The sequence below is a fragment of the Methyloversatilis sp. genome (assembly GCF_030698125.1).
GTDB lineage: Bacteria > Pseudomonadota > Gammaproteobacteria > Burkholderiales > Rhodocyclaceae > Methyloversatilis.
In genome coordinates this window covers 111,476-222,917 of record NZ_JAUYNV010000006.1, presented here as the reverse complement: position 1 = coordinate 222,917, position 111,442 = coordinate 111,476, and the positions used below count along the sequence as shown (strand labels likewise).

The window sequence follows — 111,442 nt, the reverse complement described above, 5'->3', positions numbered from 1 at the left end:
GATGCGCCTTGAGCGTCAGCAGGATCACGTCCTGCACGCCGGCGTCCGTCATCTTCTGCACGCCGCGGATGTCCGGTGCATGCTCGACCGTGCCGTCTTCCAGCATCAGCGACATGCCCTTCGCCTGGATGGCCGCGAGGTTGGGGCCGCGTGCGACGCAGGTCACTTCATTGCCGGCACGCGACAGTTTCACGGCCAGATAACCTCCGATGGCGCCTGCGCCAACGACTGCAATCTTCATCTTTCATCTCCCTTGAGGGCGCAGCGGCAGGCCGGATACCGGTCGCGCCGCCGCCAGCCGCGCCCGGCCGTCGTGCAACGGGCGCGGCGGTTTCAGGTCACGTCCGGCGGCGCAGCCTGTGCTTCAGCACCGGCACGATGGGCCACAGCAGCATGACGAACGACAAGGTCATCAGGCCGCCGACCAGCGGATTCGCCCAGAAGATGTCCAGGCTGCCCTGCGACAGCAGCATCGACTGGCGGAAGCTCGATTCGGCCATGTCGCCCAGCACGAGCGCGAGTACCAGTGGCGCCAGCGGATAGCGCAGCTTCTTGAACAGGTAACCGAATACGCCGAACACCAGCATCATCACCACGTCGAAGATCGAGCTGTGCACCGTGTAGGCGCCGATCGCGCAGATGACGATGATGATCGGGCCGATGACCGAGAACGGAATGCGCAGGATGGCTGCCCACCACGGCACGGTGGTCAGCACGATGATCAGGCCGACGATGTTGCCCAGATACATCGAGGCGATCAGGCCCCACACGAAGTCGGGCTTCTCGGTGAACAGCAATGGGCCGGGCTGCAGACCCCAGATCAGCAAGCCGCCCAGCAGCACGGCAGCGGTCGGCGAACCCGGAATGCCCAGCGTGAGCATCGGCAGCAGCGCCGACGTACCGGCCGCGTGCGCTGCGGTTTCCGGCGCCACCACGCCTTCGATGTTGCCCTTGCCGAACGAGTCCTTGTCCTTCGCGCCGCGACGGGCCAGGCCGTAGGCCATGAACGAGGCCGGCGTGGCACCGCCCGGCGTGACACCCATCCAGCAGCCGACCAGCACGGAGCGGATCGAGGTTTTCCAGTAGCGCAGCAGTTCAGCCCAGGTCTTCAGCACCACGTCGAGCTGGATCTTTGCGCTCTTGCCCTTGAAAGCCAGACCTTCTTCCATCGTCAGCAGGATTTCGCCGATGCCGAACAGTCCGATCACCGCGATCAGGAAGTCGAAGCCCTTCAACAGCTCGGTCACGCCATAGGTCATGCGCAACGTGCCGGTCACCGTATCCATGCCGACCGCAGCCAGCGCGAAACCCAGCGCCATGACGGCCAGCGTCTTGGCCGGCGGTTCCTTGCTCATGCCGACGAAGGAACAGAAGGTAAGCATCTGCACCGCGAACATTTCCGCCGCACCGAACTTCAGCGCGAAGCGCGCAACCAGTGGCGCGAGGAAGGTGATCAGCAGCACGGCGAAGAAGGCACCGACGAAGGACGACGTGAATGCCGCCGTCAGCGCAGCACCGGCACGGCCCTGCTGGGCCATCGGATAGCCATCGAAGGTGGTCGCCACCGACCACGGCTCACCCGGAATGTTGAACAGGATCGACGTGATCGCGCCGCCGAACAATGCGCCCCAGTAGATGCAGGACAGCATGATGATGGCCGAGGTCTGGTCCATCGAAAAGGTCAGCGGCAGCAGGATGGCGATGCCGTTGGCACCGCCCAGACCGGGCAGCACGCCGATCAGGATGCCCAGCGTGACGCCGAGCACCATGAAACCCAGGTTGGGCAGCGTCATCGCGACGCTGAACCCGTGCATGAGGTTGTTGAGTTCGTCCATCTCGCTCTCGGAGGATGAGTTCTTGTGGTGTCAAAGACCGAGCATCAGCTCGATCGGACCTTTTGGAAGCGGCACGAGAAACCAGCGCTCGAACAGCAGGAAGGCGCCGAGCGGCACGCCGATCGCAGTCATCGCAGTGACCAGCCAGCCGAACTTGCCATGCACCTTCATGAAGAAGGCGATCAGCACCAGCGACGAAATGTAGATGCCAAGGAACACGACGGCGATCACGTAGATGGTCAGCGGCACCAGCATCTGCATCACCAATCTCAGTTCGGTCCAGCTGGCGAACTGCGGCTGCGCTTGCTTGAACTTCCTCAGCGCCGTGATCAGGATCCAGCCGCTCGACACCAGCAGGATGCAGCCGATGTAGAACGGGAAGTAGCCGGCGCGCGGGCCTTCACCCTCTTCCCAGCCTATGCCGACGCGAATGCTGTCGATGACCGCGACAACTCCCATGGCGAACAGGAACAGCGCGACCAGTAGTTCCGGCCAGCGGTTGGACAAGCCGGGTTCAGCGGCTTCCTCGGATCGCTCCATCACGAATCTCCAGATTGAAAACAGGGCGCATGCATCTTTGCGGCGGGCAATCAAACGAACACGGGCGGGATGACCCGCCCGTGTTCCTGACTTGCTTGAGGCGGTTTACTTGGCGAGGAAGCCGGCGTCCTTCATCAGGCCGTAGTGCATCGCTTCGGTCTTGCTCACCCAGTCGGCGAATTCCTTGCCGCTCATGAAGGTCTGCTTGAACGCGCCCTTCTTCATGAAGTCGGCCCATTCCGGTGTTTCGCGCACCTTCTTGAACAGATTGACGTAGAAGTCGACCTGTTCCTGCGTCACGCCCGGGGCGAGGAAAATGCCGCGCAACATCAGATACTCGATCGGCACACCGGCGCTCTTGCAGGTCGGAATGTCAGCCCACGACTGCGTGTCCGTGACCTTGTCGGTGTAGGCCAGGCGTTCGGTGTCCATGATGCACAGCGGACGCAGCTTGCCGCCGCGCCAGTGGGCTTCGGCCTCGATCGGATTGTTGACGGTCGAATTGACATGACCGCCGACCAGTTGTACCGCCACATCACCGCCGCCCTTGAACGGCACGTAGATGATCTTCTTGCCGGTGGCCTTGTCGATCATCGCGGTGATGATCTGGTCTTCCTGCTTCGAACCGGTACCGGCCATCTTGAATGTGCTGGCGGGCTTGGCCTTGATGTCGTCGATATATTCCTTGGCGGTCTTGTACGGCGCGTCGGCATTCACCCACAGCACGAACTGGTCGAGAGCGAGCATCGCGCCCGGCGTCAGATCACGCCAGTTGAACGGAACACCGGTCGCCAGCGGCGTGGTGAACAGGTTCGACAGCGTGATGATGATCTTGTGCGGATTGCCCTTGGCACCCTTCAGCTCCAGAAAGCCTTCGGCACCGGCGCCGCCCGACTTGTTGACGACGACCAGAGGCTGCTCCATCAACTTGTTCTTGGCGACGATGCCCTGGATGAAACGGGCCATCTGGTCGGCGCCGCCGCCGGTGCCGGCCGGCACGACGAACTCGACCGGCTTGGTCGGTTCCCAGGCGTGTGCGGCACCGGTCAGGCCGATCGCTGCAACCGCAGATACCAGAGCTCTTGCGGCCCAGTTCTTGAATTCGATCATTGCACTCTCCTCAGTGGATATTGTTGATGACAGTACTGCGGGCAAGGTCCTGGATCAGGTACCCAGACCCAGCTTCTGTGCCAGCCCGATACGTTGCAGCTTGCCGGTTGCACCCTTGGGAATTTCGTCCATGAACAGTATCTTGCGCGGCACCTTGAAATCGGCGAGCTTCGTGGACGCGAAGGCCTGGATTTCCTTGGCGGTCGCGCTCTGCCCTTCGCGCAGCACGACCACGGCGCCCACTTCTTCGCCCAGCTTCGGATGCGGAATGCCGAACGTCACGACCTGGGCGACCGCAGGGTGGTCCATCAGCACTTCGTCGACTTCGCGCGGCGAAATCTTCTCGCCACCGCGGTTGATGATTTCCTTCAGACGGCCGGTCAGCGACAGATAGCCTTCGGCGTCCTTGCTGCCCTGGTCGCCGGTACGGAACCAGCCGTGGGTGAAACCTTCCTTGTTCGCCTTCTCGTTGTTTTCGTAGCCGGGCGTCACGTTGGCGCCGCGGATGACGATTTCGCCGATCTCGCCGGCCGGCAGGATGTTGCCGTCGTCGTCCATGATTTCCACTTCAGGGCCGGCCGCCAGGCCGACCGCACCAGGCTTGCGCGGGCGCGGCGGCAGCGGGTTGGACGCCATCTGATGCGACGCCTCGGTCATGCCGTAGGCTTCGATCAACGGCGCGCCGAATACTTCTTCCAGCTCGCGGATGACCTGCGGCGGAATCGACGACGACGACGAGCGCAGGAAGCGCAACGGGTTGCGGGCTATCGTTTCCTTGTTGCGCGATGCGCGCGACAGGATGGCCTGGTGCATTGTCGGCACCGCGGTGTACCAGGTCGGATGCGCTTCATCCATCCAGGAGAAGAACTTCAACGCGTCGAAGCCTGGCGTGCAGAACACCGACGCACCCGCCGACAGCGGCGCCATGATGCCGGCGATCAGACCGTGGATGTGGAACAGCGGCATGATGTTCAGGCCGCGGTCCTTTTCGGTGAAGGCGAGCGTCGCGCAGATGTTCTGCGCCGAGGCGGACACGTTGCGCTGGGTCAGCGGAACGATCTTCGGACGCGACGTCGTGCCCGAGGTGTGCAGCACGAGCGCCACGTCATCGGGCTGCGCATTGCCCGGAAGGGCCGCAGCGGCCACATCGGCCGCCTCGCGCGGCTCCAGCGTGAAATCTCCAGCGGCGTCCTGCGCCACCAGATCGATGACGCGAACGCCCAGCTTCTTCGCCACTTCGATGGCCGGCGACACGCTGCCGCGATCGACCACGAGCGCCCGGGCGTTCAGGTCGGACAGATAGAACTCGAATTCTTCCGCGCGGTAACCGGCGTTGAGCGGTGCGGCCGTGGCGCCGGCGGCGATGCTGATGAATGCGCTGGCCATGTCCGGGCCGTTCGGCAGCACGATGGCGACGCGATCATTGCGACCGATGCCGAGCGCGTTCAGGCGTGCGATGGTGCGTGCCATCAGGGCTCGCAGCTGACCGAAGCTCAGGTCCGGGCGCGCCGGCGCAGACAGCGCGACAGATGCATCGGCGCCGGTGGAAAACAGCTCGATCAGCGTGGAAGTGGCCGACATACAGACTCCGTAAGACAGTTTGAAATTCAGGAAGCCGCAGATGACGCGCTTCGGGGTTCTGCAGGCGCACCGGCCGACAGGTCGACGCAGGCGACCGCTGTTCTGCAAATGCAGAACAACAGGTGGCAAACGAGTTTCGTTCATAACGAACGATCGTTCAAGCCACGCCAGTACGAACCGGTCCGCTTATGCACAACTTTGCTGCAAAGACACTGAGTTGGAGCAGTCTGTGACAGATAAGCCACAAGACCATGGCTGCGATGTGTCTCATCGCCCGCCAGAGGCGGTCACCTTGGTGACCGTACCGCGCGCCCGGGGTGGTGGGCTGTCGGTAGGGGGACCCCCGCGCATGTCGCTAGGCCGGCATCCTGAACCGAGGGTTCAGAGCGGCTGCGTTCCTGCCGCATCAGGCCAGCCCGTGAAGGGCCGGCACAACAGCGGCGTCCTAGGTTCGCGACCTCATGCCAATCAACATTGGTTCAAGGAATCTATGACCTTGGCGAACACCGCAGGGGATTGATGCTCAGGGCGGTCAGCCCTGACGCAACCGGCATCTAGAAAAGCTTTTCCTGACTGGAAAGCACCTCTTCAATGCGTGATTGCATGGAATTTATTCTACGCCGCAGCGGCACCAAATCAACACCGCCGGTCGCCTGCATCTGAAAAATTTCGTGCGCCAGATTGAGCGCACACATGACCGCCAGACGTTCGCCGGACGCGCGCGTCGTCTCCGCCAGATCGCGCATGCGGCGCTCGACCAGTTCGACCGACGCGTTCAGCGCCTCGCGATCGCCTTCCCGGCATTGCACCCGGTACTCGCGTCCGAGTATCGTGATTTCAGTGGTTTCCGCCTGCGCGGGTTCGCGGCTCATTCCTGTGGCAACCTTTCGAGCAGACTGCTCACCTTCTCGCGCGCCGCTTCGACCTTGTCGCCGAGCACCCTGTTCTCGCCTTCGAGCGCCGCCACGCGGTTGCGCAGGACGATGTTTTCATCGTGCAGCGCCCCGAATCGACCCAGCAGGATGTCGAGACGGTCGCCCAATTGATTGATATCGTGATCCATCGGCGAACTATAGGGGGGCGCCCATCAGGCGGTCAAGACAAGTACCGGCCGGCCGGCTGCGCAAAAGAAAAAGCCACTCTTGCGAGTGGCTTTTTCGGGTGGGCGGCGGGGGCAAACCCGCCGGGTCCTGCGATCAACGCGCCAGTTCGGCCGTATCGATGCGCTTGTCGATGGACGTTTCGGCGACACGGCCGGCATCCACCTTGCGGGTGAACACCCAGCGTGCCGGCGTGCGCACGAAGGCGTAACCCGTCTTGGCGTCAATGAACACCTTGTAGTCTTCGGGGTGTCCGACCGCCTTCGACGATCCGGCGGTATCGGCAGACGCCGCAAAGGCCGAAAGTGAAAGGCTCGCAGCGAGCAAGATACGGAGTGCAGTGGTTTTCATGATGAAGCTCCCAGCAAGTTAAAAAGCAGTTGTTGAATTCAATATAGTGCACTGCAACAACTCTTTCAACCCCGCGCCAGTATTGGATCGTGAATAAATTCTTGGTTTATTTTTGCGGCGCAGCACAGTGGATCGCAAGCTCAGCACTGTGTGTCAGTGATGCGACTCGGCCCGGTGCGCCGACATGTTCGGGTAATGCCACAGGCGGCACACCATGAGCGGAATGTTCCGTTTGAGGGATCCGCTGAACCTCTATCTGGTGCGTCATCCGAAGCCGGCTGTGGCGCCGGGGCTATGTTACGGCGTGACCGACCTCGACGTCGCCGAGGATCCGGTGGCCTGCGCCGACCGACTGCGCCCGCTCCTGCCGGCCGGTGTGCGCACCGTCAGCAGCCCGCTGCAGCGGGCGCGCCTTTTGGCTGATGCCCTGCATCCGGCGGTGGAAACCGACGAGCGGCTGCGCGAACTTGACTTCGGCGACTGGGAAATGAAGCCGTTCAGCGACATTCCGCCGCACGGCTTCGACACCTGGGGCAATGCCCTGATCGACTTCCGGGCGCCGGCTGGCGAGCTGTACGCCGACATGGCCGCGCGCGTCTGGACCGCGTTCGAGGCGCACCGGCACGGCACCGATGCGCTCGTACTGGTCGGCCACAACGGGCCGATGCGCGCGCTGACCGGCACGCTGCTCGGGCTGCCGCCCGAGCGCTGGCTGAATCTGGAATTCGACTTCGGCCACCTGACACATCTGACGATCGGTCCGCTCGGCGCCAAACTGCGCGCATTCAACCGCTGAGCGCGCTGCACCTATAATCCGCGCTTCTCAGCAGCTGACCCGCCATGACTTCAGTCCAGGTTTCCAGCCGCGCGATCTATGTGCGCCTGCTCGGTTACGTGCGTCCCTACTGGGTGGCTTTTGCCGTCGCACTGCTCTGCATGGCGCTCACCGCGGCGGCCGAACCGGTATTTCCGGCCATCATGAAATCGCTGCTCGACGGCGGTTTCGGCGGCAGTGACCCGGATGCCGTGTGGTTCTATCCGGTGCTCATCGTCGCGCTGTTCGCCGCGCGCGGCATTTTCGGCTTCATCGCCGACTACGCCTTCGCCTGGGCCGCCAACAACGTCGTGCTTGACCTGCGCCGCGCGATGTTCGGCCGCCTGCTGGCGCTGCCGACCGAATTCTTCGACAACCACAATTCCGGCGCGCTCATTTCCAAGGTCGCCTACGACGTGCAGGGCGTGACGCAGGCGGCGACCAATGTCATCACCGTATTCGTGCGCGACACACTGACCGTGGCCGGCCTGCTCGCCTGGCTGCTGTGGCTGGACTGGAAGCTCACGCTCATCGTGCTCGGCATGCTGCCGCTGATCGCCATCGTGGTGCGCCTGAGTTCCCGCCGCATCCGCGAATCGGCGCGCGGTGCGCAGACCGCCATGGGCAGCATCGCGCACACACTGGAAGAAACCATCGAAGCGCACAAGGTGGTCAAGATTTTCGGTGGCCAGGACTACGAAATGGGCCGTTTCGATGCGGCCTGTCGCAAGCAGCGACGGCAGAACATGCGCAACATCGTTGCCGCGTCGCTGGTGTCGCCGATGACCCAGGTGCTGACTGCGATGGCGCTGGGCATCGTCATCGCCGTGGCTCTGCACGACTCGGCGAGCAACCGCACGACGGTCGGCAGTTTCATGGGCTTCGTCACCGCCATGCTGATGCTGCTGGCGCCGCTGAAGCGACTGACCGACGTCAACGCGCCGCTGCAGCGCGGGCTGGCGGCGGCGGAAAGCGTGTTCCAGCTGATCGACGAACAGGCTGAGCGCGACACCGGGACGGTAGACATCGAGCGCGCACTCGGCCGCATCGACTTCGACCAGCTCGGCTTCGGTTATCCGGGGCGCGACGAACGCGTGCTGCAGCACATCGATCTGGCCATCGCACCGGGCGAAACGGTCGCGCTGGTCGGCGCATCCGGCTCAGGCAAGACCACGCTGGCTCATCTGCTGGCGCGCTTCTACACGCCGGGCAGCGGACGCATCCTGCTCGATGGTCACGACATCCAGCACATCCGGCTGGCCAGCCTGCGCGCCAACATGGCGCTGGTGAGCCAGGACGTGGTGCTGTTCAACGACACCGTGGCGGCCAACATCGCCTACGGTGCGCTGCGCGACACCGATCGCGGCGACATCGAAGCCGCCGCGCGCGCGGCCTACGCGCTCGACTTCATCCAGGCCATGCCGGAAGGCTTCGACACGCTGATCGGCGAAAACGGCGTCAAGCTGTCCGGCGGCCAGCGCCAGCGGCTGGCGATCGCGCGCGCACTGCTGAAGGACGCACCGGTGCTCATTCTCGACGAGGCGACGTCGGCGCTCGACACCGAATCGGAGCGGCAGGTGCAGGCTGCACTCGAAGTGCTGATGAAGAACCGCACCACGCTGGTCATCGCGCACCGGCTGTCCACGATCGAACGGGCCGACCGCATCGTCGTGATGGATCGCGGGCGCATCGCCGAGATCGGTCGCCACGCAGAGCTGCTGGCAGCCGGCGGCATGTACGCCAACCTCTACCACTCGCAACTCGGCGGCGACTGAGCCGCACCCGTCATTTCCCGCCGCAAGGCCGCATCGGCTTATAGTGCTCGGGCCGAGCCATGCGCCTACTGCGCCGGCGGCACTCGAAAGGTCACACCATGAGCAAGGAACGAAACAGCGTGAAGGCGACGAAGAAACAGGCGGCGTCGACACCGAAGGAAAAGAAGGCCGCCAAGCAGGCGAAGAAAAATGCGTCCGAACTGATGCAGCCGCTGATCAAGCCGCACTGAGCAAGACGTTCATTCGACCCGGATCGCGCGGATGCCGAGCGAGAAGGTACCCGCCTGACGGTCGGCGATCATCAGACCGATCTGCCGCGCGCGCGACGGGTCGAGCGGCGGCGCACCCATCACGTTGCGACCGCGGAAGGTGGCGCGGAACGCCGCCACCGGCAGATGCACGGTGGCCCATTGACCGGCCGGCGGTTCGAAGCTGATCTGGTGGCTCAGGCCGTCGAAATCGTCGTCGCAGCGCAGGCTGAGCTTGTAGCGCTTGCCGTCGCCCAGCACCACGAGCCCATAGTGGGTCGCGCCGGGCTCGGCGATATTGCCCGGCTGGGCGCGCACCGAGGCGAAGCCGCCGTTGCGTTCCAGCGACACGATGCCTTCGAATACCGCGTGCCCGGCAGGGTCCGGCCGCAGCCGGCTGCGCGACATGCCGCCCATCACGCCATCATCGATCGGCGACCAGTCATTGACTGTATCGGCCTTGCCAAAATCAAATAGTTTGCGCGCCATGACTTCATTGTAAGGGGCTTGGCCCGGCGGACAATCGTCGCGACCCGACGCGTCGCCCAGCCCGGTTGTCCGGCTACCTCATCAAGCTGTTGCTTCCTCAATCATCCAGCTTTACCGCGCGCACCGCGGCCACACCCAGCGCACCGCGTGCGCCCAGTATTGCCGCGAGCGTCGAGGCCGCCAGCATGGCGAACACAATGACGGCGAGCCAGTCCCAGGGCACCTCCCAGTCCATGCTCCAGTGGAAGGACTGGCGGTTCACGACTTCAATCAGCAGCGCACTCATCGCGAACCCGGCGACCAGACCCAGCAGCAGTCCGGGCAACGCGCACAGCAAACCTTCAGCGGCGAGCTGGACGGCGATCTGCCTGCGCGTGCAGCCGATGTGGCGCAACAGCCCGAACTCGCGCGCCCGCGCACTGGCCGATGCGGCAAACGCAGCCGCGATACCGGCCAGACCGATCAACGCCGACGCCGCTTCCAGCGCATAGGTCGCGGCGAAGGTGCGGTCGAACACGCCGAGCGACAGCCGGCGCACCTCGTCGCTCGATGTCAGTTCCAGCGCCTCGCCCTTGCCGCTGGCATCGCGCAGCGCGCGCGCGACGCCCTCTTCATCGGACCCTGCATCGAGCCACAGCCCGAAATCGTCGGCAGCGGTGTCGCCGGTCAGCGCGCGATAGCGCGCCAGATCGATCACCACCGCGCCGTGCTGGCGCGCGTAGTCGCGCCACAGGCCGGCCACCTGCACGCGCAGCGACTGCCCGGCGAGCGGTAGATCGACCTCGCGGCCGGGAATCCAGCCATACAGATCCGCCATCGCCTCGGACGCCCATACCTGAGGCAGCGCACCCGATGCCACCGACGCACCGACGCGCGGCAGCACGCGACCGGCGTCATCCGGCAGCGGCCGGGCGATCAGCGCCACGGCCGGCAGGTCGGCGCTCAGCAGCAGGCTTTGATGCCGGATCGCTTCCAGCCGCTCGACACCCGGCACGGCCGCCAGCCGCGCTTCGATGTCATCCACCCACGGTCGATCGCGATCGCCGCGCAGGTACAGCTCGGCCGGCAGCACATCGGTCAGCCAGCCGTCGACCGAGCTGCGGAAGGACGACACCATGACGGCCATCGCGACGATCAGTGCCGTGGCGGCGAGCACGCCGGCCGCACTGCGCGACGCGAACCCGGGCTCGGCCATCAGCCGCGCCCGCGCCAGATCCAGCGGCACCGCCGAGAACGTCGGCAGGCGCCGCGCCAGCGCCCGGGCCAGTGGCGGCACGGCGAGCACGGCGGCGACCAGCACGCAGGCAATCGCCGCATAGCCGCCCAGCGGCAGACCGGCCAGTGGCGGCAGCGACGCGGTGGCGACGCCCAGCAGCAGCGCGATCAGTGCCGCCGCGGTGCGGCGGCGACTGTCCAGCATGCGCAGCGGCGGACCGAAATGCCCGGCCCGCAACGCCTGTGCGGGCGCAATCATCAGCGCATCGCGCGCCGGCCAGGCGGCGCCGGCGGCCGCGCTGGCCACGCCGAGCAACCCGAAACCGACGCTGGCCGCGATGTCGAACGACAGCGCCGGCGCCACGCCTGACACCAGGCCAGCGCCCAGATCGGCGCCGATCAGCGTCAGCGCGAGCGCCACCAGTGCGTGTCCGAGCGCGATGCCCAGCAGCGCGCCGCACGCGCCCAGCAGCGCCCCCTCACCGATCAGCATGCGGAACAGCTGCGCGCGCGTCAGTCCGGCCGCCCGCAGGAAGGCGATCTCGGCCGTGCGCCGCGCAATCGCCGCGGCCTGGGTCGCCGCCACCAGAAAGCTGCCGACCGCCAGCGCGATCAGCGCCAGCAGACCCAGATTGACGCGATAGGCGCGCGACAGCCGGTCCGCCCGTTCCAGCGCCTGCGCGGGCGTCTGCCAGTGCACGCCCGGCGGCAGCACGGCCGCGATGCGCGCGATCGCCTCGGCGCGATTCGCGCCTTCGCGCAGGCGCAGCGCGACGCGGCTGATCTGACCGAGGGTGGCCAGCCGCCACTGCGCCTCGCCGATGTCCATCACGGCCAGCACGGCGCCACTGCCGGCCGACGGGAGCCAGCCCGCAACGGTGAAAGCAGTGTTGTCGCGACCGAGCTTCAGCGTCTGCCCCGGCTGGACGCCGAGCGCCTGACCGGCGGCATGACTCAGAAAGATCGCGCCCGGCTCCAGCAGGCGTCCGATGTCGCCGGCCGGCGGCAGCAAGGTCGGCTGCACCGCCGCCGCGCGAAAGGCATCGAGGCCGATGACGCGCAGCTTCAGCGTGCGCGCGCCGACCGCAACGTCGAGTTCGCGCTCGACCAGCGGGCTGGCGTATGCCACGTCGGGCAGGCGGGCGAGCAGGGGATAGACCGATTCATCCATGCCGCGCGCCGCCACCACTTCCAGATCGGCCGAGCCCGACACCGCACGCAGGCCGGATTCGAACTCGTCGAGCGCCGCCCGGTGAATGGCGGATACCGCGACCCCGAGCGCCACGCCGAGCGCGATGGCCAGCAGCGCAAGCCGGCTCGCGCCACGCCAGGCCGAGCGGCACAGCAGCTCAAGCATCGACGTGCGCGTCGGCCGGATGCAGGCGACCGTCGCGGCCCAGCCTGAGCACGCGGTCCGCAGTGGCCGCGACGGTGGCCGAATGGGTGACCAGCAGGCCGCAGGCGCCGCCCGACTTCACGGCATCGCGCAGCAGCGCGGCGATCCGCTCGGCGTTGTCGGCGTCCAGATTGCCGGTCGGCTCGTCGGCCAGCAGCAGGCGCGGCCGGTGCACCAGCGCGCGCGCGATCGCCACGCGCTGCAGTTCGCCACCGGACAGTTGCGTCGGGCTGTCGTCGGCACGGTTCGCCAGCCCGACCGCGGCCAGCTGCGCGCACGCCCTCTGGCGGCGCTCGCGCAGCGACACACCGGCCAGCGCCAGCGGCAGCGCCACGTTGTCACGCAGGCTCAGCCAGGGCAGCACATGGAAGGCCTGGAACACGAAGCCGACCCGGGTGCGCCGCCATAGGGTGGCGGCGTCATCGTCCAGCGCCGACACCTCGACACCGTCGAAACGCACACGGCCCGCATCCGGGCGATCGAGTGCCGCCACGACGTTGAGCAGCGTCGATTTGCCGGAGCCGGATTCGCCGATCACCGCCACGTATTCGCCGGCGGCGATGTCGAGGTCGAGCGCCTGCAGCAGCACGCGCGGCGGCGTGCCGGGCAAGGTCTTGTCGAGGGCGGTCAGGGAAAGCACGGCGAATGGACTGCGCGCCGCGCCGGACGTTCAGGCGCGCGTGGCGAGGAACTGGCGGAATTCGGCGGCATCCATCGGCCGCGCATACAGGAAGCCTTGCGCAATCTGCACGCCCTGCTCGCGCAGATAGGTGGCCTGCTGTTCCGTCTCGACGCCTTCGGCCACCATCTGCAGCTTGCGTGCGCGGGCGATTTCGGCGATGTGCGGCACCAGCGGCGCATGCGGCGAATCGGCACCGATGGTGCCGACGAAAGCGCGATCGATCTTCAGCGCGTCGACCGGCAGGTCATGCAGGTAGGACAGGCTGGAATAGCCGGTGCCGAAGTCGTCGAGCAGCACCTTGTGACCCGCCTCGCGCAGCTGCGCCAGCACGAGGCCGGCCGAACCAGCCTGGATCAGGTTGCGTTCGGTCAGCTCGAGTTCGATCTGGCTGCGCCGGATACCGTTGCCGTCCAGCACGTCGGACAGCAACTCGCTCAAACCGCCGCTTTCCAGATCGTGCGATGCCACGTTCAGCGACACGGTGAGCTCGGGTCGGCGCTGCAGCAGGTCGCCGATCTCGGCAATCGCGGTGCGCAGCACGCGCGCGGTGATTTCGTGTTCGAAACCGGAATGTTCAGCCAGATGCACCAGGTCGTCGGTGCTCATGACCGGCTCGTTCTGGTCCGGCCAGCGCACCAGCAGTTCGGCACCGACGCAGCGGCCGTCGGACAGGCGTATCTGCGGATGGTAGGCCACCCGCAACTCGCCGCGCCGGATGGCTGCGAGCAGCGCCGTGGCCGGCGAAAAGAACTGGCGCGTGAACCGACGCACCGTCCAGACCATCAACGTGCTCACCAGTACGCCGAACAGCGTGGTCATCACCAGCGGCTCGGTCCATGCCGCGAGCAGCTGGGCGCGCGACTGCGCCGCCACCGCCACGATGGGCAGCTGGCCGGACTGGGCAACTGCGTAGAGGCGGTCGCCCTGGATATGTTCGCGGCCGGTCATGGCGGTATCGATCATGCTCGACAGCAGCGGCTCGTCGACCACAGCAAGCGGCAGCCAGTCGGTAATGCTCAGCACGACCAGCCGGGTGTCGGGGATGCTGCGCACCTGAAAATGGCTGGCGTGAATCAGCGCGAGGTGCGAACCGCGCCCGATGGCGACCGACGGTCGTGCATCGTCGAGCGGATGCGTCAGCCGGAACCATATCTGGCGTCCCTTGCCATCGGTCCAGTCGGCGGCGGGCAGCGAACGGATGCCGTTCTCCTCGCCCGAACCCATGCTGCTGCACTGTATCCGGCCGTCACGGGTGTAGGCGATCTCACGCACGAAAGGCGTGCAGTAGGCGATCTGGCGCATGCGCTCGATGTGGGCAGGCGAGCACGGGGTATCCGGAACCGTGTCGAGGCCAGGCAGCTCTGACTGCGCCTCGTCGAACACCTGCTCGGCACGCAGCAGGGCCTGCTGCGCCAGCGCGTCGAGGTGCAGCGTTTCGACCCTGAGCGTATAGCTCCAGGAGAAATAGAGCGCTGCAGCGAGCGGCAGCAGCCCGGCAAAAAGGGCCGCGGCCGTCAGCAGCGTGATGAATGCGCGGCGTCGCATCAGGGCGTTGTTCGATCAGCAGTCGCTCGGGCGACTTTGTTGTCTGTGTGCACGATGCCGAAGTGTAAGCGCATCGTGTCGATTCACCTGCGTGGCTGCGCGAAATTCACGATGTGTCGCGACGGGCGAACGTACGTGCATCCCGGCAGCCCCGCCGTGAGGTGCCACATCAGCCGCAGCATCAACTCGACGCGCGCCTGTACCGGCGTGAGCGCGCTGGCGCCTGGCAGCCCGGCACCGCGTGTATCGATGACACTGCCGCGTGCGGTTCGGCTGGTGCGCAGCACGGCGACGCCGCCTGCCTGCGCACGCAGCAGCGCCGCCTCGAGCGGTGCGCCGAGGGTGCCGTTGCCGGTGCCCGCCGCGACGATGCCGCGCGCACCGAGCGCGCACAGCGCGTCGACCAGCGCGCCGTCCGCACCGGCGTAGTTCAGCACGATATCGACGCGCGGCCAGTCTTCGCACAGCACACGCGCCAGACCCAGCGCATCACCGCGCGGCCAGTCGCGCAAGCGGCGCAGCACGCCCTCTTCGATGTAGCCGAGCGGACCGGCATCGCCGGAATCGAAGGCGTCGACTCGATAGGGATGCGCCTTGCGCACCTCGCAGCCGGCGTGAACGCTGCCTGCCATGCAGACCAGCACGCCGCTCGCTTCCGGTGAGGCAGCAAGGCGCACCGCGTCCAGCAGGTTCTGCGGTCCGTCGGCGGCCAGCGCGCCGGCCGGGCGCATCGCGGCGGTCAGCACGACCGGCTTGGCTGGCGCCAGCACACGGTGCAGGAAGAAGGCGGTTTCTTCCAGCGTATCGGTGCCGTGGGTGATGACAATGCCTGCGACGTCCTCGCGCGCAAGGTGATGCGCAACCCGCTGCGCCAGCGCGCGCCAGATGGCGAAAGTCATGTCCTTGCTGTCGCTCTGCGCGACCTGCTCGGCATCGATCGCAAACGCCGACAGCGGCGGCACGGCAGCGATCAGATCCGCCACGGCGATCGTGCCGGCGACGTAGCCGGTGTTGTCGGCTGCGCTGCGCGCCTGACCGGCGATGGTTCCGCCGGTGCCGAGGATGACGATGCGTTTCATCGGTTCGCTGCCTGTCGGATGTTGTCGGCGCATTCTGGTGGAGCGGCGCGCCACGGCGCAAGGGCGAGGCACGCGCCGACCTGGCACGGGCCCTTATAATCGCGCATGACTGAATCAATCCCTTCCGCACCCACCTCGCCCGACGCTGCACCGTCGACGCTGACCGAAACCGCGTTCGACACCTTGCCGCTGGCGCCCGAGACGCTCGCCAACCTGACCACGCTCGGCTACCTCGCGATGACGCCGGTGCAGGCGGCGACACTGCCACTGGCGCTGGCCGGGCGCGACCTGATCGCGCAGGCGAAGACCGGCAGCGGCAAGACGGCGGCGTTTGCGTTGCCCTTGCTGGCCAAACTCAATCCGCGCTGGTTTTCCCCACAGGCGCTGGTGCTGTGCCCGACGCGCGAACTGGCCGATCAGGTGGCGAAGGAAATCCGCCGTCTGGCGCGCGCCACCGACAACATCAAGGTGGTGACGCTGTGCGGCGGTGCGAAGATGGGGCCGCAGATCGGCAGCCTGGAGCACGGTGCGCATGTCGCGGTCGGTACGCCGGGCCGCATCATGGATCACCTGGAACGCGGCACGCTGGATATGCGCGGCCTGAACATGCTGGTGCTCGACGAAGCCGACCGCATGCTCGACATGGGCTTCTTCGACGACATCGTGTGGATCGCGCAACAGTGCCCGGCCGCACGCCAGACCCTGCTGTTTTCGGCCACTTTCCCGCCCGGCATCGAAAAGCTGGCGTCGCAGTTCCTGCGCGAGCCCGAACGGGTGCAGGTCGCGACGCAGCATGCGGCCGGCAAGATCCGCCAGCGCTTCTACGAGATCGACAACACCGAGCGGCTCGACGCCGTGGCGCAGCTGCTGCGCCACTTCCGGCCGGTCAGCACGCTGGCTTTCTGCAACACCAAGGCACGCTGCCGCGAACTGGCGGACCGCCTGAGCGCGCAGGGTTTCGAGGCGCTTGCGCTGTATGGCGACATGGAACAGCGCGAGCGCGACCAGGTGCTGGTGCGTTTTGCGCACCGCAGCGCATCGGTGCTGGTGGCCACTGACGTGGCCGCGCGCGGGCTGGACATCGACAAGCTCGAAGCGGTGATCAACGTCGACGTGACGCCCGACCCGGAGGTGCACGTCCACCGCATCGGACGCACCGGGCGCGGTGACGCCGAAGGCTGGGCACTCAGCCTGGTCAGCCGCAACGAGATGGGCCGGGCGCTGCGCATCGAAAAGGCGCAGGGCGTGGCGCTCGAATGGCAGCCGGTGGCGGAACTGGAACCGGCCGGTCATGCACCGCTGGTGCCGCCGATGGCCACCTTGCAGATTCTCGGCGGGCGCAAGGAAAAGATGCGGCCGGGCGACGTGCTGGGCGCGCTGACCGGCGAAGCCGGCTTCACCCGCGAGCAGGTGGGCCGGATCGACGTCACCGACTACCTGACCTATGTCGCGGTGGAACGCAACATTGCCGACGAGGTGGTGCGCCGGCTCGATGGCGGGCGGGTGAAGGGGCGCGACGTGAAGGTGAAGCGGCTCGGCAGCGACTGATCAGGGCGGCGGCCCGCCGCGCGCGCCGGGCGACGCCTCCAGCCGGTCCAGCGCGTCGATGGCAAGACGGCGGCCGTACTCGATCAGCGGCGACGCCAGATGAAATTCATGAAACCGGCAGGTGTTCTTCGGCACGCTGATGACCACATCGGGCCAGAACACCGCCAGGTTGCGACGCGTCAGGGCGGCCTGCATGGTTTCCAGCGAACGCATCAGCACATCCGACATGGCCAGCCCTGATTCGGCGACCTTCACCGCGCCATTGCCGATGCCACCGGGCAGGTAGCTGCGCAGCCGCGCCAGCAGGCCGGGATCCGCATCGGCGTGCAGCGGCGGCGGCATGACGGCTTCGCCATTCAGATCGACGATCACCGTCAGATCGGTCAGCGTGCGCAGGGTCGGCCCCACCGGCACCGGATTGAGCAGGCCGCCGTCGACCAGCAGGCGGCCGCGGTAGGCGTGTGGCGTGAACACTGATGGCACAGCCATCGACGCGCGGATCGCTTCGAACAGCGAGCCGTCCGACAGCCACACCTCGCGCCCGCGTTCGATGTCGACGGCGACCGCCGTGTAGTCGAGCGGCAGGTCTTCGATATTGCATTCACCGACCAGCTCGCGCAGGCGCTGGATGAGCACCTCGCCGCGGATCAGGCCGCCGCCGGACAACGTGAGGTCGAGCAGTCGGAGCATGTCTGACTGACCCAGCGCGGTCACCCATTTTTCGTAGGCGCCAAGTCCGCCCAGCGCATGGATGCCACCGACCAGCGCGCCCATCGACGAGCCCGAAATGGCGCGGATGTCGTAGCCGCGCGATTCCAGCTCGCGGATGACACCGACGTGTGCCAGCCCGCGCGCGCCGCCGGAACCGAGCACCAGCGATACGGTAGGTCGCTTGCTCATCGGATTCAGGCGGGCCCGCCGCACAGGTCGAGCTGGGTCAGGTGCAGCCGCAGATCGAATTCGTACTGGTGATACTGCGGTTCCATATGTGTACACAACTGGTAGAACGCCTTGTCGTGCTCGCGCGACTTCAGGTGGGCCAGTTCGTGCACGACAATCATTTTCAGGAATTCCGGTGGCGCGTCGCGGAACAATGTGGCGACCCGTATTTCGTGCTTGGCCTTCAGCTTGCCACCCTGCACGCGCGACACCGTGGTGTGCGTGCCGAGCGCCCGGGCGACCAGACCGAGGCTGCTGTCGTACATCACCTTGTTGATCGGTGCCCCGTTGCGCAAGTGGCGCTGCTTCAATGCGAGTACGTAATCGTACAGTGCGCCGTCGCTGCGCACCGCGTGCGAGTCGGGGTAGCGTGCCTTCAGTGTTTCGGCAAGGCGGCCCTGCTCGATCAGCGCACGCACCTGATCCTGGATGTGCGCCGGATAGCCGGCCAGGTACTTCAGCGTGTCCATTCAGTCCGGTCGGATCCGGCCCGCTCTCCGACCGCTGCGCTCAGTCGCGGAAAGCCTCGACCGGAATTTCGATGTAGACGATGTCGCTGATGCCCGGCACGTATTTGGTCATGCCGAAGTCGGAGCGCTTGATCGTGGTCGAAATGTCGGCGCCGCACAGTGGCTTCTTGTTGATCGGATGCGTGCCGCACGCAAAGCCCTTGACGTCCAGCGTGACCGGCCTGGTCACCCCGAGCAGCGTCAGGTCGCCTTCGGCACCCACCAGCTTGTCGCCATCGAACATGAGCTTCGTGGATTTGAAGGTCATGACCGGAAACTGCTCGGAATTGAAGAAGTCCTCGCCGCGCATGTGCTTGTCCCACGCTTCGAGCCCCATGTCGATCGAGGCGGTATCGATCTTCACCTCGATGCTGCCGCTGTTCTGCGACGGCACCAGCATGATCTTGCCGCTGGTGCTGTTGAAGCGGCCGCGCTGGGTCGAAAACCCGAGGTGGTTGATTTCGAAGGTCGGAAAGGTGTGACGCGAATCGATGGTGTAGCTGTCGGCCGCCATCGCACCGGTGGTCAGCGAAGCGCCCATCAGAAGGCCGAACAGAGCGGGAGTGAATTTCATGTGGTTTCCAGAATTGTGTTGAAGGGAGGACGGCGGCTTACTTGCCTGCAACGGCCAGCTTGAAACGGATCTCCACCTCGTCGGCAACGACCGAGGTATCGCCCCAGGCGCCGGTGCCAACACCGAATTCAAGGCGCTTGATCGGGAAGCTGCCTTCCAGCAGCGCACCGGTGCCGTCAGGCTTCAGCGTGAAGGGTGCAGCAACCTCGCGTGTCTTGCCCTTGATGCTCATCTGGCCGCGCACCTCGTAACGGTTGTTGCCGAGCGGCTTGACCGAACTTGATACGAAGCGCGCCGTCGGGTGCTGCTTCACATCGAACCAGTTCTTGCCCTTGACCTCGTCGTTCGCTTCCGGCCCGCCGGCATCGATCGACGCCAGTTCGATGTCGAGCGTGGCGCTGCCGGCTTCCGGCTTCGCGAGATCAAAGTCGAGCGTGGCCGAAAAGCGGGTGAACCGGCCGTCGACCGATACGCCCATCTGCTGCGACACGAAGGCCAGCGAACTCTTTTCCGGCAACACCCGCGAATAGCTGCCTGCCGCCTGCACCGCGGACGACAGTAACGCAAGCCCCGCGCCCAGCGTCAGCACGCGGCGCGCAAGCGGCGAAATTCCCTGCTTCATCGACTGCTCCAGACTGTGAAAGACACCGGTGTGATGTCACCGGAGCCAAAAAATTCCGCCGTGAGGCGAGACCGCCACGCGGCCCGGAGCTCAGCCGGCACGCGCGGCGAGCTGTTTTTCCAGCTCGGACACCCGCGCTTCGAGCCCCTCGAGCTGCGCCCGGGTGCGGGCGAGCACATCCTTCTGCACATCGAATTCCTCGCGCGTCACCAGGTCAAGGCGCGAAAACATGGCACTTGCCATCGCCTTGGCGTTTTTCTCCAGATCCCTGGCCGGGCTGGCGGCGAGCAGTTCGGAAAAGCGCGACGACAGTTCTTCGAGCATCTTCGGATTCAGCATAGGTTTCTCTCCAGGCTATGGTCGGTACAACGCACTACATCCGGTCTTCGCCGACCGCGAAGCCCCGCATTGTGCCGTCGCGCAGCCGAACGCGCGATCCCGGCGTGACGGAATTCACGACAAATGATTGCCCGGGTGGCAGGCGAGGCACCGATTGTGCACAAAGCAGCACCATGCGCCCAGGAATGCACCGTATTGGTGCAGAGCGATAATGCAGTGCGTGCATTTGGGGCGGGGGATCCCTTCGGACCGCCCCGGATAGTCGCCGTACTGCATCAAACCATTGAAAAACAAGGCGTAAGAACGTCTGGCACGGTCCATGCAAGACATGCGGGGCAGTTTCCCTAATTCAAGGAGTGAACCCAATGCAAAAGACTTTGATCGCCGCTGCCCTCGCCAGCGCACTGGCCGTGCCGGCCTTCACCGCTCAAGCCGAAGAACCGGCCAGCCCGCATACCTTCACCGGCAACGTTGGTCTGTTCAGTCAGTACGTGTTCCGCGGCATCAGCCAGACCAATGAAGACCCGGCCCTGCAGGGCGGTTTCGACTACTCGCACGCCAGCGGCTTCTACCTCGGCACCTGGGCGTCGAACATTTCGTGGCTCAAGGACGCTCCGGCAGGCGTTGACCCGGCGTACTCCAGCTCCAGCGTGGAAATCGACGTCTATGGCGGCTATCGCGGCGCCTTCGGCGAAAGCGGCATCGGCTACGACGTCGGCCTGCTGCAGTACATCTACCCGGGCGACCGCAACCCCGGCATCACCAAGGCCGACACGCTGGAAGCCTACGCCGCTGTCAGCTGGAGCTTCCTGAGCGCCAAGTATTCGTACAGCCTGGGCGATACCTTCGGCGTGAACAACTCGTCGGGCACCTGGTACCTGGACCTGTCCGCAAACTACCCGATCACCGAAGCACTGACACTGAATCTGCACTACGGCATCCAGGACTTCAGCGGTTCCAACGCGGGCGTGAAGAACGATGACATCGCTTCGTACGAAGACTGGAAGATCGGCCTGTCGTACGCCCTTCCGCAAGGTTTCACGGTCGGCGCCTTCTACACCGATACCAGCATGAACAGTACGGAACAGGCCTTCTACACGAACCTCAAGGGCAAGTATCTGGGTGACGACCAGTATGTAGTGTTCCTGACCAAGACGTTCTGATCCAAACAACGCTTCACGGTATCTGCCAGGGGAATGTCATGAAACTAGTCACAGCCATCATCAAGCCGTTCAAGCTTGACGAAGTACGCGAGGCCCTCTCGGCCATCGGCGTGCAGGGCATCACCGTTACCGAGGTGAAGGGATTCGGCCGCCAGAAAGGTCACACCGAGCTGTATCGGGGTGCCGAGTATGTCGTTGATTTCCTGCCCAAGGTGAAGATCGAGGCTGCAGTCAGCGACGAGCTGGTCGACAGCGTGGTCGAAGCCATAGAAAAGTCTGCCAGTACCGGCAAGATCGGTGACGGCAAGATTTTCGTTTTCGATCTGGAACAGGTCGTCCGCATCCGCACCGGTGAAACCGGCGTCGATGCGCTTTAAGGGAGAACACAAGATGAAACGTTTCCTGGGCATCCTGTGCGCGACCCTGGCTATCGGCCTGGCTGCGCCCGTCATGGCTGAAGATCCCCCGGCAGCTCCGGCTGTCGTAACCGAAGAAGCGGCTGCCGCTCCGGCTGACGCGACAATGGAAGCACCGATGGCGGCGGAAGCTGCACCGGCTGACGCAGCAGCCGAGGCAGCCCCCGCTGAAGAAGTGAAGGCAGAAGTGCACAAGGGCGATATCGCCTGGATGCTGGTTGCCACCATCATCGTGCTGTTCATGGCCCTGCCCGGCCTTGCACTGTTCTACGGCGGCATGGTGCGCGCCAAGAACATGCTGTCGGTGCTGATGCAGGTCATGGTCGTGTTCTCGCTGATCGGCATCCTGTGGATCGTCTACGGCTACAGCCTGGCCTTCACCGAAGCGACGCCATTCATCGGCTCGCTGGACAAGATGTTCCTCAGCGGTGTGACGGTTGATTCCCTGTCCGACACGTTCAGTGCCGACGTGAAGATTCCGGAATACCTCTTCGTCGTGTTCCAGCTGACGTTCGCCGGCATCACCGCCGCGCTGATCGTCGGATCGTTCGCCGAGCGGGTGAAGTTCTCCGCGGTGCTGCTGTTCAGCGTGCTGTGGTTCACCTTCTCGTACATCCCCATCGCTCACATGGTGTGGGGCGCCGGCGGTTACCTGCTGGGTCATGGCGCGCTGGACTTCGCCGGCGGCACGGTGGTGCACATCAACGCCGGTGTGGCCGGTCTGGTGGGTGCCTACATGGTCGGCAAGCGCATCGGCTACGGCAAGGAATCGATGGCGCCGCATTCGCTGGTGCTGACGATGGTCGGCGCATCGATGCTGTGGGTGGGCTGGTTCGGTTTCAACGCCGGCTCCAACCTCGAAGCGAACGCCGGTACGGTGCTCGCCGCACTCAACACCATGGTTGCCGCTGCTGCAGGCATCGTGGCGTGGGTGGCTGCGGAAGCGGTGTTCAAGGGCAAGCCGTCGATGCTCGGTGCGGCGTCCGGTTCCATCGCCGGTCTGGTAGCGATCACGCCGGCCTGCGGTACGGTCGGTCCGATCGGTGCACTGGTCATCGGTCTGCTGGCAGGCGTGATCTGCCTGTGGGGCGTCAATGGCCTCAAGCACATGCTTGGCGCAGATGATTCGCTCGACGTGTTCGGCGTGCATGGTGTCGGCGGCATCGTCGGCGCTGTTCTGACCGGCGTGTTCACGGCCCCGTCACTCGGCGGCACCGGTGCCGATGACTTCTCGATCGGCTCGCAGGTCACCGTTCAGGTGATGAGCGTCGTGATCACGATCATCTGGTCGGCCGTCGTGTCCTTCATCGCCTTCAAGCTGGTGGATATCTTCATCGGCCTGCGGGTGCCGGAAGACGAAGAACGCGAAGGCCTGGACGTGACTGCGCATGGCGAAACCGCCTACCGTATGTGAGCTGCAGACCCACTTTCTCCTCTGCAAATTTCGGGCACCTTCGGGTGCCCGTTTTTTTTCACCCCGTTGCAGACCGCTGGTGCGATGAAGCGGGCAGTGCACCTGACCGGGCCGCAACATGTCCTGTCCATCGTTCGCCTGTCCGATGCGTTGAGGGCGTTTGCATGTCCAACATCCGTCCGCCGGGTTAGCATCGCGGCGGATGGACCGCGCGGCGCCGCGCGGCGTTGAAGTTCAAGGATGAGGATGCTCGTGAACACTTTTGCCGCACACCTGCTGGCGGGACTGATTGCCCTGACGGCAAGCGGTCTGGCTGCGGCCGGCTCCGCTGCCGCCAACGATTCCCCCATCGTGGAGGCCGATGCCTTCCCGGCCGAGGAGCGCGACCGGCTTCGCCAGCGCGCGACCATTTTGAAGGATGAGGCACGCGAACTGCGGCGCAAGGCCGATGCCGATCGGGCCGCCGCCGACGCGCTCTGCTGGCAGCGCACGCTGGTGTCGTCCTGCATCGAAGAAGCGGACGAAACGCTGCGTCAGCGCGTTACCGAAGTGCGCAAGCTCGAACTCGAGGCGCGCGACATCGAACGCGATGTGCGCACGCGATCCGCGCAGGCGCGACGCGCGGAGAAGCAGCGGACAGCCGATGAACGCCGGCTCAAGTCGATCGAAATGAGCGTGAAGACGCGTGAAACCGAGCAGGCGCTGACGCGACAGCGCGAGCAGGAAGCGTTGGAGCGTGCGCAGAAGGATGCCGACGCGGAAGCGCGCGCACGGCTGAAAGCACAGGAAACCGCCCGGAAGGAGGCCGAACAGGCCGCCGGGCGACAACGCGAAGACGCCCGCGCTGCCGAGCGTGCTGCAGACCAGCAGCGCCATGCCGACAAGATCGATGAACGGGTGCGCCGGAAGGAAGCACAGCGCCTGCAGCGCGAAGCCGAAGCGGCCGCCAAGGCAGCGGCTCAGCCTCAGCCCGCGCAGTAGCGTTCAGCGCTGCGGCGGGGCATGACCGGTGGCGGCGTGATGCGTGCCGGCGGCTGCATGGTGATGCAGCGCTGCGTGGTCCGGCTCGTGCGGCAGACGATGGCCGACCCACTGCGGCAGCAGCGAGCCGGCAATCATTCCGGTGGCACTGACCAGCAGACCGATCAGTTGAGCCGGCACCGCACTGGCCTCGCCAACCAGTATCTCGACCAGCAGCCATGACCCCAGGCCGCCGATGATCGCCGCCAGCGCGCCCTGGGTCGTCGCGCGCTTCCAGAACGCACCGAAGAACAGCGGCACGAAGGCGCCGGCCAGCGTCACCTTGTAGGCGTTCTCGACCATTTCGAAAATGCCCGCTTCGGAATTCAGCGCCACCACCAGCACGATGCTGGTGAAGCCGACAATGGCACTGCGCATGACAAACAGCAGCTGGCGATCGCCCATGCGCGGGTAGAAGCCCTTGACGATGTTTTCGGCGAAGGTAACCGACGGCGCCAGCAGCGTGGCAGACGAACAGCTCATGATGGCCGACAGTACCGCACCGAAGAACAGGATCTGCGCGATCAGTGGCGTGTGCTGCATGACCAGCGTCGGCAGCACGCGCTGCGAATCCTCCTCGATCAGCGCGTTGAAGGTGCCGGGGTCGATCAGCGTCGCCGAGTAGGCGATGAACATCGGAACGAAGCAGAAGCAGAAGTAGATGGATGCACCGAGCACCGAGCCGCCGATCGCGACCTTCGCGCTCTTCGCCGACGTGATGCGCTGGAACACGTCCTGCTGCGGAACGGAGCCCAGCATCATGGTCAGCCAGGCGCCGAGGAAGGTGATCCACAGCCACGGGTCGGCCGGCGGAAAGAAGTCGAGCTTGCCGGCCGCCGACGCGTGGTCGATGACCGGCGCCACCCCCCCGGTCAGGCCGCTGATGACGTAGGCGATGTAGAGCAGACCACCCATCGACACCGCCATCTGCACGAAATCCAGAATGGCCACCGAAAACATGCCGCCGAAGGTGGTGTAGGTCAGCACGATGAGGGCACCGAGCACCATGCCGGTTTCCTGACTGACCGCGCCGTCCGTCACCATGAAGAAAATGAGGCCCATGGCCTTGATCTGGGCCGCCACCCAGCCCAGATACGACACGATGATGCACAGCGAGGTGATGACTTCGACCGTGCGGTTGTAGCGCAGGCGATAGTAATCGCCAACGGTCATGAGGTTCAGCTTGTACAGCTTGGTCGAATAGAAGATGCCGGCGATGATCAGGCACATCGATGCGCCGAACGGGTCGGCGACCACACCGCCGAGCCCTTCGGTGACGAATTGCGCCGACACGCCGAACACCGCCTCGGCGCCGAACCAGGTGGCGAATACCGTGGCGGTCACCACCGGCAGCGGCAGGCTGCGGCCGGCCACGGCGAAATCCCTGGCGTTATGGACCCGTGTCGCGGCGTACAGACCGATGCCGACCGACACCATCAGATAGAGCACCACGAACCAGATCAGCATGCACGCCCCGGAGCAACATTTCGCGGCGCGGCACGACACCGCGCAGGCTCAATGATAACGGCGCACAAGCCTTGCGGGCACTGGATCTGCGGGGTTTTCGCTCAGGCGTCGAGGCGCCGCGGCGGCAGCATGGGCAGACCGGCGAGGGCAGTCATTTCCAGTATCACCAGACCATCGACGCGCAGGCCCGACAGGTGCATGCGCAGATGGGTCACCAGCGCACTGCGTACGGATTCATCCACGCCGAACAGACGATCGGGTACCGACAGCGTGACGCGCGGCTGGGCCGCCTCGATGTGCCAACCCAATGCGCCGGCCAGCACGCCCGTGCAGGCGTCGATGACGATGTTGCCGACCTCTGCGAGTGCGTCCTGTTCCAGTTCGCCCGGTTCGGCAATGTCACCCGGCAGACCGAGCATGCGTCGCACCAGCGCCAGGCCGCCGATCTGCGGCAGCACCAGCATGGCTTCGGCGCCGCAGCCCTCGGTGGTGCGCATGCGCTGAGCCACGCCGCACAGGCAACTGTCGAGGCTGGCCAGACAGAGATCGAGGCGGGCGCGGTCGGCGATTTCGACATGCGAAACCGACATGCCCACCTGCTCGGACACGATCTGCGTGAAGGTGGACGCGGCGCAATGCACCGAGCGGCTCATCGAACCGGCCAGTTCGCCGAATGCCTTCATGTGTGGAGGAATCATGCTCCCGCCCCTGCGCTGCCCCGCACAAAACCTGCCGCCGCTACCGTGGTCGTTTTCATCGTTGGCATCTCCCGGTATGAGCATGGGCTAACGACCTTCGCGGCGACATCTTTAGGGAAGCAATCCCGCGCGACGCTCAGGCGTAGGCGTGCCACACCTCGAAGCCGATCAGCAGTGCGACCAGCAGGCACAGGAACTGTATCCAGCGCAGCTGCCGGCGGCTGCGATATTCGAGATCGACCGCGTCCTGCCGCACGTCCTGCGCGGCAGACTGGCTCAGTACCTTGTGCGCCAGCCGCGGCAGCTCCGGCATCATCATCGCCCAGGCCGGCGCCTCGTCGAGCAGCTTGCGGCGCAGCGCGCGCCAGCCGACCTGTTCGCTCATCCAGCGTTCCAGAAAGGGCTTGGCGGTTTTCCACAAGTCGAGTTCCGGGTCGAGCTGACGACCCAGGCCTTCAATGTTGAGCAGGGTTTTCTGCAGCAGCACCAGCTGCGGCTGGATTTCGACGTTGAACCGGCGCGACACCTGGAACAGCCGCAGCAGGGTGCGGCCGAACTCGATTTCCTTCAGCGGCTTGTCGAAGATCGGTTCGCACACGGCACGGATCGACGCCTCGAACTCATCCACCCGGGTGCCCCGCGGCACCCAGCCGGCATCGACGTGCGCCTGCGCCACCCGCTTGTAGTCGCGCTGGAAGAAGGCGAGGAAGTTCTGCGCCAGGTAATTCTTGTCCACGTCGGTTAGCGTACCCATGATGCCGAAGTCGAGCGCAATGTACTGGCCGTCGGGCGCGACGAAAATGTTGCCCGGGTGCATGTCGGCGTGGAAGAAGCCGTCGCGGAACACCTGGGTGAAGAAGATTTCGACGCCGGCGCGCGACAGCGCCGCCATGTCGACCCCCTGGGCGCGCAGTGCATCGGTATGCGAAATCGGCAAGCCGACCATGCGCTCCATCACCATCGCGGTCGGACCGCAGAAGTCCCAGTACACCTCGGGTACGGCGAGCAGCGGCGAATCGCGGAAGTTGCGGCGCAGCTGAGAACAGTTCGACGCCTCGCGCATCAGGTCAAGTTCGTCGCCCAGATGCTTGGAAAATTCGGCCACCACCTCGCGCGCCTTCAGACGGCGCCCTTCCGACCACACCCGTTCCAGCAGGCCGGCTGCGGTTTCCATCAGCAGGATGTCGTTCGCGATGATGTGTTCGATGCCGGGGCGCAGCACCTTGACCGCCACGTCCTCGCCATTCGGCAGCACCGCGAAATGCACCTGCGCCACCGATGCGGACGCCACCGGCCGGCTTTCGAAGCTGCGGAACACCTGATCGAGCGGCTTGCCGTAGAAGGCTTCGAGGCGGGCGATCGCCTGTTCCGACGGGAACGGCGGCACGCGGTCCTGCAGCTTGGCCAGTTCGTCGGCAATGTCCGGCGGCAGCAGATCGCGCCGCGTAGACAGCATCTGGCCGAACTTGACGAAAATCGGGCCCAGCGCCTCCAGCGCCTCGCGCAGCCTGACGGCGCGCGGGTCGCTGAAGCGCCGCCCCATCCGGGTAACGCGCAGCAGACCGGCAAAGCGAAGCTTGCTGCCGGCGTCGAGCAGCATCTGGTCCAGCCCGAACCGCAGGCTCACCGTGAGGATCTTGAGCAGTCGCAGCCAGCGCATGCGGCTCAGCCCTCGGCCGCACGTTGCGGGGCAGGAACAGACGATCTGGGGGGTTGAAACCTCATGTTGCGGGGACTCGACAGCGGCGTGCGGAGCGCGCACTGTACAAGAAGCACCGTCACGCCGGAAGCGGCTTTCCGGGCTGAATGCGGGCTCGCGCTATACTTCGCGGTCTCCAAATGCACTTGCGCATCGCGCTTCCGTTTCATCCATGACCCCCGAACTGCGCCGAGAACTGACCCGTCTGCTGCATGCCGCACTGGCCAGCGTGGCGCCCGACATCGCGCCGCCCGACATTCTTCTTGATCGCCCGAAGCAGGCTTCGCACGGCGATCTCGCCTGCAACGTCGCGCTGCAGCTGGCCAAGGCGCTGAAACAGAATCCGCGCGTCATCGCCGAACGCATCGTGCGCGAATTGCCGCCATCGGGCATGGTCGAGCGCGCCGAAGTGGCAGGCGCCGGTTTCATCAATTTCTTCTTCAGCGCATCGGTCAAGCAGGCCATCGTCGGCCGCATCCTGAACGAAGGCGAACGCTACGGCCGCTCGGACACCGGCGCCGGCAAAAAGGTGCAGGTCGAATTCGTGTCGGCCAACCCGACCGGGCCGCTGCATGTCGGCCATGGTCGCGGTGCCGCCTACGGCTCGGCGCTGTGCAACCTGCTCGACGCCGCCGGCTATGCGGTGACGCGCGAGTTCTACGTCAATGACGCCGGTCGCCAGCTGGACATCCTCGCGGTGTCGGTGTGGCTGCGCTACATGGAAACGCAGGGCGCGGCAGTGAAGTTCCCAGCCGACGGCTATCGCGGCGACTATGTGCGCGACATCGGGGCGGAGCTGTTCATCCAGCAGGGCACTCGCCTGAACCGGCACACGGCCGAGCTGCCCGACGCCTCGGTCGCCGGCGATACCGCCGACGCCATGCTCGACGCATTGATCGCCCACGCCAGGACCACACTCGGCGAAGACTGGTGGACGGTGCACCGCTACGCGCTCGATGCCATGCTGGCCGACCAGCGCAATGATCTGGGCGAATTCCGCGTGCATTACGACGTGTGGTATCCGGAACAGTCGCTGCACAGCAACGGCGCGGTGGATCGCGCCGTGAAGCGCCTGCAGGACGGCGGCTACCTGTACGAACAGGATGGTGCGCTGTGGTTTCGGTCGACCCGCTTCGGCGACGAGAAGGACCGCGTCGTCCGTCGAGAAAATGGCGCCTATACCTATTTCGCGTCCGACATCGCCTATCACGCGGAGAAGTTCGCGCGCGGCTTCGACCTGGTCATCGATGTGTGGGGTGCCGACCACCACGGCTATATCCCGCGCGTGAAGGGCGCGCTGGCCGCGCTGGGCGAAAACCCCGACAAGCTCGAAATCGCGCTGGTGCAGTTCGCCGTTTTGTACCGCGGCGGTGAAAAGGCCGCCATGGGCAAGCGCTCGGGCGACTTCGTCACGCTGCGCGACCTGCGTGCCGAAGTCGGCAACGATGCGGCGCGTTTCTTCTACGTGCTGCGCAAGAGCGACCAGCACCTCGATTTCGACCTTGATCTCGCCAAATCCGAGTCGAACGACAATCCGGTCTATTACATCCAGTATGCGCACGCCCGCATCTGCTCGGTGCTGCGCGAGGCGGTTGCCAATCACGCGCTCGACCTGTCGCTGCTGCCCGGCATCCCGTTCGATGCGCTGACCGGCGAGCGCGAACTGCTGCTGGCCCAGCGTCTGGCCGAGTTTCCGGACGTGATCACCCAGGCGGTTGCTGACCGTGCGCCGCACTCGGTCGCCTTTTACCTGCGCGACGTGGCGTCCGATTTCCACGCCTTCTACAACGCTTCGCGCATGCTTGTCGACGATCTGGCGGTACGCGAAGCCCGTCTGGCGCTGGCCGCCGCGACCCGGCAGGTCATCGCCAACGGGCTGGCGCTGCTCGGCGTGTCCGCACCGGAATCGATGTGATGGCCAAAGCAGCGCAAAAGAAGGCGCCCGCGCGCAAGCATCGCGGCGGCACGGTCGTCGGCATCTTCGTCGGCCTGGTACTGGGGGTGGTGCTGTGCGCCGGCGTGATGTGGTACATCAACGGCTCGGCGCTGCCGCTGCAGTTGCGTGAAGCCGCGCCGACAGCCGCTGCGTCCGGTAGCGAACCGGTCGCACTGCCCGGCAAGCCGGGTGACAAGCCCCCCGCCAGGCCGCGCTTCGATTTCTATGAAATCCTGCCGGGCAGCCAGAGTGCGCAGCCGGCCCCCACCCGGACACCGCCCGCTGCCGCACCGACTCAGCCGGAAGAAACCAGCGCGCCCACGGCCGCGCCGGCGCCGGCCGCTGCGCCTGAATCGCTGGTTTTGCAGGCCGGCGCCTTTTCGTCGGAAGAAGAAGCGGACAACCTGCGCGCCCGTCTTGCGTTGATGGGTCTGGAGTCGAACATTCAGTCCCATGCGGTCGCCGGCAAGGGCACGCTGTACCGCGTACGGCTCGGCCCGTTCGCCAGCCCGGACGACATGAGCCGGGTCCGTGCAGACCTGGCGCAGAACGGGATCGACACTTCGCTTGTCCGATGACCGGACTTGCCATGCATACACAGGAGACAGCATGAAATTCGGATTCAAGCAGATTGCCGCGCTGGCTTTTGCCGGCTTCATGGCCGGTGGCGTCGCTGCCGCCCCGCTGAACGAAAAGGACTTTCGCGAAATCAAGCCGGCGCAGTCGGTCGAACCGGGCCCCAAGGTCGAGGTGATCGAGTTCTTCTGGTACGGCTGCCCGCACTGTTTCGAGCTCGAGCCGTCACTGAAGAAGTGGCTCGACCGCAAGGCGGACGACGTGACCTTCAAGCGGGTACCGGCCATCTTCCGCCAGTCCTGGGTGGCCGGTGCGCAGACCTACTACACCCTGGAAACCCTGGGCGAGCTCGACCGCATGCACAGCAAGGTGTTCGACGCCATCCACATGGAGCGCCAGGCGTTCAACGACATGGCGACCATCAGCAGCTGGATGGGCAAGAACGGCATCGATGCGAAGAAGTTCGAAGACACCGCCAAGTCGTTCGCGGTGTCAGGCAAGGTGCAGCGTGCGCAGCAGATGAGTGCCGCCTATCAGCTGACCGGCGTGCCGGCACTGGTGGTCGATGGCAAATACATCGCGCTCGGCAACAGCTACGAAGGCATGCTCGCCATTGTCGACCAGCTGATCGAACGCGCCCGCGGCGAGCGCGCAGCGGCCGCCAGGAAGTAAGCCGCATGGACGCAGCGCGTCCGGCAAAAACGGGTGCCCGCGCGGCACCCGTCGTCTTTCTGACCGGTGCATCGAGCGGCATCGGCGAAGCACTGGCCCGCCATTACGCCGCGGAAGGCGCCACGCTCGGCCTCGTTGCGCGGCGAGCGGCGCAGCTTGATGCGCTGGCTGCCAGCCTGCCGGGGCGACATTTCACCTTTGCCGCCGACGTGCGCGACGCGGCCGCACTGCAGGCCGCCGCCGGATCCTTCATGCAGCAGGCCGGTGTGCCGGACATCGTCATCGGCAACGCCGGCGTGTCGGTCGGCACGCTGACCGGCGAGCTGGAAGACCTGCCGGCGTTCGAAGCCATATTCGACATCAACGTGCTGGGGCTGGTGCGCACCTTCGCACCCTTCGTGAAACCGATGCAGGCGCGGCGCAGCGGTGCGCTGGTCGGCATCGCCTCGGTTGCCGGCATCCGCGGCCTGCCGGGTGCCGGTGCCTACTGCGCGTCGAAATCGGCGGCCATCACCTATCTGGAAAGCCTGCGCGTGGAACTGCGCGGCAGCGGCGTGAAGGTACAGACGATCTGCCCCGGCTACATCGACACGCCGATGACTGCCATCAACCCCTACCCGATGCCCTTCCTGCTCAGCGCCGACGAAGCCGCCCCGCGCTTCGCCCGCGTCATCGCACGCGGCACGTCCTGCGCAGTCGTGCCCTGGCAGATGGGGGTGGTGGCCAGGCTGCTGCGCCTGCTGCCGGACACCGTATTCGACTTCGCGTTCGCGAAGGCCGGCCGCAAACCGCGCGGCACGTTGTAGGGCAGATGCAAGTTACAAGATTCAAGGGACAAGGGAACGGCGCCGCGACCCGCGCCTGTCGCGCGGAGGGGAACGGCGCGTGCGATCACCGTCCACATCCTGACTCCGGACAACGTGAAAAAGACGCCAGGCCTTCGATGACCACCGGTTGTCGAGACCGGAAGCGGTGACTTGCCCCACTGAGTAAATTCACTCAGTGCTTTAATTGGTAATTCGTAGTCCCTTTGTCGAGGGCATCGCCCGCCGGAGCACTCTTTTCAACGTCGGCATCGTTCATTGGACAGGTGCGCAACGGCCAGGGCAGGTAGGCGTGGCGCATCATGTATAGTCAGGTATTACCACGCGATACCGGTCAGGACCATCATGCCTGCTTCGACCACACGTCCCGTAGCAATCAAGATCGACGAAGACATCCGGATGCGTGTGAAACGCTTGGCGGACGCGCGCCAGCGCACCCCCCACTGGCTGATGCGCGAAGCCATAACGCAGTACGTCGAGCGCGAAGAAAAGCGTGAAACTTTCCGCCAGGACACCTTGAAAGCGTGGGAGGCTTACCGCACCACTGGCCTGCATCTCACGGGTGAAGAGGCGGATGCCTGGCTGGCTCGACTCGAACAGGGCAACGACGCCGAGCCGCCTGAATGCCACGTCTGATCTGGTCGCAGCCGGCTCTGTCGGATGTGCAGCGCCTCTACCGTTTTCTCGCCAGCGCGAGCCCCGATGCGGCCAGACGTGCGATCAAGACCATACGCGAAGAGGTGAAGGTGCTGGCGCTGCAACCTGCCATCGGCCGTCCCGTCGATGATCTTCCCGATGAATTCCGCGAGTGGATGGTCGACTTCGGTGACAGCGGGTATGTGGTGCGCTATCACATCGGCATGGACGTCGTCACGCTACTCGCCGTGCGTCATCAGAAGGAAACGGGTTTCTGACAGGCGGGTGGCTCGCGCCGAAAGCGATTGGAGCGGGTGGCTTTGCACTGCGGATCATTTCCAGACGCACGTCGTACGCCCTGGCCGCTCTATCTGATACTTGCGCACGCGAGTTGTATTGCATATGCACAGGCAGTGACCGGCGGACGGATCGAAAAGCAACCAAGGTCTGTAGAAAATCGCCCTGACGCTGATTGCCCGACAGTAACGACAACTTTCTCTGGACAGACGTTTGTGGCGTGATGTCCGGTTTAGTCGGCGTTGTAACTCGGCGGCTAGATGCCCTCGAAGTGCGTCGCGACAAAACCCACGCCCTCAAGCAGGGCTTGATGCATAAACTACTAACCGACGGCTCGGATTGGTCATCGCAGAGGCTATGCAGACCTCGGACAACTGAATGGAACGAATATGCTCCAACGTGTTTATATCCATAACTTTCGCTGCCTCGAGAACTTCGAGTTCAAACCCGGTGATGCACCTTCAGCACTGTTGATCGGCAAGAACGGTAGCGGCAAGTCCACGCTGGCCCAGGCCCTAAAGGTTCTCCAATCTATCGGCAGAGGCGGTAATCGCGTGGGTCAGTTGCTGAAGCCGAGTGACTTCACGCTCGGCCGCTCCGATGTTCCGATGCGCTTTGAACTAGAAGGTGTTCTCGGCGGTCGCGCCTTCAAGTTCAGGTTGGCGCTGGATCTCCCCGACCGCTTCAGAGAACTGCGCGTTGTGGAAGAAGAGTTGGTAGTGGACGGCGAACCGGTTTACTCAAGAGAGTTGGCTCTGGTAACCCTGAGGCGCCAAAACGCCAGTCAGCCTGAAGCACGCTTCAATATGGACTGGCACTTGGTGGCATTGCCGGTTATCCAGGATCCCTCAACCGCCAACGCGCTGGGCACCTTCCGCGAATGGCTGGCTCGCATGGTGTTGTTGGCCCCAATGCCACGGTTGATGCGAGGAGAAACCGCGGGCGAAACGCTGGAGCCGACCGAAGACGCCAGCAATTTAGCCGACTGGCTTTCAGGCCTACTGGCCCAATACCCTGCTGCTTACGCCCCTCTAAGTCAGTACCTCCAGCAGGTCATGCCTGACCTGTCTGATTTCCGTTTTGAACGTGCCGGCAAGGAAGCCAAAGCGTTATTGGTGCGCTTCAGGGCCGGCAACGCCCTGCATGAGTTGGGCTTCGAAGCCCTATCAGACGGCGAGAAGTGCTTCTTCTTGTGTGGAGTGGTGCTGGCAGCCAACCAGAGCTATGGTCCGCTGTTCGCATTTTGGGATGAACCAGACAACTACTTGTCGATCAGCGAAGTCAGCCATTTCGTCATGGCCTTGCGTCGAGGCTTCCAAGAGGGCGGCGGGCAACTCTGGATGACCTCGCACAACGAGGAAGCCGTCCGGCGCTTTTCAAATGACAACACTTGGGTATTAGGCCGCAAGAGCCATTTGGAGCCCACAGTCATCCGGTCGCTGACGGACTTCGAAGTCCGCACCGACGTGATTCAGTCCCTGATTTGCGGAGAGCTGGAGCCGTGAGCGTCAACGTGTACAGACCTCATGTAATTGTCTTGCCTGAAGATGACGCCAACCGCGAGATCGTCAACGGATTCTTATTGGACCCTTCTCTGCAAGAGCGAGCTATTCAAGTGTTGCCTGTTGCAGGTGGCTGGGTCAAGGTACGCTCGGAATTTGAAGACTCACACGCGCAAAAGCTGCGCGAGTATCCCGAACGACATCTGGTGTTGTTAATCGACTTTGATGGTCAAGAGATCAATAGACGGCAGAGCTTCCTGCAAGTTGTCCCATCCGATGTGCGTGAGCGGGTCTATCTACTGGATACGCGTGATGAGCCGGAACCTCTGCGCCAAGAATGTGGCACATCGCTGGAAAATGTGGGCGAACAACTCGCTAAGTCCTGCGCTCGAGGCGAGGTGGGCTTGTGGGGGCACGAGATGCTGCAACACAATCAAGCTGAGGTAGATCGACTGATCCAGAACGTGAAACCGTTTTTGTTCAAGTCGCCAGCTTGATGTGCAGAGCCCGGTGCTGGGCTGGTTCTTTGGGTTTCGACTCCAATTTCCGAGTGCGCTCACCGCACTCACATCCAAATCCGTTTCAGCAGGCAGTTCTCCATCAGCCGGGACCTGACACACTGCAGGCAACCGAAAGGTCGATCAGTTCTGCGCACTGTCGCCCCATGAATACATGAGCAACGAATAACCTCAAGGGACAGGGAAACTGCCCGCTTTTCCTTGCGCTATGCGGCTAACCTCTCGCACAGCGTCAGGCAACCGCGGCAAATGCAGCCTTCGCCCGCGCCAGCGTCTGCGCCACGTCGTCCTCGCTGTGCGCACCCGACACGAAACCGGCTTCGAACGCCGACGGCGCGAGATAGACGCCGGCATCGAGCATGGCGTGGAAGTGGCGGTTGAAGCGTTCGCGGTCAGACTGCATCACTTCGGCGTAACTGGCCGGCGCCGCGTCGCGGAAATACAGGCCGAACATGCCGCCGACCGACTGCGCCGAAAACGGCACGCCTGCCTCGCGGGCGGCGGCGACCATGCCGTCGGTGAATTGCTTCGTGCGGGTGGCGAGCCGGTCATGAAAGCCGGGTACGTCGATCAGTTCAAGCGTCTTCAGACCCGCCGCCACAGCGACCGGGTTGCCGGACAGCGTACCCGCCTGATACACGGCACCGATCGGCGCAATGGCGGCCATGATGTCGCGCCGGCCGCCGAAGGCACCGACCGGCATGCCGCCGCCGATCACCTTGCCCAGCGTGGTCAGGTCGGGCGTGATGCCGAACAGGCCCTGGGCGCCGACCGGGCCGACGCGGAAACCGGTCATCACCTCGTCGAAAATCAGCACCGCACCATACTGTGTACAGAGCGCGCGCATCGCATCGAGGAAGGCGCGCGTCGGCACGATGAGGTTCATGTTGCCGACCACCGGCTCGACGATGACGCAGGCAATGCGCTCGCCGTGGTTGCGGAAGCAGTCTTCCAGCTGCTGCGGATCGTTGTAGTCGAGCACCAGCGTGTGCTTGGCGAAGTCGGCCGGCACACCGCCCGAACTCGGATTGCCGAAGGTGAGCGCACCGGAGCCGGCCTTGACCAGCAGGCTGTCGGCGTGGCCGTGGTAGCAGCCTTCGAACTTCACGATGGTGTCGCGGCCGGTGAAACCGCGTGCCAGACGGATGGCGCTCATCGTCGCCTCGGTGCCGGAACTGACCAGGCGCACCTGTTCGATCGACGGTACGCGGGCGCACAGCGTTTCGGCCATGATGATTTCGGCTTCGGTGGGAGCGCCGAACGACAGGCCGCCCACCGCCGCTTCCTGCACGGCCCGGATCACCTCGGGGTGTGCGTGGCCAAGGATGGCCGGACCCCACGACCCCACATAGTCGATGTACTCGACGCCATCGGCGTCCCACAGCCGGCTGCCCACGCCGCGCGTGAAGAAGCGCGGCGTGCCGCCGACCGAGCGGAAGGCCCGGACCGGTGAATTGACGCCGCCCGGAATACTGAGCTGGGCGCGTTCGAAAAGCTGCTCGTTGCGGGTGGTCATGGCGATTCCTTCAGAAAAGCTGCGCGTAGGCACGTGCCCGCGCGGAAATATCGGGGGCGTCGAACAGGTCGGACACCACGGCGAGCAGGTCGGCTCCGGCTTCGATCAGCAACGGTGCCCGATCCAGCGTGATGCCGCCGATGGCGCAGCGGGCAATGCCCAGATCGGCCACCTCGGCGAAGCGCGCGCGGTCGGCGACCGGCGCGGCGGGTTTGGTCGCCGACGCAAACATCGCGCCGAACGCCACGTAATCGGCGCCGGCGCGCCGGGCGTCGCGTGCCAGCCGGGCATCGTTGTAGCAGGACACGCCGATCAACGCTGCCGGACCGAGCCGCCGGCGGGCCGCCGCCGGATCGCTGTCTTCGCGACCGACGTGCACGCCATCGGCGCCGACTTCGTGCGCCAGCTCGACATCGTCGTTGATGATGAAGCGCGTTCCGCAGACAGTGGTGATGGCGCGCAGTGCGCGGGCGTCGGCCAGACGGCTCGCGGCAACCGGCGACTTGTTGCGGTACTGCAGCAGCACCGCGCCGCCGGCGCAGGCGGCCTCGGCCGCGCGGTAGAGCGCAGGGCCGGTCAGGGTTTCAGGGGTCACGGCATACAGGCCGCGCAACAAACGGAGGTCGGCAGCCATCGTCTAGTCGTCGCTGCCGTCGTCCGCGTCCATATTGCTGTTACGCGTCCAGAAAAAACGGTCAGGCAGATACTGGCCCATGCCGGGCCGGAAGCCGTTGACCAGCGTACGCCACGTATATTCCTGCGCCGCCTGCACGGCCGCGCCGACGTCCAGACCCTGCGCCAGCCAGGCCGCCACAGCCGACGCGAGCGTACAACCCGACCCGTGGTAGCTGCCCGGCAGGCGGTCCCATTCGTCGCGCCGTATCACGCCGCCATGGCCGTACAACACATTGCTGACGCGCAGCGTCGATTCGTGGGTGCCGGTCAGCAGCACATGCCCGCAGCCGGCCGCGATCAGCAGCCGGGCGCACTCATCGAGCGCGAGCGGGTCCTGGCGGCTGTCGGAGTCGTCGTCTCCGTCCTCGTCGTCTTCATCGTCGCCGAACTGCGCCAGCCGGCGCGCTTCGAGGCTGTTCGGCGTCAGCACCGTGGTCAGCGGCAGCAGCAGTTCCTGCAGCGCGATCACCATTTCCTCGTCGGCCAGTTCATCGCCGCGACCGGAAGACAGCACCGGATCGAACACCACCGGCAGATGCGGGTAGTCGGAGATGATTTCGGCGATGGCAGCGATGTTCTCCACGCTGCCCATGACGCCGATCTTGAAGGCCGCTACCGGAACATCCGACAACAGCACGCGCGCCTGGTCGACCACCAGGTCGTCGTCCATCGGCACGATTTCCTCGACGCCGGTGGTGTCCTGCACGGTGACGGCCGTCACCACGCCGAGCGGATGGCAGCCGAGCGCCGACAGCGTCATCAGATCTGCCTGCATGCCAGCGCCACCGGTGGGGTCGGTGGCGGAAAAACACATGACAAGAGGCGGATGCGCCCGCACATCACGATTGACCATAAAGCGCGCGCCCGGATTGTCGTTACAGAAGGTTAATTACGGTAATATCGATTCGATTCTAACAAACCATACTGCCATGAGTTCCACAGTCACGGCCGAATTCCAGAGTTACATGTGTCTCATATGCGGCTTCATCTACGACGAAGCCGCCGGTCTGCCGGAAGAGGGTATCGCGCCCGGCACGCGTTGGGCGGATGTGCCGCCCAACTGGACCTGTCCGGAGTGCAGCGCACGCAAGGACGACTTCGAAATGGTGCAGATCTGACCAGCCGACGGCCGTTTCCGCAGCGGGCGACCCGCGTCGCTGTCTGACGACGAACGGTACAACATCGCGGCATCGATCGTCGCGCACAAGAACGGGAGAGCATCTTGGCTGAATCGGGTGGCAGTGCCGGCGTCAAGGTGATGGTGATCGACGACAGCAACACCATCCGCCGCAGTGCCGAAATCTTTCTTGTCCAGGCGGGATATCAGGTCGTCCTCGCAGAAGACGGCTTCGACGCGCTGTCGAAGATCAGCGACCATCATCCGCAGGTGATCTTCTGCGACATCATGATGCCCCGTCTCGACGGTTATCAGACCTGCGCACTCATCAAGAAAAACCCGAGGTTTGCCGCTACTCCTGTCGTGATGCTTTCTTCGCGCGACGGTCTGTTCGACCGCGCACGCGGCCGGATGGTCGGCTCGGACGAATACCTCACCAAACCCTTCACCAAGGACAGCCTGCTGCAGGCAGTGTCGCGTCACGCGCGCAACGGCGCTGACTGACCTGCCGGCGCTTACCGAACGCGGAGCCACAATGGCCATCAAGCGCATCATGGTGGTGGACGACTCGCCCACCGAACGCCATGTACTGAACGACTTCCTGACCCGCAAGGGCTTCGAGGTCATCATCGCCGAGAACGGCGAGCAGGCCATCGAGAAAGCCAAGGCTGAAAAGCCCGACCTCATCCTGATGGACGTCGTGATGCCCGGCGTCAATGGCTACCAGGCAACGCGCACGATCACGCGCGAAGACAGTACGCGCGACATCCCGGTCATCATGTGCACCAGCAAGGATCTGCCGACCGACCGCATCTGGGGCATGCGGCAGGGCGCGCTTGACTACATGGTGAAACCGGTCAATCTTGAAGAACTGCTGGGCCGCATCCAGCAGCTGGGCGCGGCGGGCAACGATGGCTAGGACATCGCTGCGCGAATTCGAGGAAGAGCTGGCCCGCAAGCTGTCCGATGCGTCCGGACAGACCAGCACGCGCGCGCTGCTCGGCGTGCAGGCGGGCGACGAGTGGTGGCTGGTCGATCTGGCCGAATCCGGCGAAATCCTGCCGGTGCCCGCACTGACGCCGGTACCGCTGACCTGCAGCTGGCTGCGCGGCATCGCCAACGTGCGTGGCCTGCTCTACGCGGTGACCGATTTCGCCGCGTTCCAGGGCGGCGCATCGACCGGTGTGGCGGGCGAAACGCGGCTGCTGCTGCCACACGCCAAGTTCGGGACCAACAGTGCGCTGCTGGTGTCCCGCGTGCTCGGCCTGCGTTCGCTGGAAGATTTCGAAAGCGCCGACGCCGACCCGGCCGATGCCCGACCGTGGGTGTCGGACCGGCTGGTCGACACCCAGGGTCGCGTGTGGCTGCGGCTGGATCCGCGCCGCCTGTACGCAGACCCCGGCTTTGCCGACGTGGCGGCCTGACCCGCATGCCGGCCCTGCTCGCGAGTCATCCCGCTGCCGGCTGCCGCCGCTCACCCGGCGAAGTGTCGGGCCATGCTTTCGTTGTCGCTGTTCCGGGCTGGCCGCTGCTCCAGTCTCCTGCTTTTTTCCCCAAGCAACGTAGTCCCCGAGGAAAGTCCCGATGGCGTTGAACATTCCTGGACTGAAGTCCGCTGCGCAGGCCGGCAGCGACCACGCGCCGTCGAATCCGGTGGATGCTGCGGGATTCCTGCGCGGCCGTCTGCCGCTGATCGGCCACCTGCCGCTCGGCCAGCAGGTGCGGTCGCTGGCCGTGATCTTCCTGCTGTTCATCGCGCTGGCTGCGGTACTGGTGTGGCAGGACTGGCGCGGCACGCGGCAAAACGCGGCCCACATCCATGCCGCGGGTCAGTTGCGCACGCTGATGCAGGGGGTGACTCAATCCGCGCCGCAGGCATTGGCCGGACAAGCCAGCGCGCTGGGCGAACTTTCGTCCGCTCGCGCAGCGGTGACGGCGCTGCTCGACACATTGAACCGTGGCGGCGAGGCGGACGGCGTGGCGCTGCCGCCCGCCCGCGGCGCCGCAAAGGATGCACTGCAGCAGATCGATGCTGCGTGGAGCAGTCAGGACCGTAACGCCGCCCTGCTGCTGGGCCAGCAGCAGACCCTGCTTGCGCTCCACGAGGCCGGCCGCACGCTCGACGCTGTTGCAACGCCGATGATGGCTGTGCTCGGCCGCATCGCCGCCCAGCGCGGCGCGCGCGATGGCGGGCTCAGCCTGTCGTTTGCCGGCAGCGTCGGTCAGGTCCGGGCGGCGATCCATGCGCTGACGTCAACCACGCCGACGTCAGCCGACACGCTCGACGCGCTTCAGCGCGCCCTGCCCGTGCTGCTCGACACCGCAGCCCAACTCGAACAAAGCGCCGAGAGCGAGCCGCGTGAGGCCTTCGCGCAGGCCCACAACGAACTGGTGCCGCGCCTGACTGCGTTGGTTACGGCGCTGGACAAGCCAGCCGACCTGCTCGCCGCACGTGCCGCAGGTCTCTGGCTGATCGGCGGCGCTGCGGCGCTGGCGGGCCCGGCCGACGCGCTGACTGCCATCTATTCGACGGAGCGCGACGCCCGTGCGCTGCGCACGCTCGGTGCCGTGCTGTGCGTGTTGCTTGCGCTGGCCAGCGTGTTCCTGATGGTGCGCGCCTACAACGAAGACCAGCACCGGCAACGCATTCTCGTCGAAGGTTCGCGCGAAGAGGCGAAGCGCGAGAAGGACACGACCCAGCAGGCCATCCTGCGTCTGATGAATGAAATGGGCGACCTGGCCGACGGCGACCTGACGGTGCGCGCGACGGTTTCGGAAGACATCACCGGCGCCATCGCCGACTCGGTCAACTACACCATCGAGGAGCTGTCGGTGCTGGTGAAGCGGATCAACGACGCGGCCGGACGCGTGGCCGAAGCGTCTGAATCCGCACAGCGCATTTCGACCCAGCTGCTGACGGCAGCGGAGCGGCAGTCGCGCGAGGTGACCGAGTCCGGCCAGTCGGTGCTCGCCATGGCGAAGTCGATGAATGCGGTGTCCGAAGAGGCGACCCGCTCGGCGCAGGTGGCGCGCCAGTCGCTGGCTGCGGCCCAGAACGGCTCGAACGCGGTGTCGAATTCGATCCGCGGCATGAACGACATCCGCGACCAGATCCAGGAAACGTCGAAGCGCATCAAGCGCCTCGGCGAGTCGTCGCAGGAAATCAGCGAAATCGTCGAACTGATTTCCGACATCACCGAACAGACCAACGTGCTGGCGCTGAACGCTGCCATCCAGGCCGCAGGCGCCGGCGAGGCCGGACGCGGCTTCACCGTGGTGGCCGAAGAGGTGCAGCGGCTGGCCGAACGGTCGGGCGAGGCGACCAAGCAGATCGCAGCCATCGTGCGCACCATCCAGACCGACACCCAGGACGCGGTCGCCGCGATGGAAAACTCGACCCGCGGCGTGGTCGAGGGGGCACGCCTGTCCGACGCAGCCGGACAGGCGCTGGACGAAATCTCAACCGTATCGACCGAACTGACCGAACTGATCGAAGCGATTTCCTCGTCGGCGCAGGTACAGGCGGAACAGGCGACCCGGGTGGCGCACGGCATGCAGGGCATCCTGCGCATCACCGAACAGACCACGGTCGGCACCAAGCAGACCGCACTTTCCATCGGACAGCTGGCCGATCTTGCGGCTGAACTCAAAGGCTCGGTCGCGGGCTTCAAGGTATGAACACGACGCCTTCCACCCATCAGGATCTGGGCCCGCTGATCTGGGTCCGCGGCGAAATCGATCTGGCGCTGATCCGCGCGTCCGAAGCACTCGGCAACGAAGATCATCAGGCGGGTGCCGAGCCGCTCAAATTCGCGCAGACCCATCTGCACCAGGCGCGCGGCGCGCTGGCCATCGTCGGCCTCGACGGCTTGACCCATTTCTGCGACGCGCTCGAACAGTTGTTCGCCGACTGGCACGCCGGCAGGCTGGCCAGCAGCCGGGGCGCTGCATCGCTCGCCCAGCGCGCCATTGCGTCGGTGCGTGGTCATCTCGACGAACTGGTCGCGGGCGGCGTCGACCAGCCGATGCGGCTGATGCCGCTGTATCGCGACCTGATGGCGCTGCGCGGCGAAACGGTCGTGGTGCCGTCCGAATTGTTCTTCCCGGACCTCACGCTACGCCCGCCGGCACCCGTCCAGCCGGCGTCGCAACTGTCGCCACTGGACCGCGCGCGCGCGCTGCGTGCCGCACGCAGCCAGTTCGAACGTGGCCTGCTGCGTTTCCTGCGCGACGATCGCGAAGGTCTGCCGCAGATGCGTCAGGCCATCGGTGCCATCGAACAGATGCAGTCGGCTCCGGCGACCCGAGCCTTCTGGTGGGTATGCGGTGCGCTGACCGACGGTCTGGCGCAGGGCGCCATCCGCGGTGATTTTTTCATCAAGCGGCTGTGCGCGCGCATGGATGTGCAGATGCGCCGCCTGCTCGAAGGTTCGCGCGGCGTGGCCGAGCGGCTGATGCGCGATTCGCTGTATTTCATCGCCACCGCCGATCAGGTGACGCCGCATATCCGTCAGGTACGCGATACCTACCAGCTCGACGCGCTGCTGGCGCCGGCCGACATCGCCGGCCACGACGACTTCGGCACCCTGCGCCCGGCGCTGGCCGCGCTGCGCGAATCGCTCGGCCAGGGCAAGGACGCGTGGACCCGTTTTTCGTCCGGTGCAGCGGTCGGCCTGCCGCAGTTCCATGAACAATGCGAAGCCATGGTCGCCGCGGCGGGCCGCGTCGGCCAGCCGGATCTGGCGCGCCTGGCCGCCGCGCTGCTCGACCTGGGCCAGTGGCTGCGCCGCGATCCGCTGCAGCACACCGAAAACCTGGCGATGGAAGTCGCCACCGCGCTGCTGGTGATGGACGCACTGGTCGAGCAGTTCAGCCGCGCGCAGAGCGAAGACCTGCCGAGCCAGGTCGACACGCTGATCGACCGTCTCGCGCGGGCGCGCCGCGGCGAGGCCCTGCCGGCGATGCAGATCCCGCTGTTCGACGAAATGTCGCGCCGCGCGCAGGAACGACTGTTCATGGGTCAGGTGGCACGCGAAATCATGGCCAGCCTGGCCGATGTCGAACAGCAGCTCGACGGCTACTTCCGCGATCCCTCGCGCGCGGCCGAACTGGCGGCGCTGGCCGGCCCGCTGAAGCAGATCGACGGCGCGCTGAACATGCTGGGGCAGGACGCCGCCGTGTCGCTGGTGCGTCGCGCCGCAGCACAGATCGCCGACATGGCGAAGCCGGAGCACGAAATCGTCGACGGCGAGTTCGAAGCGCTGGCGCACCAGCTGTCCGGTCTCGGCTTCTTCGTCGACAAGCTGCAATACGGCCCGGCCGATCTCGACCTCATCCTGAACCCGCGCAGCGCGGCGCAGGACGCCGCAGAAGCCGGCGAAGGCGCAAGCGTGGAGTCGGAACTTGCGAACCGGCGCGAAAAAGCGGCTCAGCTGCTCGACAGGCTGTCGCACGGCGGCGCCGACGAGCACACGCGCGATGAATTGCGCCAGGCGCTGGAAACCATCCGGCAGGACGCCAAGCTGCTCGCCGACGAAAAGCTCGAGCAGCGTGCCACCGAAGCGCTGGCCGCGCTCAAGGCGGGCGAAGCAGTTCCTGATGCCGCCATCGCCGACGCGGTGCAAGGCATCGGCCAGACGCCACACGAGTCGCTCGCACCGTCGGCCGATACGGTGCGTCTGGCCGAAGCCAGCCAGGAAGATTTCGACGCCGAACTGCTCGAAATATTCATCGAGGAAGCGCGCGAAGTGCTCGACACGATGGCGTCGAGTACAGACGCTGCGCGCCTGCAGCCGCACCGACAGGATCTGCTGACCACGCTGCGACGCGGCTTCCATACCCTCAAGGGCAGCGGTCGCATGGTCGGCCTGCGCGACCTGGGTGAAGCGGCGTTCGCGGTCGAGCAGGTGATGAACCGCTGGCTGGGTAGCGAGCGCGACGCCACACCAGAGCTGTTTGACCTTCTCGACGGCGCGCGCATGCTGTTCGCCGGCTGGGTCGACCTGCTGGCACAGGGCGACACCCGCTCGCCGGAGCACGAATGGCTGCAGCCGGCCTGCGACGCGCTGCAGACGCATGACGCCGAGCCCGCTGCCGCGCCGGCCACCGCCGCACCGTCTGAAGACGCGGTATCGGGCGCTGCCGTCACTGGCGGCGATCTCGACATCGACCTCGACATCGATTTCAATTTCGATCTGGAAGGCGATGCGCCGGCAGCGGAGCCTGTCGCAGCGAGTGACGTCGAGCCCGACACCGGCCTCGATTCGGTGACCAACATCATCGCGCTGGATGCTCCGCTGGATGCCGCAGCCGGCGATGCCGATCTCGAACTGGATTTCGACCTGGATGCACCCGGCGTCGAACTGACGCTGCCGGAAAGCACGATAGACATCACGGCCGACATCGACGCCGAAGAGCGCGCACTCGATGCCGGCGCCGATCGCACGCTGTTCGACCTGTTTCTCGCCGAGGCGCGCGGCCACGTCGCCACGCTGCGGCGCGAACTGACGAGGCTGCACATCAATCCATCGCTGCGTCCGAGCCAGGACAGCCTGCTCGCCGCGCACACGCTGGGCGGCATTTCGCTCACCGTCAACCAGGACGACATCAGCGCGCTGGCGCGCGCGCTCGAACATGCACTGCTGCGTTGCGAAGCGCGCGGCGACGCGCCACAAGCCGACCAGTCCGCGCTGCTGAACAGCGCCGCCAGCGCGCTGGAAGCCCAGGTCGCCGCCATCGGTGCCGGTGCGATCGCCACCCCGGCACCCGAACTGATTGCCCGGCTCAATGCGCTTTTCGGCGTCGCCGCCGTGGCGCCGGAGACGGTGGAACTGCAGGTGCTCGAACTGCCGGACATGGACATCACGCCGGTTGGCAACGTCGCCGAAGCGCTGGTGGAAGCCCCCGAACCGCCGCAACCCGAGGCGTTCGAAATGGCAGACGAGCCGCCCGCAGCGATGGCAACCGAAGACGACATTGTCGTTGCCGATGACCCGGTGGTCACCACATTCGAGAAGGTCACGCTGCCGGACGAATACGTGCTGGCCGAGGCCGCCGGCAATGACACGCTGCCGTTCGAACTGGCGCGCCTGCCGTCAGCCCGCGCCGCCGCGCCGGCCGAGAGCGCGCAAGCCTCCGTGGTGCCGGATGAAATCGATCATCAGCTGCTGCCGATCTTCATCGAGGAAGCGCATGACCTGCTGCGGGAAATCGGCAGCGAATTGCGCAGCTGGCGCGACGACACCAACGCGCTGAGTGCGTCGGACGCGTTGCGCCGGCAACTGCATACGCTCAAGGGCAGTGCCCGCATGGCGGGCGTGATGCGCTTCGGCGATCTGGTGCACAGCATGGAAACGCTGATCGAACAGCCGTGTGCGCCGGAGGATCGCGCACTGCTGCTCGACGAGCTTGACCTCGGCTATGACGGCTGCGAAGAACTGGTGGCGAAGCTGGAACGCGGCGAAACGCTGACGCCTGAGACCGTGACGACCGACGACACGGCAGGCCCGACGCCTGCGGCCGAAGACGATGCCGGCGTGCCGCGCGAGCGGCCGTCGGTGCGCGTGCGCTCCGACATGGTCGACCGCTTCGTCAATGAAGCCGGTGAAATGAGCATCGCGCGCACCCGCATCGAGGGCGAACTTCGCTCGCTGCGCGGCTCGCTGAATGACCTGACCGAAAACGTGCAGCGCCTGCGCAGTCAGCTGCGCGAGATCGAAATCCAGGCCGAGAGCCAGATGCAGTCGCGCATGGCGGCCGCCGAGGCGCAGCACGAACAGTTCGACCCGCTCGAAATGGATCGCTTCACGCGCTTCCAGGAACTGTCGCGCATGATGGCCGAAAGCCTGTCCGACGTGACCACGGTGCAGTACAACCTGGTGCGCAACCTCGACGCGGCCGACACCGCCATCCAGTCGCAGGCGCGGCTGAACCGCGACCTGTCGCAGGCGCTGATGTCGGTGCGCATGGTGCCGTTCTCGACGCTGGAAGACCGGCTGTACCGGGTGGCTCGCCAGTCGGCCAAGGAAACCGGCAAGAAGGTCAATCTGGAACTGAACAACACGCGCATCGAACTCGACCGCGAAGTGCTGGAGAAGATGACCGGCCCGATCGAGCACCTGCTGCGCAACGCGGTGGCCCACGGCATCGAGCCGCGTGCGGTGCGCGAAGCGGCGGGCAAGTCGGAAACCGGTGAAATCGTCATTTCCCTGACCCAGCAGACCAACGAAGTCGTCATCGAACTGGTCGACGACGGCGGCGGTCTGGCGTTCGAGCGCATCCGCGCACGCGCTGTCGAACGTGGCCTGCTGGGCGCCGACGAGGAGGTTGATGAACGCCGTCTGACCGGCCTCATCTTCGAACCTGGCTTCACGACCGCCGAACAGCTGTCGGAACTGGCCGGCCGGGGCGTCGGCATGGACGTGGTAAGGAGTGCCACGACCGCACTGGGCGGCCGCATCGAAACCACGTCGGAAGGCGGTCGCGGCACGCGCTTCAGGCTGTCGCTGCCGATGACGCTGGCGGTGACCCAGTCACTGCTGGTGAGCAGCGGCGGCAAGACCTATGCCATTCCGTCTTCGATGGTGAAACACGCGCGCGAGCTGCGCGACGATGAAGCGGTGAACCTCCGGCTGGCCGGTGGCCAGGACTGGATGAACCACCACTACACCTATCATTACCTGCCCCGCCTGCTGGGCAATGCCGACGCCCAGCCGGGCACCGGAACCTGGCTGCTGCTGCTCGGTGCCGGCAACGAATTGATGGCGCTGGAGGCAGACGGGCTGCGCGGCAACCAGGAAGTCGTCGTGAAACCGGTCGGCCCGCAACTGTCACGGCTGGCCGGCATCGCCGGCGCCACCGTGCTGGCCGACGGCGAAGTCACACTGATCATCAACCCGGTGTCGCTCGCTTCACGCATCGGTCGCATGGCCGACCGACCCGACATCGTGCGTGCCGTGCCGGAGGTGCCGGAAGCGCTTCCACCGCTGATCATGGTGGTGGACGATTCGCTGACCGTGCGCAAGGTGAGCAGCCGGCTGCTCGAGCGCGAGGGCTACCGCGTCATCACGGCCAAGGACGGTGTCGATGCGCTGGAAAAGCTGGCCGACAAGCTGCCGGCGGTCATGCTGGTGGATATCGAAATGCCGCGCATGGACGGTTTCGAGCTGACGCTGCAGGTGCGCGCCAACGCGCGCACGCGCGACATTCCCATCGTGATGATCACCTCGCGCATCGCCGAGAAGCATCAGGCCTATGCGCGCGAGATCGGCGTGAACGAATATCTCGGCAAGCCTTACGACGAAGCCCACCTGCTGCAGCGGGTGGCGGATTTCACCGGCGGCAGCGGCCGCCGGTGAAATACGGGGGCGCCTTGCGCGCCCCCGGAACCGTTATCGCTCGATCAACCCTTCGCCGTGTCCAGACGCAGCTTCGCGTAACGGCCCGGCGCATCTTCGATCACCTTCAGCTTGCCCTTGGCCGGGTCGCGCGCCGGCACCATTTCTGCGTCGAGCGCGGTCACCCACTGCTGCCAGTCGGTCCACCATGAACCGGTGTGTTGCGTGCAGCCCTCCAGCCACGCGTCGGCGTCGGCTGCCAGCTTGGGCGCGGCATTGGTCCAGTAACCGTACTTGTTGGCCGCCGGCGGATTGACGATGCCGGCAATGTGGCCGGAACCGCCGAGCACGAAGCGGGTGGGGCCGGACAGCAGGGTGGCACCGGTATAGGTGCTCTTCCACGGCGCGATGTGGTCTTCGATGGCCGAAATGAAATACACCGGCTGCTTGATCTTGCGGATGTCGATCGCTTCACCGAGCACCGTGATGCCACCCGGTTCGCGCAGCTTGTTGTGGATGTACATCTGCCGCAGGTAGTAACTGTGCATGCAGGCCGGCATGCGGGTCGAGTCGGAATTCCAGTACAGCAGGTCGAACGGGAACGGCTCGCGGCCCATCAGGTAGTTGTTCACGACGAACGACCAGATGAGATCGTTCGAGCGCAGCATGTTGAAGGTACCGGCCATTTCCGACCCTTCGAGATAGCCGCGCGAGAACATCTTCTTTTCCAGTCCCTCGACAGCCTTTTCGTCGATGAACACGCCCAGCTCACCCGGTTCCGAGAAATCGATCAGCGTGGTGAAGAAGGTCGCGCTGGCGATCCGCTTGTCCTTCTTCGCCGACAGGTAGGCCAGCGCAGTGGCCAGCAGCGTGCCACCGAGGCAATAGCCGGCGGCATTCACTTCGGTTTCGCCGGTCTGCTTCGTGATCATGTCGAGCGCGGCCAGCGGGCCCTGTTGCACATAATCTTCGAAAGTCAGCTGGGCCAGCTTTTCGTCCGGATTGACCCAGGAAATGACGAACACGGTGTGACCCTGATCGGTCGCCCACTTGATGTAGCTGTTCGAGTCGCGCAGGTCGAGGATGTAGTACTTGTTGATCCAGGGCGGCACGATCAGCAGCGGGCGCTTGAACTGCTGTTCGGTCGTCGGGTTGAACTGCAGCAACTGCATCAGCGCGTTCTCGCCCACCACCTTGCCCTGCGTGGTGGCCACGTTACGGCCGAGTTCAAACGCCGAGGTGTCGGTCATGCGCACGCGCAGCTGGCCGTCGCCGTCCTCGATGTCGCGCAACAGATTGTTGAAACCCTTCAGCAGGTTCTGGCCGTGGCTGCGCACGGTTTCGCGCAGCACTTCAGGGTTGGTCAGCGCGAAATTGCTCGGACTGAATGCGTTGATGGTCTGACGGGTGAAGAAATTGACCTTCTGCAGCGTGTGCTCGTCCATGCCTTCGACGTTGCTCACCACATCATGGATGTGGCGCGCCGAAATCAGGTAGCTCTGCTTGAAGAAATCAAACAGGAAGTGGCTCTGCCACTCCTCGCCACGAAAGCGGTTGTCGCCCTTCACCGGGGTGACCACCGGCGCGGCATCGACGCCCATGAATTTCAGCATCGATTGCTGCCATAGCGTGTAGTAGTCCCACACCAGCCCCATCTGCGCCTGCGCCAGCTTGTACGGGTTGGACAGCAGGTGCGACGTCATGTCCATGAAGGCCTGGGCGATGCCCAGTTCGTCGGCCGGCGGCGTGATGCCGCGCTTGAGCTGTCGCTGCACGTGGTCACCGAGCAGCTTGGACGCACGTTCGGCAACCTGGGCATACGTCTTGGCGACTTCTGCCGGATCCGGCAGGGACGACGCCTCGGGCTGTGTGGTGTCTTTGGTGGCTGGTTTATTCATGGCTCTGGCTCCCCCGGAACTGGTTAAGGCTGGGTGTAACGAAGCACGCCGCCCTGCTCAGGCAGGCGGCGCAGACGACCCCTCTGCCACAGGTGGTTGAGGTGGGCAATCACCTCTCCCATGGCAAAGCGGGTCTGGAAACTGTCGAGTTCGCGCTTGAACAGCGATGGCAGCAGCGCCGCCGCGGTCTGCGGCTCGGCACACAGGCTCACGATCAGCGCGAGCCGTTCTGCATGGTGCGCCTGAAGCGCGTCCACGCGTGCGCTGATGCCGACGTACGGATCGCCGTGCGCAGGCAACACCACGGTATTAACGGGCAGCGCGCGAAAAAGTTCGATGGAATCGAGGTACTGGCCAACCGCATCCACCTCGGGCTCGTAGGCGAGCGTCGGCGTATTGGGCGAAATGCGCGGCAGCAGCATGTCGCCGGCGATCAGCACCGGATCGTTGGCACGATGGAAGGACAGATGCTCCGGCGAGTGACCGTAGCCGACGATGGCGGTCCAGTCGTCACCGCCGATGCGCAAAGTTTCGCCGGGCAGGATGCGCCGCATCGCCAGCGGCAACTCACCGACGACCTGCCGATAGCGCCCGCTTTCACCGCGCATCGCATCGGTGTGTCCGGCACCCAGACCATGCAGCACGAAGAAATCGGCCATCAAGCCCCGGTCCGACGCCGGCACGGTGCCGAACCAGGCCTGTGCCGTCATGTATTCGCCGAGCGACATCCAGATGCGCGCGCCAGTCTGCTTCGCGAGCCACTCGCCCAGACCGAAGTGGTCGGGGTGACAATGGGTGATCAGGATCCGGCGCACCGGAAGACCGGCGAGGTCGCCAGTCAGCGCCGCGGTCCAGTTCGCGCGCGTCGCGTCGTCCGGGAAACCCGCGTCCACCAGCGTCCAGCACGGTCCGTTGTTGACCTCATCCTCGAATTGATCCTCGATCGCCCACAGATTCACATGACCCGGCGCGAAAGCGACCGGCATGCGCAACCAGTGGACGCCACGCGCCACCTGCACCATGCAGCCTGGCGGCGGGGCGATCGCGGGATGAGGTTCGAGTGCAGACACGATGGGCAGCGCAGTCCAAGGCGTTGAATTCCTTGAATGGTAACCTGAAACGACTGCGCATTGTGCAGTGCAATATCGATCCTGCTGCCGGAACGCAACGGTGGGCTTGCTAGACTGCGGGTCAAAAAACGGAACACCGGCGGCTGACTGCCATCAGAGATCTGCGGCTCACCTGATGGTCCATGAATCCGGAGGAAACAATGCGGAAAACGATGTGTGCGCTGCTGCTCGCGCTGTGCGGCCCGATGGCGTGGGCCGAGGACGAAGACCCGACGAAGTTCGTCACCTTCAGCCAGGATTTCGCCGGCAACTGCGTGTCACGCAACTCGGTGCAGCTGCTGGTTGCCAACAGCCATCCAACGCGCACCGTCATGGTGTGGCTCGACCGCTTTCACATGAATGTAGGCACCGGCGACCGCTCGAAAACGGAAATGAAACCGGGCGCCGAGCCGGTACCGCTCGGTTGCTCGCGTACGCTCGACGGGCCGCAGGAGTGGCGCATCGCCCGGGCAAAATTTCTCGACTGAGTACCGATCCGGATCCGGAAATCTTCGCGCCCCGCCAGGCTCACCCTGCGCAGAGCGCCCGCGGCCGGGCATACTCGCCGGTGCAGGCTTTCTCCAACCCGAATTCGTACTGTCCGATGCGCGTCTGTGTGTTCTGCGGCTCCCGCGAGGGTAACCGCCCCCTCTATCGCGACACCGCCGCCGAACTCGGCTCGCTGATCGCGCGCGCCGGCCACGGCGTGGTCTACGGTGGCGGCAATATCGGTCTGATGGGCATCATCGCCGATGCGGCGCTGGCGGCCGGCGGCGAGGTGATCGGCGTCATTCCGCGTCACCTGCTCGATCGCGAAGTCGCACACAGTGGCCTGAGCACACTGCACGTGGTGGGCAGCATGCACGAGCGCAAGGCACTGATGGCGGAACTGGCCGACGTGTTCGTCGCCGCACCCGGCGGCTTCGGCACGCTGGACGAACTGTGCGAAATTCTCACCTGGGCGCAGCTGGGGCTGCATTGCAAGCCGTGCGGCCTGCTGAACACGGCCGGTTACTTCGACCCATTGCTCGCGATGTTCGATCACGCGGTCCAGGAAGGTTTTTTGAGCGCTGCGCACCGGCAGCTCATGCCCTCCGAGCGCGACGCGCAACGCCTGCTCGACCGTCTGCTGTCCGCCGTTGTTTCCGGGGAGAATTCGCTGCATGAAGCCTGATCTGACGCGCCTGCTGTTCGCCTGTATCTGTGTGTGTCTGCCCGCGGTCGGCACCGCACAGAGCACCCAAGTCCGTCCGGTCGACCTGGTGCAAGCGGTGCCGCTGCTGACCGAAAGCGGTCGTGCCGGCTACGGCCGATTCCTGCGAATCGGCATCCGCCCGCGCGCTTTTGCGCTGAACATGAATGGCGACTGGGCCTGGAATGCCGGCGATGGCGCAGTGACTGACGCACTGGCACGCTGCGAGGCGCACGGCCTGCCCTGCCAGCTGTATGCCGTGGACGAGGAAGTCGTGATGCCCGGCTTCGAACTGGGTGCGCCGCTGCGCGCGCTCGGCGGCGCGCTGGTTCAGGGAGACCCGCAGTGACGCGCCATGCCGACGCGCTCGTGCTGTCCGAAGTCGATGCCGGCATCGGCATCGTCACGCTGAATCGCCCGCATGCGCACAATCTGCTCGACGCGTCGCTCGCGGAGTCACTGATCGGTGCCATCGACGATCTGGTCGCACAGCCCGGCGTGCGCACCATCGTCCTGTCGGCGCTGGGTGACAGTTTCAGCATCGGTTCCGACCCGCTCGAGCTGGAGCGCAGCGGCCTGATCGCCGTCGAGCCGGCGCTCGCCGCGCGATTGCTGCGCAGCGTCGCCGAATGTGCGCGACCCGTGGTGGCACGCGTGCAGGGCCCGGCCTACGGGCTGGGTGCCGGCCTGATCGCCGCGTGCGACATTGCCATCGCCAGTTTCGATGCCGAGTTTTCGTTCGATGCCGTGCACATCGGTCGCGTACCTGCCGTCATCGCGCCCTACGTGATCGCCGCGGTCGGTCCGCAGCGCGCACGCCGCTACTTCCTGACCGGCGAGCGCTTTTCTGCATCCGAGGCCTATCGCATCGGCCTGCTGTCGGAACTGGCCGCGTCGGCCGATCAACTCGACGATGCGATCGGCGAAGTGGTCGATGCGCTGCTGCTCGGCGGACCGCGTGCGCAGCAGCAGGTCAAATCACTGGTGCGTGCGCTCGGCCGGCCGCGGGTGGATGAGAAGACGCTCGATCAGGCGGTGGATATCGAACATCGGCTCGATGCCGGCGCCGAGGCGCAGGAAGGTCTGGACGCACTGTTCGAACGACGTCATCCCGGCTGGGTGCCGGCTGGCGGTTCGTGATGGCGGCGCTGCCCGCTGCCGTGCGCATCGTCGAGGTCGGTCCGCGCGATGGCCTGCAGAACGAAGCGCTCGCACTTGACGTCGATCGCCGGCTTGAACTCATCGGCCGGCTCGCGGATACCGGTTTGCGCGACATCGAAGCCGGCGCCTTCGTGTCGCCGCGCCGCGTGCCCAATATGGCCGGCAGCGGTGAACTCATGAAGCGGCTCGACCGCCGCCGCGGCGTCAGCTACCCCTGCCTGGTGCCGAACGAAACCGGGCTCGATGCTGCGCTGGACGCTGGCTGCACCGACATCGCGATCTTTGCCGCCGTGTCGGAAACCTTTTCGCAACGCAATACCGGCTGCAGCATCGCCGAATCGATGGCCCGTCTGGCGCGCGTGGCGCTGCGCGCGCACGACACCGGCCTGCGCATGCGCGGCTACCTGTCGTGCGTCATGGGCTGCCCGTATGAAGGTCCGGTCAGTGATGAAATCGTCGCCACACTCGCGGCCGAGCTGATCGCCATGGGCTGTCACGAAGTGAGCCTCGGCGACACGACCGGCGTCGGCAGCCCGTTCCGGGTGCGTGCGCTGATCGACTGCGTGGCGCGACGCGTGCCGCCGGAGCGGCTCGCCGGTCATTTCCACGACACCTGGGGCATGGCCGCAGCCAACGTCCATGCGGCCGCACTGGCCGGCGTGACGGTGTTCGACGCCTCGGTCGGCGGATTGGGCGGCTGTCCGTTCGCGCCGGGCGCGACCGGAAACGTTGCGACCGAAGACCTGGTCTATCTTTTCGATGATGCCGGCGTGCACACCGGTGTCGATCTGCAGAAACTGGTGGGGGTGGCGAACTGGATCAGCGCGCAACTCGACCGCCCGGTCGCATCGCGTGTGGCCCGTGCCTTCAACTCAAGACGAGTTTCATGATTGATTCGCCCTGTACCGGCGTTTGCCAGCTTGATCCCGCCACCGCACTCTGCCTGGGCTGCCTGCGCTCGCGCGATGAAATCGCCTGCTGGGGTTCGACGACCGACAGCCATCGCCTGCAGATACTGGCAAACATCAGCCGACGCGAAGCCGCCGGACACCTGCGGGTCACGCCGACGGACAGCACGTGAGCAGTTCAACCCGACTTCAGTTTGTGCGGGCCGACTGCCGGCTCGACGGGCGCCTGTTCGGCGGGCGCCGGATACTCGCGGGCGAGCGGATCATTCTGCACCGGTTCGGTGCGCGGCCCCGATCGATCGGCGTCCCGTTCGGAACGCCGCCTGTTGGCCTGACTGCGCTGAAGTCTGAGATATCGCATGCCGGGCTCCTTCGATGTGAAAGTGCAGCGGGCGAAAACCCGGGCTCGGCGCGGACGCGCGTCGGACCTTGCAGAAAATCGCCTGCGACGCACCCGTCTGGATCATCATGGACGGCCTGTGGCGGACGGTCGGTCAAGGGGTCCGGAGCAGGCCAGAGCTTCAAGCGTAGATTGCGGCCGGTCAGAGTCAAGCATGTTGCATGCATGAAAATCCATTTGCAGGGTGAATCACGGTGAACGAATTGCGACGTGGCGCGATGCGCCTCGTATTGATCAGCGGCATGTCCGGTTCCGGCAAGAGCGTGGCGCTCAATGTGCTGGAAGATGGCGGTTTCTTCTGCGTCGACAACTTGCCCGCGCCGATGCTGCCGCAGCTGGTCGGGCATTTGCGCGAAGCCGGCTACAGCCGCGTCGCCATCGCGGTGGACGTGCGTTCGGGCAAGAGCATGGAAGCGTTGCCGCCGATGATGGGTGTGCTGCGCAACGGCACCGAGCTGCAGACGCTGTTTCTCGACGCGCGTGACGCCACGCTGATCGCGCGCTTCTCCGAAACACGCCGCCGCCACCCGCTGGGCGACGACCAGACCTCGCTCGGCGAGGCGATCCGGCGCGAGCGCGAGTTGCTGGCGCCGATCGTCGAACTGGGTCATCGCATCGACACCAGCGATCTGCACGCCTCCGTGCTGCGCAAGTGGATACGCGACGTGGTCGAAGTCGACGAGGCGGCCGGGCTGACGCTCATGTTCGAGTCGTTCGGTTTCAAGCATGGCATTCCGCTCGACGCCGATCTGGTGTTCGACGTGCGTTGCCTGCCCAATCCCTATTACGACGTCACGCTGCGGCCGCAGAGCGGCCAGGACAAGCCGGTGATCGATTTCCTCGAGGGCCACGCCGAGGTGATCCGCATGCGCGACGACATCGCGCGCTTCGTGGGCGACTGGCTGCCCTGTTATGTGAAGGACAGCCGCAGCTACCTCACCGTGGCCATCGGCTGTACCGGCGGTCAGCATCGCTCCGTGTACATGGCGCAGTGGCTGGCCGAATACTTCCGCAGCGCGGCGCGTGTGCTGGTGCGCCATCGCTCGCTGGCTTCGTCGCATAAATGAAGGCAGTGCGGCCAGGCGACTGGCTGGTCATTGCCGCCGGCCTGCTCGCCACCGCGGCGACCGCGGCCGCGCAATGGGGCCGCGGCGCACCGGCCATGGCACAGGTCAGGCTGGACGGGCGCATCGTGGCCGAACTGCCGCTGACCGGCACGCATCGCATCGCCCTCGACGGCGCCCTGGGCGCGCGCGGCCAGACCGTGATCGAGGTCGAACCGGGCCGGGCGCGCATCGCGGCCGATCCGGGCCCGCGCCAGTACTGCGTGCAGCAGGGCTGGCTGACCCGCGCCGGCAGTGTCGCAGTGTGCGCACCCAGCCATATTTCGCTGCAACTGGTCGGGCCCGACGGTGCGCATGACACGGTGGCATTCTGATGGCGCCATCAGCCGCGACGTTGCAGGTCGAGCCCAGTGCCCGCGACCGCCGGCTGGCGCGCTACGCAGCGGCGGCGATCGCCGCCTCGCTGGTCGAGGCGGCGATTCCGAGTCCGCTGCCGGGCGTCAAGCCCGGTCTGGCGAATATCGTCATCCTGATCGTGCTGGCGCGCCACGGCTGGCGCGACGCGGCCTGGGTCAGCGTGCTGCGGGTGGTCGCCGGAAGCTTGCTCGCCGGCCAGTTTCTTGCGCCCGGATTCTTTCTGGCCGGTATCGGCGCACTGACCAGTCTGGCGGTGCTGGGGGCGCTGCAGGCGGTGCCCTGGCACTGGCTCGGACCGATCGGCCGCTCGGTCGCCGCGGCGTTCGCCCATATCGGCGCGCAACTTCTGCTGGCGCGCCTGTGGCTGGTGCCGCATGACGGCCTGTTCAATCTGGCTCCGGTGTTCTTCGGCGCCGCGCTGCTGTTCGGCATCCTCAACGGCATCGTCGCCGCCCGGCTGATGCAGGAGAAAACCTGATGACGACCTCCCCCGCTGTACCGCCGACCATCCTCGTCGCACTGACCGGTGCCTCCGGCATGCCGTACGGTCTGCGCCTGATCGAATGCCTGCTCGGCGCCGGCTGCAAGGTGTGGCTGGTCTATTCGCAGGTGGCGCAGATCGTGGCCCGGCAGGAGATGGATCTGCTGCTGCCGGCCAATCCTGCACAGGCCACGCGCGAACTGTCCGCGCGTTTCAACGCCCCGCCCGGCCAGCTGGAAGTATTCGGCCGCGAGGACTGGAACTGCCCGCCCGCGTCCGGTTCGAATCCGCCCGACGCCATGGTGGTGTGCCCGTGCTCGATGGGCACGCTGGCGGCGATCGCCCACGGCCTGGCGTCGAGCCTGATCGAGCGCGCCGCCGACGTGGTGATGAAGGAACGCCGGCAGCTCATCCTGGTGCCGCGTGAAACACCCTTTTCCACGCTGCACCTGGAGAACATGCTGAGCCTGTCGCGCAACGGCGCGGTCATCCTGCCGCCATCGCCCGGCTTCTATCATCAGCCCCGGGGCATCAACGACCTGGTCGATTTCGTCGTCGCCCGCGTGCTCGACCAGTTGCGCGTGCCGCACGATCTGATGCCGCGCTGGGGCGACGCGCCAACGCAGTGAAAGCGCTGTCACACGCCTGACATGGAAATGAAACAAGCTGCAGAGCTCGTCCGGTCGCCCCCAGTCGGCGATCGGACAACACCGGAGCAAGCAAATGAAAATGGACAGCCAGACGCTGGATGGCGACATCACCCTGATCCGGCTGGACGGCCGGCTCGACATCGAAGGCGCGCAGACCCTCGACCAGCCCTTCACCTATCTGACCAGCACGCATCCGGCGAAGATCGCGGTCGACCTGTCAGACGTCAGTTTCGTCGCGTCGATCGGCATCCGGACCTTGCTGGCGGGCGCGCGTGGCCAGGCCTCGCGCGGCGGCAAGCTGGTGCTGTTCGGTGCCCAGCCCATGGTACTGCGCGTGCTGCAGACCGCCGGCGTCGACCAGTTGCTGACCTTGTGCGCCGATCTCGACACGGCGCGCGCGGCACTCGACGCCTGAGTCCGCTCAACGTGCTTGCAGGGGGCGCCGATGCATAGCGCCCATGCGCGCCGCAGCCTGCGGCTGATCAACGACAGCGGCGCGATTTCCGCCGCCAGCGCCTGGCTGCGCACGCTGGGTGACAGTTTCGAGCTGGGCAGCGAGCTCACGTTCCGGCTCGACCTGTGTGTATCGGAACTGGTGGCCAACATCGTCAGCTACGCCTTCGACGACGAGGCGCCGCACACACTGGCGCTCGATCTCATCCTCGAACCGCAGTCGGTCAAGCTGGTCATTGCCGACGATGGCTGCGAATTCGATCCGCTCGCGCTGCCCGATCCGGTCGCTCCGGCCACGCTGGAAGAGGCGAGCGTCGGCGGCCTGGGTGTGCACCTGGTGCGCCAGTTTGCCGATCAGGTGAGCTACGAGCGCGTCGGCGCGCGCAACCAGCTGACGCTCGCCTGGACCCGACCTGGCCGCGCCGGGCCGGCACAGGGCCGCGCGCCGATCCGTCGCGGCATCGAACGCCGGCGCCGCCCGGCCACGGCCATCCCGCTGACCACCGGCGATGGCGCGCGCATCGGCACCGATCGGCGCAGCGGTGGCGAGCGGCGCGCGCTGGGTTTCATTTCCCGCGTCGAACTGTTCCGCGACGTGCCGTACGCATTGATCGAAGGCCTGCTCGCGCACTGCCCGCAGCGCGACTACCCCGACGAGTACGTTGTGCTGGCGCCTGGCGTATCGAATGAACACGTGGCGCTGGTGCTGACCGGCCGGCTGCGCGTGCACCTCGACAACCCGCAGGGCGGCGATTACAGCGTGATCGCGGCGGGCGAATGTGCCGGCGAACTGTCCATCATCGACGGTGAACCGGCTTCGGCCTGGGTGGTGGCCGAACCCGGCACCCGCCTGCTGCTGATCGATGCCCACCAGTTCTTTTCCGAGCTGCTGCCGCTGCCGCGCGTCGCGCGCAATCTTCTGGGCATGATGGCGGCGCGCATGCGCAAGACCAATCAGCAGGTGATCGACCGCGTGCGCAACTCGATGGTGCTCGACCGCCTGCAGTCGGAAATGCGTACCGCGCAGGAGATCCAGACCGGCATGCTGCCGATGCGCTCGCCGCTGTTCCCCGAGCACTTCGAAATCGAATGCGATGCGACCATCCAGCAGGCACGCGAAGTGGGCGGCGATTTTTTCGATGCCTTCTTCATCGACGAGAAGCGCCTGTTCGTCGCCATCGGCGACGTGTGCGGCAAGGGCATGCCGGCTGCGTTGCTGATGATGCGCACGCTGACCACGTTGCGCTCGGAAGCCGGCCGCAAGCAGGGCCAGAAAGGCCATCTCGAACGCGTGATGGAGCGCATCAACCGCAAGCTGGCGCTGAACAACGACCGCCTGCTCTTCGCCAGCCTGTTCATCGGCCTGCTCGACACCGGCAACGGCAGCTTCCGCTTTGCCAATGCCGGTCACATGCGGCCGGTCATCGCGCGACACCGCGAGCCGGCCTCGCTGCTCAAGGTACCGCGCAACCCGATAGCCGGCATCGACCCGGCGATCGATTACGCGCTCGGCGAAACCCGGCTGGCGCGCGGCGACCTGCTGCTGCTGTATACCGATGGCGTGACCGAGGCGGAAAACGCAGCCGCCGAACAATTCGGCGAAGCGCGCCTGCTCGCAGCCGTTACCGGCGCGGCTCGCGGCAGCGCGCTGCAGACCATAGGCGCGGTGCGCGACGCCACGCGCGCCTTCTGCGGCGCGCACGCCCAGGCCGACGACATCACGCTGCTCGCGCTGCGCTTTCTCGGCCAGCCCAGGGGGGCGCCACTGTAACCGTCGTGTCGCCGCTACGTCATATCGCCTGAACACTGCGCACATATCGTGAAGGTGACCCTTCACGGAGACCGCCTGCATGCTTCAGGTCAATACCGCACGCGAGCGGCGTGCCCAGCACAATCTCAGCGTCGCGCTGGCGAATTGCGAATCCGAAATCCTGGCGGCGCAGAAACTGCGCTGGCGCGTATTTGTCGAGGAACTCGGCGCACGGCTCGACGCGCCGACCCACGGCGTGGACAGCGACCGCTTCGATCCGCACTGCGATCACCTCATCGTGCGCGATGACGACAACGGCCGCATCGTCGGCTGTTACCGCATCCTGGCGCCCGACGCGGCGCGGCGCACAGGCGGCTACTACTCGGAAACCGAATTCGACCTCGGGCGGCTCGACCACCTGCGCTCGCAGATCGTCGAGATCGGCCGCTCCTGCATCGACCCGGACTACCGCAACAACGCCGCGGTGATCGCGCTGCTGTGGTCCGGCCTCGCGCGCTACTTGCTCGACGGCGGCTACCAGTACCTGATCGGCTGCGCCAGCATCAGCATGGCAGACGGCGGTCACAACGCCGCGGCGATCTTCAACAGCCTGAGCGAGCGCATGTCCCCCCCCGAGTACCGCGTGTTCCCGAAAGTGCGCCTGCCGCTGGAACGGCTGACACCGCATCCGGCCTGCGTCGTGCCGCCGCTGGTCAAGGGTTATCTGCGTGCCGGTGCCGACGTGTGCGGCGAACCGGCCTGGGACCCGGACTTCAATACGGCCGACCTGCCGCTGCTGCTTACCCTGTCACGGCTGGACGCACGCTATGCTAGGCACTTCGTGCAGCGCGCGGCCTGATCCGGATTCCCTCGACGAACGAACATTCAGGCAACTTACGGGACGCGCGCCATGTCACTGATCGATATCTCAGCCGACTTTTTCGACGCATCCGCCTTGACCTTCGAAAGCCCGCCCGCCCGCCAGCCCGTTCGCAACGCCTCGGACAGCGGCCTGCGCGCCGGGCTGCGCATGAGCTGGCGCATTTCGCGTCTGGCCGTGCATCTGGCCGATGGCTGCGCCCGCGTGGCGCTGATCTATCCGCTGGTGTCGGCGCGCACGCAGCGCAAGATCAAGGCGCAGTGGTCGCGCCGCCTGCTGCGCGTGCTCGGCGTTGAACTGCAGGCAGACGGGCCGTTGCCGCGTCCTGGCCAGTTGCTGGTGAGCAATCACATTTCCTGGGTGGACGTGTTCGTCATCAATGCGATTTCGCCGCTCGGCTTCGTCTGCAAGGACGAAATCCGCAGCTGGCCGGTACTGGGCTGGCTGGTCGCGCGCAATGACACGGTGTTCATCCGGCGCACCAGCCGCAACTCGGCCGCCGAGGTGCGCAACACGCTGATCAGCGCGCTGAGCTGCGGCCGCAGCGTCATGGTATTTCCGGAAGGCACGACCACCGACGGGCGCAGCGTGCTGCCGTTTCGCGCCGCGATGTTCCAGGCTGCGATCGACGCCGGCCGCGCGGTCAAGCCGGTGCGCCTGCGCTATCTCGACCTGCACGGCGAGCTGTCCGAAGCCGCTGTGTACATCGGCGACACCACCTTCTGGCAGTCGGTGTGCCGACTCGCCCGCGCACCGCGCACCGTGGCACAGGTCGAACTGCTGCCGTCGCTGCCCACGCACGGCCATTCCCGCCAGCATCTGGCCCGCACCACGCACGCCACCGTGTCCGGCATCGAAACCCCGGCCGCCGACGGCGATCCGGCTGCACCCGCGAACTGACGCCCGGCCGCGCACCGCCGGGCGGTGCGCGGTCTATACTCGGGACGCCTGCCAGAACGGATGACCGGCCGGTCATCGGGCAGTGCCGGAGCCAGCCGTTGAAGATCTTCCTGTCCTACGCGTCGGAAATCCGCGCGCGTGCCGAAGGCGTGAATGCCGCGCTGCAGGCCGCCGGACACGACGTATTCTTCGACCGCGAAGACCTGCCTGCCGGCCTGAACTACGACGACCGCATCCGCAGCGCCATCGAAAGCAGCGACCTGTTCGTGTTCCTGCTGTCGCCCGCAGCGGTCGCCGAAGGCCACTACACCCGCACCGAACTGAAGATCGCCCGCCGCCGCTGGCCCGACCCGGCCGGCCACGTGCTGCCGGTGATGGTCGAGGCCACACCGTTCAACGCCCTGCCGCCCTATCTGGGCTCGGTCACCGTACTGGTGCCGGAAGGCAATCTGGCGGCCGAAGTCGTGCTGGCGGTGGCCGACATCGAGCAGCTGCCGTCTCATTCACCAGCCGAACCCGAAGCGGTCACGCCACCGTCCGACACGCCCGACGCCGCGCCTGCCTATGCCTCGCTGAAGGTACGCTTTTCCTACGCCGAGTCCGGCCGCTACACGGTGGATATCAACAACCCGTCGGCCGTTGACGGCTTCAGCGGCGACTGCGCGATCGACGCACCGGCGATCGAGGACGCGATGCGTGGCGTACCGGTCGGCGACACACTGCGCCGCCCCCCGGGCGCGCTTGCCCACAACGGCCTGCCCACGGCGGCACAGGCACGCGACGCCGGCACCCTGCTTTACAGGGCGCTGTTCGGACCGACGCTCAGGCCGGGCATCGAAGACAGCCTGCGCGCCATCGATCCGCAGCAGGGCAAGGGTCTGCGCTTCGTCATCGACACCACCGACACGCCGGAACTCGGTCGCCTGCCGTGGGAATTCCTGTACAGCCCGGAGAAGGACGACTTCCTGTTCTCCGACCGGATGAAGCCGGTGGTGCGCTGGCTCGACGTCGATGAACCCACGCCGACGCTGAACATTTCGCCGCCGCTGCGCGTGCTGATCGCATTCGCCGCCCCGGGCGGTCTGGCGCCGCTGAGCATCGGCGAAGAACTGGCGCAGCTCGATCAGGCACTGCTGCCGCTGACCAGACGTGGCCTGATCGGCATCACGCGGCTGGAGAACGCCACGCTGGAACGGCTGGACGAGGCGCTCCTGACGGTGCGCCCGCACGTGCTGCATTTCATCGGCCACGGCGACTTCAACGGCGGCGACGGCCTGCTGCTGCTGGAAAGCGACACGCCGGACCGCGCGCCCGATCCGCTGACCGGGCGCCGGCTCGGCGTGCTGCTGCGCAATCATCTGGCGAATCTTCGACTGGTGTTCCTGAACAGTTGCATGGGTGGCGCGGTATCGCCGGTCGACCCGTTCGGTGGCATCGCGCAGACCTTGATCCGGCGCGGCGTGCCGGCGGTGATCGCGATGCAGTTCGCGATTCCGGACAAGGCCGCGGTCGAACTGTCGCGTCACTTCTACCGCTACCTCGCCGCCGGCCAGCCGGTGGACGCCGCACTCACGTCGGCACGCGCCTTCCTGTTCGCCCGCGGACACGAGGTCGAGTGGGGCGCACCGGCGCTGCACATGCGCTCGCCGGACGGGCAGCTGTTCTCGATTGCCGCCCCCGCTGCGCCCGCCGTGGTTCCGCTCGCCATCCCGGTGGCCTTGCCCGCCACCGAACCGGAGGCGGCGGCCGTCCGTGAGCCCGCTGCGTCATACCCCGCAGCGCCGGCAGCCGTGCCCGAGCGTGCGCCCTCCGCTCCGGCACCCGAACCCGTGCCCGTGCCCGTGCCCGCACCGGCAACGGCAACGGCACCGATCGCCGCACGTTCGACCCGTACCCTGCTGTACGGCGCGCTCGCCGCGCTGCTGTTGCTGTTGATCGGTATCGCACTGCTGACCTTCAGCGCCTCGGACCATGCCCCCTCTTCGGGTGAGCTTGCCGGCGCAGCGCCGGCGGCCAGACCGGTCGCTGCGCCCGAAACGCGGGCCGAGCGCGCTCGCCTTGCGGTCAACCAGGCCATCGCGCAACTGGATGCGGGCAACGATGTTGCTGCTGCGGCCACACTGCAGGAACTGCTGCGGGTCGATCCGGGTGCGCTCGACCCGGCGTGGCTCGGCGTCGACGCGCAGCGCCTGAGCGCCCTGCTGCGGGAAGCAGCGCAGCGCGCCGCCGACCCTGCACTGGGCGCGCTGTTCGCGCACCTGGCCGGACAGGTGGGTGAAGTGGCGGCCAGCGCCGGCGCGCCGCCCGATTCCGCTGTCGACGGCAAAGTCGAACCGGCGGCCGGCGCCGATCGAGGCGAAGCGCTGTATGTCGTGCGGCGCGGCGACACGCTGGAGGGCGTCGCGAAGCGGCTGCTCGGCGACGCGCAGGAATGGCCGTTCATCCTCGACCGCCACAACGCCGCCAGCGCACTCGCGCCGGGACTGCGGCCGATCAGCGACCCCGATCTCATCCTGGCCGGCGAATACCTGGCGGTGCCGGTGAGCACCGACGACGCCGGGCTGCCCGGATGGCGCTACCACGTGCAGCCGGGCGATTCGCTGTGGGGCATCGCGATGCGCATGTACGGTCACGGCCGGCTCTGGCCGCGCATCGCGGACGCCAACGCCGACCTTGTGCCCGACCCCTCACGCCTTCAACCCGGTTTGCTGCTGTTCGTGCCCGCCCCTGCACGCTGAGCGCGTCACCCCCCGTTGACCCCGATCAAAGGTCGCATGCAGCGGGCGCGTACTGTGGAACTGACGCGCAACACCCATGCTGCGCGCGGCTTTCAGGGGGAAGATTGATGATCCAGTACGTAACGGGCGACATTCTGCTGAGCCAGGCTCAGGTCATTGCGCACGGCATCGCGCCGCAGGAACACTTCGACCACGGTCTCGCGCTGGCGCTGCGCGAACGCTGGCCGTCGATGGCGCGCGACTATCGGCACGCGCAGCGCGGCCAGCATCTGGAGGCCGGCACGGTATGGTCCTGGGCCGGCGTGGACAGCGACGGCAGCACACGCACCATCCTGAATCTGCTGACCCAGAAAATGGTGGGTGACGGTCCGACGGCGCGACCCGGCAAGGCATCACTGGAATCGGTCAACCACGCATTGAAGGCGCTGGCGCGCTACGCTGGCTCCACCGGCGTCACCAGCATCGCGTTGCCGCGACTGGCCACCGGGGTCGGCGGCATGGACTGGGCCGACGTGAAGCCGCTGGTCGAGCAGCATCTGGGATCGCTGGGCATTCCGGTCATCGTCTATGAAACCTATCATCAGGGCGTGGCGGCGAGCGAACAGCTGAAGTAGCCATTGCCAGGGTCTGCAGACCCTAGAGCCGGTCGAGGTTTTCCAGCATCCCGGCCGCACGGATGCGGAGCGCGCTGCGCTCCGCATCGCCAATGCGCTGCAGGTTCTTCACCATCAGCGCGGTGCGCGGGTTGCCGGCGAAGGCCGCTTCGTGCCGGTCGAGAAAGTGCCAGTACAGCGTGGTGACCGGACAGGCGCGCTCGCCGGTGCGCTCGGTCGGCTTGTAGCGGCAGCCGTCGCAGTAATTGCTCATGCGCTGGATGTAGGCGCCGCTCGCTACATAGGGTTTGCTGGTGAAGCGGCCGCCGTTGGCGTACAGCGTCATGCCGGCGACGTTGGGCAATTCCACCCACTCGACTGCATCGACATACACCGCCAGATACCAGTCCTCGACCTGCTGCGGTTCGATCTCCGCCAGCAGGGCGAACTGTCCGGTCACCATGAGCCGCTGGATGTGATGCGCGTAGCCGTATTGCAGCGTCTGGCCGACGGCTGCGCGCATGCACTGCATGTGTGTGTCGCCGGTCCAGTACCAGCGCGGCAGTGCGCGCGCGTGGCCGAAATGGTTGGCGTCGCGCAGACCGGGCATGTCGAGCCAGTACATGCCGCGGATGAATTCGCGCCAGCCCAGCACCTGGCGCACGAAACCTTCGACCGACTGCAGCGGCAGGCGGTGCCGCTGCATGGCGTCGACCGCCGCCGCGATCACTTCGCGCGGATTGATCAGCTTCAGGTTCATCGCCGCGCTGATGCGGGCGTGCCACAGCCAGGGCTGGCCGGTCCACATCGCGTCCTGATGGTGGCCGAACAGTTCGAGCCGGTGCTCGACGAAATCGTGCAGCGCGGCGAGTGCGTCGGCGCGGGTGACCGGCCAGTCGAAGTGTGCGGTCGAACCCGGGTGATCGGCAAAGCGTGCCTCGACCAGATCGATCACGTCGCGCGTCACGTCGTCCGGCGGAAATACGAGCGGGGCCGGTACGAGGCCCGGACCACGCTTGCCGAAGCCGGCCCGGTTATCGGCGTCGAAATTCCAGCGCCCGCCCGCCGGCTCGCCGCCTTCCATCAGCACGGCGTGCCGTTCGCGCATGTGGCGGTAGAAGAACTCCATGCGCGGCTGCTTGTACTTGCGCGCCCAGTCGGCGAACCCCTGGCGCGACATCATGAAATGCAGGTCGTCGCGCACATCGAGCGTGATCCCGCTGTCGGAACACCGCGCACGGATCGCCTGCTCCAGCCGCCACTCGCCCGGCTCGACCAGCACCAGTTTGCGCGGCCGGTGCTGCGCGAGGCGCGCCGCGAGAATGTCGACCAGCGCCGCTTCGGCGCCGTCACCGAGCGCGCGGTAATCCACCGTCCAGCCACGCGTGCGCAAGTCCTGCGCGAAGTGCCGCATGGCCGACAGGAACAGCGCGCTGCGCGCCTTGTGACTCCAGACGTGGGTCGATTCGCCAACCGCCTCGATCATCAGCACGGCATCGCACGCCGGGTCGAAACCTTCGAAGGCGGCGGAATCCGCATCGAGCTGGTCGCCCAGCACCAGTACCAGATGGCGCACCTCAGCCATGCGGCACGCCCTTGCGACGGCAGGCGTCGGAGCAGTACTTCACCTGTTCCCAGTTCTTCGCCCAGGACTTGCGCCAGGTCATTTCACGGCCGCAGGCGGCACACGGCCGGCTGGGCAGCGATTGCTTGTTGCCTTTGAAACGAACGGTCATGGCGCTCGGGATTGACTTGACGTCATGAGGACCGGCAACGCGCCGGCCGGTTTCACCACGCGGCGGATTTATTCGAAACGTTCCGCGGCCGCGCGGTCGGCGCAGCGCAGATCGCTCAGCGCAGCCGCGCCTGCATGTCCGGTGTAGCGACCACGCTGCCGTCCCGGTCGACGCGCAGCGCGTGACTGACGCGCATGCGCGCGGCCAGCGCCTGCCAGTCGTCGCGCCCGGCGATGAACAGTGGCTTGCTGTCGGCGTCCGAGCGCGCACCGGCACCGGGCGCAGCAGGAATCAGCACGGTCAGCGACTGCGTGTGGCGCACCGGCTGGCCATCGCGCGGATCGATCAGGTGGCACAGCCGCTCGCCGTCAAGTTCGAAGTAGCGCTGATAGTCACCCGAGGTGCCGATGGCTTCGCCGTCGCGCAACTCGACGCTGGCCAGCGCCTCGGACTTGCGCGGGTGCTGGATGCCGACGCGCCAGGGCTGGTCACCCTTGCGGCCCAGCGCCATCACGTTGCCGCCGATATTGATCAACGCATTGCGCACACCGCGCGCGCGCAGCAAGGCGGCCGCGCGGTCGAGCGCGTAACCCTTGGCGTAGCCGCCCAGGTCGAACTGCACGGCAGTGTTGCGGCTGCTGAGGCGATGGCCGCCGGCCGGCCCGGCGTCGATGCCGACATCGGCCATGCGCGGTCGCGCTGCGATCAACGCCGACAGCGTCGCTGCATCGGGCCGCCGCGGCAGGAATTCGTCGGCATGGAACCCCCATGCGGCGATCAGCGCACCGGCAGCCGGATTGAACAGGTCTTCGCCGCGCAGCGCCGTGGCCTTTGCGTCAGCGAGCAGCTGCTCCATTTCGTCGTTGATGTCGGCGGGCTGGCCGGCGGCAATGGCCGAATTGATGCGCGTCAGTTCCGACGGCTGCCAGGCGTGCAGCAGGCGATGCAGGCGGTCGAATTCGCGCAGTACCTCGCCCAGCGCATCACGCGCCTGCGCGCGGTCGACGCCGTAGACGACGACTTCGACCCGGGTGCCGAACACGAAGGATTCCTGCCGCTCCACCGGCTCGCGCGCGCAGCCGGTGAGCAGCCCGCACAGCCACAGCAGCGCAACGAAAGCGCTAGCGCGTTGCCGCACGTTCGAGCGCGTCGACGAACATCGCAGCGACATCGAAGCCGGTCTGTTCGGTGATTTCCACGAAGCAGGTCGGGCTGGTGACGTTGATTTCGGTGAGCCGGTCGCCGATGACGTCCAGCCCGACCAGCAGCAGGCCGCGCGCGGCGAGCACCGGGCCGAGCGCGCGGGCGATCCGCCAGTCGGCTTCGGACAGCGGCTGCGCCACGCCGCGCCCGCCGACCGCCAGATTGCCGCGCGTCTCGCCGGCCTTCGGGATGCGCGCAAGGCAGAACGGCACCGGCTCGCCGTCGATCAGCAGGATGCGCTTGTCGCCCTGCGCGATGTCCGGGATGAAGCGCTGCGCCATCAGCGTGTCGCGGCCGTCGCCGGTCAGCGTTTCGATGATGACGTTGCGGTTCGGGTCATCGGCGCGCACGCGGAAGATGCGCGAGCCGCCCATGCCGTCGAGCGGTTTGAGGATGCTGTCGCGATGCAGGTCGATGAAGGCATTGATCGCCGCCACGTCGCGCGTCACCAGGGTCGGCGTGATCAGCTCGGGAAATTCGCAGATCGACACCTTCTCCGAGTGATCGCGCACCGCACGCGGATGGTTGAACACGCGCGCACCAGCGGCGGCGGCACGTTCGAGCATCCAGGTGGCGGTGATGTATTCGAAGTCGAACGGCGGGTCCTGCCGCATCAGCACGGCGTCGAAGTCGCGCAGCGCGCGCGTCTCGACACCGGCCGGGCTGTACCAGGGCTGGTCGCCTTGCGCGAGATCGATGCGCAGTGCGCTCGCCGACAGCTCGCTGCCGGACAGGCTCAGCGCCTCGCGCTGCACGGTCCAGATCTCGTGGCCGCGGCGCGCCGCCTCGCGCATCATCGCGATGCTGGAATCCTTGACCGGCTTGAGCGCGTCGAGCGGATCGACGATGAAGGCGAATTGCATCATCAGCCGCGCAGTTCGGTTTCGACGGCTTCATCCTGGCCGTCGAGCGGCAGGCCGCGGTCGAGCTCGATGCTGGCCGCCAGCAGCGCAAGGCGCGCCACCACCCCATACGCGTAGAACCGGTTCGGCGGCGCATCCGGCTCGCAGCCCGGATCGGGCATCGTGCAGCAGGATTCGAACGCCAGCGGCTTGAAGTGCATGCCGGGCGCGTTCAGGTTCTCGTCGCGACCGCGCTCGGCATGCACGCGGTAGAAACCCCCGACGACATAGCGGTCCATCATGTACACCACCGGCTCGGCGACGCCGCCGTCCACGGTCTCGAAGGTGGGCACGCCTTCCTGGATCAGCACGGAGCTGACTTCCATGCCTTCCTTGATGACGGCCATCTTGTTGCGCTGCTTGCGGTTCAGACCGACGATTTCGGACGGATCGCGCACCGTCATGATGCCCATGCCGTAGGTGCCGGCATCCGCCTTCACGATGACGAAGGGGTCGTGATCGATGCTGTGCTGGGCGTACTTGTCGCGGATGCGCGCCAGCAGCGCGCCGACCCGTGTCGCCAGACACTCTTCGCCGCTGCGTTCGTGGAAGTTGATGTCGTGGCAGACGTCAAACATCGGATCGATGAGCCAGGGGTCGATCTCCATGACCGACGCAAAGCTGCGCGACACCTCGCTGTAGGCTTCGAAGTGCTGCGACTTGCGACGGGTCGTCCAGCCGGCATGCAGCGGCGGAATGACGGTCTGTTCGTGCACGTTCTGCAGCACCTCGGGCACGCCGGCTGACAGGTCATTGTTGAGCAGGATGGCGCACGGATCGAAACCTTCGACGCCGATGCGTCGCCCGCCCGGCAGGCGGATCAGCGGTTCGAGCAGCAGGCTCTGACCATCTCCCAGGTCCAGCGTCGTCGGCGCGGTGATGTCCGGCAGCACGCTGCCGATGCGTACGTGCAGCCCGGCGAGCTTGAGGATGTGCGCGAGCCGCGCCACATTGCGCAGATAGAACAGGTTGCGGGTGTGGTTCTCGGGCACCAGCACCAGATTGCGCGCTTCCGGACACAGCTTTTCTATCGCCGTCATCGTCGCCTGCACGCACAGCGGCAAAAAGGCGGCGTTGAGGTTGTTGAAGCCGCCGGGAAACAGATTGGTGTCGACCGGCGCCAGCTTGAAGCCGGCGTTGCGCAAGTCGACCGAGGCATAAAAGGGCGGCGAATGCTCCAGCCACTGCGACCGGAACCACTGTTCGATGTCGGTCTGGCGTTCCAGGAAACAGCGCTCCAGCGCGAGCAGCGGGCCGGTGAGCGCGGTGGTCAGATGAGGCACCATGGGCGTTGGGCGGTCGCGATCCGCATTGAAATTCAGGCCGCGAATTGTACCCCTGCGACCTCCCCCTGCCACCCGGGCGCTGCACCGACCCGAACGGCCCGCGGGTGCGCTCCGGTACAATCCGGCCTCTTGCGCATCCGCGCGTTCAATTTTCCGTGAGTGCCATGCTGTCCGCTTCCAACATCACCATGCAGTTCGGTGCCAAGCCGCTGTTCGACAATGTCAGCATCAAATTCGGCGGCGGCTTCCGCTACGGCCTGATCGGCGCCAATGGCGCCGGCAAGTCGACCTTCATGAAAATCCTCGCCGGCGTGCTCGAACCGACCGCCGGCAACGTCGTGCTCGATCCGCACGAGCGCATGGCCTTCCTGCGTCAGGACCAGTTCGCCTTCGAAGACCTGCGGGTGATCGACGTGGTCATGATGGGTCACGCTGAAATGTGGACCTGCATGCAGGAGAAGGACGCTCTCTACGCGAATCCGGAGGCGACCGAAGAGGACTACATGCGCGCCGCCGAGCTCGAAGGCGAATTCGCAGAATACGACGGCTACACCGCCGAAGCGCGCGCCGGCGAACTGTTGCTCGGTGTCGGCATTCCGACGGAACAGCACACCGGACCGATGCGCGAAGTCGCACCCGGCTGGAAACTGCGCGTGCTGCTGTGCCAGGCGCTGTTTGCCAACCCGGATGTGCTGCTGCTCGACGAACCGACCAACAATCTCGACATCAACACCATCCGCTGGCTCGAACACGTGCTGAACGAACGCAACAGCACGATGATCATCATCAGCCACGACCGTCACTTCCTGAACCAGGTGTGCACCCACATGGCCGACCTCGATTACGCGACCATCCGCGTCTATCCGGGCACCTGGGACGACTACATCGAGGCATCGACGCAGGCGCGCGAGCGGGTCGCCGCGGCGAACGCCAAGGCCAAGGAACGCGTGGCCGACCTGCAGAGCTTCGTGCGCCGCTTCTCGGCCAATGCGTCCAAGTCCAAGCAGGCCACATCGCGCCTGAAGATGATCGACAAGATCAAGATTGAGGAATTCAAGCCGAGTTCGCGGCAGTACCCGTGGATACGCTTCGAGTACGACCCGAAGGAAAAGCTGCACCGTCAGGCGGTCGAACTGGAAAACGTGGTGTTCGGCTACGACGGCGGCCCGCAGATCCTGAAGGGCTTCACCGCCACCTTCGACGGCGGCGACCGCGTCGCCATCATCGGCGAGAACGGTGTCGGCAAGACCACTTTCCTCAAGCTGCTGGTGGGCGAGCTGTCACCGCAGCACGGCGCGATCAAGTGGGCGGAAAAGGCCCGGCTGGGCTATTTCGCGCAGGACCACACGACCGATTTCGACAGCGACCTGAATCTGACCGACTGGATCAGCGGCTACGTGCGCGAGGGCGGTTACGAGGGCGATGACGCGATCACGCTGATCCGCGGCACGCTCGGCCGGCTGCTGTTCGGCGGCGAAGACGTGAAGAAAAAGGTGCGCGTGCTGTCCGGCGGCGAACAGGGCCGCATGATGTTCGGCCGGCTGATGCTGCAGCGGAAGAATGTGCTGCTGCTCGACGAGCCGACCAATCACATGGACATGGAATCGATCGAGTCGCTGAATGCCGGTCTCGACGCCTTCGAAGGCACGCTGTTCTTCGTGTCGCACGACCGCGCCTTCGTATCGACGCTGGCCACGCGCGTGCTGGAAATGCGCGCCGATGGACAGATCACCGATTACCGCGGCGGCTACGAGGAATACCTCGCCAGCCAGGGCATCGAAGATTGAGCGCCGACGCGTCGAACGCCGGCAATCATGTCCCCGCCTGCCTGATCTGCGGTGATGCACCGGGCCACCACTGGCTGTGGCGCGATGAGCGGCTGCGCATCATCGACGCGCGCGATGCCGACCATCCGGCCTTCCTGCGCGTGGTCTGGAATGCGCATGTGCGTGAAATGACCGATCTGGGCGACGCCGACCGCCAGCACCTGATGGAGGTGGTGTGGCAGGTCGAACGCGCCGTGCGTGAAATCGCCCAGCCGGACAAGATCAACCTGGGCAGCCTCGGAAACATGGTGCCGCACCTGCACTGGCACGTCATCGCCCGGTGGCCGGACGACGCGCATTTTCCGGGGTCGGTCTGGAGTGCGAAGCAGCGCGAAGGCGCGGCCCGCCCGCGGATACCCGCCGCGCTGTGGCGCGCCACGCTGCTGGCGCGGCTGGGGCTGCCGGTGGTGGCGGTTACGCCCGAGCTGGTCGCGGCCTACGAAGACACCGCCTATGCGGCCGACCTGCCCGGCGGGCCGGCCACGCTGCGCATCGGCACGCCCGAACCGCTGCTCGAGCACTGGCTGGCCGAACACGGACAGACCCGCTGGGCGGTCATTTCCGCCGCCAATCCGTGGTCGTCGCGCTGCGAAAAAGATGCCAACCACGCCGCGCACACCGCCCTGCGCGCGCTGCTGGTGCAGCGCGGCCTGCCGGTGTGCGAAGCCATGAACTGGCCGGACGATGGCGTCGCCGGCTGGACCGAACCGGCGCTGCTGTGCGCCGGCCTCAGCCCGGAGGAAGCGCTGCGGATAGGCGCCGCCTTCGGACAGAATGCGGTGTTGTGCGGCGAAGCGGGCGACATGGCACGGCTGATGTGGTGCGTGCGCCCGAGGGACAACTGATCCCGCCGGCAGGCAGCGCCGCTCAGTAGCCTTTGGGGCTGTAATCGGGCCCGCCGTCGGGTGTCGCCGCAGGACGGGTGCGCGCGACATGCCAGGTGCCGCCCAGGCCGTCGCCGCTGGCCTGGCCCGGTTTCACATCACCCACAAAGTAGTACAACGGCTTGCCGTGATGCGCCCATTGCAGGCGGCCATCGTCACGGCGCAACAGCGGGAAGGCCGGCTTTGCCGACGTATCGGCCTGCGCGGAAAAAGGCGGCCACTGCACGGCGCACTCATCCTTGCAGGCGCTGGCACCTGCGCTGTCGCGATCGAAGGTGTACAGCACCCGGCCGGCCGGGTCGGTAAGTCGTCCGTCTGCGTCCTCGACCGGCTGCGCCAGCGCGGCCGGGCTGCACGCCACAGTGACGATGCACAGCAGGCGTCTCGATAACATGTCGATCTCCCGGTCTGGTGACTTGGCACGGGCAGCGCATGCCCGCGGGTTGCGATGCCGCAGCCGATCAAAAAAAGCGCGCGATCAAGACGGGTGCGCGCACGCAAACAGCGGCAGGCACATAGAATCAGGTATCGCTATCCGCTGCAAGATCGCAATGCACCCGTTCGCTCTGCCTGCCACCGCACTGACGCACCCGCCCGAGCTCGGCACAGCCCGGGCGGCGCGCGACTGGCTGCAGCAGCTCGACAGCACGCAGCCACTGAATGCGCAGGCCAGCCTGCTCGGCCAGATCAATCTTCTGAACCGCTATCGCATGACGGCGGGCGAGCGTTTGCGCGTGATCGAAGAGCTGCGCGCTGCCGTGCTGCATGCGCAAGCCGGCGCGTCGAGCCGCTTTGCCGGCCGGCCGCTGCCGCTGTCGGCCGGCGAGCGCGCAGCCCTCGATGCCAATCAGGCGATGTGGGATGCGCTGGCAACGTCCTACCTGCACTGCCTGGCCGCGGCGCTTGATGGCGACGGCGGCGTCGCCGGACAGGTCGGGCTGATTGCGCACCGCGCGCTGAGCGCGCTGTCTCAGATGCAGCTTGATGCAATGCGTGCCGCCCATCTGCCCCCGGCCGGCTATTGGCGGCGCACCCATGCCTGCTATGAAGCGGCGGAAAAACTCGGGGCGGCCGAACGCAAGATCCAGGACGACACGCTGAATGAAGAACGGCCCACCAGCGTGCGCGCCGCCTATGTGCTGTGCGTGCTGATGCACACCGCCAGCCCGTTCGGTCTGACGCACCGCCAGTTGCGCATGCTGTACCGCTGGCTCGGCAAGTGGTCGGGCAAGGTGGCGTTGCTCGACACTGCGATCCATCAGTGCGCGCTGCCGCCGCTGATGCTCGACCTGTCGAGCGACGAGGCAATCGCGCGGGCAGCGCAGCGCGAAAGCTCGCTGCGCTGGCTGGTGCTGGACGAGTTTTCACACGGCATCCGCAAGCGCCTGGGTCTGCTTGCGCAGGGTGAAACGCCGGTCGCGCTGCGTCTGGGCGACGAACTGAGCCCGGCCCAGGCGGACCGCCTGCTGCGCCACCTGCACACGCACTGCTGCCGCGGTGGCCTGACACGCGCCGAACCGAGGCGGCCGCTGCAGCAGAATGCATCGGTGGTCGTCGGCATGCTGGCGGTGCAGCAGTTTCTTGGCGGTGACGCCGCTGCACTCGACTCAGTGCAATCGGCCAGCGCGCCCGCCACCACCGCCACTGGTTATCTGGTGGAAGACTGGCGCATCCTCGACGACAGCGCCACCGGTCTGCGGCTGGGCCGTCGTATCGGCGGCGACGGCATGCGCGTGAGCAACGGCATGCTGCTGGCGGTACGGCCGGACAATGCCACCCAGTTCATGCTGGCCCACATCTGCTGGGTCATGGCGAACGGCGTCGAACTGCAGATCGGCATCAGCCTGCTCGCCGGCACCCCCCAGCCGGTCGGACTGGCCCGCGCACCCGACGGCCAGGGCGAACATCAGGGGCACGGACTGCTGATGCCGGCCGTCGAGCGAATCGGCCAGCCGGAATGCGTTGCGCTGCCGTCAGGCTGGTATCGCAAGTCACGCGACATCCTGCTGTCGGGCGACGCGGGCCGGCGGCGCGTGCGGCTGGTTGAATCGCTGGAGCGCGGCGCCGATTTCGACCTCGCGCGTATCGAGCCGGCAGCATGACCGACATTCCGCCCCTGCCCGGCACACTGAACTACCGCGACGTCCACCAATGCACGACGCTGATTGCGGAATTGCCGCTGACCAATGTGCCGCGGGTGCGCGATACGTTGACCCGGCTGCTGTACGGTCTCAGGCAGACACCGCCGCGCAGCCCGGATTATCTCGATGTGCTGGAAGCCATGCGGGCACCGCTTCATTTCCTGCAGGAAAGTCTGGCAGTGCGCTACAGCAGCCGGCCGGTGATTCCGGGCGGCGCGGAAGATCCGGTGCTGCGCCAGGTCGTTGCCCTGTGGCTGGGCATGGCGCAGGCCTATGCTCAGGCGGCCGAGCAGACCGGCGTACATCCGCTGTCCGACACGCAACTCGCGCTGGTCTGCCAACGCTGCGTGCTGTATGCCGGCCGGGCGGTGATCGAGTACTTCCGCGCCCGGAGAACGATCCCGCGCGGCATGTGGCTGGAATTGCACGGTTATTTCAGCACGGCCGACGAATGGGGTTTCGCCACGCAACAGGTGGCCGACAGCCTGAAGGAGGGTGGCTATCCGCAGAGCGCAGCCGAATCCTACTGCTGCGTGCTGCTGATCGACCTGTCGAACCCGTATGGCCGCAGTCCGCGCGAATTCGAATGGGTGTGCCGCTGGGCGGACCAGTACGCCAGCCTGACCGAAATCATGCCCGTGTTCGGCGGCACCGACGCCAAGACCTACGCCATCGACCTCAACCGCGACAACGGCGCCAAGCCGCTGGAGGTGTTCGCCCGCACGCCATCGCTGCGCCGGCTCGGTTCGGCCCGGCTGGCCAGCGAGATCGAGCGCGTCGTGGCGGGGCTCAAGCAAGGTCTGTCACCGGAACATCTCGGTCTGGGCGCTGATTGCCACCCTGTTTCAGCGGGCCGCCTGCTGCTGCTTCTCTACAAGCCGTGGTGCCACGCCGCCAATCCGCGCCGCTTCCAGCGGCGCGTCGGTGCCGGCGACATCGATATCGCCCTTGGCTTCGAAGCCATGCACTTCCTGATCAGCGGCAGCGAGTTCGTGCAGCCGCCGCCGGCCCGCATTTACAGCCACAGCGACTTCATCGACATCGCCACCTTCGGCGAACGCGCCCACGATGGCGCTGGTCTGGCAGTACGTCAGGCCAGCGCGCGGGCACACTATCCGACCCAGCGCTGGGCCGTGCTCGACCACAGCGTGATGGGCTATCGCCTGCGCGCGCCGCCGGACACCGGCCCGGTCGAGCACGCGCAGATCGTCGCCGTGTTCGGTCCTGATGCCGAGCACTGGCGAGTGGCGCGTGTGTCCTGGTTGATGGTCGAAGCCGACGCCCGACTGCTGGTCGGGCTGCATGTGCTGCCGGGCACGCCGCGCGCGATTGCGATACGGCCCAAGGTGGAAGACGGCGCACCCGCCGAGCGATTCATCCGTGCCTTCCTGCTGCCGGCCGTACAGGTGATGGGGGAAGAAGCCACGCTGATCGTGCCGCGCGGCTGGTTCCAGCAGGACCGCACGCTGGAAATCTATCTGAACGACAGCGTGCTCGGCGTGACCCTGACGCGGCTGAACACCTTCGGCATCAATTACGAACGGGTGGCATTCAGCGAACTGGCGAAGTAGCCGGCGGTGCGATCCGTGCGGGAGCGGCGAGGACGCCGCTGCCACAAAAACCTCACCGCCCGCCGCCCGCATGGCCGATTGACCATGTGGAATCCGCCGGGGCGAGCCCTGCGACAACCTAGGCGGCCACCGCCTGCATGGGTTTCAATGTGCGCCGGGCCGGAAAGCGCACGGTGAAGCAACTGCCCTTGCCCGGTTCGCTGACGACATTCAGCGTCGCCTGGTGGCGTTCGAGCACGTGCTTGACGATGGCGAGGCCCAGACCGGTGCCGCCGGTTTCGCGCGACCGGCCACGATCGACTCGATAAAAGCGTTCGGTCAGGCGCGGAATGTGCTGCGCATCGATGCCGATCCCGTTGTCTTCGACCGAGAAAACGCCGCAGCCGTCGACCACCGTCCAGCCCAGTCGCACCTGACCGCCATCCGGCGTGTAGCGCACCGCGTTGCTGGCCAGATTGCCGAGCGCGCTGCGCAGATCGCGCGCGCAGCCGGTGACCGCGCCGGGCGGGCTGTCCAGTTCGAGCAGCACCTCGTGCCGCCCGCCTGACAGCGCACGTGTTTCGATCATCACGATATCGAGCAGATTGCGCATGTCGACCGCTTCTTCCGCCATCGGCGCATCGGTTTCCAGCGCCGACAGCGTCAACAGGTCATCGACCAGACGCTGCATGCGCACCGACTGCTGCTGCGCCATCGCGATGAAGGACAGCGCCTGTTCGTGCGGCAGTTCGGGCAGCGCGTCCTCCAGCGTTTCGAGGAAGCCGTGAATCACCGTCAGCGGGGTCTTCATTTCGTGTGACACGTTGGCAACGAAGTCGCGCCGCATCGTTTCGAGCTTTTCGAGCTGCGTGATGTCGCGCGACAGCAGCAGCTTCTGCTCGTCGCCAAAGGCCACCACGCGAATCTGCAGCGTGCGGCCGGGCTGGCGCGGCGAAGGCATCGACAGGGGCTCGGTGTAGTCGCCCGATTGCAGGTAGCCGGCGAACTCCGGCTGACGCAGCAAGTTGAGCAGCGAACTGCCGACATCGCGTTGCCCGTCGAGACCGAGATGCTGCTCGGCCATCGGATTCAGCCACTCGATCACCTCGTCGCGCGACATGATCAGCGTGCCGTCGGGCATTGCACGACTGGCTTCGCGCATGCGTTCGAGCCGGCTGCGCAGGTCTTCGCGCAGATGTCGCGCGTTGCGCTCGCGCCGCGCCAGCTTGGCGAACAGGAATTCCCACTGACCGGCGCCATCGGGCAGCGCCGTATCGACGGTCGAATTGAGCCAGTGATCGAAGCGGCCTATTTCGTACTGGTCGCGCAGGCTGCCCGCCAGCAGCACACCTACCGCCAGCGCCAACCCGAACACGAGCGACCCGGCGATCAGCCCGGTCAGCACGCAGGCGCCGACCAGTACCGCGCGCAGCAGGACGCGAAACCAGAATTCACGCATGGCGGGACGATCCGTTCATTCGCGGATTATCGCGCGCTATTCCTTCTGGCAGGACAGTCTGTAGCCGCTGCCACGCACGGTCTGGATCAGCGTGTCGTGGCCGCTCGCTTCGAGCACGCTGCGCAGGCGACGGATATGCACATCCACGGTCCGCTCCTCGACGAATACGTGATCGCCCCACACGCTGTCGAGCAGCTGGGCGCGCGAATGCACACGCTCGGCGTGCGTCATGAAGAAATGCAGAAGGCGGAACTCGGTCGGACCCAGCATGACGGCTGCGCCGCGCGCGGTGACGCGATGGGTCGCCGGGTCGAGGCGCAGGCCTTCGATCTCCACCGGATCTTCGGTGGCCTGCGGCTTCTGACGGCGCAGCACCGCCTTGATGCGGGCCGCCAGTTCGCGTGGCGAAAAAGGCTTGGTGACATAGTCGTCGGCGCCGGTTTCCAGTCCGGTCACTTTCGACTGTTCGTCGCCGCGCGCGGTCAGCATGATGATGGGCACGCCACGCGTGCGTTCATCGCTGCGCAACCTGCGCGCAAGATCAATGCCGCTTTGCCCGGGCAACATCCAGTCGAGCAGCACCAGATCGGGCAGTTCGGCCTGCATGAGCCGCAGCGCGGTTTCGGCGTCGAGCGCGCGCAGCGGATCATGGCCGGTGCGCGTGAGGGTCACGCTGATCAGTTCCTGAATGGACGGTTCGTCCTCGACAACGAGTATGCGGGCCATGACGATGAAGGTCGTTCCGGTGATGGATCGCTGCGAAGTCTATTTCAGTACGATGACGATCTGGTGACAGCACCGGCCCGCCGCATGCGCGTTCACGACGGCAGTGCGCCCGGCGCGCGGTATCATCGTCATTCTTCGTCTCCAATGCGGAAAACCATGGCCGGTCTCGACAAGGACACCCCGATTCCCACCGAAATCAAGGTGCAGCAAAAATCGAAGCTGATGGACGTCAGTTTCGACAACGGCCGGCACTTCAGCTTCAGTTTCGAATTTCTCCGCGTGTGCTCCCCCTCGGCCGAGGTACGCGGCCACGGGCCGGGCCAGGAGACGCTGCAGGTGGGCAAGCGCGACATCGATATCGCGCGCGTCGAACCGGTCGGCTCATATGCGGTGAAGCCGGTGTTTTCCGACGGCCACGACAGCGGTATCTACTCCTGGGACTACCTGTACTTGCTGGGCGAGAACCAGGAAGCGCTGTGGTCCGACTATCTGGCCCGCCTCGATGCCGCCGGCGCCAGCCGCGATCCCGCACTGACGCCGCCGCCCGCAGCCAAGGGTGGCTGCGGCCACTCCCATTGAGCAAAGCATGAGCGAACCGTCCACCGATTTCGGATTCGAGCGCGTCGCCGAAGCGGCGAAGGCGAAGCGCGTGTCGAGCGTGTTTTCGTCGGTCGCACGACGTTACGACATCATGAATGACCTGATGTCCGGCGGCCTGCACCGGGGCTGGAAGGCTTTCGCGATCCAGATGGCCGGCGTGCGTCCGGGGCAGCGCGTGCTCGACGTGGCAGCCGGTACCGGCGACCTGACCATTGCGCATGCCAGGCGCGCTGGCGAAACCGGCGAGGTGTGGCACACCGACATCAATCCGGACATGCTGCGCGAAGGCCGCGACCGGTTGACCAATGCCGGGCTATTGCTGCCCAGCCTGCTGTGCGACGCCGAAAAGCTGCCCTTCCCGGACAATCACTTTGATTGCGTCACGGTTGCCTTCGGTCTGCGCAACATGACGCACAAGGATCGCGCGCTGGCCGAGTTCCGGCGCGTGCTCAAACCGGGCGGCCGCGCGCTGGTGCTTGAGTTTTCGCGCGTCGCCAAGCCGCTGGAAAAGGTCTACGACCTGTACTCGTTCAAGGTACTGCCCTGGTTGGGCCGGCAGGTGGCAAAAGACGAAGCCAGCTATCGCTATCTGGCCGAGTCGATCCGCATGCACCCCGACCAGGACACGCTGGCCGGAATGATGCGCGACGCCGGCCTCGGTCGGGTCGAGTACTTCAACCTGAGTGCCGGTGTGGTCGCACTGCACCGCGGCTTCAAGCTCTGAACGCCTGCACGCCTTTGCCATCCATCGACAAAGAACAGAACCTTCCGCGTTTCTTGCGGTCTGTTAGTGTGCTAATTTTTAGACCAGCGATTCCGAAGCCGGACTGGCTTCGTTTTCCCGCCTTACCCGAGGAGACAACAGAATGAAGAAGTTCCTGCTGATGCTTTTTGCCACCGTCATCAGTTTCGGCGGCATGACCTACGAAGCCGAAGCCAAGCGGCTCGGCGGCAGCAAGTCGTTCGGATCGCAGCGCGATTCGTCGGTGATGAAGCGCGACGCCACGCCGGCGCCGGCACAGAACACGTCGTCGGCCACGCAACAGTCGGGTGCGGCCGCAGCTGGCGCCGCCGCGCAACCGGCGAAGCGTTCGTGGATGGGTCCGCTGGCCGGTCTGGCCGCCGGCATCGGCCTGGCCGCACTGGCGTCGCACCTCGGATTCGGTGAAGAACTCGCATCCTTCATGATGATTGCGCTGCTGGTCGTCGGCGCGCTGGTGCTGTGGCGCGTGTTTGCACGCCGCAAGTCGCCGGCTCCGCAGCCGGGCATGCAGTACGCGGCCGCCGCCGCCGGTCGTCCGGCTTACGCACCGCCGCAGGCTCAGCCCTTTGACGCGCCGGCTGCCGGTGGGTCCGCTGCAGCGACCGCAGCGACAACCACGCCGACGCACATTCCGGCCGATTTCGATGTAGCCGGCTTCCTGCGCCAGGCCAAGCTGAACTTCGTGCGCCTCCAGGCCGCGAACGATGCCGGAGATGTCGAGGACATCCGCAGCTTCACGACGCCGGAAGTGTTTGCCGAAATCCGCATGCAGATCCAGGAACGCGGCAGCGAGCCGCAATCCACCGATGTGGTGCAGGTCGAAGCCGTGCTGCTCGATGTCAGCACCGAAGACACACAGTACGTCGCCAGCGTGCGCTTCTACGGTTTGATTCGCGAACAGGCTGACGCGTCGCCGGAATCGTTCGATGAAGTGTGGCACCTGTCCAAGCCCGTGTCGGGTGACCGCGGCTGGCTCATTGCCGGCATCCAGCAGATGGAATAAGCGGGGGATGAGCGCCTTGCTCGCTGCGACTGTACTGACGGTACTCAACCACCTGCTTGGCCAGACGCCGGGCGCGCAGGAAAGATTGTCCCTGCATGCCGGCCGCCACGCGCGGCTGGCGGTCGGAGAGGTCGCTGTGGCGTTCGCCATCGCACCTGATGGCACGCTGGCCGTGTCGGCTGACAGCACCCCGTCCGTCACCCTGCGTCTGCCCGCGGACGCGCTGCTGCGCCTGCCGCACCAAGGTGAAGGCGTACTGCGCGAGGCGCGCATCGAAGGCGACGCTGCGCTGGCGGAAACACTTGGACAGGTGCTGCGTTCGCTGCGCTGGGATGCCGCCGAAGATTTCAGCCGCGTCGTCGGCGATGTGGCGGCCGAGCGCATGGTGGGCAGTGCGCGCTCACTGTTGTCCTCCGGCAGGGATCTGGCGAAGCGATTTGCCAGTGCCGGTTCGGAATACGTCGCCGATGAGGTACAGATGCTGATCCGCCCCGCGGCGTCCGCTGCGTTCGCGTCGGGTGTGGATACCTTGCGGGACGATTATTCCCGTCTGCAGAAGCGGATCGAGCTGCTCGAACGCAGGGCTCAGACGAAGGGCTGAGCACTCCACCACAAGGAAAATGCAGCCCGCTGTGCGGGCGTCATCCGCACGCCGCATCGGGTGCGACGCCACATGACGTCGTCGGCCTCCGTCGCCCACTCGTGTTCAGCACACCAGCGCGCCTCCGCCTCGAACAGGCCACCACCGAAATCGCGGCCGGCGCCGCCTGCCCCACTGGCGTGATTGACGATCAGCTGCGCAGTCAGGGTGCCGTGACGTTGCCACAGCGCGTCAATCCATTCCTTCGGGATGACGCCTGCCTTCCGCTTCAAGTCAGCGAGCGCTGCGGAACCTGCGGGGCCGGACCCGGGCAGGCACCGTTCAGCGGTCGATGAACGGGCGGTACGGCCGAGCGGACCCGTCAGCAGATCAACTGCTGTCTCGGCCAATCGCCTGTAGGTCGTGAGCTTTCCGCCCTGTACGGTGAGCCAGGCCCGCCGACGGTCCGTTGCCTCAAGCGACAGTCGATATTCGCGGCTCGCCGTGCGGGCATCCTTCCCGTCACCACCGATCAGCGGTCTCATGCCGCTGAACGCCCACTGGATGTCATCGGTGTGCAGACGCCGCCCGAAGGCGCGCTGGATTGCCGACAGCAAGTATTCGAGTTCAGCGGCGGTTGCACCCAGTGCGGACGGAGAAGCCAGTTCCGTTTCGGTCGTCCCGACCAGATGCGAATGCGCGTCCCACGGGATGACGAACACCACGCGCCGATCGGGTTGTTGCAGCAACCACGCGTCGTCTCCGGCATGCAGCCGGGGCAGCAGAATGTGGGTCCCCTGCACCAGTCTCAACGGCGGCGATGGCACACCCCGCAGTTGTTCCACTTCGCCGACCCATGGTCCGGCGACATTGACCACGCAACGCGCGTGAATCTCACGCCTGCCGGCGCGCCCGGACAGCTCACAGCGCCAGCCCGATGTCGGGTCGGCGCTCACGGCGACCAACGCATGCCGGGGCAGCACCTCCGCGCCGTGCGCGCGCGCATCCTTCAGATTGGTCAGCGTCAGGCGGGCGTCGTCCACCCAGAGGTCGAAGTACGCGTGGGAGCCGGTGACCGGCAGATCAAGCTCACGCAGCAGCGGAAAGTCCGGCGGCAAACGTTGCGATGCCGGCAGGCTGCGACGGCCGGCAAGCAGATCGTACAAGCTGAGGCCGAGCGCCAGCATCCAGGCCGGCCGCTCGCCTGTGTGCGGCACGATGAAACGCTGAGGGCGCACGAGGTGGGCCGCGATGCGCCCGAGAATTTCGCGCTCGCGCAGGGATTCGCGCACCAGCCCGAACGCAGCCTGTTCCAGATAGCGGATGCCGCCGTGGATCAGTTTCGTCGACGCCGAAGAGGTGGCACCGGCAATGTCGCCGCGGTCGCAGACGACGACAGACAAGCCCCGCAACGCGGCATCGCGCGCAATCCCGGCACCATTGATGCCGGCGCCGACGATCAGCAGATCATGCGAAGGCGAAGCCATGGTAGGCATTCTGCGCCGGAACAAATGGATGCCTGAAACGAAAAAGGCAGACCGAAGTCTGCCTTTCCCGTGTCTTGCACTGCCAGAACGCTCAGTGGCGCTTGCGCAGCTTCTGGATCGCCGCGAGCTGGGCGACGGCGGAAGCGAGTTCCGCCTGCGCTGCCGCGTAATCCATCGTGGCATTACGGTTCGCCAGCGCTTCCTCTGCCAGCTTCTTGGCACCCAGCGCCTTCGCTTCATCGAGATCGGCGCCGCGGATCGCGGTGTCTGCCAGCACGGTCACCAGACCCGGCTGCACTTCGAGCATGCCACCGGCCACGAACACGAATTCTTCGGCGTCCTGGTTCGGCAACTTGATGCGCACTTCGCCCGGGCGGATGCGCGTGATCAGCGGCGTGTGGCCGGGCAGGATGCCCAGTTCGCCGCTTTCGCCCGGCAGCACGACGAATTCCGCCAGCCCGGAGAAAATCTTCTCTTCCGCGCTGACCACGTCGACATGTACGGTCTTGGACATAAGTACTCCGTGAATGCTGCCCGTGTGCGGCAGCGGGCGAACCCGTCACCGCACACGCCGGTGCATTACTGCAGGGTTTTCGCCTTTTCGAACGCTTCCTCGATGCCGCCGACCATGTAGAAGGCCTGTTCCGGCAGGTGGTCGCACTCACCATTGACGATCATGTTGAAGCCCTTGATCGTGTCGGCCAGCGGCACGATCTTGCCCGGCGAACCGGTGAAGACTTCGGCCACGTTGAACGGCTGCGACAGGAAACGCTGGATCTTGCGCGCACGGGACACGGCCAGCTTGTCCTCCGGCGACAGTTCGTCCATGCCCAGAATGGCGATGATGTCCCGCAGCTCCTTGTAGCGCTGCAGCGTCATCTGCACCTTGCGGGCGCAGTTGTAATGCTCTTCGCCGACGACCAGCGGGTCGAGCTGGCGCGAGGTCGAGTCGAGCGGATCGACCGCCGGGTAGATGCCCAGCGAAGCGATGTCACGCGACAGCACGACGGTGGCGTCCAGATGCTGGAAGGTGGTCGCGGGCGACGGGTCGGTCAAGTCATCCGCAGGCACATACACGGCCTGGATCGACGTGATCGAACCCACCTTGGTCGAAGTGATGCGTTCCTGCAGGCGGCCCATTTCGTCGGCCAGCGTCGGCTGGTAGCCCACGGCGGACGGCATGCGACCCAGCAGCGCGGACACTTCGGTACCGGCCAGCGTGTAGCGGTAGATGTTGTCGACGAAGAACAGGATGTCGCGGCCTTCGTCGCGGAACTTCTCGGCCATGGTCAGGCCGGTCAGCGCCACACGAAGACGGTTGCCCGGCGGCTCGTTCATCTGGCCGAACACCATCGCAACCTTGTCCAGAACCTTCGACTCTTCCATCTCGTGGTAGAAGTCGTTGCCTTCGCGGGTCCGCTCGCCCACACCGGCAAACACCGAGAAACCGCCATACGACTTCGCGATGTTGTTGATCAGTTCCATCATGTTCACGGTCTTGCCGACGCCGGCGCCACCGAACAGACCCACCTTGCCGCCCTTGGCGAACGGGCAGATCAGGTCGATCACCTTGATGCCCGTGGGCAGCAGGTCGACCGACGGGCTCAGCTCGTCGAACTTCGGGGCCTTCTGGTGGATCGAGCGGCGCTCGTCCGTCGGGATCGGGCCTGCTTCGTCGATCGGGCGACCCAGCACGTCCATGATGCGGCCCAGCGTTGCGCTGCCAACCGGCACGCTGATCGGCGCACCCGTATTTGCCACCTTCATGCCGCGGCGCAGACCATCGCTGGAACCCAGCGCAATCGTGCGGACCACGCCGTCGCCCAGCTGTTGCTGGACTTCAAACGTCAAACCCGCTTCGGCGGTGTGCGTGCCATCTGCTTCGTCGAGTGTCAGAGCTTCAAACACTTTCGGTATCGAATCGCGCGGGAACTGGATGTCCACGACTGCGCCAATACACTGAACGATGTTTCCGGTATTCATCGTCTATCCCCAATACAAAAAATCATTGTGCGCGATCAGACTGCAGCGGCGCCGCCGACGATTTCGGACAGCTCCTTCGTGATCGCCGCCTGGCGGGTCTTGTTATAGACCAGCTGCAATTCGCCGATGACATTGCCCGCATTGTCGGAGGCCGCCTTCATGGCCACCATGCGCGCGCTCTGTTCGGACGCCATGTTCTCGGCCACTGACTGATACACCAGCGCCTCGACGTAACGGACGAGCAATTCATCGATCACCACCTGCGGGTCCGGCTCGTACAGGTAATCCCACGTGCCCTGCGGCGTACCGAGGCGATCACCGGTCAGCGGCAGCAGCTGCTCCATCACCGGCTCCTGCTTCATCGTGTTGATGAAGCGGGTGAAGGACATGTACACCGCGTCGAGCTCGCCGGCCTGGAAGGCATCGATCATCACCTTGACGGTGCCGATCAGCTTTTCCAGGTGCGGCGTGTCGCCCAGCTGCGTTGCCTGCGACACCACCTTGGCGCCCATGCGCTGCATGAAACCCAGACCCTTGTTGCCGATAGCGGCAACGCGGATTTCGGTTGCGCCCTTCGCTTCCCATTCCTTCATCGAATTCAGGGCAAGGCGCAGCACATTGGTGTTCATGCCGCCGCACAGACCCTTGTCGGTCGTGACGACGATGACGCCGACGCGCTTGATCTGACCGACGGTCGCGAGGAAGGGGTGCTTGTACTCGCTGGCGGTGGCGGCGGACAGATTGGCGGCAAGACGACGGATCGTGTCGGCGTAGGGGCGGGCAGCCCGCATCCTGTCCTGCGCCTTGCGCATCTTGGATGCAGCCACCATCTCCATCGCCTTGGTGATCTTCTTCGTGTTTTGCACGCTCTTGATCTTGGTACGGATTTCTTTTCCGCTGGCCATGGTTATCTCCGGTCCGCGCGCTTACGCCCAGCTCTTCTTGAACTCGGCCACCGCGGCAGCGAGCGCCTTTTCCGATTCACCGTCGAGGTCCTTGGTGGACTCGATCTTGTTCATCAGATCAGGGGTCTTCTGCTGCAGGTATTGGTGCAGGGCCGATTCAAAAGCGAGCACGCGCGGCACTTCGACGTCGTCGAAGTAGCCGTTGTTGGCGGCGTACAGCGACACACCCATCTGCGCGACGGACAGCGGCGAGTACTGCGGCTGCTTCATCAGTTCCATCACGCGGCGGCCACGCTCGAGCTGCTTGCGGGTCGCTTCGTCGAGGTCGGACGCAAACTGCGCGAAGGCAGCCAGTTCGCGGTACTGGGCCAGTGCCAGACGCACACCACCACCGAGCTTCTTGATGATCTTGGTCTGCGCTGCACCACCGACTCGCGACACCGACACGCCCGCGTTGATGGCGGGGCGGATACCGGCGTTGAACAGGTCGGTTTCCAGGAAGATCTGGCCGTCGGTAATCGAAATCACGTTGGTCGGCACGAAGGCGGACACGTCGCCGGCCTGCGTTTCGATGATGGGCAGCGCGGTCAGCGAACCGGTCTTGCCCTTCACTTCGCCGTTGGTGAACTTTTCGACGAATTCCGGATTCACGCGGGCGGCGCGCTCGAGCAGACGGCTGTGCAGGTAGAACACGTCGCCCGGGTAGGCTTCGCGACCCGGCGGACGGCGCAGCAGCAGCGAAATCTGACGGTAGGCGACAGCTTGCTTCGACAAATCGTCATAGACGATCAAGGCATCTTCGCCGCGATCGCGGAAGTATTCGCCCATCGTGCAACCGGCATACGGTGCGAGGAACTGCATCGCCGCGGAGTCGGATGCCGTAGCGGCCACGACGATGGTATAGGCCATCGCGCCGTATTCTTCCAGCTTGCGCACCACGTTGGCGATGGTCGAAGCCTTCTGGCCGACCGCCACGTAGATGCAGGTCATGTTCTGACCCTTCTGGTTGATGATGGCGTCGATCGCAACCGCGGTCTTGCCGGTCTGGCGGTCACCGATGATCAGCTCGCGCTGGCCGCGGCCGACCGGCACCATCGAGTCGATCGACTTCAGGCCGGTCTGCACCGGCTGCGACACCGATTGACGTGCGATGACGCCCGGGGCGACCTTTTCGACCTTGTCGGTCATCTTGGCGTCGATCGTGCCCTTGCCGTCGATCGGCTGGCCGAGCGAATTGACCACGCGGCCGATCAGTTCCGGGCCGACCGGCACTTCCAGAATGCGGCCCGTGCACTTGACGGTCTGGCCTTCGGAAATATGTTCGTAGTCACCGAGCACCACGGCGCCGACGGAGTCGCGTTCGAGGTTCAGTGCGAGACCAAACGTGTTGCCTTCGAATTCCAGCATTTCACCCTGCTGCACATCATCCAGACCATGCACGCGCACGATGCCGTCAGTCACCGATACCACGGTGCCTTCGGTACGTGCCTGCGCGGTCAGGTGCAGGTTCTGGATCCGGCTCTTGATCAGGTCGCTGATTTCAGACGGATTGAGGTTCATCAAAAAACTCCTAGTTCTGTAGCGCAGTGGCCATGGCGGCAAGCTTGCCGCGGACCGAGGCGTCGATCACTTCGTCACCGACCGCAACCTTCACACCGCCGATCAATTCCGGATCGATGCTCACCCTCGCCTCGAGGCGACGGCCGAAACGCGGTTCCAGATCGGCCAGCAGACGCGCCACGGTGGCGTCGTCCATCGGAAAGGCCGAACTGACGTAGGCCACGGCATTGAGCTCGTGATCGTTCTTCAGGCTGACAAACTGCTCGCACACCTCGGGCAGCAGCGACAGCCTGTTGTTCTGGGCCAGTACGCGCACGAAGCTGCGGTGCTCGTCGGTCAGCTCGCCCGGAACTGCAGCGAGGAACAGGAAGCCGCGATCCACGGACGTGCGGGTGGGATCGGACAACAGCTGGCGAACGGCCGGGTCGGACGCTGCGGCCGCCATGCAGCCCAGCGCATCGGCCCAGGCAGACAGCGCACCGGCTTCCCTGGCGAGCTGGAAAGCGGCTTCAGCGTATGGTCGCGCGATGGTGACGTTCTCTGCCATGGTGTCAGCTCAATTCCTGTTTCAGGTTGGAGAGCAGATCGGCGTGGGTTTGAGCGTTGATTTCGCGACGCAGGATGCGTTCGGCACCGGCGACGGCAAGCGCTGCCACCTGATCGCGCAATGCGTCCTTGGCCTTCTGGGCAGCGGCACCGGCTTCGGTGGTCGCGGCTTCGCGGGCGGCGGCGATGATGCGATTGGCTTCCGCGCGAGCATCCTCGACCAGCTTGCCGGCCTGCTTTTCGGCGCCTGCGCGGAGCTCGGCGGCAGATTCGCGCGCGGAGCGCAGCTCTTCCATCGAGCGCTTCTCGGCATTGGCCAGATCGGCCTTTGCCTTGTCCGCAGCAGCCAGTCCGTCAGCGACCTTCTTCGCACGCTCGTCGAGTGCCTTGACGATGGGCGGCCATACGAAATTCTTCGTAAACCACACGAACGACAGGAACACCACGAGCTGGATGATGAGCGTTGCGTTCAGATTCACGGCAACTTTCCCTTCAATGAGTCGGTGTTGGGGCGGTTGCCTGTCTTACTTCAGGAAGGTCGACGTGGCGAACCAGAGCGCAATACCGAGACCGATAATGAACGCAGCGTCGATCAGGCCGGCCAGCAGGAACATCTTGACCTGCAGCGCGTTCATCAACTCGGGCTGGCGTGCCGATGCTTCGAGGTACTTGCCGCCCATCAGTGCGATACCGATACAAGCACCCAGAGCGCCGAGGCCGATGATCAGACCGCAGGCGATAGCAACGAATCCCAGTTCCATAACAACTCCTTAATGATAAAAATTAAAAAACTACGACAACCTGATGAACAGCAAATCAGTGACCGTCATGCGCCTGGCCGATGTACACCAGCGTCAGCATCATGAAAATGAATGCCTGCAGCGTGATCACCAGGATGTGAAAGATCGCCCAGGACAGGCCGGCAACGAAATGGCCGGCGGCGAGCAGGATGCTCGGTGCGTTCATGCCGGTCCATGCGCCACCCATCAGCGCGATCAGCATGAAAATGAGTTCGCCTGCAAACATGTTGCCGAACAACCGCATGCCGTGCGAGACGGTCTTCGCGAGGAATTCGATGACGTTCATCGCGAAGTTGAACGGCGCCAGCAGGATGTGGTTGCCGAACGGAGCCGAAATCAATTCGTGGAACCAGCCGCCGGCACCCTTGATCTTTACGTTGTAGTACAGGCACAGCAGCAATACGGCAATCGACATGCCCATCGTTGCATTGATGTCGGCGGTCGGCACGACGCGCATGTAGGCGTGATGCGGATCGTGACCTGCAGCGGAATAGACGCCTTCCCAGATGCGCGGCAGCAGATCGACCGGCAGCAGGTCCATCGCATTCATGAAGAAGATCCAGATGAATACGGTCAGCGCGAGCGGCGCCACGAAGCGACGCGACTCTTCACTGTGGATCATGCCCTTGGCCTGATCGGCAACCATTTCAACGAGGATTTCGACAGCGGCCTGGAAACGGCCCGGAACGCCCGACGTGGCCTTGGCAGCGGCGCGGTGCAACAGGAACACCGTCAGCAGGCCGAGCACGATCGAATAGAACAGCGTATCGACGTTGTACAACCCGAAATCAATCAGGTTGGCCTGCATTTCGCCGGAATTGTTCAGAAACGTGAGGTGGTGGGCGATGTACTCGCCCGCGGTGGGAGCGGCGTGCGTCAGTTCGGTTCCGGATGCCATGTCAGTGTTTGAGCAAGAAAGCAAAAAAACCAGCCTGCAGCGCGACGGCCAGACCTCCGACAAACCAGCCCCACATGAGGTCCGGCACGAGGTAAAGGCTCAACGCCAGCAGTCCAATCGTCGAGAGGATCTTGATCGCCTCGCCGAAGAAGAATTCGAGCGGATATGCGTTGCCGGACGCCGAGGCAGCCCTTGTCAGACGGTTCAACCTGAGGGCGAACAGCAATGACGGGAGCGCGTAGCTCAAACCGCCCAGCAGCACCGACAACCCCGCAAGCGTCCCACCGAACAACAGCGCACAACCGGTAGTGACCAGGATCAGCGAAAGCTGCAGCATGACCGCCTTCAGCATGCCTGCTCTTTCCGTTGCACAGCGACTTTCCGGCCCACTGCGCGAACCTGTCCGATCAACTACGTCAGCGTCGCTTGCGCGACATCCCCAACTGCATTGCAGCGGCACACGTGGAACTTATGCGCCACACACAAAGTCCGCGATGATACATGAGCTTACAAGACGGGTCAATTCAAGCGGAGCGCAGATTGAAGGTGACGATACCGCCCCCCGGTTGCGCTGCAACATGTACCGGGGTTGACGAGGCGCGTCAATTAGTCGATATTTTTCGACATGAAAAGCACGTGCCGATCGGACATCCCGCCGGAATGGCTGCACCTGTCGCAAGTATTTGCGGCGCTGGGCGATGAAGAACGCCAGCGCATCCTGCTGCTGTTCCAGCCGGGCGCCCAACTGAACGCCAGCGACATCGCCCGGGCTTCGACGTTGAGCCGCACGACCGTTTCGCACCACCTGAAGCTGCTGTGCGACGCCGGCATACTCGAACGGTCGCGACACGGCCGCGAAATCCATTTCCGGCTCTGTGCCGCAACATTGATCGGCCACCTGCAGAGCGTGATCGACTATCTGGAAGATCACCGATGAACACCGCCGGTACGCTCTGCCGTACAAGATCGACCAACCCGGCCTTCGCCGGACTCGACGTTTCCGCACTCGCCGGTCGCATCGGCTGCACACCGTTCTTCGCGTATGACGCGGCTGCGATCGAATGGCGCATCGACACGCTGCGCGCGCAACTGCCCGCCGACACATTGCTCTGTTATGCGGTGAAGGCCAATCCGCTGCCGGCGTTGCTGCGCCGGCTGGCGCCACGACTGGATGGCGCCGACGTCAGCTCGGGCGAGGAAATCCGGCGCGCGCTGGCGGCCGGGTTCGACGGAGCGCAGCTGGGTTTCACCGGACCGGGCAAAAGCGATGCGGACCTCACACTTGCGGTGCGCAAAGGCGTGCGCCTGTGCGCGGAATCGATCGGCGAGATCGGTCGCATTGCGCGCATCGCGGCACACGAAGGCCGGCCCGCGCGGGTTGCAGTGCGCGTCAATCCGGATGTTGCCGTGTCCGGCACGCAGGTGCGCATGAATGAAGCGGGTGTATTCGGCATCGACAGCGACCAGCTTCCGGCGGCACTGCGCGGGTTGCGCGACCACCGACTCACATTCGCCGGCTTTCACTATTACTGCGCGTCGCGCATGCTCGACGCCGACGCAGTGATGGCGCTGCATGCGTTCTGCACGGCCGATGCGCTGCGCGCATCCGATGACGCCGGGCTGGCACTGGACTGGCTCAATCTGGGTGGCGGCTTCGGCATCCCGGCGAGCGCAGCGGAAGCACCGCTCGACATGGCTGCGGTCACCGCGCACCTGCACCACATCGACGCACGGCTGAAGGCAGCGCATCCGGCTGCGCGCATTGCGCTCGAACCGGGTCGCTACCTCGTCGGAGAAGCCGGTATCTATGTCTGTCGCATCCTTGACCGCAAGACGGTACGCGGGCGCACCTGGCTGGTGGCTGACGGCGGTGCCCACCATCACCTGCACGCGACCCTGCAGCCGGATCGTGCGCAACCCGCCAATCTGCCGATAACGCTGCTGCAGGCCGTACCGCGCGCCGGAACGGAATGCGTCAGCATCGCCGGGCCGCTGTGCGCGCCGTTCGATGTGCTGGCGCGCGACATCACGCTGCCGGTCTCCCAGCCGGGCGATCTGCTCGTGGTGTTCCAGTCCGGCGCCTACGGCGCGAGCGCCAGCCCGGTGAATTTCCTGGGTCATCCGCCGGCAGCGGAGATCGTGCTGTGACGCCCGCCGCGCGCCATCTGCTTACACTGGTCCTGATGATGACTTTCGCGCACCCTGCCCTGCCCGCGTCCGACGCAGCGTCCGGCGGACGACTCGGTCTGCATGACGCGACCGGTTTTCGCGCCGTCAAGGGAGTTTGCGACGGATGCGCAGCAGCGCCGCAAGCACTGTGGTACTTCCAGGACGACTGGATCGCCGTGCCGCTGGCACCGGCGAGCGGATTCGATCCCGCGCTGGCTGCGCAGGACGATGTACGCACCTGGGCGCAGGCAAACGACGCCGGCGCCGAGGCGACGCATCCGCCGTTGATCTGGATCGGCTCGCCCCATGTCCTGACCGGCGCGCGCCTGACTGCCGACGGTACCCGGCTCGAGGTCGGTGACGACGAAAGCCTTGCGTTTTCGCTGGTGCCACAACTGGCATCGAACGTGTCCTGGTTCAACGCGGACAGCGTGGCGTGGCTGCAGGGCCAGTCGCTGACGCTGCGCGGAGAGGCGAGTGCCGGCGGCTTCACCGCGCGCACCCTCTGGCCGCAGGGTTTTGACATCGACCTGACCGCGTTGCGCGCCGACCCGCTGCGCGACGGCGAAACGCTGGCCACGCTGGTGCGCGCGAACGAGGGCGGTGTGCGCCAGCCGCCATCGGTTCGCCTGCTGTGGGAACGCACGCCCGGCGCGGTGCGCTCGGCCGGCGGCAAGCCGGTGCTTGCACTGGTGCTCAACGGCGCCCAGGGCGACGACGACGAAGCACATGGCGGCCATTTCGCGCTGGCCACCGGCGTGCTCGGCGAGGACGGCCAGTGGAGCGACTGGCTGGTGAACAATTTCTACAACCTCGATGCCTGGAGCGAAAAGGGCATCGTGGCCGCCACGCTGCCGATGGACGCCTACCTGACCGATCTCAACGCCGGTCAGTCCTGGTACCGACCTTCCGCGGTGCTGGTCGCCGTGCTGCGCGAGCCGCGCGCCGCTGCCCGCGTGCAGCAGGGCATCGACCGCGTGTTCAGCCACTTCTACCGGCACGATTTCAGCTACCGCCACGCCACCGCCAACTGCGCCGGCATCAGTCTCGATACGCTGCGTTCGCTCGGCTGGGCGGTGCCGCAGCTGGGCCCGACATCGAAACCGAAAGCCTGGCTCGGCCTGCCCTGGATGGCGCTCAAGGAGCGGAGCCTGGCCAGCGGCCTGCAGGCCTTCGACTACATGAGTGCGGAACGCAGCGGCCTGTTTCCGTTCGTCGCCTTCAACGTCGCAGGCAGCGACCTGCTCGGCCGGCTGGCGGCCGGCAAGGCGGCCGGACAGGGCCTCGAGCGCCTGCTGGCCGACGACGTCGAAGCGCTGCTGTACATCCACGTTCCGCAGATCCCGTCGTCGCGTGCCTTCGGCGGCGCGCCGGTCACGTCCTATGACGAGTATGCCGCGCGGGTGCCGGCCGAGCGAGCGCAATGGATCGTCCGTCCGGCCCCGCCACGGCCCTTCCCCGACGAGCTGCGCGACGCATCGGCACCGAAGGAGGCGCCGCCGGCGTCGCGCCGCGCGCTCATCGTCTGGCTGGTGGCGCTCGGCGCGGTCGCGCTGTGGCTGCTGAGCCGGCTGTTCCGCCGCTGACCGGGGCCCCGCATGAGTTCTCAATTCCACCTGTTGAAGGAAGGCCGCTTCCGGCCCTTCTTCCTGACCCAGCTGCTGGGCGCGCTGAACGACAACGTCTTCAAGACCGCATTGATCACGCTGCTCACCTTCCGGGCCGGCAGCATCACCGACCTGTCGCCCGGGCTGCTCGCCACCGTACTGCCGGGCGTGTTCATCCTGCCCTTCTTCCTGTTTTCGGCCACCTGCGGCCAGCTCGCCGACAAGTACGACCGCGCCATGCTGGCCCGCATGAGCAAACTGCTGGAAATCGTCGTCATGGCGCTCGGCGCCTGGGGCTTCATCGCCGGCAATCTGCCGGCGCTGGTGCTGGCACTGTTCCTGATGGGCACGCAGTCGACGCTGTTCGGGCCGGTCAAGTACGCCTACCTGCCACAGCATCTGCATGACGGCGAACTGGTCGGCGGCAACGGGCTGGTCGAATCGGGCACGTTCGTCGCCATTCTCGGCGGACAGATCCTCGGCGCCTGGCTGGTCGGCAACACCTCGGCCGGCGCCATCGCGCTGGTCGTGCTCGCGCTGGCCGTGACCGGCTGGTGGACCAGTCGCGGCATCCCGCTGTCGCTGGCGCCGGAACCGGCGATGCGACTGGACTGGAACCCGCTCAGCGCCACGCGCGAAACGTTGCGCTTTGCCACCGGCAACCGCACGGTGTGGCTGTCGCTGCTCGGCGTGTCGTGGTTCTGGTTCTATGGTGCGACGCTGCTGGCACAGTTTCCGGTCTATGCCGCCGACGTGCTGGGCGGCGGCGAAGGCGTGTTCATCGTGCTGCTTGCGGTGTTCTCGATCGGCGTGGGCGCCGGTTCGCTGGCGTGCGAAAGATTGTCAGGCGGCAAGGTGGAAATCGGTCTGGTGCCGTTCGGTGCCATCGGTCTGACGCTGTTCGGCATCGATCTGTTCTTCGCCACGCCGGCAGCACCGGCCGCGTACGACGGCAGCGCGGCGGACTTCCTGCAGCAGACCGCGCACTGGCGGCTGCTGATCGACATCGCGCTGATCGGCACCGCCGGCGGCATCTACATCGTGCCCCTGTATGCGTTGATCCAGAGCCGCTGCGAGAAGCATCATGTTGCACGCGTCATCGCCGCCAACAACATCCTCAATGCGGGTTTCATGGTGGTGTCGGCGCTGGTCAGCCTGCTGCTGTTCCGCGCCGGCCTGGACATTCCGCAGCTGTTTCTGGTGACTGCACTGTTCAACGCCGTGGTCGCGATCTACATCTACACGCTGGTGCCGGAGTTCCTGATGCGCTTCATCGTGTGGATATTGATCCACACGGTGTACCGGCTCGACACGCGTGATCTGGAACGCATCCCGGACGACGGCCCGGCCATCGTCGTATGCAACCATGTGAGCTTCGTCGACGCACTGGTCATCACGGCCGCGTGCCGGCGGCCGATCCGCTTCGTCATGGACCACCGCATTTTCCGCACGCCCATCCTGAGCTTCGTGTTCCGCACCAATCGCTGCATTCCGATCGCCCCGGCAAAGGAAGACCCGGTGCTGCTCGAACGCGCTTACGACGACATCGCCACGGCGCTCGAGGCCGGTGACCTGGTGGGCCTGTTCCCGGAAGGACGCATCACCGATACCGGCGAGCTTTACCCGTTCAAACCGGGCATCACGCGCATCGTGGGGCGCACGCCGGTGCCGGTCATTCCACTCGCGCTGCGTGGCCTGTGGGGCAGTTTCTTCTCGCGCAAGGACGGGTCGGCAATGTGCCGGGTGCCGCGGCGCGGTCCGTTCAGCCGCATCGAACTGGTGGCGGGCGACGCCATTGCGCCGGACGCCGCGACGCCGGCGGCGCTGCAGACCATCGTCGCCGGGCTGCGCGGCGAACGGCGATGAGGTGCCGGCGATGAGGCGCCTGTCATGCTGACCGCCATGCTCTGTCTGCTCGGCCTCGTCGCGGGGGCTGCGCACGGCGAGATCGAAAGCTTCTTTGGCGCCGCCGTCGGCCTGGCCGCCGGCCTGTGGATCAGCGCCCGCAGCGCACAGCGGGAACGCGACCTGACGCAGAAACTTCGCGAGCTCGATGACAAGTCACGCTGGCTGTACGACGCGCTGACCGCGCTGCAGCGCGAGCGCAGCGCTGCGCCGCCGGCCGAGGCAGCATCACCGGACGTCGTGGTCACAGTCGCGCCCATCCTAGATCCTGCGGCTGCGCCGATCGTTTCGCCGACGCCGCCGGCCGTCAGCGCGCAGGCCGCCCCGCTCGATGCGCTGCATGCACCCGGGGTGCGGGTCGCTGCAGTCGCAGGGAGCACAGACCCGGCCGCGCCCGAATCCGGCAGCCCCTCCGCCAGCCCATCGTGGTCGGCCCTGTCGGCGCGCCTGATGGGCGGCAATCCGCTGGCGCGCATCGGCGTCGTCGTGCTGTTCTTCGGTGTCGCGTCGGCGCTGCGGCTGGCCGCGCAGGCCGGCCTGCTGCCGCCGGAGCTGCGACTTGCCGGCGCGCTGGCGGTCGGGCTGGTCATGATCGTCGCCAGCTGGCGCATGACCGGCGACGGGCCGCGCCGCATGTTCGCACTGGCGGTGCAGGGCGGCGGCTTTGCGCTGCTCTATCTGTCGGTCTATTTCGCGCTGGAGCGCTATGGCTTCATCGGTCCGGCGCCGGCCTTCGGACTGTTCGCCGCGCTGGGTGCCGCCTGCGCGCTGATGGCCGCGCGTCAGTCGGCGCAAAGTCTGGCGCTGCTCGGCCTGTCCGGCGCCTTCGTGGCACCAGTGCTCGCCACCACCGGACAGGGCGACCACATCGTGCTGCTGTCCTACATCCTGCTGCTCGACATTTTCATCATCGCGCTGTCCTGGCGCCACGCCTGGCGCGCACTGATACTCGCCGGCTTCCTGTTCACCTTCGTTGTCGGTACGGGCTGGGGGCTGCGCAGCTACACGCCGGACGACTATCTCGCGGTGCAGGGCTTCCTGATCGCGTTCTTCCTGCTGTTCAGCGCCACCCGGGTTGCGCTGACGGTGGCACGTGTGCCGCGCGAAGCAGACAGGGAATCGGGCTGGAACGCCGGCAGCCTGCTGTTCGGCCCGCCGCTGGCGGCCGGCGTGCTGCAGAGCGCGCTGATGCAGCCGTTCGAGTATGGCGACGCACTCAGTGCGGTTGCCGCCGGCCTGTACTACCTCGGGCTGGCCTGGCTGCTGCGGGCGCGCGCGCCGGATGCGTCACTGGCCTTCCGTGCGCACGCCGGCATCGGCGCGGCGCTGCTGACGCTGGCCGTGCCGCTGGCGCTCGACCTGCAGATGACCGCTGCGGTCTACGCGGTCGAGGGAGCGGCCGCGCTGTGGTACGGCTGCGTGCGCGGATCCAGGCTCACGCTGTGGGCCGGCGCGGCACTGCAAGGGCTGGCCGGCCTGTGGCTGGTCGCCGCGCTGCCTGAGCTGACGCTGGCCTGGCCGCTGGCCAATGGCCGCACGCTGGGCTGCCTGCTGATGGCCGGTGCGGCACTCGCATCGGTGCGCGTGCTGCGCGTCACGGCGGCAACCGGTGACGGATTGCCGCAGGCACTGACCGTCTGGCTGGCCGGCTGGTGGCTGTTCGGCGGCCTGGCCGACATCGACGATTTCGCCCCGTCCGCGCTGCAGCCGGCGCTGGCGCTGCTGTTTGCGATGGCCAGCGCGGCATTCGCCGAACAGCAGGGACGCCGCCGCAACTTCGTCACCGCACGCACACTCGCAACCTTGTCGCTGCCGGTGCTGTGGGCGGGCAGCCTGGTCGGCTGGGACATGCAGCACCATCTTCTGTTCGGCGCGATGGCACTGGCGCTGCCGCTCGCCTGGGCCACCCATCTGTGGATCCTGCGCCGGCAGGACGAAGACGGTGCCGGCCGATTCAGCCGCTTCCGCCATGTTGCGACGGCATGGACGCTGCTGCTGTCGGTCGGCGTCGAAGCCAGCAGCTGGCTGGACGTGTGGCTGCCCGGGCAGGACCTGTGGCGCTGGCTCGCCTGGATCATGCTCTGGCTGATGGCCGGCGTCACGCTGCAGCGAGCACTGGCCGACGATCGCGACGAATGGCCCTGGAGCGCGCAACGCGACTGCTACGTCGGCTACGTGCTGCGACCGGTCGCCGCGCTGCTCCTGTTGTCGGTCGCGGCACTGCAACTGGCGCACGATGGCGGTTCGGCATTGCGCTACCTGCCGCTCGCCTCGGCCCTCGATGTAGCCTGCATCGCTGCGCTGCTGTGGCTGACACTTGGCCGTCCGCAGCCACTGCTGCCGGTGCCGCTGACCGGTGCCGTCGGCCTGCTTTGGGTGTCGGCGCTGGCCGCGCGCAGCGTGCATCATCTGGCCGGGGTGGCCTGGTCGACACAAGCCATGTTCCAGTCCACGCTGCTGCAGGCCACGCTGTCGCTGACCTGGACGCTGAGCGCACTCGGACTGATGATCCACGCCACCCGCAACGGCGCGCGTACCCTGTGGTTCGCCGGTTTCGCGCTGCTCGCTGCGGTGGGTGCCAAATTGCTGATGATCGATCTGGCCAGCGCGGGCACTGTCGAATGGACCGCCTCCCTGCTCGGGATCGGCGCACTTATCCTGATTGCCAGTTACGTCGCGCCGGTGCCGCCTGCCACCGATCCCGAAGGAGCCACATCTTGAATACACGACTGACCGCCGCACTCACCCTTGCCCTGTGCGCCTTCGGCAGCGCACACGCCGCCGACATCAAGCCCGGCCTGTGGGAATTCAAGTCGAAGCTGGCAATACCGGGCATGCCCGACATGTCGGCGCAGATGGAAATGATGCAGCAGCAGATGAAGAACCTGCCGCCGGAGGCGCGCGCCATGATGGAGAAGCAGATGGCCGCCCAGGGCGTCTCGATGGGCAGCGGCGGCGCGCTGCAGGTGTGCATCACGCCGGAGGATGCCAGGGGCGCGAACGTCTACACCGGCAAGACCGACGGCGACTGCCGCTACACGAACGTCACCAACAGCGCGACCCGGGTCAAGGGCACCATCACCTGCACGAAGCCCAAGGCAAGCGGCGATTTCGAAGCCCTCATCGACAGCCCGACGCATTTCACGTCAAAGGTGAACATGCAGTCTGCCGAAGGCGCGATGAGTGCCGACACCGACGCTCGCTGGCTGGCCGACGACTGCGGCAAGATCAAGCCGACGGCGCGCTGAGCGCTGGTGGGCGACCCCGCCCTTGTCTTCGCGACGCCATCCGGGGAACCGGTGCGCTCCTGACGGCCTCGAAGCTGCCGCAGACCCCTGATTTCACGTATCGTCCGCGCTTCGACTTCCGGTGCCGGCGCTGACCGCACCGACTTGTGCACCTTCCCCCTCCGCATGCTGCCGGCGCGCGGCCAGACCTGAAGATGGCTTTACACCGCCGACGACATCCTTCCACGCTCGGCTTCGACGCGTTCGACATGGCCTGGGAAACGAGCCCGCCAGGCGTCGTCTACCTGACCCTGCGCGTGCGCCGCAGCGTGCTGTTCGCGCTGGCGGTGGCGGTGTGCCTGCATCTGGCGCTGCTGGGCTGGATCCTGCACAAGGACAGCCTGCCCGAGCTGCCGCTGACCGGCACGCCGAGCGAAACCATCAGCGCCCGCCTGGTCCAGCCGGAAGCTCCGCGTCCGCGGGCCGAGCCGCAACCGCCTGCGGTGCAACCGGCGCCCGTTCCGCCGCCACCGACCCGTCAGGTCGAGCGACCCAAGCGAGACCGCAAGCCCGCCCCGGTCAAGCCGCAACCTGAAGTGCTGCGTGCGCCGGTGCCCGACCCGGCCCCGGCCCCGCCGCCGCCGGCGCAGACCCGGCCGAAACTCGACGACGAACCGACCGACATGGCGTCGTACGTCAATCGGCAGCGCGAACGACGGCAGGCGGCCGAAGCCTCGGAAGGGAAAGAGACTGCTGCGGGCATCGCGCGCGAGCGGGTGCTCAGCGCGGACGAGATCGCCATGGCGAACATCAAGCGCAACCTGCAGTCGGGCACCAGCGGCGTGTTCCAGATCACCCGCAAGGGCGTACGGACGGCGTCTTTCGTGTTCCGCGGCTGGACCACCGACGCGGTCAATGCACGCCGTGAATACATCGAGGTCGATGCCGGTGTCGGCGGCGACATCGAGCGTGCGCTGGTCAAGCGCATGATCGAACTGATCCGCCGCTACTACCAGGGCAATTTCAACTGGGAATCGCGCGTGCTCGGCCGCACCGTCGTGCTGTCGGCAGCACCGGAGAACAACGCCCAGCTGGAGGACTTCCTGATCCGCGAATTCTTCCGCAGCGGCTACAGCTATCCGCCCTGACGCGGCCACGGGCGGGTTCGCGCGCCCGATCAGGTCGGCGTGATTGGTTCGCTGTCGCACGGAACAGGACTGACGGGACGCCTATGTTGGGTCATCCGGCTGCGCCAATCCGGCCAGCCGGCCCACCCTACCCGAGGTACATCCCGTGAAAATATCGAACATGCTCTTTGCAGGCGCTACCGCGCTTGCGCTGTCCGGCTATGCGCTGGCCCAGTCCTCCCCGTCCGACCCGGCGAAGGCAGCGGGTTCAAGCGGCACGGTCAGCAGCCCGCTGATCGCTGACCCGGCGACCACGCAGACACCGGCACCCCCTGCACACCCTGCGATCGAAAGCACGCAGAAGCCGCTCACGACCTCTCCGGACGCCGTCCGGGGCAGCGCGGCACAGCCGGGTTCCGCCGCGCAGGAACGGATGAACAACACCAGCGCCGACGAACGGCTGCGCATGAATTCATCGAATGCCGCCTCGACCGACTCGGCGGCTGAAGCCCGCAGGCTGTCGGATGAAGGTGCGACCGGAGCAGGCGACAGCACCACCAGCCCGCGTGCCGCGCGAGCAGACCGCAACTGAAAGCGCCTGACACGCGGCACGCACCTGCCACCCGGGGGGCGGCATGGCGACGGTTTCAAGGCGGCGCCCGGCACTGCGCCGCCCACTGTGTCGCACTCGTCGCACTGGCCATGCTGTCGGGACCGCCCGGGCTGGCGGGCGCAGCCGGACCGGGCACCGACCCGGCGCTCGCGGCGGCGTCGCCCGAAGTGCGCCGCACCGTCCTCGGGATCAAGGAATCGCAGGACAACGCTGGCGCGCCGTTCCATGTCATCGACAAGAAGCAGGCGCGCCTGTTCGCGTTCGACGCGGACGGACGCCTGCTCGGCACGACTGCGGTGCTATTGGGCGCGGCCATCGGCGACCACTCGGTCCCGGGCATCGGCAACCGGCCGATGGGCCAGATCAGACCGGAGGAACGCACCACGCCCGCCGGTCGCTTCGTTTCGGAACAGGGGACGAATCTGAAGGGCGAGGACGTAACCTGGGTCGATTACGACAATGCGGTGTCGCTGCACCGCGTCCGTACCGGAAAGCCCGCGGAACGACGTCTGGAGCGCCTCGCGACGGCAACGCCGGACGACAACCGGATCTCCTACGGCTGCATCAATGTGCCTGGGGCCTTCTATGACCGCCACATCCGGCCCGGTCCGCAATCGCTGAAGCCAGCGGTGATCTACGTGCTGCCCGAGACTGGCTCTGCGACAAACGCGTTCGCGCCCGGCAACTGACAGCGCCGCCACGACGCACGGGAGATTTGTGCGCTGGCAGACGGTCAGCCCGGCGGCAACGCGCTAGGGTCAGTGTCGGCTTGCCGGCGACACGCCTGCACGTCTTGTCAATCCGACTCAACCCGTACACGGACTTCCTACATGAACAGCATTGTCTATATCGTCGGCGCCGTCGTCATCGTTCTCGCCGTCCTGTCCTTCTTCGGCTTCCGCTGACCCGCCCGGACGCCTGAAACATTCAGGCGTCCGGCGTGCGAACCTGCGCAAGAAAGAAGCGCAGCATTTCGCGCGTGGCGTCCGGGCCGCCGGCATCCGTATAGGACCCGGCCGCCTTTCCCCCTGACCACGCGTGACCCGCGCCGTGCACCACCCAGTGCTCGGCGAGCGCCGCCCCGTCGTGATCGTCATGCACGATGCGCGTGTAGTGGCGCCCCTTTTCCGATACGCCCTGCTGCGTGTGCGTGCGGCGCCTTTCCGGCTGACCTGCAACGCGGCCGAGCGCGGCGGCAATCACCTGTTCGCCATTGCGCGGATGTACCGTGTGGTCGCGATCGCCGTGAAAAACAATGGTCGGCACCGCGCGCACTTCCGGCTGCGCTGCGCCGCGCCGCTTCTTCATCACACCCTTCAGCGGCGAGGCATCCGGCGAACCACCCGACATCGCCGCGAACGCCTCGGCAACACTGCCGGCCGCGCCGCACGGCAAACCCGAATGCACGCCCGCTGCCGCAAAAATGTCCGGGTACGCGTTGGCAACGATGTCGGCCATCGCCCCGCCTGCCGACAACCCGGCAACGTACACGCGCCGGGCGTCGATGCCATGCGCCTGCATCACCGACAGCGTCAGCGCGGCCAGGGCCGCGGGCTCGCCGCTGCCTCGCTTCTGGTGGCCGTGCTCGAACCAATTCCAGCAGCCCTGCGGATTGGCGGCCTGCGATTGCGCCGGGTAGAGCACGACGAAACCGAGTTCGTCGGCCAGTGCGTTCATGCCGGTGCCCGCTGCGAAGTCGTCCGGGTTCTGCGTGCAGCCGTGCAGCATCACCACCAGCGGCAGCGCCTCGCCGGTGCGTCCGGCCGGCTGGTACAGCTTGTACTGGCGCGTCACACCGCCATGCATGAAGCGTTCGTCGGTGAAACGGCCGGCCTGCGGAGCCGACGCATCCGGCCGCAGCGTCGGCTGATCGGTGCCTATCAGGCCGGACGGCATCTCCTTCACTTCGAAAGCTTCGCCCTCGAAGGTCTGCGAAGGCATGCCGGCCGCCGCGGCCATCCCTTCGAGCGCGCGCTGGATGGCTTCGGTGGCTTCGTTCAGCCGCCCGGCTTGCGTGAGCCGGGTGGCGTCGCGCATCAGAAGCTGGAACTGGGTGTTCATGGGAACCTCATTCATGGAAGCGGGTGTCGTCGGGGCTCAGGGCGCGCGATCGGCCAGTGCGGCCTTCACCGCGGGGCTCGCGTGCAGCGCACCCAGCACATCGATCGACGCGATGGCGGCGCGCGCCAGTTCAGGGGTGACGTCGTCGGCCAGCGTGACCAGGCCCAGTACGCGTATCTGCAGCGTTTCGCCGCCGTCGCACACGGCCTGCAGGTCGGCAGCACTGAAGTGCTGCAGGCCCAGCACGAACATGCGGCGCGTCACGACATGCTTCACTGCGTCGGCGTGGCTGGCGAGGTGATTGCGGATGGCGGTACGGATGAAGTCGCTGCGGTTGCCGTAGAACCCCTCGGCGACCAGCAGATCGATCTGGCCGAGATCGACAAAACCGAGATTGATGGTGATCTTCTCGGACTCGGCAGGCTTCACCTTGACGGCGGGAAGTGAACGGTCTGTATTCATGCAAACCATCCTAACACCATCCATATGGATGGCCTAAGGATGTTTTTCACTTTTCCGGCGCGCGCTTCGTTGCACCTCGCCGGGCCAGCGCCGCGCAGCCGGCGGCGAGGCGCTCCGCTTCATCGCTGCTGCCGGTATCGACCAGCGGCAGCAGCGCCGCCAGCGGATTGAGCAGCGCCAGCAACGCAGCACCCGCCACCTTCATGCCGATCGGTGCCTTCTCCAGCGACACTTGCGGGTCGGCCAGACTGCCCTGCACCCGCAGCGGCGAACGCAGGGTCAGCGGACTGAAATCCTTCGGCAAGGCGATGGCGGTCAGGTCCAGCGTCTCGGCCGCAAGCGACAGTGAACCGCTGACCGATACGGTCGAATCTTCGGTGTCGAGCACCATGACCTGCGGGCGCAGCACGCCTGCTTCGGCCTGAATGTCCGCCACCGCGCAGTCCAGCGGCAGCGTGCTGTCGCCGCTGACCAGCAGGCCAAGCGCTTCGGCCAGATCCAGCCCGGCCGCTTCCACCACCAGATGCGACATGCGGCCGTCGCGCAATTGCGCCCGCACCCGGCCTTTCAGGCTGGCGAGGATGTCCGCCGTCGACCGCCCCTGACCGGTCACCGTGGCGCGCCCGCCGAGACGGCCGGCAACATATGGCGGTGCGTCGGTGCGCGCCTGGCGCAGCCACTTTTCGAGCCGGACATCGCCCCAGCGCAGATCCGCCGACCACAGCGCGAGGTCGCCCCGGCCATCGAGTCCGATATCACCCTTGAGCCAGCCCTCGGCGGTGCGTGCCTCGAGTTCGCTGATCGACAGAACGCCGGCAGCCAGCCCGAGCTGCGCGCGCAGTGGCTGCAGGGCGCCCAGCAGCGGTGTGCCCAGATCGACTTCGGCGATGTCGATGGCGATGTCGGCATCCATGGCGCGCAGCGCGGCCAGATCGAAGGCGCCACCGGGCAGCACCTTGCCTTCGCGCGGGGCAGGCCTGGCACCGCCGAGCGCCGGGCCGAGATCGGCCAGCAGCAGGCGCGCACCGCCCAGCCGGCCGCTCAGCAACGGCCGGTCGGCGCCCGCGCGATACAGGAAGTCGCCCTTCAGCCGGCTCGACCCCACCGTGGCGTCATCGATGGCGACCCGCCACTCGCCGCCGGACCTGGTCAGTGTGCCGGTGGCACGAAACGGCGGCGTACCCGGCAACGTGACGCCGATCGGGTCGCCGATCGCCGCCAGCGACGGCCCGGCAAGCTTGAATCGGCCGGTCAGCCCGGCGAAATCCTGTACGCCGCGGGCACTGCCGGTGAAGTCCAGTGTGGCGCGGCCGATCGAACCGCTGACTGTCAAGGCGACTGCCGTGGTCTGCGCTTCGGACGCGCTCTCCGGTCGGGTACCGCTGGCGCGCAGCGTGACCTGTACCGGCTGGTCGCGGTAGGCACCGGTCAGATCGACCTTCAGGACGCTGTCCGCCTGCTCGCCAGCGACTGAAATTCGCGCTTCGAGCGTGACGTCGTGCCGCAGGTCGCTGTAGCGCAACAGACCGTCATTGATCCGGAACTCGCCGAAGCGCGGCCATTCGGTCGCTTCATCGGGTGAGCTGTCGGCGGCGAACTGCCAGGACGCGCGCCCGTCAGCCAGTCGTTCGAGGTGGGCGTCGAGCGAACCCGCCTGCAGGCTTTCGATGCGCAGCGGCTGCCCGCGCCAGGCACGCCACAGATCGATGTAACGCAGCCGCAGAGCGACATCACGGCCGTCCAGCAGGTGCGGCGCGGTGCTCCAGGACGTGCTCGCGATGTCGAGCCGCGCGCTGTGCAGGCGCACGCCGCCGATGAAACGCACGGCGAATGTGCCCGGCGCGTCGTCGATGAACCGCACGCGCCGCTCCAGCTGTCCGGACAGCAGGTTCTGCAGTGGCGACGCAAGGAAAGGCCAGCCGCGCAACTCGCCGATTGCGATGCCGGTGAGCAGCAGGAGCAACAGGGTGAGGGCGACGACGCGCGGTCGGCGCCAGGGACGGCTTGATGAATCAGACATGAAGGGTACGGGTGAGGAAACCCACGATGCGGCCGGCGCAAGAGCCTACCGCATCGCTGAGGTCATGACCGGCGGCCACCGGCAGCAGCTCCGCCCGGCCACCGCTGGCCGCCTGCAGCCTCAGCGCATCGGCATAGGGCACGACCTCGTCGTGCACGCCATGCACCAGCAGTACCGGACAGCTCAGGGCCGGCAGGGTCGTGGCCGGTGCGATGTCGTCGAGACGGGCGCCGATGACGTGCTGCACGTAGCGCGTGAGCGCCCAGCCGAGCGGCATCCACGGCACGCGCCGGCCGGTCAGCATGCGGCGCAGCAGCGCAGCCGGGTGGGCGAATGCGGACAGGCTGACGACGGCTGCGACATCGCGCCGCCGGGCGGCGCACAGCAGCGCGGCGGCGGCACCGACCGAATGGCCCAGCACCGCCAGCCGCGTGGCGTCGACCTCGGGTCGCTGATGCAGCCAGTCGAGCCCGCTGGCAATGTCTTCTGCAAAGCGCGGCATCGACATGAAATCCTCTTCGTCGCTGGCGCCGTGGCAGCGTGCGTCGATCAGCAGCACGGCCATGCCGGCCGCGTGCAGCGGCAGCATGGCGGGCAGCATCATGGCGGCATTGACGCCCCAGCCGTGGATCACCAGCACCGCAGCCGATGGCAGGGCGGCGCGGGTGGCCGTCGGCACCCACCAGGCGAACAGGGTTTTGCCGCCAGTGGCCGGGATGCGCAACGGACAGGCCGTCAGGCCGAAGTCTCCCGGCGTCTGGTGATGCGGGCGTCGCGGTGCGGCAAACCCGCGCAGCAGCCGCGACCGCGCGGCGCTGCTCAACGCCCACCGTGCGGCGACAAGGGCGGCGGCACCGCGCTTCATGACCGAGTGGGTCGATGAATGCCTGACCGTTGAATGATGGGCCGCGCTGGCGGCGTGCCTGATCTGCGTTTCGCCCGGCCGCATCAATCCGGCTTGAGGCTCAGCTCGTCGCGCACCGCCCGCACGCCGTCGACCGCGCTGGCAAGTTCGAGTGCACGATCGGCCTGATGCCGGTGATCAACAACGCCGATCAGGCTGGTACGGCCGGTCAGCGTGATGACGTCGATGTCGAAGCGGCTGACACCGGCGTCCTGCAGCAGCGCAATCCTGACCTGTCTCGTCACTTCCGCGTCCTTGCGCAGGGTCGACCGGACGCTGGTCACCAGCGGGTCCTCGACGACTTCTGCGGACACCCGCGGCGGCGCGGCCGGGAGGGTCGCGTCGCCGCGCCCGCCGCAACCGGCGGCCGGCACGATACCCAGACCGGCAAGCGCGGCGGCAAGCACCACGACTCCGGACCGCCAGCGGGAAGATGCTTGCATTTCAGCCATACCGCGCAGGTCAGCCAATCGTGACGCTCGGACTGTGTACCGATCGGGCCGGATGCTCTGTGCGCTGGCGAACCGATTCCGGAACGCCTGTTCGGAATGTCCGCATTGCGGGGCATCGGCGGAACAGCCGGCGATGGGCACATAATCCGCAAGAAACCGTAAAGGAGCCCGCGATGCCGAACAGAACCATCCCGGACGGGACGGAACCGGACAATCCCGAAGAGGCAACCGTGCCGTTCAACGGCCTGATCCGCTACGAGCGGCAGATGCCGATCCACCAGATCTCCTACTATCTGTGCGGCGACATCGGAGAGCCGCAGCACTACACCGAACTGTTCTACACACTGCGCACGGCAAGTGAGACCGACCTGATCTATCTGCATCTGAACTCGCCCGGTGGAGAATTCGATACGGGGCTGCAGATCATCAACAACATCCTCGCCTCCGAAGCACACGTGATCACCGTGCTTGAAGCGCGTGCCTATTCGATGGCGGCGCTGATCTTCCTGAGTGGCGACGAACTGGTCATCCATGACAACTGCCAGCTCATGTTCCACATCTACTCCGGCAGCTTCGCGGGGCGCGGCAACGAACAGCAGGCCGAAGTGATCGCGGTCGGAAAGTGGTTCGAAAAGGCAATGGGCCGTATCTGCAAGCCTTTCCTGTCCGATGCAGAGATCGGGAAGATCCTGAAGGGCAGCGACCTTTGGATGGATTCGGACGAAATCCAGCGCCGCCTGATGCGCCTGCAACGCGCCCGGACGAAATCAGCGACGGCGCGGAAAAAGCCCGGAGCCGTTCCGGACGGCGCATCCTGAAACGTCCCGGCCTCGGGTGTCGCGACACGGGCGACTTGCGGTCGATCACCTGTTGTCGGCCGCACCACGGGAACGAGGTCCCATCGAAAGCAGACAGCTCACAGCGCCGATGAACCGTTTGTTCTCCTCAGACTGGCCGGACCGCGCAGCCCGCGGGAGAAACGTCAGCGTCCTGCCGGGTCCGGGCCGAATACGCGTTCCGGGACCGGCTGCAGCATCGCGCCGTCGTCGCCGAGCCAGATCTGGCCTTCGTTCACGATGCACTGCAGGTTCAGCGCACGCTGCGCCAGCCCGGCCAGTGCGAGCGTGTCGGCTGTGGTCAGGCGCAGCACGGTGAGATTGTTCAGCCGCGACAGCGTGGACTTCGACTGTTCCCACCATTGCACCGCGGTGCGGCCATAGGTCACGACGACCACCTTCCCGGCGCGCGAGGCGGCGCGACGCACCAGCTTTTCATCCGGCAGGCCGACGTCGAGCCACAGCCGGATGGCGCCGGTCAGATCCGCTTCGTACAGATCTGCCTCGTCTTCAGCGCTCAGCCCGCGCCCGAAACGAAGATCCTCGGACGCGTACAGCGCGAAGGCCAGCACGCGCACCATCAGGCGCTCATCGTTCTCCGACGGATGGCGGGCGACGGTCAGCGCATGCTCGGCGTAGTAGCCGCGGTCCATGTCGGACACGTTCAGATTGATCTTGTAGATGGTGGATTTCAGAGCCATGGCCGACAATGCTGTCCCGTGAGTGTTCCGGCGCGTCGAAGGTGCGCCGGAGCCGTGAAACAAGACCCGACAGGATACCGACTTGAAGAAGACCGATCTGTACAAGAATGACCGCCTGAAAGTAGTGGCGCAGATGAAGCATGCCGCCGGACAGCGCACCACGCTGGGCGAGGCGCCTGCACCGGACCGCAAGGAGCAGCGCAAGCTCGATCAGGCGCGCGGCCTGGTGCCCTTCGCGGTGAAGATCGATTCGGCCCTGGCGGCGCGGTTGCGCGATCTGGCAACCGAGCGGCAGATGTCGCTGAACGACCTGACCGACGAACTGCTGCGCAAGGCGCTGGATTAGGTTCCGGTGAGCGGCGGAATATCGATCTGGGTGGACGCCGACGCCTGCCCGGCGCCGGTGAAGGACATCCTGTTCCGCGCCGCCATACGCACCGGCCTGCGGCTGACGCTGGTCGCCAACCGGCTGCTGCGCGTGCCGGCGTCTCCGCTGATCCGCGCCGTGCAGGTGGCGCACGGTTTTGACGCCGCTGATCGCCACATCGAAGCGGCGGTGGTCGCCGGTGATCTGGTGATCACGTCTGACATTCCGCTGGCGGCCGCCGTGCTGGCGCGCGGTGCGCATGCGCTGGAGCCACGCGGCGAGTGGTTCTCGCCCGGCACCATCCACGAGCGGCTGCAGATGCGCGCACTGATGAATGACCTGCGCGACAGCGGCGTCATGAGCGGCGGGCCGTCGGCGTTCTCGGTCGGCGACGGCCGCGCCTTCGCCGCGGCGCTGGACCGCTTTCTGGCGCAGGCGCGCTGACCGGTCAGGGACGGCGCGCTGCGCCGTGCGTCAGCCGAGCCGGTACAGCGCGAAGCTGCCGAGGAAGTTGTGTTCTTCGGTCACCGGCTTGCCGGCGTCATCGAGCACCAGTCGCTCGCGCACCGAAATGCCCAGCTTTTCGCACAGCGCCTCGAAGTCGGCGACGGTGAAGAAGCGGACGTTCGGCGTGTCGTACCACTGGAAGGGCAGCCGGTCAGACACCGGCATGTGGCCGTCCATGATGGCCACGCGGTGCTTCCAGTAGGCGAAATTCGGGAAGCTCACCACCGCTTCGCGGCCGACGCGCAGCATTTCGCACAGCAGCTTTTCGGTGCGGTGCAGCGTCTGCAGCGCATTCGAAATGATGACCAGGTCGAAGCTCTGGTCCTCGAAGTCATACAGCCCTTCTTCCAGGTCAATCTGCAGCACGTTGATGCCGTTCTTCATGCCGGCGATCACGCGCTCGACGTCGATCTCGACGCCGTAGCCGCTCACGCCGCGCTTGTCCTTCAGATAGCGCAGCAATTCGCCGTCGCCACAGCCCAGGTCCAGCACGCGCGCGCCTTCGGCAACCCAGGAGGCGATGACGTCGTGATCGATGCGGATGTCCAGTGTGCTCATGTCGTCCTCACACCGTGATGTTGTCGAAATAGGCACGCAGCACCGCGTGATAGTGCGGGTCGTCGAGCAGGAAGGAGTCGTGGCCGGCGCTCGATTCGATTTCGGCATAGCTCACGTTGCGCCGGTTGCGCATCAACGCATCGACGATTTCGCGCGAGCGCGCTGGCGCGAACCGCCAGTCGGTCGAGAAAGATACGAGCAGGAAGTCGGCCGTGGCCGGCGCGAAGGCCGCCGCCAGATCGCCACCGGCGTCACCCGCCGGATCGAAGTAGTCGAGCGCGCGCGTGGCCAGCAGGTAGGTGTTGGCGTCGAAGCTGGCGGCGAACTTGTCGCCCTGGTAGCGCAGGTAGGACTCGACCTCGAACTCGACCTCGAAGCTGAACTTGCGGCCGCCCTCGCGCAGCCGGCGGCCGAATTTCTCCGCCATGAGGTCGTCGGACTGATAGGTGATGTGGCCCAGCATGCGGGCCAGCCGCAAGCCGCGGCGCGGCAGGGTGTCGTGTTCGTAGAAGTGGCCGCCGTGGAAATCCGGGTCGGTGATGATGGCCTGTCGTGCCACCTCGTTGAAGGCGATGTTCTGCGCCGTCAGCTTGGGCGCCGACGCAATCACGATGGCGTGGCGCACGCGCGCCGGCAGGTGAATGGCCCAGGCCATCGCCTGCATGCCGCCCAGGCTGCCGCCGATGATGGCGGCCCAGCTTTCGACACCCAGACGGTCCGCCAGCAGCGCCTGCGCGGCCATCCAGTCTTCCACCGTCACGACCGGGAAATCGGCGCCCCAGGGCCGGCCGGTGTCGGGATTGGCACTCACCGGACCGGTCGAGCCGTGACAGCCACCGAGGTTGTTGATGCTGACGACGAAGAATTTCGACGTATCGAGCGGCTTGCCAGGGCCGATCAGGTTGTCCCACCAGCCGCTGTTGTCCGGCGCGTCGGCATGCACACCCGCCGCGTGGTGGTGGCCGGACAGCGCCGGACACACCAGTACGGCGTTCGAGCGTGCGTCGTTGAGCGCGCCGTAGGTTTCGTACATCAGCTCGAAACCGGGCAGCACGGCACCGCTCTTCAGCGTCAGCGGCGTGTCGAAACGGGCTGACTGCGGTGCGACGACGCCCACGCTGCCGGACGAAGGGGGGAAATCAATGGCCATGAAAAAACCCGGTAGGCCAAAGCCAGGACCGGGTCGCCCTCGCTTTAGCCGTATTTATTATGCGCCCGCAAGCTGAGACAAATCGGCGCACCACACTGAGCCCGCATTCTGGCGAAACGGGCGGGTTTGTCAATCTCGTGCCGTCCCGGTCAGATGCTGACCGCGGTGCCGCTGACGCACACCATCAGCATGCCGTTGTCGGCGCCCAGCACTTCGTAGTCGATGTCGATGCCGACAATGGCGTTGGCGCCGAGCTTTGCGGCGACCTCGCCCATTTCCGCCATCGCGACCGCGCGCGCGTCGGCCAGCGTACTTTCGTAGGCGCCGGCGCGGCCGCCGACCACGTTGCGGATGCTGGCGAACATGTCCTTGAAGATGTTGGCGCCAACGATCGCCTCACCGGTGACGACGCCGTAGTACTGGCGTATCGGTCGGCCTTCGAGCGTCTGCGTGGTGGTCATCAGCATGTATCGTGTCCCTGGCCGGTCAGTCTTCGTCCATCACGGCGGTGGTGTAGACGTCCTGCACATCGTCCAGACTGTCCAGCGCATCGAGAAGTTTCTGCATCCGTGCCGTGTCGTCGCCGGTCAGCACGTTTTCGTTCAGTGGCTTCATCGTCACTTCGGCGAATTCGGGCTTGAAGCCGGCCTTTTCGAGCGCATCCTTCACAGCGACGAAATCGTTCGGCGGGCTCAGCACTTCGATCGAACCGTCGTCGTTGCTGATGACGTCTTCGGCGCCGGCTTCGAGCGCAGCTTCCATCAGTGCGTCCTCCGGCGTGCCGGGCGCGAAGATGAACTGGCCGCAGTGCTTGAACATGAAGGCAACCGAGCCGTCGGTACCCAGATTGCCGCCATACTTCGAAAAAGCATGGCGCACATCGGCCACGGTGCGCGTGCGGTTGTCGGTCAGGCAATCGACCATGACCGCCGTACCGCCGATGCCGTAGCCCTCGTAGCGGATTTCCTCGTAGCTCACGCCTTCGAGCTCACCGGTACCGCGCTTGATGGCACGCTCGATGTTTTCGCCCGGCATGTTCTCCGCCTTGGCCTTGTCAACCGCCATGCGCAGGCGCGGGTTGAAGTTGAGGTCACCGCCACCCATGCGGGCCGCTACCGTGACTTCCTTGATCAGCTTGGTGAATACCTTGCCCCGCTTGGCGTCCTGCCGCCCCTTGCGGTGCTGGATATTGGCCCATTTCGAATGACCTGCCATGAATGACTTCCGTCCGTGTTGTGCGAGCCGTGATTTTAGTCGAGAGCGTCGCCCGCGCGCGCTCAAGTGGGACGCAGGGTACCCGTTAACGCTTTGCGGGTAAGGCTTGCCACGCCCGGACCTTATGGACTTTTGCCCGAACGCATGAAAACTCGACTTTCGACACCCCTTCGCCTGCTGTTCATCCTTCTGTCTCTGCCGGCCGCCGCCGCCGCCGGCGCCGACACCGGCACGGCGGAACCCGTCTGGCGCTTCGGCGGCTTCGGCACGTTCGGCGCCGGCTACCACGGCAGCGACGGGCTCACCTACAGGCGCGATCTCGAACAGGCCGCCGGCCACGACGGCGGACGGCTCGGG

Annotated in this window: 114 protein-coding genes and 1 other RNA gene (2 of these 115 cut by a window edge); 59 read left to right on the top strand and 56 right to left on the bottom strand. The window is 66.0% G+C overall.

Translation table 11 applies throughout. The annotated features are described in order from the left end of the window. The 9 genes from Q8Q80_RS03550 to Q8Q80_RS03510 form a co-directional block, all read right to left on the bottom strand. Positions 1–241: the start of a 2-dehydropantoate 2-reductase gene (locus Q8Q80_RS03550; protein WP_305631598.1), read on the bottom strand. Its footprint begins 764 nt before the window's first position; the window shows 241 of its 1,005 coding nt (coding positions 1–241); it begins with the start codon at positions 239–241; the stop codon falls past the left edge of the window. A gap of 97 nt (positions 242–338) precedes the next feature. Beyond that, a complete protein-coding gene (locus tag Q8Q80_RS03545; RefSeq protein ID WP_305631597.1) occupies positions 339–1,835 on the bottom strand; it encodes a tripartite tricarboxylate transporter permease in 1,497 nt (498 codons plus the stop codon). Between the two features lie 30 nt (positions 1,836–1,865). After that, positions 1,866–2,375 carry a tripartite tricarboxylate transporter TctB family protein gene (locus Q8Q80_RS03540; RefSeq protein ID WP_305631596.1) on the bottom strand — a complete coding sequence of 170 codons (510 nt, stop codon included), beginning with the start codon at positions 2,373–2,375 and terminating at the stop codon, positions 1,866–1,868. Between the two features lie 105 nt (positions 2,376–2,480). Beyond that, a complete protein-coding gene (locus Q8Q80_RS03535) occupies positions 2,481–3,485 on the bottom strand; it encodes a tripartite tricarboxylate transporter substrate binding protein (RefSeq protein WP_305631595.1) in 1,005 nt (334 codons plus the stop codon). 54 nt (positions 3,486–3,539) lie between these two features. Beyond that, the gene (locus Q8Q80_RS03530) at positions 3,540–5,066 is read right to left on the bottom strand and encodes an acyl--CoA ligase (protein ID WP_305631594.1); all 1,527 of its coding nucleotides are present in this window, start codon (positions 5,064–5,066) and stop codon (positions 3,540–3,542) included. Between the two features lie 336 nt (positions 5,067–5,402). After that, a non-coding RNA gene (gene ssrS, locus Q8Q80_RS03525) (6S RNA) lies at positions 5,403–5,584 on the bottom strand. 36 nt (positions 5,585–5,620) lie between these two features. After that, the gene (locus Q8Q80_RS03520; RefSeq protein ID WP_305631593.1) at positions 5,621–5,938 is read right to left on the bottom strand and encodes a cell division protein ZapA; all 318 of its coding nucleotides are present in this window, start codon (positions 5,936–5,938) and stop codon (positions 5,621–5,623) included. After that, positions 5,935–6,129 carry a hypothetical protein gene (locus Q8Q80_RS03515; RefSeq protein ID WP_069038709.1) on the bottom strand — a complete coding sequence of 65 codons (195 nt, stop codon included), beginning with the start codon at positions 6,127–6,129 and terminating at the stop codon, positions 5,935–5,937. Before Q8Q80_RS03515 ends, Q8Q80_RS03520 begins: the two co-directional genes overlap by 4 nt. A 133-nt stretch (positions 6,130–6,262) precedes the next feature. Next, on the bottom strand, positions 6,263–6,517 hold the full coding sequence (locus Q8Q80_RS03510; protein ID WP_305631592.1) for a hypothetical protein: 255 nt from the start codon (positions 6,515–6,517) through the stop codon (positions 6,263–6,265). Between the two features lie 214 nt (positions 6,518–6,731). On the opposite strand from Q8Q80_RS03510, the gene Q8Q80_RS03505 reads away from it, so the two are divergent. The 3 genes from Q8Q80_RS03505 (at position 6,732) to Q8Q80_RS03495 (ending at position 9,336) form a co-directional block, all read left to right on the top strand. Beyond that, complete coding sequence (locus Q8Q80_RS03505; RefSeq protein WP_305631591.1) at positions 6,732–7,313, top strand: histidine phosphatase family protein; 582 nt, start codon at positions 6,732–6,734, stop codon at positions 7,311–7,313. A 44-nt stretch (positions 7,314–7,357) separates the two neighbouring features. Beyond that, positions 7,358–9,106 carry a lipid A export permease/ATP-binding protein MsbA gene (msbA, locus tag Q8Q80_RS03500; RefSeq protein ID WP_305631590.1) on the top strand — a complete coding sequence of 583 codons (1,749 nt, stop codon included), beginning with the start codon at positions 7,358–7,360 and terminating at the stop codon, positions 9,104–9,106. A 98-nt stretch (positions 9,107–9,204) separates the two neighbouring features. Then, the gene (locus Q8Q80_RS03495; RefSeq protein ID WP_305631589.1) at positions 9,205–9,336 is read left to right on the top strand and encodes a hypothetical protein; all 132 of its coding nucleotides are present in this window, start codon (positions 9,205–9,207) and stop codon (positions 9,334–9,336) included. Positions 9,337–9,345: 9 nt separating this feature from the next. Here the strand turns inward: Q8Q80_RS03495 and Q8Q80_RS03490 are convergent, their stop codons facing one another. The 5 genes from Q8Q80_RS03490 to Q8Q80_RS03470 all read right to left on the bottom strand — a co-directional run bounded on the left by Q8Q80_RS03490 (position 9,346) and on the right by Q8Q80_RS03470 (position 15,760). Continuing rightward, positions 9,346–9,843, bottom strand: a complete 498-nt coding sequence (locus Q8Q80_RS03490) for a CIA30 family protein (RefSeq protein WP_305631588.1) — start codon at positions 9,841–9,843, stop codon at positions 9,346–9,348. Between the two features lie 97 nt (positions 9,844–9,940). Then, positions 9,941–12,415 carry an FtsX-like permease family protein gene (locus tag Q8Q80_RS03485; RefSeq protein WP_305631587.1) on the bottom strand — a complete coding sequence of 825 codons (2,475 nt, stop codon included), beginning with the start codon at positions 12,413–12,415 and terminating at the stop codon, positions 9,941–9,943. Further along, positions 12,408–13,094, bottom strand: coding sequence for an ABC transporter ATP-binding protein (locus Q8Q80_RS03480; RefSeq protein ID WP_305631586.1), 687 nt, complete (start codon positions 13,092–13,094; stop codon positions 12,408–12,410). Before Q8Q80_RS03480 ends, Q8Q80_RS03485 begins: the two co-directional genes overlap by 8 nt. A gap of 30 nt (positions 13,095–13,124) precedes the next feature. After that, positions 13,125–14,681, bottom strand: coding sequence for an EAL domain-containing protein (locus Q8Q80_RS03475; RefSeq protein ID WP_305631585.1), 1,557 nt, complete (start codon positions 14,679–14,681; stop codon positions 13,125–13,127). An 83-nt stretch (positions 14,682–14,764) separates the two neighbouring features. After that, a complete protein-coding gene (locus tag Q8Q80_RS03470; RefSeq protein ID WP_305631584.1) occupies positions 14,765–15,760 on the bottom strand; it encodes an asparaginase in 996 nt (331 codons plus the stop codon). A gap of 105 nt (positions 15,761–15,865) precedes the next feature. Here Q8Q80_RS03470 and dbpA point away from each other — a divergent pair, with 105 nt between their 5' ends. After that, positions 15,866–17,308 (top strand): ATP-dependent RNA helicase DbpA, encoded by a 1,443-nt coding sequence (dbpA, locus tag Q8Q80_RS03465; RefSeq protein WP_305631583.1) that lies wholly within the window; start codon positions 15,866–15,868, stop codon positions 17,306–17,308. Here the strand turns inward: dbpA and Q8Q80_RS03460 are convergent, their stop codons facing one another. The 5 genes from Q8Q80_RS03460 to Q8Q80_RS03440 form a co-directional block, all read right to left on the bottom strand. After that, a complete protein-coding gene (locus tag Q8Q80_RS03460; protein WP_305631582.1) occupies positions 17,309–18,208 on the bottom strand; it encodes a patatin-like phospholipase family protein in 900 nt (299 codons plus the stop codon). 5 nt (positions 18,209–18,213) lie between these two features. Continuing rightward, positions 18,214–18,717, bottom strand: coding sequence for a M48 family metallopeptidase (locus tag Q8Q80_RS03455; protein WP_305626779.1), 504 nt, complete (start codon positions 18,715–18,717; stop codon positions 18,214–18,216). Between the two features lie 40 nt (positions 18,718–18,757). Beyond that, the gene (locus tag Q8Q80_RS03450; protein WP_305626777.1) at positions 18,758–19,330 is read right to left on the bottom strand and encodes a YceI family protein; all 573 of its coding nucleotides are present in this window, start codon (positions 19,328–19,330) and stop codon (positions 18,758–18,760) included. 37 nt (positions 19,331–19,367) lie between these two features. Next, positions 19,368–19,952 (bottom strand): YceI family protein, encoded by a 585-nt coding sequence (locus tag Q8Q80_RS03445; protein ID WP_305631581.1) that lies wholly within the window; start codon positions 19,950–19,952, stop codon positions 19,368–19,370. Between the two features lie 90 nt (positions 19,953–20,042). Further along, positions 20,043–20,291, bottom strand: coding sequence for an accessory factor UbiK family protein (locus Q8Q80_RS03440; RefSeq protein ID WP_257079007.1), 249 nt, complete (start codon positions 20,289–20,291; stop codon positions 20,043–20,045). Between the two features lie 365 nt (positions 20,292–20,656). Here Q8Q80_RS03440 and Q8Q80_RS03435 point away from each other — a divergent pair, with 365 nt between their 5' ends. From Q8Q80_RS03435 to Q8Q80_RS03420, 4 genes are all read left to right on the top strand, one after another. Then, positions 20,657–21,454 carry a TorF family putative porin gene (locus Q8Q80_RS03435; protein WP_305631580.1) on the top strand — a complete coding sequence of 266 codons (798 nt, stop codon included), beginning with the start codon at positions 20,657–20,659 and terminating at the stop codon, positions 21,452–21,454. A 38-nt stretch (positions 21,455–21,492) separates the two neighbouring features. Continuing rightward, positions 21,493–21,831, top strand: a complete 339-nt coding sequence (glnK, locus tag Q8Q80_RS03430) for a P-II family nitrogen regulator (protein ID WP_069038722.1) — start codon at positions 21,493–21,495, stop codon at positions 21,829–21,831. 13 nt (positions 21,832–21,844) lie between these two features. After that, positions 21,845–23,284 carry an ammonium transporter gene (locus tag Q8Q80_RS03425; RefSeq protein WP_305631579.1) on the top strand — a complete coding sequence of 480 codons (1,440 nt, stop codon included), beginning with the start codon at positions 21,845–21,847 and terminating at the stop codon, positions 23,282–23,284. A gap of 252 nt (positions 23,285–23,536) precedes the next feature. Next, on the top strand, positions 23,537–24,265 hold the full coding sequence (locus Q8Q80_RS03420) for a hypothetical protein (RefSeq protein ID WP_305631578.1): 729 nt from the start codon (positions 23,537–23,539) through the stop codon (positions 24,263–24,265). A 3-nt stretch (positions 24,266–24,268) separates the two neighbouring features. Here the strand turns inward: Q8Q80_RS03420 and Q8Q80_RS03415 are convergent, their stop codons facing one another. From Q8Q80_RS03415 to ubiB, 3 genes are all read right to left on the bottom strand, one after another. Then, on the bottom strand, positions 24,269–25,771 hold the full coding sequence (locus Q8Q80_RS03415) for a sodium:solute symporter family protein (RefSeq protein ID WP_305631577.1): 1,503 nt from the start codon (positions 25,769–25,771) through the stop codon (positions 24,269–24,271). Positions 25,772–25,872: 101 nt separating this feature from the next. Continuing rightward, entirely contained in the window at positions 25,873–26,469 is a 597-nt protein-coding gene (locus Q8Q80_RS03410; protein ID WP_305631576.1) for a chemotaxis protein CheC, read from the bottom strand. A 136-nt stretch (positions 26,470–26,605) separates the two neighbouring features. Then, entirely contained in the window at positions 26,606–28,129 is a 1,524-nt protein-coding gene (ubiB, locus tag Q8Q80_RS03405) for a ubiquinone biosynthesis regulatory protein kinase UbiB (protein ID WP_305631575.1), read from the bottom strand. 211 nt (positions 28,130–28,340) lie between these two features. Between ubiB and argS the strand changes: the two genes are divergently transcribed. The 8 genes from argS to Q8Q80_RS03365 all read left to right on the top strand — a co-directional run bounded on the left by argS (position 28,341) and on the right by Q8Q80_RS03365 (position 35,108). Beyond that, the gene (gene argS, locus Q8Q80_RS03400; RefSeq protein WP_305631574.1) at positions 28,341–30,083 is read left to right on the top strand and encodes an arginine--tRNA ligase; all 1,743 of its coding nucleotides are present in this window, start codon (positions 28,341–28,343) and stop codon (positions 30,081–30,083) included. Beyond that, positions 30,083–30,682, top strand: a complete 600-nt coding sequence (locus Q8Q80_RS03395; RefSeq protein WP_305631573.1) for an SPOR domain-containing protein — start codon at positions 30,083–30,085, stop codon at positions 30,680–30,682. The genes argS and Q8Q80_RS03395 overlap by 1 nt, the downstream gene beginning before the upstream one ends. Before the next feature lie 31 nt (positions 30,683–30,713). Then, the gene (locus Q8Q80_RS03390; protein WP_305631572.1) at positions 30,714–31,352 is read left to right on the top strand and encodes a thiol:disulfide interchange protein DsbA/DsbL; all 639 of its coding nucleotides are present in this window, start codon (positions 30,714–30,716) and stop codon (positions 31,350–31,352) included. Positions 31,353–31,357: 5 nt separating this feature from the next. Next, a complete protein-coding gene (locus Q8Q80_RS03385) occupies positions 31,358–32,158 on the top strand; it encodes an SDR family oxidoreductase (RefSeq protein ID WP_305631571.1) in 801 nt (266 codons plus the stop codon). 363 nt (positions 32,159–32,521) lie between these two features. Beyond that, complete coding sequence (locus Q8Q80_RS03380) at positions 32,522–32,812, top strand: CopG family ribbon-helix-helix protein (protein ID WP_305631570.1); 291 nt, start codon at positions 32,522–32,524, stop codon at positions 32,810–32,812. Continuing rightward, on the top strand, positions 32,800–33,090 hold the full coding sequence (locus Q8Q80_RS03375; protein ID WP_305631569.1) for a type II toxin-antitoxin system RelE/ParE family toxin: 291 nt from the start codon (positions 32,800–32,802) through the stop codon (positions 33,088–33,090). Before Q8Q80_RS03380 ends, Q8Q80_RS03375 begins: the two co-directional genes overlap by 13 nt. Before the next feature lie 408 nt (positions 33,091–33,498). Continuing rightward, the gene (locus Q8Q80_RS03370; RefSeq protein ID WP_305631568.1) at positions 33,499–34,614 is read left to right on the top strand and encodes an AAA family ATPase; all 1,116 of its coding nucleotides are present in this window, start codon (positions 33,499–33,501) and stop codon (positions 34,612–34,614) included. Next, on the top strand, positions 34,611–35,108 hold the full coding sequence (locus Q8Q80_RS03365) for a hypothetical protein (protein WP_305631567.1): 498 nt from the start codon (positions 34,611–34,613) through the stop codon (positions 35,106–35,108). The genes Q8Q80_RS03370 and Q8Q80_RS03365 overlap by 4 nt, the downstream gene beginning before the upstream one ends. A 253-nt stretch (positions 35,109–35,361) precedes the next feature. On the opposite strand, the gene hemL is transcribed toward Q8Q80_RS03365, so the two are convergent. From hemL to Q8Q80_RS03350, 3 genes are read right to left on the bottom strand one after another with little or no spacing between them, the layout of a single operon-like run. Beyond that, positions 35,362–36,645, bottom strand: a complete 1,284-nt coding sequence (hemL, locus tag Q8Q80_RS03360; protein ID WP_305631566.1) for a glutamate-1-semialdehyde 2,1-aminomutase — start codon at positions 36,643–36,645, stop codon at positions 35,362–35,364. Between the two features lie 10 nt (positions 36,646–36,655). Beyond that, on the bottom strand, positions 36,656–37,279 hold the full coding sequence (gene thiE, locus Q8Q80_RS03355; RefSeq protein WP_305631565.1) for a thiamine phosphate synthase: 624 nt from the start codon (positions 37,277–37,279) through the stop codon (positions 36,656–36,658). Between the two features lie 3 nt (positions 37,280–37,282). Then, on the bottom strand, positions 37,283–38,173 hold the full coding sequence (locus Q8Q80_RS03350) for a hydroxymethylpyrimidine/phosphomethylpyrimidine kinase (RefSeq protein ID WP_371132683.1): 891 nt from the start codon (positions 38,171–38,173) through the stop codon (positions 37,283–37,285). Positions 38,174–38,249: 76 nt separating this feature from the next. Between Q8Q80_RS03350 and Q8Q80_RS03345 the strand changes: the two genes are divergently transcribed. The 6 genes from Q8Q80_RS03345 to Q8Q80_RS03320 all read left to right on the top strand — a co-directional run bounded on the left by Q8Q80_RS03345 (position 38,250) and on the right by Q8Q80_RS03320 (position 47,793). Next, positions 38,250–38,438, top strand: coding sequence for a rubredoxin (locus Q8Q80_RS03345; RefSeq protein WP_069038733.1), 189 nt, complete (start codon positions 38,250–38,252; stop codon positions 38,436–38,438). A gap of 140 nt (positions 38,439–38,578) precedes the next feature. Then, positions 38,579–38,941, top strand: coding sequence for a PleD family two-component system response regulator (locus Q8Q80_RS03340; protein WP_019916126.1), 363 nt, complete (start codon positions 38,579–38,581; stop codon positions 38,939–38,941). A 31-nt stretch (positions 38,942–38,972) separates the two neighbouring features. Next, a complete protein-coding gene (locus Q8Q80_RS03335; protein WP_069038734.1) occupies positions 38,973–39,356 on the top strand; it encodes a PleD family two-component system response regulator in 384 nt (127 codons plus the stop codon). After that, complete coding sequence (locus tag Q8Q80_RS03330; RefSeq protein ID WP_305631563.1) at positions 39,349–39,861, top strand: chemotaxis protein CheW; 513 nt, start codon at positions 39,349–39,351, stop codon at positions 39,859–39,861. Before Q8Q80_RS03335 ends, Q8Q80_RS03330 begins: the two co-directional genes overlap by 8 nt. A gap of 160 nt (positions 39,862–40,021) precedes the next feature. Continuing rightward, positions 40,022–42,115: a methyl-accepting chemotaxis protein gene (locus tag Q8Q80_RS03325; protein WP_305631562.1), complete on the top strand. Its 2,094-nt coding sequence runs from the start codon at positions 40,022–40,024 to the stop codon at positions 42,113–42,115. Further along, positions 42,112–47,793, top strand: a complete 5,682-nt coding sequence (locus Q8Q80_RS03320; protein WP_305631561.1) for an Hpt domain-containing protein — start codon at positions 42,112–42,114, stop codon at positions 47,791–47,793. Before Q8Q80_RS03325 ends, Q8Q80_RS03320 begins: the two co-directional genes overlap by 4 nt. 44 nt (positions 47,794–47,837) lie before the next feature. On the opposite strand, the gene Q8Q80_RS03315 is transcribed toward Q8Q80_RS03320, so the two are convergent. Both Q8Q80_RS03315 and Q8Q80_RS03310 read right to left on the bottom strand, forming a co-directional pair. After that, the gene (locus tag Q8Q80_RS03315) at positions 47,838–49,670 is read right to left on the bottom strand and encodes an alpha/beta hydrolase (RefSeq protein WP_305631560.1); all 1,833 of its coding nucleotides are present in this window, start codon (positions 49,668–49,670) and stop codon (positions 47,838–47,840) included. A 23-nt stretch (positions 49,671–49,693) separates the two neighbouring features. Further along, a complete protein-coding gene (locus Q8Q80_RS03310) occupies positions 49,694–50,740 on the bottom strand; it encodes an MBL fold metallo-hydrolase (RefSeq protein WP_305631559.1) in 1,047 nt (348 codons plus the stop codon). 200 nt (positions 50,741–50,940) lie between these two features. Between Q8Q80_RS03310 and Q8Q80_RS03305 the strand changes: the two genes are divergently transcribed. The 6 genes from Q8Q80_RS03305 to Q8Q80_RS03280 all read left to right on the top strand — a co-directional run bounded on the left by Q8Q80_RS03305 (position 50,941) and on the right by Q8Q80_RS03280 (position 54,213). Further along, positions 50,941–51,267, top strand: coding sequence for a hypothetical protein (locus Q8Q80_RS03305; RefSeq protein WP_305631558.1), 327 nt, complete (start codon positions 50,941–50,943; stop codon positions 51,265–51,267). A gap of 116 nt (positions 51,268–51,383) precedes the next feature. Beyond that, the gene (locus Q8Q80_RS03300) at positions 51,384–51,953 is read left to right on the top strand and encodes a TIGR00730 family Rossman fold protein (RefSeq protein ID WP_305631557.1); all 570 of its coding nucleotides are present in this window, start codon (positions 51,384–51,386) and stop codon (positions 51,951–51,953) included. Continuing rightward, positions 51,943–52,320, top strand: a complete 378-nt coding sequence (locus Q8Q80_RS03295) for a hypothetical protein (protein ID WP_305631556.1) — start codon at positions 51,943–51,945, stop codon at positions 52,318–52,320. The genes Q8Q80_RS03300 and Q8Q80_RS03295 overlap by 11 nt, the downstream gene beginning before the upstream one ends. Then, on the top strand, positions 52,317–53,111 hold the full coding sequence (locus Q8Q80_RS03290; RefSeq protein ID WP_305631555.1) for an enoyl-CoA hydratase-related protein: 795 nt from the start codon (positions 52,317–52,319) through the stop codon (positions 53,109–53,111). The genes Q8Q80_RS03295 and Q8Q80_RS03290 overlap by 4 nt, the downstream gene beginning before the upstream one ends. Next, entirely contained in the window at positions 53,111–54,022 is a 912-nt protein-coding gene (locus Q8Q80_RS03285) for a hydroxymethylglutaryl-CoA lyase (RefSeq protein ID WP_305631554.1), read from the top strand. The genes Q8Q80_RS03290 and Q8Q80_RS03285 overlap by 1 nt, the downstream gene beginning before the upstream one ends. Then, the gene (locus tag Q8Q80_RS03280; RefSeq protein ID WP_305631553.1) at positions 54,019–54,213 is read left to right on the top strand and encodes a DUF1289 domain-containing protein; all 195 of its coding nucleotides are present in this window, start codon (positions 54,019–54,021) and stop codon (positions 54,211–54,213) included. The genes Q8Q80_RS03285 and Q8Q80_RS03280 overlap by 4 nt, the downstream gene beginning before the upstream one ends. Before the next feature lie 5 nt (positions 54,214–54,218). Here the strand turns inward: Q8Q80_RS03280 and Q8Q80_RS03275 are convergent, their stop codons facing one another. Continuing rightward, a complete protein-coding gene (locus Q8Q80_RS03275; protein ID WP_305631552.1) occupies positions 54,219–54,401 on the bottom strand; it encodes a hypothetical protein in 183 nt (60 codons plus the stop codon). A 257-nt stretch (positions 54,402–54,658) separates the two neighbouring features. On the opposite strand from Q8Q80_RS03275, the gene rapZ reads away from it, so the two are divergent. From rapZ to Q8Q80_RS03225, 10 genes are all read left to right on the top strand, one after another. Further along, a complete protein-coding gene (gene rapZ / locus Q8Q80_RS03270; RefSeq protein WP_305631636.1) occupies positions 54,659–55,507 on the top strand; it encodes an RNase adapter RapZ in 849 nt (282 codons plus the stop codon). Then, a complete protein-coding gene (locus Q8Q80_RS03265) occupies positions 55,504–55,878 on the top strand; it encodes a NusG domain II-containing protein (RefSeq protein WP_305631551.1) in 375 nt (124 codons plus the stop codon). Before rapZ ends, Q8Q80_RS03265 begins: the two co-directional genes overlap by 4 nt. Next, positions 55,878–56,399, top strand: a complete 522-nt coding sequence (locus tag Q8Q80_RS03260; protein ID WP_305631550.1) for a Gx transporter family protein — start codon at positions 55,878–55,880, stop codon at positions 56,397–56,399. Before Q8Q80_RS03265 ends, Q8Q80_RS03260 begins: the two co-directional genes overlap by 1 nt. Next, complete coding sequence (locus Q8Q80_RS03255) at positions 56,399–57,031, top strand: flavin prenyltransferase UbiX (protein WP_305631549.1); 633 nt, start codon at positions 56,399–56,401, stop codon at positions 57,029–57,031. The genes Q8Q80_RS03260 and Q8Q80_RS03255 overlap by 1 nt, the downstream gene beginning before the upstream one ends. 94 nt (positions 57,032–57,125) lie before the next feature. Continuing rightward, on the top strand, positions 57,126–57,467 hold the full coding sequence (locus Q8Q80_RS03250) for an STAS domain-containing protein (RefSeq protein ID WP_305631548.1): 342 nt from the start codon (positions 57,126–57,128) through the stop codon (positions 57,465–57,467). A gap of 30 nt (positions 57,468–57,497) precedes the next feature. Next, a complete protein-coding gene (locus tag Q8Q80_RS03245) occupies positions 57,498–59,276 on the top strand; it encodes a SpoIIE family protein phosphatase (protein WP_305631547.1) in 1,779 nt (592 codons plus the stop codon). 79 nt (positions 59,277–59,355) lie between these two features. Next, entirely contained in the window at positions 59,356–60,114 is a 759-nt protein-coding gene (locus tag Q8Q80_RS03240; protein ID WP_305631546.1) for a GNAT family N-acetyltransferase, read from the top strand. Positions 60,115–60,165: 51 nt separating this feature from the next. Beyond that, positions 60,166–61,035 carry a 1-acyl-sn-glycerol-3-phosphate acyltransferase gene (locus tag Q8Q80_RS03235; protein WP_305631545.1) on the top strand — a complete coding sequence of 290 codons (870 nt, stop codon included), beginning with the start codon at positions 60,166–60,168 and terminating at the stop codon, positions 61,033–61,035. Positions 61,036–61,133: 98 nt separating this feature from the next. Further along, the gene (locus Q8Q80_RS03230) at positions 61,134–63,773 is read left to right on the top strand and encodes a CHAT domain-containing protein (RefSeq protein WP_305631544.1); all 2,640 of its coding nucleotides are present in this window, start codon (positions 61,134–61,136) and stop codon (positions 63,771–63,773) included. Between the two features lie 107 nt (positions 63,774–63,880). Then, positions 63,881–64,387, top strand: a complete 507-nt coding sequence (locus tag Q8Q80_RS03225) for a macro domain-containing protein (protein WP_305631543.1) — start codon at positions 63,881–63,883, stop codon at positions 64,385–64,387. Between the two features lie 22 nt (positions 64,388–64,409). Here Q8Q80_RS03225 and Q8Q80_RS03220 read toward each other — a convergent pair whose 3' ends face one another. The 5 genes from Q8Q80_RS03220 to gshA all read right to left on the bottom strand — a co-directional run bounded on the left by Q8Q80_RS03220 (position 64,410) and on the right by gshA (position 69,493). Further along, the gene (locus tag Q8Q80_RS03220) at positions 64,410–65,951 is read right to left on the bottom strand and encodes a cryptochrome/photolyase family protein (RefSeq protein WP_305631542.1); all 1,542 of its coding nucleotides are present in this window, start codon (positions 65,949–65,951) and stop codon (positions 64,410–64,412) included. After that, positions 65,944–66,102, bottom strand: a complete 159-nt coding sequence (locus tag Q8Q80_RS03215) for a DUF2256 domain-containing protein (RefSeq protein WP_305631541.1) — start codon at positions 66,100–66,102, stop codon at positions 65,944–65,946. Before Q8Q80_RS03215 ends, Q8Q80_RS03220 begins: the two co-directional genes overlap by 8 nt. 115 nt (positions 66,103–66,217) lie before the next feature. After that, positions 66,218–67,240 carry an FAD:protein FMN transferase gene (locus Q8Q80_RS03210; RefSeq protein ID WP_305631540.1) on the bottom strand — a complete coding sequence of 341 codons (1,023 nt, stop codon included), beginning with the start codon at positions 67,238–67,240 and terminating at the stop codon, positions 66,218–66,220. Beyond that, positions 67,224–68,168, bottom strand: a complete 945-nt coding sequence (gene gshB / locus Q8Q80_RS03205) for a glutathione synthase (RefSeq protein WP_371132687.1) — start codon at positions 68,166–68,168, stop codon at positions 67,224–67,226. The genes Q8Q80_RS03210 and gshB overlap by 17 nt, the downstream gene beginning before the upstream one ends. Before the next feature lie 2 nt (positions 68,169–68,170). Next, the gene (gene gshA, locus Q8Q80_RS03200; protein ID WP_305631539.1) at positions 68,171–69,493 is read right to left on the bottom strand and encodes a glutamate--cysteine ligase; all 1,323 of its coding nucleotides are present in this window, start codon (positions 69,491–69,493) and stop codon (positions 68,171–68,173) included. A 164-nt stretch (positions 69,494–69,657) separates the two neighbouring features. Here gshA and Q8Q80_RS03195 point away from each other — a divergent pair, with 164 nt between their 5' ends. After that, positions 69,658–71,280, top strand: a complete 1,623-nt coding sequence (locus tag Q8Q80_RS03195) for an ABC-F family ATPase (protein ID WP_305631538.1) — start codon at positions 69,658–69,660, stop codon at positions 71,278–71,280. After that, positions 71,277–72,164, top strand: coding sequence for a DUF3293 domain-containing protein (locus Q8Q80_RS03190; RefSeq protein WP_305631537.1), 888 nt, complete (start codon positions 71,277–71,279; stop codon positions 72,162–72,164). Before Q8Q80_RS03195 ends, Q8Q80_RS03190 begins: the two co-directional genes overlap by 4 nt. Positions 72,165–72,186: 22 nt before the next feature. On the opposite strand, the gene Q8Q80_RS03185 is transcribed toward Q8Q80_RS03190, so the two are convergent. After that, positions 72,187–72,597 (bottom strand): hypothetical protein, encoded by a 411-nt coding sequence (locus tag Q8Q80_RS03185; RefSeq protein WP_305631536.1) that lies wholly within the window; start codon positions 72,595–72,597, stop codon positions 72,187–72,189. 157 nt (positions 72,598–72,754) lie between these two features. On the opposite strand from Q8Q80_RS03185, the gene Q8Q80_RS03180 reads away from it, so the two are divergent. Both Q8Q80_RS03180 and Q8Q80_RS03175 read left to right on the top strand, forming a co-directional pair. Next, on the top strand, positions 72,755–74,305 hold the full coding sequence (locus Q8Q80_RS03180; RefSeq protein WP_305631535.1) for a hypothetical protein: 1,551 nt from the start codon (positions 72,755–72,757) through the stop codon (positions 74,303–74,305). After that, the gene (locus Q8Q80_RS03175; protein WP_305631534.1) at positions 74,302–75,915 is read left to right on the top strand and encodes a hypothetical protein; all 1,614 of its coding nucleotides are present in this window, start codon (positions 74,302–74,304) and stop codon (positions 75,913–75,915) included. Before Q8Q80_RS03180 ends, Q8Q80_RS03175 begins: the two co-directional genes overlap by 4 nt. Positions 75,916–76,033: 118 nt before the next feature. On the opposite strand, the gene phoR is transcribed toward Q8Q80_RS03175, so the two are convergent. Both phoR and phoB read right to left on the bottom strand, forming a co-directional pair. Then, entirely contained in the window at positions 76,034–77,353 is a 1,320-nt protein-coding gene (gene phoR / locus Q8Q80_RS03170; protein ID WP_305631533.1) for a phosphate regulon sensor histidine kinase PhoR, read from the bottom strand. 36 nt (positions 77,354–77,389) lie between these two features. Continuing rightward, entirely contained in the window at positions 77,390–78,079 is a 690-nt protein-coding gene (gene phoB / locus Q8Q80_RS03165; RefSeq protein WP_305615354.1) for a phosphate regulon transcriptional regulator PhoB, read from the bottom strand. Positions 78,080–78,235: 156 nt separating this feature from the next. Here phoB and Q8Q80_RS03160 point away from each other — a divergent pair, with 156 nt between their 5' ends. The 4 genes from Q8Q80_RS03160 (at position 78,236) to Q8Q80_RS03145 (ending at position 81,046) form a co-directional block, all read left to right on the top strand. Further along, the gene (locus Q8Q80_RS03160; RefSeq protein ID WP_305631532.1) at positions 78,236–78,658 is read left to right on the top strand and encodes a DUF971 domain-containing protein; all 423 of its coding nucleotides are present in this window, start codon (positions 78,236–78,238) and stop codon (positions 78,656–78,658) included. 7 nt (positions 78,659–78,665) lie between these two features. Then, on the top strand, positions 78,666–79,403 hold the full coding sequence (gene ubiE, locus Q8Q80_RS03155; RefSeq protein WP_305631531.1) for a bifunctional demethylmenaquinone methyltransferase/2-methoxy-6-polyprenyl-1,4-benzoquinol methylase UbiE: 738 nt from the start codon (positions 78,666–78,668) through the stop codon (positions 79,401–79,403). Positions 79,404–79,545: 142 nt separating this feature from the next. Next, positions 79,546–80,445 (top strand): Tim44 domain-containing protein, encoded by a 900-nt coding sequence (locus Q8Q80_RS03150; RefSeq protein WP_305631530.1) that lies wholly within the window; start codon positions 79,546–79,548, stop codon positions 80,443–80,445. 7 nt (positions 80,446–80,452) lie between these two features. Continuing rightward, positions 80,453–81,046 (top strand): SCP2 domain-containing protein, encoded by a 594-nt coding sequence (locus Q8Q80_RS03145; RefSeq protein ID WP_305631529.1) that lies wholly within the window; start codon positions 80,453–80,455, stop codon positions 81,044–81,046. Here Q8Q80_RS03145 and glpD read toward each other — a convergent pair. The 10 genes from glpD to Q8Q80_RS03095 all read right to left on the bottom strand — a co-directional run bounded on the left by glpD (position 81,031) and on the right by Q8Q80_RS03095 (position 89,556). After that, on the bottom strand, positions 81,031–82,695 hold the full coding sequence (gene glpD, locus Q8Q80_RS03140; protein WP_305631528.1) for a glycerol-3-phosphate dehydrogenase: 1,665 nt from the start codon (positions 82,693–82,695) through the stop codon (positions 81,031–81,033). The two genes, Q8Q80_RS03145 and glpD, sit on opposite strands and share 16 nt — an antisense overlap. Next, complete coding sequence (locus tag Q8Q80_RS03135) at positions 82,604–83,026, bottom strand: F0F1 ATP synthase subunit epsilon (protein ID WP_305631527.1); 423 nt, start codon at positions 83,024–83,026, stop codon at positions 82,604–82,606. Before Q8Q80_RS03135 ends, glpD begins: the two co-directional genes overlap by 92 nt. Before the next feature lie 65 nt (positions 83,027–83,091). Beyond that, complete coding sequence (atpD, locus tag Q8Q80_RS03130; protein WP_069038768.1) at positions 83,092–84,495, bottom strand: F0F1 ATP synthase subunit beta; 1,404 nt, start codon at positions 84,493–84,495, stop codon at positions 83,092–83,094. Between the two features lie 35 nt (positions 84,496–84,530). After that, entirely contained in the window at positions 84,531–85,400 is an 870-nt protein-coding gene (gene atpG / locus Q8Q80_RS03125) for a F0F1 ATP synthase subunit gamma (protein WP_305614689.1), read from the bottom strand. A 21-nt stretch (positions 85,401–85,421) separates the two neighbouring features. Beyond that, positions 85,422–86,960: a F0F1 ATP synthase subunit alpha gene (gene atpA / locus Q8Q80_RS03120; RefSeq protein ID WP_305631526.1), complete on the bottom strand. Its 1,539-nt coding sequence runs from the start codon at positions 86,958–86,960 to the stop codon at positions 85,422–85,424. Positions 86,961–86,970: 10 nt separating this feature from the next. Next, the gene (locus Q8Q80_RS03115) at positions 86,971–87,507 is read right to left on the bottom strand and encodes a F0F1 ATP synthase subunit delta (RefSeq protein ID WP_069038771.1); all 537 of its coding nucleotides are present in this window, start codon (positions 87,505–87,507) and stop codon (positions 86,971–86,973) included. A 4-nt stretch (positions 87,508–87,511) separates the two neighbouring features. Beyond that, positions 87,512–87,985 (bottom strand): F0F1 ATP synthase subunit B, encoded by a 474-nt coding sequence (locus Q8Q80_RS03110; RefSeq protein ID WP_069038772.1) that lies wholly within the window; start codon positions 87,983–87,985, stop codon positions 87,512–87,514. 45 nt (positions 87,986–88,030) lie between these two features. Then, positions 88,031–88,267 carry a F0F1 ATP synthase subunit C gene (gene atpE / locus Q8Q80_RS03105; protein WP_069038773.1) on the bottom strand — a complete coding sequence of 79 codons (237 nt, stop codon included), beginning with the start codon at positions 88,265–88,267 and terminating at the stop codon, positions 88,031–88,033. A 55-nt stretch (positions 88,268–88,322) separates the two neighbouring features. After that, positions 88,323–89,204 (bottom strand): F0F1 ATP synthase subunit A, encoded by an 882-nt coding sequence (atpB, locus tag Q8Q80_RS03100; protein ID WP_305631525.1) that lies wholly within the window; start codon positions 89,202–89,204, stop codon positions 88,323–88,325. 1 nt (position 89,205) lies between these two features. Next, a complete protein-coding gene (locus Q8Q80_RS03095; RefSeq protein WP_305631524.1) occupies positions 89,206–89,556 on the bottom strand; it encodes an ATP synthase subunit I in 351 nt (116 codons plus the stop codon). A 273-nt stretch (positions 89,557–89,829) separates the two neighbouring features. On the opposite strand from Q8Q80_RS03095, the gene Q8Q80_RS03090 reads away from it, so the two are divergent. The 9 genes from Q8Q80_RS03090 to Q8Q80_RS03050 all read left to right on the top strand — a co-directional run bounded on the left by Q8Q80_RS03090 (position 89,830) and on the right by Q8Q80_RS03050 (position 100,541). Continuing rightward, a complete protein-coding gene (locus Q8Q80_RS03090; protein ID WP_305631523.1) occupies positions 89,830–90,141 on the top strand; it encodes a helix-turn-helix transcriptional regulator in 312 nt (103 codons plus the stop codon). Continuing rightward, positions 90,138–91,352 (top strand): alanine racemase, encoded by a 1,215-nt coding sequence (locus tag Q8Q80_RS03085; RefSeq protein ID WP_305631522.1) that lies wholly within the window; start codon positions 90,138–90,140, stop codon positions 91,350–91,352. Before Q8Q80_RS03090 ends, Q8Q80_RS03085 begins: the two co-directional genes overlap by 4 nt. A 35-nt stretch (positions 91,353–91,387) precedes the next feature. After that, entirely contained in the window at positions 91,388–92,959 is a 1,572-nt protein-coding gene (locus tag Q8Q80_RS03080; RefSeq protein ID WP_305631521.1) for a hypothetical protein, read from the top strand. 12 nt (positions 92,960–92,971) lie between these two features. After that, complete coding sequence (locus tag Q8Q80_RS03075) at positions 92,972–94,846, top strand: MFS transporter (protein WP_305631520.1); 1,875 nt, start codon at positions 92,972–92,974, stop codon at positions 94,844–94,846. A 24-nt stretch (positions 94,847–94,870) separates the two neighbouring features. Beyond that, entirely contained in the window at positions 94,871–97,606 is a 2,736-nt protein-coding gene (locus Q8Q80_RS03070) for a DUF2339 domain-containing protein (protein WP_305631519.1), read from the top strand. After that, positions 97,603–98,133: a DUF3617 domain-containing protein gene (locus Q8Q80_RS03065; protein ID WP_305631518.1), complete on the top strand. Its 531-nt coding sequence runs from the start codon at positions 97,603–97,605 to the stop codon at positions 98,131–98,133. The genes Q8Q80_RS03070 and Q8Q80_RS03065 overlap by 4 nt, the downstream gene beginning before the upstream one ends. 248 nt (positions 98,134–98,381) lie before the next feature. Continuing rightward, positions 98,382–99,260 (top strand): hypothetical protein, encoded by an 879-nt coding sequence (locus tag Q8Q80_RS03060; RefSeq protein WP_305631517.1) that lies wholly within the window; start codon positions 98,382–98,384, stop codon positions 99,258–99,260. Between the two features lie 145 nt (positions 99,261–99,405). Next, a complete protein-coding gene (locus Q8Q80_RS03055; protein WP_305631516.1) occupies positions 99,406–99,831 on the top strand; it encodes a hypothetical protein in 426 nt (141 codons plus the stop codon). 110 nt (positions 99,832–99,941) lie between these two features. Then, a complete protein-coding gene (locus tag Q8Q80_RS03050) occupies positions 99,942–100,541 on the top strand; it encodes a hypothetical protein (RefSeq protein ID WP_305631515.1) in 600 nt (199 codons plus the stop codon). A gap of 238 nt (positions 100,542–100,779) precedes the next feature. On the opposite strand, the gene Q8Q80_RS03045 is transcribed toward Q8Q80_RS03050, so the two are convergent. The 5 genes from Q8Q80_RS03045 to Q8Q80_RS03025 all read right to left on the bottom strand — a co-directional run bounded on the left by Q8Q80_RS03045 (position 100,780) and on the right by Q8Q80_RS03025 (position 105,742). After that, entirely contained in the window at positions 100,780–101,913 is a 1,134-nt protein-coding gene (locus Q8Q80_RS03045) for a PHB depolymerase family esterase (protein ID WP_305631514.1), read from the bottom strand. 36 nt (positions 101,914–101,949) lie between these two features. Next, on the bottom strand, positions 101,950–102,375 hold the full coding sequence (locus tag Q8Q80_RS03040) for a CopG family transcriptional regulator (protein ID WP_305631513.1): 426 nt from the start codon (positions 102,373–102,375) through the stop codon (positions 101,950–101,952). A gap of 46 nt (positions 102,376–102,421) precedes the next feature. Then, on the bottom strand, positions 102,422–104,395 hold the full coding sequence (locus tag Q8Q80_RS03035; protein ID WP_305631512.1) for an AsmA family protein: 1,974 nt from the start codon (positions 104,393–104,395) through the stop codon (positions 102,422–102,424). Further along, entirely contained in the window at positions 104,388–105,260 is an 873-nt protein-coding gene (locus Q8Q80_RS03030) for an alpha/beta hydrolase (RefSeq protein ID WP_305631511.1), read from the bottom strand. The genes Q8Q80_RS03035 and Q8Q80_RS03030 overlap by 8 nt, the downstream gene beginning before the upstream one ends. Positions 105,261–105,343: 83 nt before the next feature. Continuing rightward, on the bottom strand, positions 105,344–105,742 hold the full coding sequence (locus Q8Q80_RS03025; protein ID WP_305631510.1) for a BON domain-containing protein: 399 nt from the start codon (positions 105,740–105,742) through the stop codon (positions 105,344–105,346). Between the two features lie 29 nt (positions 105,743–105,771). Here Q8Q80_RS03025 and Q8Q80_RS03020 point away from each other — a divergent pair, with 29 nt between their 5' ends. Beyond that, entirely contained in the window at positions 105,772–106,569 is a 798-nt protein-coding gene (locus tag Q8Q80_RS03020) for an ATP-dependent Clp protease proteolytic subunit (RefSeq protein WP_305631509.1), read from the top strand. A gap of 164 nt (positions 106,570–106,733) precedes the next feature. Here Q8Q80_RS03020 and Q8Q80_RS03015 read toward each other — a convergent pair whose 3' ends face one another. Beyond that, positions 106,734–107,288, bottom strand: a complete 555-nt coding sequence (locus Q8Q80_RS03015) for a YaeQ family protein (protein ID WP_305631508.1) — start codon at positions 107,286–107,288, stop codon at positions 106,734–106,736. A gap of 82 nt (positions 107,289–107,370) precedes the next feature. Here Q8Q80_RS03015 and Q8Q80_RS03010 point away from each other — a divergent pair, with 82 nt between their 5' ends. Further along, entirely contained in the window at positions 107,371–107,634 is a 264-nt protein-coding gene (locus Q8Q80_RS03010; protein WP_069038786.1) for a hypothetical protein, read from the top strand. 18 nt (positions 107,635–107,652) lie between these two features. Next, positions 107,653–108,099 carry a YaiI/YqxD family protein gene (locus tag Q8Q80_RS03005; protein ID WP_371132686.1) on the top strand — a complete coding sequence of 149 codons (447 nt, stop codon included), beginning with the start codon at positions 107,653–107,655 and terminating at the stop codon, positions 108,097–108,099. A gap of 30 nt (positions 108,100–108,129) precedes the next feature. Here the strand turns inward: Q8Q80_RS03005 and metW are convergent, their stop codons facing one another. The 4 genes from metW to Q8Q80_RS02985 form a co-directional block, all read right to left on the bottom strand. Then, a complete protein-coding gene (gene metW, locus Q8Q80_RS03000) occupies positions 108,130–108,720 on the bottom strand; it encodes a methionine biosynthesis protein MetW (protein ID WP_305631506.1) in 591 nt (196 codons plus the stop codon). Positions 108,721–108,727: 7 nt separating this feature from the next. Next, positions 108,728–109,870: a homoserine O-acetyltransferase gene (locus Q8Q80_RS02995; protein WP_305631505.1), complete on the bottom strand. Its 1,143-nt coding sequence runs from the start codon at positions 109,868–109,870 to the stop codon at positions 108,728–108,730. Between the two features lie 149 nt (positions 109,871–110,019). Further along, on the bottom strand, positions 110,020–110,337 hold the full coding sequence (locus Q8Q80_RS02990) for a heavy metal-binding domain-containing protein (protein ID WP_305631504.1): 318 nt from the start codon (positions 110,335–110,337) through the stop codon (positions 110,020–110,022). Between the two features lie 19 nt (positions 110,338–110,356). Then, on the bottom strand, positions 110,357–111,085 hold the full coding sequence (locus Q8Q80_RS02985) for a YebC/PmpR family DNA-binding transcriptional regulator (protein ID WP_305631503.1): 729 nt from the start codon (positions 111,083–111,085) through the stop codon (positions 110,357–110,359). A 144-nt stretch (positions 111,086–111,229) separates the two neighbouring features. Here Q8Q80_RS02985 and Q8Q80_RS02980 point away from each other — a divergent pair, with 144 nt between their 5' ends. Beyond that, a protein-coding gene (locus Q8Q80_RS02980; protein ID WP_305631502.1) for a signal protein crosses the window boundary here: on the top strand, positions 111,230–111,442 show its 5' end (the start). Its footprint extends 1,023 nt past the window's final position; 213 of the gene's 1,236 nt are visible here — the first part of the coding sequence; it begins with the start codon at positions 111,230–111,232; the stop codon falls past the right edge of the window.

Coding starts and splice junctions, on each gene's coding strand:
- Q8Q80_RS03545 (WP_305631597.1), bottom strand. CDS start 1,835: ATGGACGAACTCAACAACCTCATGCACGGGTTCAGCGTCGCGATGACG.
- Q8Q80_RS03540 (WP_305631596.1), bottom strand. CDS start 2,375: ATGGAGCGATCCGAGGAAGCCGCTGAACCCGGCTTGTCCAACCGCTGG.
- Q8Q80_RS03535 (WP_305631595.1), bottom strand. CDS start 3,485: ATGATCGAATTCAAGAACTGGGCCGCAAGAGCTCTGGTATCTGCGGTT.
- Q8Q80_RS03530 (WP_305631594.1), bottom strand. CDS start 5,066: ATGTCGGCCACTTCCACGCTGATCGAGCTGTTTTCCACCGGCGCCGAT.
- Q8Q80_RS03520 (WP_305631593.1), bottom strand. CDS start 5,938: ATGAGCCGCGAACCCGCGCAGGCGGAAACCACTGAAATCACGATACTC.
- Q8Q80_RS03515 (WP_069038709.1), bottom strand. CDS start 6,129: ATGGATCACGATATCAATCAATTGGGCGACCGTCTCGACATCCTGCTG.
- Q8Q80_RS03510 (WP_305631592.1), bottom strand. CDS start 6,517: ATGAAAACCACTGCACTCCGTATCTTGCTCGCTGCGAGCCTTTCACTT.
- Q8Q80_RS03505 (WP_305631591.1), top strand. CDS start 6,732: ATGAGCGGAATGTTCCGTTTGAGGGATCCGCTGAACCTCTATCTGGTG.
- msbA (WP_305631590.1), top strand. CDS start 7,358: ATGACTTCAGTCCAGGTTTCCAGCCGCGCGATCTATGTGCGCCTGCTC.
- Q8Q80_RS03495 (WP_305631589.1), top strand. CDS start 9,205: ATGAGCAAGGAACGAAACAGCGTGAAGGCGACGAAGAAACAGGCGGCG.
- Q8Q80_RS03490 (WP_305631588.1), bottom strand. CDS start 9,843: ATGGCGCGCAAACTATTTGATTTTGGCAAGGCCGATACAGTCAATGAC.
- Q8Q80_RS03485 (WP_305631587.1), bottom strand. CDS start 12,415: ATGCTTGAGCTGCTGTGCCGCTCGGCCTGGCGTGGCGCGAGCCGGCTT.
- Q8Q80_RS03475 (WP_305631585.1), bottom strand. CDS start 14,681: ATGCGACGCCGCGCATTCATCACGCTGCTGACGGCCGCGGCCCTTTTT.
- Q8Q80_RS03470 (WP_305631584.1), bottom strand. CDS start 15,760: ATGAAACGCATCGTCATCCTCGGCACCGGCGGAACCATCGCCGGTCAG.
- dbpA (WP_305631583.1), top strand. CDS start 15,866: ATGACTGAATCAATCCCTTCCGCACCCACCTCGCCCGACGCTGCACCG.
- Q8Q80_RS03460 (WP_305631582.1), bottom strand. CDS start 18,208: ATGAGCAAGCGACCTACCGTATCGCTGGTGCTCGGTTCCGGCGGCGCG.
- Q8Q80_RS03455 (WP_305626779.1), bottom strand. CDS start 18,717: ATGGACACGCTGAAGTACCTGGCCGGCTATCCGGCGCACATCCAGGAT.
- Q8Q80_RS03450 (WP_305626777.1), bottom strand. CDS start 19,330: ATGAAATTCACTCCCGCTCTGTTCGGCCTTCTGATGGGCGCTTCGCTG.
- Q8Q80_RS03445 (WP_305631581.1), bottom strand. CDS start 19,952: ATGAAGCAGGGAATTTCGCCGCTTGCGCGCCGCGTGCTGACGCTGGGC.
- Q8Q80_RS03440 (WP_257079007.1), bottom strand. CDS start 20,291: ATGCTGAATCCGAAGATGCTCGAAGAACTGTCGTCGCGCTTTTCCGAA.
- Q8Q80_RS03435 (WP_305631580.1), top strand. CDS start 20,657: ATGCAAAAGACTTTGATCGCCGCTGCCCTCGCCAGCGCACTGGCCGTG.
- glnK (WP_069038722.1), top strand. CDS start 21,493: ATGAAACTAGTCACAGCCATCATCAAGCCGTTCAAGCTTGACGAAGTA.
- Q8Q80_RS03425 (WP_305631579.1), top strand. CDS start 21,845: ATGAAACGTTTCCTGGGCATCCTGTGCGCGACCCTGGCTATCGGCCTG.
- Q8Q80_RS03415 (WP_305631577.1), bottom strand. CDS start 25,771: ATGCTGATCTGGTTCGTGGTGCTCTATCTGATGGTGTCGGTCGGCATC.
- Q8Q80_RS03410 (WP_305631576.1), bottom strand. CDS start 26,469: ATGATTCCTCCACACATGAAGGCATTCGGCGAACTGGCCGGTTCGATG.
- ubiB (WP_305631575.1), bottom strand. CDS start 28,129: ATGCGCTGGCTGCGACTGCTCAAGATCCTCACGGTGAGCCTGCGGTTC.
- argS (WP_305631574.1), top strand. CDS start 28,341: ATGACCCCCGAACTGCGCCGAGAACTGACCCGTCTGCTGCATGCCGCA.
- Q8Q80_RS03395 (WP_305631573.1), top strand. CDS start 30,083: ATGGCCAAAGCAGCGCAAAAGAAGGCGCCCGCGCGCAAGCATCGCGGC.
- Q8Q80_RS03390 (WP_305631572.1), top strand. CDS start 30,714: ATGAAATTCGGATTCAAGCAGATTGCCGCGCTGGCTTTTGCCGGCTTC.
- Q8Q80_RS03385 (WP_305631571.1), top strand. CDS start 31,358: ATGGACGCAGCGCGTCCGGCAAAAACGGGTGCCCGCGCGGCACCCGTC.
- Q8Q80_RS03380 (WP_305631570.1), top strand. CDS start 32,522: ATGCCTGCTTCGACCACACGTCCCGTAGCAATCAAGATCGACGAAGAC.
- Q8Q80_RS03375 (WP_305631569.1), top strand. CDS start 32,800: ATGCCACGTCTGATCTGGTCGCAGCCGGCTCTGTCGGATGTGCAGCGC.
- Q8Q80_RS03370 (WP_305631568.1), top strand. CDS start 33,499: ATGCTCCAACGTGTTTATATCCATAACTTTCGCTGCCTCGAGAACTTC.
- hemL (WP_305631566.1), bottom strand. CDS start 36,645: ATGACCACCCGCAACGAGCAGCTTTTCGAACGCGCCCAGCTCAGTATT.
- thiE (WP_305631565.1), bottom strand. CDS start 37,279: ATGGCTGCCGACCTCCGTTTGTTGCGCGGCCTGTATGCCGTGACCCCT.
- Q8Q80_RS03350 (WP_371132683.1), bottom strand. CDS start 38,173: ATGGTCAATCGTGATGTGCGGGCGCATCCGCCTCTTGTCATGTGTTTT.
- Q8Q80_RS03345 (WP_069038733.1), top strand. CDS start 38,250: ATGAGTTCCACAGTCACGGCCGAATTCCAGAGTTACATGTGTCTCATA.
- Q8Q80_RS03340 (WP_019916126.1), top strand. CDS start 38,579: ATGGTGATCGACGACAGCAACACCATCCGCCGCAGTGCCGAAATCTTT.
- Q8Q80_RS03335 (WP_069038734.1), top strand. CDS start 38,973: ATGGCCATCAAGCGCATCATGGTGGTGGACGACTCGCCCACCGAACGC.
- Q8Q80_RS03330 (WP_305631563.1), top strand. CDS start 39,349: ATGGCTAGGACATCGCTGCGCGAATTCGAGGAAGAGCTGGCCCGCAAG.
- Q8Q80_RS03325 (WP_305631562.1), top strand. CDS start 40,022: ATGGCGTTGAACATTCCTGGACTGAAGTCCGCTGCGCAGGCCGGCAGC.
- Q8Q80_RS03320 (WP_305631561.1), top strand. CDS start 42,112: ATGAACACGACGCCTTCCACCCATCAGGATCTGGGCCCGCTGATCTGG.
- Q8Q80_RS03315 (WP_305631560.1), bottom strand. CDS start 49,670: ATGAATAAACCAGCCACCAAAGACACCACACAGCCCGAGGCGTCGTCC.
- Q8Q80_RS03305 (WP_305631558.1), top strand. CDS start 50,941: ATGCGGAAAACGATGTGTGCGCTGCTGCTCGCGCTGTGCGGCCCGATG.
- Q8Q80_RS03300 (WP_305631557.1), top strand. CDS start 51,384: ATGCGCGTCTGTGTGTTCTGCGGCTCCCGCGAGGGTAACCGCCCCCTC.
- Q8Q80_RS03295 (WP_305631556.1), top strand. CDS start 51,943: ATGAAGCCTGATCTGACGCGCCTGCTGTTCGCCTGTATCTGTGTGTGT.
- Q8Q80_RS03285 (WP_305631554.1), top strand. CDS start 53,111: ATGGCGGCGCTGCCCGCTGCCGTGCGCATCGTCGAGGTCGGTCCGCGC.
- Q8Q80_RS03280 (WP_305631553.1), top strand. CDS start 54,019: ATGATTGATTCGCCCTGTACCGGCGTTTGCCAGCTTGATCCCGCCACC.
- Q8Q80_RS03275 (WP_305631552.1), bottom strand. CDS start 54,401: ATGCGATATCTCAGACTTCAGCGCAGTCAGGCCAACAGGCGGCGTTCC.
- rapZ (WP_305631636.1), top strand. CDS start 54,659: ATGCGCCTCGTATTGATCAGCGGCATGTCCGGTTCCGGCAAGAGCGTG.
- Q8Q80_RS03265 (WP_305631551.1), top strand. CDS start 55,504: ATGAAGGCAGTGCGGCCAGGCGACTGGCTGGTCATTGCCGCCGGCCTG.
- Q8Q80_RS03260 (WP_305631550.1), top strand. CDS start 55,878: ATGGCGCCATCAGCCGCGACGTTGCAGGTCGAGCCCAGTGCCCGCGAC.
- Q8Q80_RS03255 (WP_305631549.1), top strand. CDS start 56,399: ATGACGACCTCCCCCGCTGTACCGCCGACCATCCTCGTCGCACTGACC.
- Q8Q80_RS03250 (WP_305631548.1), top strand. CDS start 57,126: ATGAAAATGGACAGCCAGACGCTGGATGGCGACATCACCCTGATCCGG.
- Q8Q80_RS03245 (WP_305631547.1), top strand. CDS start 57,498: ATGCATAGCGCCCATGCGCGCCGCAGCCTGCGGCTGATCAACGACAGC.
- Q8Q80_RS03240 (WP_305631546.1), top strand. CDS start 59,356: ATGCTTCAGGTCAATACCGCACGCGAGCGGCGTGCCCAGCACAATCTC.
- Q8Q80_RS03235 (WP_305631545.1), top strand. CDS start 60,166: ATGTCACTGATCGATATCTCAGCCGACTTTTTCGACGCATCCGCCTTG.
- Q8Q80_RS03225 (WP_305631543.1), top strand. CDS start 63,881: ATGATCCAGTACGTAACGGGCGACATTCTGCTGAGCCAGGCTCAGGTC.
- Q8Q80_RS03220 (WP_305631542.1), bottom strand. CDS start 65,951: ATGGCTGAGGTGCGCCATCTGGTACTGGTGCTGGGCGACCAGCTCGAT.
- Q8Q80_RS03215 (WP_305631541.1), bottom strand. CDS start 66,102: ATGACCGTTCGTTTCAAAGGCAACAAGCAATCGCTGCCCAGCCGGCCG.
- gshB (WP_371132687.1), bottom strand. CDS start 68,168: ATGCAATTCGCCTTCATCGTCGATCCGCTCGACGCGCTCAAGCCGGTC.
- gshA (WP_305631539.1), bottom strand. CDS start 69,493: ATGGTGCCTCATCTGACCACCGCGCTCACCGGCCCGCTGCTCGCGCTG.
- Q8Q80_RS03195 (WP_305631538.1), top strand. CDS start 69,658: ATGCTGTCCGCTTCCAACATCACCATGCAGTTCGGTGCCAAGCCGCTG.
- Q8Q80_RS03185 (WP_305631536.1), bottom strand. CDS start 72,597: ATGTTATCGAGACGCCTGCTGTGCATCGTCACTGTGGCGTGCAGCCCG.
- Q8Q80_RS03180 (WP_305631535.1), top strand. CDS start 72,755: ATGCACCCGTTCGCTCTGCCTGCCACCGCACTGACGCACCCGCCCGAG.
- Q8Q80_RS03175 (WP_305631534.1), top strand. CDS start 74,302: ATGACCGACATTCCGCCCCTGCCCGGCACACTGAACTACCGCGACGTC.
- phoR (WP_305631533.1), bottom strand. CDS start 77,353: ATGCGTGAATTCTGGTTTCGCGTCCTGCTGCGCGCGGTACTGGTCGGC.
- phoB (WP_305615354.1), bottom strand. CDS start 78,079: ATGGCCCGCATACTCGTTGTCGAGGACGAACCGTCCATTCAGGAACTG.
- Q8Q80_RS03160 (WP_305631532.1), top strand. CDS start 78,236: ATGGCCGGTCTCGACAAGGACACCCCGATTCCCACCGAAATCAAGGTG.
- ubiE (WP_305631531.1), top strand. CDS start 78,666: ATGAGCGAACCGTCCACCGATTTCGGATTCGAGCGCGTCGCCGAAGCG.
- Q8Q80_RS03150 (WP_305631530.1), top strand. CDS start 79,546: ATGAAGAAGTTCCTGCTGATGCTTTTTGCCACCGTCATCAGTTTCGGC.
- Q8Q80_RS03145 (WP_305631529.1), top strand. CDS start 80,453: ATGAGCGCCTTGCTCGCTGCGACTGTACTGACGGTACTCAACCACCTG.
- glpD (WP_305631528.1), bottom strand. CDS start 82,695: ATGCCACGATGGATTACGCGGCAGCGCAGGCGGAACTCGCTTCCGCCG.
- Q8Q80_RS03135 (WP_305631527.1), bottom strand. CDS start 83,026: ATGTCCAAGACCGTACATGTCGACGTGGTCAGCGCGGAAGAGAAGATT.
- atpD (WP_069038768.1), bottom strand. CDS start 84,495: ATGAATACCGGAAACATCGTTCAGTGTATTGGCGCAGTCGTGGACATC.
- atpG (WP_305614689.1), bottom strand. CDS start 85,400: ATGGCCAGCGGAAAAGAAATCCGTACCAAGATCAAGAGCGTGCAAAAC.
- atpA (WP_305631526.1), bottom strand. CDS start 86,960: ATGAACCTCAATCCGTCTGAAATCAGCGACCTGATCAAGAGCCGGATC.
- Q8Q80_RS03115 (WP_069038771.1), bottom strand. CDS start 87,507: ATGGCAGAGAACGTCACCATCGCGCGACCATACGCTGAAGCCGCTTTC.
- atpE (WP_069038773.1), bottom strand. CDS start 88,267: ATGGAACTGGGATTCGTTGCTATCGCCTGCGGTCTGATCATCGGCCTC.
- atpB (WP_305631525.1), bottom strand. CDS start 89,204: ATGGCATCCGGAACCGAACTGACGCACGCCGCTCCCACCGCGGGCGAG.
- Q8Q80_RS03095 (WP_305631524.1), bottom strand. CDS start 89,556: ATGCTGAAGGCGGTCATGCTGCAGCTTTCGCTGATCCTGGTCACTACC.
- Q8Q80_RS03090 (WP_305631523.1), top strand. CDS start 89,830: ATGAAAAGCACGTGCCGATCGGACATCCCGCCGGAATGGCTGCACCTG.
- Q8Q80_RS03085 (WP_305631522.1), top strand. CDS start 90,138: ATGAACACCGCCGGTACGCTCTGCCGTACAAGATCGACCAACCCGGCC.
- Q8Q80_RS03080 (WP_305631521.1), top strand. CDS start 91,388: ATGATGACTTTCGCGCACCCTGCCCTGCCCGCGTCCGACGCAGCGTCC.
- Q8Q80_RS03075 (WP_305631520.1), top strand. CDS start 92,972: ATGAGTTCTCAATTCCACCTGTTGAAGGAAGGCCGCTTCCGGCCCTTC.
- Q8Q80_RS03070 (WP_305631519.1), top strand. CDS start 94,871: ATGCTGACCGCCATGCTCTGTCTGCTCGGCCTCGTCGCGGGGGCTGCG.
- Q8Q80_RS03060 (WP_305631517.1), top strand. CDS start 98,382: ATGGCCTGGGAAACGAGCCCGCCAGGCGTCGTCTACCTGACCCTGCGC.
- Q8Q80_RS03050 (WP_305631515.1), top strand. CDS start 99,942: ATGCTGTCGGGACCGCCCGGGCTGGCGGGCGCAGCCGGACCGGGCACC.
- Q8Q80_RS03045 (WP_305631514.1), bottom strand. CDS start 101,913: ATGAACACCCAGTTCCAGCTTCTGATGCGCGACGCCACCCGGCTCACG.
- Q8Q80_RS03040 (WP_305631513.1), bottom strand. CDS start 102,375: ATGAATACAGACCGTTCACTTCCCGCCGTCAAGGTGAAGCCTGCCGAG.
- Q8Q80_RS03035 (WP_305631512.1), bottom strand. CDS start 104,395: ATGTCTGATTCATCAAGCCGTCCCTGGCGCCGACCGCGCGTCGTCGCC.
- Q8Q80_RS03030 (WP_305631511.1), bottom strand. CDS start 105,260: ATGAAGCGCGGTGCCGCCGCCCTTGTCGCCGCACGGTGGGCGTTGAGC.
- Q8Q80_RS03025 (WP_305631510.1), bottom strand. CDS start 105,742: ATGCAAGCATCTTCCCGCTGGCGGTCCGGAGTCGTGGTGCTTGCCGCC.
- Q8Q80_RS03015 (WP_305631508.1), bottom strand. CDS start 107,288: ATGGCTCTGAAATCCACCATCTACAAGATCAATCTGAACGTGTCCGAC.
- metW (WP_305631506.1), bottom strand. CDS start 108,720: ATGAGCACACTGGACATCCGCATCGATCACGACGTCATCGCCTCCTGG.
- Q8Q80_RS02995 (WP_305631505.1), bottom strand. CDS start 109,870: ATGGCCATTGATTTCCCCCCTTCGTCCGGCAGCGTGGGCGTCGTCGCA.
- Q8Q80_RS02990 (WP_305631504.1), bottom strand. CDS start 110,337: ATGCTGATGACCACCACGCAGACGCTCGAAGGCCGACCGATACGCCAG.
- Q8Q80_RS02985 (WP_305631503.1), bottom strand. CDS start 111,085: ATGGCAGGTCATTCGAAATGGGCCAATATCCAGCACCGCAAGGGGCGG.